General features: G+C 36.7%; 128 protein-coding genes, 1 riboswitch and 1 other annotated feature. Of the genes, 91 read left to right on the top strand and 37 right to left on the bottom strand.

Translation table 11 applies throughout. From position 1 onward, the window contains the following. Positions 1-641 precede the first annotated feature (641 nt). Complete coding sequence (locus GX497_12495; protein ID HHY74011.1) at positions 642-833, bottom strand: alpha/beta-type small acid-soluble spore protein; 192 nt, start codon at positions 831-833, stop codon at positions 642-644. 168 nt (positions 834-1,001) lie between these two features. Between GX497_12495 and GX497_12490 the strand changes: the two genes are divergently transcribed. Further along, on the top strand, positions 1,002-1,289 hold the full coding sequence (locus tag GX497_12490; GenBank protein ID HHY74010.1) for a hypothetical protein: 288 nt from the start codon (positions 1,002-1,004) through the stop codon (positions 1,287-1,289). Between the two features lie 82 nt (positions 1,290-1,371). After that, positions 1,372-2,574, top strand: a complete 1,203-nt coding sequence (locus GX497_12485) for an Ig domain-containing protein (protein HHY74009.1) — start codon at positions 1,372-1,374, stop codon at positions 2,572-2,574. 50 nt (positions 2,575-2,624) lie between these two features. Here GX497_12485 and GX497_12480 read toward each other — a convergent pair whose 3' ends face one another. Then, entirely contained in the window at positions 2,625-2,777 is a 153-nt protein-coding gene (locus tag GX497_12480; protein ID HHY74008.1) for a YjcZ family sporulation protein, read from the bottom strand. A 209-nt stretch (positions 2,778-2,986) separates the two neighbouring features. Then, positions 2,987-3,085: a YjcZ family sporulation protein gene (locus tag GX497_12475; protein ID HHY74007.1), complete on the bottom strand. Its 99-nt coding sequence runs from the start codon at positions 3,083-3,085 to the stop codon at positions 2,987-2,989. 175 nt (positions 3,086-3,260) lie between these two features. On the opposite strand from GX497_12475, the gene GX497_12470 reads away from it, so the two are divergent. From GX497_12470 to GX497_12460, 3 genes are read left to right on the top strand one after another with little or no spacing between them, the layout of a single operon-like run. Then, positions 3,261-3,692 carry an Hsp20/alpha crystallin family protein gene (locus tag GX497_12470; protein ID HHY74006.1) on the top strand — a complete coding sequence of 144 codons (432 nt, stop codon included), beginning with the start codon at positions 3,261-3,263 and terminating at the stop codon, positions 3,690-3,692. A gap of 1 nt (position 3,693) precedes the next feature. Continuing rightward, positions 3,694-4,143, top strand: coding sequence for a hypothetical protein (locus GX497_12465; GenBank protein ID HHY74005.1), 450 nt, complete (start codon positions 3,694-3,696; stop codon positions 4,141-4,143). Positions 4,144-4,156: 13 nt separating this feature from the next. Beyond that, positions 4,157-4,450 carry a hypothetical protein gene (locus tag GX497_12460; protein HHY74004.1) on the top strand — a complete coding sequence of 98 codons (294 nt, stop codon included), beginning with the start codon at positions 4,157-4,159 and terminating at the stop codon, positions 4,448-4,450. A gap of 36 nt (positions 4,451-4,486) precedes the next feature. On the opposite strand, the gene GX497_12455 is transcribed toward GX497_12460, so the two are convergent. Together GX497_12455 and GX497_12450 are read right to left on the bottom strand one after the other, a co-directional pair. Next, the gene (locus GX497_12455; protein ID HHY74003.1) at positions 4,487-4,840 is read right to left on the bottom strand and encodes a DUF3905 domain-containing protein; all 354 of its coding nucleotides are present in this window, start codon (positions 4,838-4,840) and stop codon (positions 4,487-4,489) included. 83 nt (positions 4,841-4,923) lie between these two features. Further along, positions 4,924-5,103 carry a hypothetical protein gene (locus tag GX497_12450; GenBank protein ID HHY74002.1) on the bottom strand — a complete coding sequence of 60 codons (180 nt, stop codon included), beginning with the start codon at positions 5,101-5,103 and terminating at the stop codon, positions 4,924-4,926. 155 nt (positions 5,104-5,258) lie between these two features. Here GX497_12450 and GX497_12445 point away from each other — a divergent pair, with 155 nt between their 5' ends. Then, positions 5,259-5,423: a hypothetical protein gene (locus GX497_12445; protein ID HHY74001.1), complete on the top strand. Its 165-nt coding sequence runs from the start codon at positions 5,259-5,261 to the stop codon at positions 5,421-5,423. Positions 5,424-5,451: 28 nt separating this feature from the next. Next, on the top strand, positions 5,452-5,649 hold the full coding sequence (locus GX497_12440) for a hypothetical protein (protein HHY74000.1): 198 nt from the start codon (positions 5,452-5,454) through the stop codon (positions 5,647-5,649). A 16-nt stretch (positions 5,650-5,665) separates the two neighbouring features. Here GX497_12440 and GX497_12435 read toward each other — a convergent pair whose 3' ends face one another. Genes GX497_12435 through GX497_12425 form a run of 3 tightly spaced genes read right to left on the bottom strand, consistent with a single transcriptional unit; the run spans position 5,666 to position 11,465 of the window. After that, positions 5,666-7,429 carry a B12-binding domain-containing radical SAM protein gene (locus GX497_12435; GenBank protein HHY73999.1) on the bottom strand — a complete coding sequence of 588 codons (1,764 nt, stop codon included), beginning with the start codon at positions 7,427-7,429 and terminating at the stop codon, positions 5,666-5,668. A 24-nt stretch (positions 7,430-7,453) separates the two neighbouring features. Next, positions 7,454-9,514, bottom strand: coding sequence for a HAMP domain-containing protein (locus GX497_12430; protein HHY73998.1), 2,061 nt, complete (start codon positions 9,512-9,514; stop codon positions 7,454-7,456). A 43-nt stretch (positions 9,515-9,557) separates the two neighbouring features. After that, on the bottom strand, positions 9,558-11,465 hold the full coding sequence (locus GX497_12425; GenBank protein ID HHY73997.1) for an EAL domain-containing protein: 1,908 nt from the start codon (positions 11,463-11,465) through the stop codon (positions 9,558-9,560). A 206-nt stretch (positions 11,466-11,671) separates the two neighbouring features. On the opposite strand from GX497_12425, the gene GX497_12420 reads away from it, so the two are divergent. Continuing rightward, positions 11,672-12,406, top strand: a complete 735-nt coding sequence (locus GX497_12420) for a hypothetical protein (GenBank protein HHY73996.1) — start codon at positions 11,672-11,674, stop codon at positions 12,404-12,406. 404 nt (positions 12,407-12,810) lie between these two features. Here GX497_12420 and GX497_12415 read toward each other — a convergent pair whose 3' ends face one another. Further along, positions 12,811-12,984, bottom strand: coding sequence for a hypothetical protein (locus tag GX497_12415; protein ID HHY73995.1), 174 nt, complete (start codon positions 12,982-12,984; stop codon positions 12,811-12,813). 221 nt (positions 12,985-13,205) lie between these two features. Between GX497_12415 and GX497_12410 the strand changes: the two genes are divergently transcribed. Continuing rightward, a complete protein-coding gene (locus GX497_12410) occupies positions 13,206-13,505 on the top strand; it encodes a hypothetical protein (GenBank protein HHY73994.1) in 300 nt (99 codons plus the stop codon). Positions 13,506-13,546: 41 nt separating this feature from the next. On the opposite strand, the gene GX497_12405 is transcribed toward GX497_12410, so the two are convergent. Together GX497_12405 and GX497_12400 are read right to left on the bottom strand one after the other, a co-directional pair. After that, on the bottom strand, positions 13,547-14,335 hold the full coding sequence (locus GX497_12405) for an HAD family hydrolase (protein HHY73993.1): 789 nt from the start codon (positions 14,333-14,335) through the stop codon (positions 13,547-13,549). A 79-nt stretch (positions 14,336-14,414) separates the two neighbouring features. Beyond that, positions 14,415-15,035 carry a CoA pyrophosphatase gene (locus tag GX497_12400; protein HHY73992.1) on the bottom strand — a complete coding sequence of 207 codons (621 nt, stop codon included), beginning with the start codon at positions 15,033-15,035 and terminating at the stop codon, positions 14,415-14,417. A 195-nt stretch (positions 15,036-15,230) separates the two neighbouring features. Here GX497_12400 and GX497_12395 point away from each other — a divergent pair, with 195 nt between their 5' ends. Together GX497_12395 and GX497_12390 are read left to right on the top strand one after the other, a co-directional pair. Beyond that, on the top strand, positions 15,231-16,169 hold the full coding sequence (locus tag GX497_12395; protein HHY73991.1) for a LysM peptidoglycan-binding domain-containing protein: 939 nt from the start codon (positions 15,231-15,233) through the stop codon (positions 16,167-16,169). A gap of 112 nt (positions 16,170-16,281) precedes the next feature. Further along, entirely contained in the window at positions 16,282-16,764 is a 483-nt protein-coding gene (locus tag GX497_12390; protein HHY73990.1) for a hypothetical protein, read from the top strand. A gap of 61 nt (positions 16,765-16,825) precedes the next feature. Here the strand turns inward: GX497_12390 and GX497_12385 are convergent, their stop codons facing one another. Beyond that, the gene (locus GX497_12385) at positions 16,826-17,962 is read right to left on the bottom strand and encodes an amidohydrolase (GenBank protein HHY73989.1); all 1,137 of its coding nucleotides are present in this window, start codon (positions 17,960-17,962) and stop codon (positions 16,826-16,828) included. Positions 17,963-18,193: 231 nt separating this feature from the next. Here GX497_12385 and GX497_12380 point away from each other — a divergent pair, with 231 nt between their 5' ends. Further along, the gene (locus tag GX497_12380; protein HHY73988.1) at positions 18,194-19,663 is read left to right on the top strand and encodes a PAS domain S-box protein; all 1,470 of its coding nucleotides are present in this window, start codon (positions 18,194-18,196) and stop codon (positions 19,661-19,663) included. Between the two features lie 111 nt (positions 19,664-19,774). Continuing rightward, on the top strand, positions 19,775-20,935 hold the full coding sequence (locus tag GX497_12375) for an aminotransferase A (protein ID HHY73987.1): 1,161 nt from the start codon (positions 19,775-19,777) through the stop codon (positions 20,933-20,935). Positions 20,936-21,013: 78 nt separating this feature from the next. Here GX497_12375 and GX497_12370 read toward each other — a convergent pair whose 3' ends face one another. Then, positions 21,014-21,385, bottom strand: a complete 372-nt coding sequence (locus GX497_12370; GenBank protein ID HHY73986.1) for a hypothetical protein — start codon at positions 21,383-21,385, stop codon at positions 21,014-21,016. 343 nt (positions 21,386-21,728) lie between these two features. Here GX497_12370 and GX497_12365 point away from each other — a divergent pair, with 343 nt between their 5' ends. From GX497_12365 to GX497_12350, 4 genes are all read left to right on the top strand, one after another. Then, positions 21,729-23,093, top strand: a complete 1,365-nt coding sequence (locus GX497_12365) for a TrkH family potassium uptake protein (GenBank protein ID HHY73985.1) — start codon at positions 21,729-21,731, stop codon at positions 23,091-23,093. Positions 23,094-23,222: 129 nt separating this feature from the next. Then, on the top strand, positions 23,223-24,536 hold the full coding sequence (locus GX497_12360) for a globin-coupled sensor protein (GenBank protein HHY73984.1): 1,314 nt from the start codon (positions 23,223-23,225) through the stop codon (positions 24,534-24,536). 92 nt (positions 24,537-24,628) lie between these two features. Beyond that, positions 24,629-24,796 carry a hypothetical protein gene (locus GX497_12355; GenBank protein HHY73983.1) on the top strand — a complete coding sequence of 56 codons (168 nt, stop codon included), beginning with the start codon at positions 24,629-24,631 and terminating at the stop codon, positions 24,794-24,796. Between the two features lie 600 nt (positions 24,797-25,396). Next, on the top strand, positions 25,397-25,600 hold the full coding sequence (locus GX497_12350) for a hypothetical protein (protein HHY73982.1): 204 nt from the start codon (positions 25,397-25,399) through the stop codon (positions 25,598-25,600). A gap of 106 nt (positions 25,601-25,706) precedes the next feature. Here GX497_12350 and ric read toward each other — a convergent pair whose 3' ends face one another. Beyond that, positions 25,707-26,411, bottom strand: a complete 705-nt coding sequence (ric, locus tag GX497_12345; GenBank protein ID HHY73981.1) for an iron-sulfur cluster repair di-iron protein — start codon at positions 26,409-26,411, stop codon at positions 25,707-25,709. Between the two features lie 346 nt (positions 26,412-26,757). Here ric and GX497_12340 point away from each other — a divergent pair, with 346 nt between their 5' ends. Genes GX497_12340 through GX497_12325 form a run of 4 tightly spaced genes read left to right on the top strand, consistent with a single transcriptional unit; the run spans position 26,758 to position 30,198 of the window. Then, positions 26,758-27,573: an electron transfer flavoprotein subunit beta/FixA family protein gene (locus tag GX497_12340; protein ID HHY73980.1), complete on the top strand. Its 816-nt coding sequence runs from the start codon at positions 26,758-26,760 to the stop codon at positions 27,571-27,573. 15 nt (positions 27,574-27,588) lie between these two features. Next, positions 27,589-28,617 (top strand): electron transfer flavoprotein subunit alpha/FixB family protein, encoded by a 1,029-nt coding sequence (locus tag GX497_12335; protein ID HHY73979.1) that lies wholly within the window; start codon positions 27,589-27,591, stop codon positions 28,615-28,617. Continuing rightward, positions 28,610-29,905, top strand: a complete 1,296-nt coding sequence (locus tag GX497_12330; GenBank protein ID HHY73978.1) for an FAD-dependent oxidoreductase — start codon at positions 28,610-28,612, stop codon at positions 29,903-29,905. The genes GX497_12335 and GX497_12330 overlap by 8 nt, the downstream gene beginning before the upstream one ends. Continuing rightward, positions 29,905-30,198, top strand: a complete 294-nt coding sequence (locus tag GX497_12325) for a 4Fe-4S ferredoxin (protein HHY73977.1) — start codon at positions 29,905-29,907, stop codon at positions 30,196-30,198. Before GX497_12330 ends, GX497_12325 begins: the two co-directional genes overlap by 1 nt. Positions 30,199-30,260: 62 nt before the next feature. On the opposite strand, the gene GX497_12320 is transcribed toward GX497_12325, so the two are convergent. From GX497_12320 to GX497_12310, 3 genes are read right to left on the bottom strand one after another with little or no spacing between them, the layout of a single operon-like run. Further along, entirely contained in the window at positions 30,261-32,657 is a 2,397-nt protein-coding gene (locus tag GX497_12320) for an ABC transporter permease (protein HHY73976.1), read from the bottom strand. A gap of 15 nt (positions 32,658-32,672) precedes the next feature. Next, positions 32,673-33,758, bottom strand: coding sequence for an HlyD family efflux transporter periplasmic adaptor subunit (locus tag GX497_12315; GenBank protein ID HHY73975.1), 1,086 nt, complete (start codon positions 33,756-33,758; stop codon positions 32,673-32,675). A gap of 30 nt (positions 33,759-33,788) precedes the next feature. Then, positions 33,789-34,403: a sterol desaturase family protein gene (locus GX497_12310; protein ID HHY73974.1), complete on the bottom strand. Its 615-nt coding sequence runs from the start codon at positions 34,401-34,403 to the stop codon at positions 33,789-33,791. A 122-nt stretch (positions 34,404-34,525) separates the two neighbouring features. Between GX497_12310 and GX497_12305 the strand changes: the two genes are divergently transcribed. From GX497_12305 to GX497_12280, 6 genes are all read left to right on the top strand, one after another. Then, positions 34,526-35,623, top strand: coding sequence for an ATP-binding cassette domain-containing protein (locus GX497_12305; protein ID HHY73973.1), 1,098 nt, complete (start codon positions 34,526-34,528; stop codon positions 35,621-35,623). Positions 35,624-35,736: 113 nt separating this feature from the next. Then, positions 35,737-36,090, top strand: a complete 354-nt coding sequence (locus GX497_12300; GenBank protein ID HHY73972.1) for a hypothetical protein — start codon at positions 35,737-35,739, stop codon at positions 36,088-36,090. 86 nt (positions 36,091-36,176) lie between these two features. Next, positions 36,177-36,413: a binding site (T-box leader), on the top strand. A gap of 68 nt (positions 36,414-36,481) precedes the next feature. Continuing rightward, positions 36,482-37,603, top strand: coding sequence for a glutamate 5-kinase (locus GX497_12295; GenBank protein ID HHY73971.1), 1,122 nt, complete (start codon positions 36,482-36,484; stop codon positions 37,601-37,603). A 1-nt stretch (position 37,604) separates the two neighbouring features. After that, a complete protein-coding gene (locus tag GX497_12290) occupies positions 37,605-38,852 on the top strand; it encodes a glutamate-5-semialdehyde dehydrogenase (protein ID HHY73970.1) in 1,248 nt (415 codons plus the stop codon). Between the two features lie 34 nt (positions 38,853-38,886). Beyond that, positions 38,887-39,369: an N-acetyltransferase gene (locus tag GX497_12285; protein HHY73969.1), complete on the top strand. Its 483-nt coding sequence runs from the start codon at positions 38,887-38,889 to the stop codon at positions 39,367-39,369. A 96-nt stretch (positions 39,370-39,465) separates the two neighbouring features. Continuing rightward, positions 39,466-40,281: a ZIP family metal transporter gene (locus GX497_12280; protein ID HHY73968.1), complete on the top strand. Its 816-nt coding sequence runs from the start codon at positions 39,466-39,468 to the stop codon at positions 40,279-40,281. Between the two features lie 162 nt (positions 40,282-40,443). Here GX497_12280 and GX497_12275 read toward each other — a convergent pair whose 3' ends face one another. Continuing rightward, complete coding sequence (locus GX497_12275; protein ID HHY73967.1) at positions 40,444-41,154, bottom strand: hypothetical protein; 711 nt, start codon at positions 41,152-41,154, stop codon at positions 40,444-40,446. A 145-nt stretch (positions 41,155-41,299) separates the two neighbouring features. Between GX497_12275 and GX497_12270 the strand changes: the two genes are divergently transcribed. Together GX497_12270 and GX497_12265 are read left to right on the top strand one after the other, a co-directional pair. Beyond that, positions 41,300-42,598, top strand: a complete 1,299-nt coding sequence (locus tag GX497_12270) for an acetyl-CoA hydrolase/transferase family protein (protein HHY73966.1) — start codon at positions 41,300-41,302, stop codon at positions 42,596-42,598. A gap of 132 nt (positions 42,599-42,730) precedes the next feature. Beyond that, positions 42,731-44,353, top strand: coding sequence for a methyl-accepting chemotaxis protein (locus tag GX497_12265; GenBank protein ID HHY73965.1), 1,623 nt, complete (start codon positions 42,731-42,733; stop codon positions 44,351-44,353). Between the two features lie 144 nt (positions 44,354-44,497). Here the strand turns inward: GX497_12265 and GX497_12260 are convergent, their stop codons facing one another. The 3 genes from GX497_12260 to trpB all read right to left on the bottom strand — a co-directional run bounded on the left by GX497_12260 (position 44,498) and on the right by trpB (position 46,889). Then, positions 44,498-44,875 carry a cbb3-type cytochrome c oxidase subunit I gene (locus GX497_12260; GenBank protein ID HHY73964.1) on the bottom strand — a complete coding sequence of 126 codons (378 nt, stop codon included), beginning with the start codon at positions 44,873-44,875 and terminating at the stop codon, positions 44,498-44,500. A 69-nt stretch (positions 44,876-44,944) separates the two neighbouring features. Beyond that, positions 44,945-45,598 carry a DUF1906 domain-containing protein gene (locus GX497_12255; GenBank protein ID HHY73963.1) on the bottom strand — a complete coding sequence of 218 codons (654 nt, stop codon included), beginning with the start codon at positions 45,596-45,598 and terminating at the stop codon, positions 44,945-44,947. 115 nt (positions 45,599-45,713) lie between these two features. Beyond that, positions 45,714-46,889: a tryptophan synthase subunit beta gene (trpB, locus tag GX497_12250; protein ID HHY73962.1), complete on the bottom strand. Its 1,176-nt coding sequence runs from the start codon at positions 46,887-46,889 to the stop codon at positions 45,714-45,716. A 182-nt stretch (positions 46,890-47,071) separates the two neighbouring features. Beyond that, positions 47,072-47,258, top strand: a riboswitch (cobalamin riboswitch). A 146-nt stretch (positions 47,259-47,404) separates the two neighbouring features. On the opposite strand from trpB, the gene GX497_12245 reads away from it, so the two are divergent. The 18 genes from GX497_12245 to GX497_12160 all read left to right on the top strand — a co-directional run bounded on the left by GX497_12245 (position 47,405) and on the right by GX497_12160 (position 63,445). Continuing rightward, positions 47,405-48,154 carry an energy-coupling factor ABC transporter permease gene (locus GX497_12245; protein ID HHY73961.1) on the top strand — a complete coding sequence of 250 codons (750 nt, stop codon included), beginning with the start codon at positions 47,405-47,407 and terminating at the stop codon, positions 48,152-48,154. Next, positions 48,144-48,422 carry an energy-coupling factor ABC transporter substrate-binding protein gene (locus GX497_12240; protein HHY73960.1) on the top strand — a complete coding sequence of 93 codons (279 nt, stop codon included), beginning with the start codon at positions 48,144-48,146 and terminating at the stop codon, positions 48,420-48,422. Before GX497_12245 ends, GX497_12240 begins: the two co-directional genes overlap by 11 nt. After that, complete coding sequence (gene cbiQ, locus GX497_12235; GenBank protein HHY73959.1) at positions 48,419-49,210, top strand: cobalt ECF transporter T component CbiQ; 792 nt, start codon at positions 48,419-48,421, stop codon at positions 49,208-49,210. The genes GX497_12240 and cbiQ overlap by 4 nt, the downstream gene beginning before the upstream one ends. A gap of 1 nt (position 49,211) precedes the next feature. After that, positions 49,212-50,081: an ABC transporter ATP-binding protein gene (locus tag GX497_12230; GenBank protein HHY73958.1), complete on the top strand. Its 870-nt coding sequence runs from the start codon at positions 49,212-49,214 to the stop codon at positions 50,079-50,081. Next, positions 50,071-51,630: a precorrin-3B C(17)-methyltransferase gene (cobJ, locus tag GX497_12225; GenBank protein HHY73957.1), complete on the top strand. Its 1,560-nt coding sequence runs from the start codon at positions 50,071-50,073 to the stop codon at positions 51,628-51,630. Before GX497_12230 ends, cobJ begins: the two co-directional genes overlap by 11 nt. A gap of 15 nt (positions 51,631-51,645) precedes the next feature. Further along, entirely contained in the window at positions 51,646-52,488 is an 843-nt protein-coding gene (locus GX497_12220) for a sirohydrochlorin chelatase (GenBank protein HHY73956.1), read from the top strand. Positions 52,489-52,518: 30 nt separating this feature from the next. After that, positions 52,519-53,295, top strand: a complete 777-nt coding sequence (gene cobK / locus GX497_12215; GenBank protein HHY73955.1) for a precorrin-6A reductase — start codon at positions 52,519-52,521, stop codon at positions 53,293-53,295. Then, a complete protein-coding gene (locus GX497_12210; protein ID HHY73954.1) occupies positions 53,285-53,935 on the top strand; it encodes a precorrin-8X methylmutase in 651 nt (216 codons plus the stop codon). The genes cobK and GX497_12210 overlap by 11 nt, the downstream gene beginning before the upstream one ends. Positions 53,936-53,950: 15 nt before the next feature. After that, complete coding sequence (locus GX497_12205) at positions 53,951-55,054, top strand: cobalt-precorrin-5B (C(1))-methyltransferase (GenBank protein ID HHY73953.1); 1,104 nt, start codon at positions 53,951-53,953, stop codon at positions 55,052-55,054. Beyond that, positions 55,047-56,246 (top strand): precorrin-6y C5,15-methyltransferase (decarboxylating) subunit CbiE, encoded by a 1,200-nt coding sequence (gene cbiE, locus GX497_12200; GenBank protein HHY73952.1) that lies wholly within the window; start codon positions 55,047-55,049, stop codon positions 56,244-56,246. The genes GX497_12205 and cbiE overlap by 8 nt, the downstream gene beginning before the upstream one ends. Positions 56,247-56,259: 13 nt before the next feature. Next, complete coding sequence (cobI, locus tag GX497_12195; GenBank protein HHY73951.1) at positions 56,260-56,961, top strand: precorrin-2 C(20)-methyltransferase; 702 nt, start codon at positions 56,260-56,262, stop codon at positions 56,959-56,961. Continuing rightward, positions 56,958-57,734 carry a precorrin-4 C(11)-methyltransferase gene (gene cobM / locus GX497_12190; GenBank protein HHY73950.1) on the top strand — a complete coding sequence of 259 codons (777 nt, stop codon included), beginning with the start codon at positions 56,958-56,960 and terminating at the stop codon, positions 57,732-57,734. The genes cobI and cobM overlap by 4 nt, the downstream gene beginning before the upstream one ends. Beyond that, positions 57,731-58,852: a cobalamin biosynthesis protein CbiG gene (locus tag GX497_12185; GenBank protein HHY73949.1), complete on the top strand. Its 1,122-nt coding sequence runs from the start codon at positions 57,731-57,733 to the stop codon at positions 58,850-58,852. The genes cobM and GX497_12185 overlap by 4 nt, the downstream gene beginning before the upstream one ends. 20 nt (positions 58,853-58,872) lie before the next feature. Further along, positions 58,873-60,246 carry a cobyrinate a,c-diamide synthase gene (locus GX497_12180; GenBank protein HHY73948.1) on the top strand — a complete coding sequence of 458 codons (1,374 nt, stop codon included), beginning with the start codon at positions 58,873-58,875 and terminating at the stop codon, positions 60,244-60,246. Then, complete coding sequence (locus GX497_12175; GenBank protein ID HHY73947.1) at positions 60,239-61,753, top strand: cobyric acid synthase; 1,515 nt, start codon at positions 60,239-60,241, stop codon at positions 61,751-61,753. The genes GX497_12180 and GX497_12175 overlap by 8 nt, the downstream gene beginning before the upstream one ends. 7 nt (positions 61,754-61,760) lie before the next feature. After that, positions 61,761-62,405 carry an NAD(P)-binding protein gene (locus GX497_12170; protein ID HHY73946.1) on the top strand — a complete coding sequence of 215 codons (645 nt, stop codon included), beginning with the start codon at positions 61,761-61,763 and terminating at the stop codon, positions 62,403-62,405. After that, a complete protein-coding gene (cobA, locus tag GX497_12165; GenBank protein HHY73945.1) occupies positions 62,405-63,163 on the top strand; it encodes a uroporphyrinogen-III C-methyltransferase in 759 nt (252 codons plus the stop codon). Before GX497_12170 ends, cobA begins: the two co-directional genes overlap by 1 nt. A 111-nt stretch (positions 63,164-63,274) precedes the next feature. After that, positions 63,275-63,445, top strand: coding sequence for an aspartyl-phosphate phosphatase Spo0E family protein (locus GX497_12160; GenBank protein HHY73944.1), 171 nt, complete (start codon positions 63,275-63,277; stop codon positions 63,443-63,445). Positions 63,446-63,514: 69 nt separating this feature from the next. On the opposite strand, the gene GX497_12155 is transcribed toward GX497_12160, so the two are convergent. Then, positions 63,515-63,868 (bottom strand): hypothetical protein, encoded by a 354-nt coding sequence (locus tag GX497_12155; protein ID HHY73943.1) that lies wholly within the window; start codon positions 63,866-63,868, stop codon positions 63,515-63,517. Positions 63,869-64,078: 210 nt separating this feature from the next. Between GX497_12155 and GX497_12150 the strand changes: the two genes are divergently transcribed. Continuing rightward, the gene (locus tag GX497_12150; GenBank protein ID HHY73942.1) at positions 64,079-64,987 is read left to right on the top strand and encodes a chemotaxis protein CheV; all 909 of its coding nucleotides are present in this window, start codon (positions 64,079-64,081) and stop codon (positions 64,985-64,987) included. A gap of 106 nt (positions 64,988-65,093) precedes the next feature. After that, the gene (locus GX497_12145) at positions 65,094-66,146 is read left to right on the top strand and encodes an HD domain-containing protein (protein ID HHY73941.1); all 1,053 of its coding nucleotides are present in this window, start codon (positions 65,094-65,096) and stop codon (positions 66,144-66,146) included. A gap of 57 nt (positions 66,147-66,203) precedes the next feature. Here GX497_12145 and GX497_12140 read toward each other — a convergent pair whose 3' ends face one another. Continuing rightward, positions 66,204-66,656 (bottom strand): hypothetical protein, encoded by a 453-nt coding sequence (locus GX497_12140; GenBank protein ID HHY73940.1) that lies wholly within the window; start codon positions 66,654-66,656, stop codon positions 66,204-66,206. 202 nt (positions 66,657-66,858) lie between these two features. On the opposite strand from GX497_12140, the gene GX497_12135 reads away from it, so the two are divergent. The 4 genes from GX497_12135 to GX497_12120 all read left to right on the top strand — a co-directional run bounded on the left by GX497_12135 (position 66,859) and on the right by GX497_12120 (position 71,101). Then, positions 66,859-67,200: a hypothetical protein gene (locus GX497_12135; protein ID HHY73939.1), complete on the top strand. Its 342-nt coding sequence runs from the start codon at positions 66,859-66,861 to the stop codon at positions 67,198-67,200. A gap of 3 nt (positions 67,201-67,203) precedes the next feature. Next, positions 67,204-67,338, top strand: coding sequence for a hypothetical protein (locus GX497_12130; GenBank protein ID HHY73938.1), 135 nt, complete (start codon positions 67,204-67,206; stop codon positions 67,336-67,338). A 110-nt stretch (positions 67,339-67,448) separates the two neighbouring features. After that, the gene (locus GX497_12125; protein HHY73937.1) at positions 67,449-68,990 is read left to right on the top strand and encodes a Ppx/GppA family phosphatase; all 1,542 of its coding nucleotides are present in this window, start codon (positions 67,449-67,451) and stop codon (positions 68,988-68,990) included. Then, on the top strand, positions 68,987-71,101 hold the full coding sequence (locus GX497_12120; GenBank protein ID HHY73936.1) for an RNA degradosome polyphosphate kinase: 2,115 nt from the start codon (positions 68,987-68,989) through the stop codon (positions 71,099-71,101). The genes GX497_12125 and GX497_12120 overlap by 4 nt, the downstream gene beginning before the upstream one ends. Before the next feature lie 293 nt (positions 71,102-71,394). Here GX497_12120 and GX497_12115 read toward each other — a convergent pair whose 3' ends face one another. After that, positions 71,395-72,264, bottom strand: a complete 870-nt coding sequence (locus tag GX497_12115) for a metallophosphoesterase (protein HHY73935.1) — start codon at positions 72,262-72,264, stop codon at positions 71,395-71,397. 189 nt (positions 72,265-72,453) lie between these two features. Between GX497_12115 and GX497_12110 the strand changes: the two genes are divergently transcribed. The 4 genes from GX497_12110 (at position 72,454) to GX497_12095 (ending at position 75,860) form a co-directional block, all read left to right on the top strand. Beyond that, entirely contained in the window at positions 72,454-73,641 is a 1,188-nt protein-coding gene (locus GX497_12110) for an alanine--glyoxylate aminotransferase family protein (protein ID HHY73934.1), read from the top strand. 145 nt (positions 73,642-73,786) lie between these two features. Continuing rightward, positions 73,787-74,998 carry an EAL domain-containing protein gene (locus tag GX497_12105; protein HHY73933.1) on the top strand — a complete coding sequence of 404 codons (1,212 nt, stop codon included), beginning with the start codon at positions 73,787-73,789 and terminating at the stop codon, positions 74,996-74,998. Between the two features lie 176 nt (positions 74,999-75,174). After that, complete coding sequence (locus tag GX497_12100; GenBank protein HHY73932.1) at positions 75,175-75,318, top strand: hypothetical protein; 144 nt, start codon at positions 75,175-75,177, stop codon at positions 75,316-75,318. A gap of 47 nt (positions 75,319-75,365) precedes the next feature. Continuing rightward, positions 75,366-75,860 (top strand): DUF3993 domain-containing protein, encoded by a 495-nt coding sequence (locus tag GX497_12095; GenBank protein ID HHY73931.1) that lies wholly within the window; start codon positions 75,366-75,368, stop codon positions 75,858-75,860. Between the two features lie 30 nt (positions 75,861-75,890). On the opposite strand, the gene GX497_12090 is transcribed toward GX497_12095, so the two are convergent. Continuing rightward, on the bottom strand, positions 75,891-76,862 hold the full coding sequence (locus GX497_12090) for an MBL fold metallo-hydrolase (protein HHY73930.1): 972 nt from the start codon (positions 76,860-76,862) through the stop codon (positions 75,891-75,893). 136 nt (positions 76,863-76,998) lie between these two features. Between GX497_12090 and GX497_12085 the strand changes: the two genes are divergently transcribed. The 6 genes from GX497_12085 to GX497_12060 all read left to right on the top strand — a co-directional run bounded on the left by GX497_12085 (position 76,999) and on the right by GX497_12060 (position 81,087). Then, positions 76,999-77,244 (top strand): YkuJ family protein, encoded by a 246-nt coding sequence (locus tag GX497_12085; protein ID HHY73929.1) that lies wholly within the window; start codon positions 76,999-77,001, stop codon positions 77,242-77,244. A 205-nt stretch (positions 77,245-77,449) separates the two neighbouring features. Further along, a complete protein-coding gene (locus GX497_12080; GenBank protein HHY73928.1) occupies positions 77,450-77,890 on the top strand; it encodes a CBS domain-containing protein in 441 nt (146 codons plus the stop codon). A gap of 88 nt (positions 77,891-77,978) precedes the next feature. After that, positions 77,979-79,415: an MFS transporter gene (locus GX497_12075; GenBank protein HHY73927.1), complete on the top strand. Its 1,437-nt coding sequence runs from the start codon at positions 77,979-77,981 to the stop codon at positions 79,413-79,415. Between the two features lie 74 nt (positions 79,416-79,489). Beyond that, positions 79,490-79,735 (top strand): YkuS family protein, encoded by a 246-nt coding sequence (locus GX497_12070; protein ID HHY73926.1) that lies wholly within the window; start codon positions 79,490-79,492, stop codon positions 79,733-79,735. A gap of 128 nt (positions 79,736-79,863) precedes the next feature. Beyond that, positions 79,864-80,304 (top strand): TlpA family protein disulfide reductase, encoded by a 441-nt coding sequence (locus GX497_12065; GenBank protein HHY73925.1) that lies wholly within the window; start codon positions 79,864-79,866, stop codon positions 80,302-80,304. Between the two features lie 117 nt (positions 80,305-80,421). Then, positions 80,422-81,087, top strand: a complete 666-nt coding sequence (locus GX497_12060) for a TrkA family potassium uptake protein (protein HHY73924.1) — start codon at positions 80,422-80,424, stop codon at positions 81,085-81,087. A 53-nt stretch (positions 81,088-81,140) separates the two neighbouring features. Here the strand turns inward: GX497_12060 and GX497_12055 are convergent, their stop codons facing one another. The 3 genes from GX497_12055 to GX497_12045 all read right to left on the bottom strand — a co-directional run bounded on the left by GX497_12055 (position 81,141) and on the right by GX497_12045 (position 83,953). Beyond that, positions 81,141-82,808 (bottom strand): ribonuclease J, encoded by a 1,668-nt coding sequence (locus GX497_12055; protein HHY73923.1) that lies wholly within the window; start codon positions 82,806-82,808, stop codon positions 81,141-81,143. A gap of 2 nt (positions 82,809-82,810) precedes the next feature. Further along, on the bottom strand, positions 82,811-83,020 hold the full coding sequence (locus GX497_12050) for a DNA-dependent RNA polymerase auxiliary subunit epsilon family protein (GenBank protein HHY73922.1): 210 nt from the start codon (positions 83,018-83,020) through the stop codon (positions 82,811-82,813). A gap of 381 nt (positions 83,021-83,401) precedes the next feature. Further along, entirely contained in the window at positions 83,402-83,953 is a 552-nt protein-coding gene (locus GX497_12045) for a peptide deformylase (GenBank protein HHY73921.1), read from the bottom strand. Between the two features lie 192 nt (positions 83,954-84,145). Between GX497_12045 and GX497_12040 the strand changes: the two genes are divergently transcribed. The 5 genes from GX497_12040 (at position 84,146) to lpdA (ending at position 89,862) form a co-directional block, all read left to right on the top strand. Beyond that, positions 84,146-84,832, top strand: a complete 687-nt coding sequence (locus GX497_12040; GenBank protein HHY73920.1) for a hypothetical protein — start codon at positions 84,146-84,148, stop codon at positions 84,830-84,832. Positions 84,833-85,011: 179 nt separating this feature from the next. Beyond that, positions 85,012-86,100: a pyruvate dehydrogenase (acetyl-transferring) E1 component subunit alpha gene (gene pdhA / locus GX497_12035; protein HHY73919.1), complete on the top strand. Its 1,089-nt coding sequence runs from the start codon at positions 85,012-85,014 to the stop codon at positions 86,098-86,100. A 3-nt stretch (positions 86,101-86,103) separates the two neighbouring features. Next, positions 86,104-87,081: an alpha-ketoacid dehydrogenase subunit beta gene (locus GX497_12030; protein HHY73918.1), complete on the top strand. Its 978-nt coding sequence runs from the start codon at positions 86,104-86,106 to the stop codon at positions 87,079-87,081. A gap of 99 nt (positions 87,082-87,180) precedes the next feature. Further along, positions 87,181-88,446, top strand: a complete 1,266-nt coding sequence (locus GX497_12025; protein ID HHY73917.1) for a 2-oxo acid dehydrogenase subunit E2 — start codon at positions 87,181-87,183, stop codon at positions 88,444-88,446. A gap of 3 nt (positions 88,447-88,449) precedes the next feature. Then, positions 88,450-89,862 (top strand): dihydrolipoyl dehydrogenase, encoded by a 1,413-nt coding sequence (gene lpdA, locus GX497_12020; GenBank protein ID HHY73916.1) that lies wholly within the window; start codon positions 88,450-88,452, stop codon positions 89,860-89,862. Between the two features lie 89 nt (positions 89,863-89,951). Here the strand turns inward: lpdA and GX497_12015 are convergent, their stop codons facing one another. Continuing rightward, positions 89,952-90,350: a small peptidoglycan-associated lipoprotein gene (locus tag GX497_12015; protein HHY73915.1), complete on the bottom strand. Its 399-nt coding sequence runs from the start codon at positions 90,348-90,350 to the stop codon at positions 89,952-89,954. 225 nt (positions 90,351-90,575) lie between these two features. Here GX497_12015 and GX497_12010 point away from each other — a divergent pair, with 225 nt between their 5' ends. Then, positions 90,576-91,415, top strand: coding sequence for a polysaccharide deacetylase family protein (locus tag GX497_12010; protein HHY73914.1), 840 nt, complete (start codon positions 90,576-90,578; stop codon positions 91,413-91,415). A 106-nt stretch (positions 91,416-91,521) separates the two neighbouring features. Continuing rightward, the gene (locus GX497_12005) at positions 91,522-92,601 is read left to right on the top strand and encodes a M23 family metallopeptidase (GenBank protein ID HHY73913.1); all 1,080 of its coding nucleotides are present in this window, start codon (positions 91,522-91,524) and stop codon (positions 92,599-92,601) included. 64 nt (positions 92,602-92,665) lie between these two features. Here the strand turns inward: GX497_12005 and GX497_12000 are convergent, their stop codons facing one another. Next, entirely contained in the window at positions 92,666-93,100 is a 435-nt protein-coding gene (locus GX497_12000; GenBank protein ID HHY73912.1) for a DUF1885 family protein, read from the bottom strand. A gap of 260 nt (positions 93,101-93,360) precedes the next feature. On the opposite strand from GX497_12000, the gene GX497_11995 reads away from it, so the two are divergent. Beyond that, positions 93,361-93,480, top strand: coding sequence for a GapA-binding peptide SR1P (locus GX497_11995; GenBank protein ID HHY73911.1), 120 nt, complete (start codon positions 93,361-93,363; stop codon positions 93,478-93,480). 56 nt (positions 93,481-93,536) lie between these two features. Here the strand turns inward: GX497_11995 and GX497_11990 are convergent, their stop codons facing one another. Continuing rightward, on the bottom strand, positions 93,537-95,009 hold the full coding sequence (locus tag GX497_11990) for an aminotransferase class I/II-fold pyridoxal phosphate-dependent enzyme (protein ID HHY73910.1): 1,473 nt from the start codon (positions 95,007-95,009) through the stop codon (positions 93,537-93,539). A 225-nt stretch (positions 95,010-95,234) separates the two neighbouring features. On the opposite strand from GX497_11990, the gene GX497_11985 reads away from it, so the two are divergent. From GX497_11985 to GX497_11975, 3 genes are read left to right on the top strand one after another with little or no spacing between them, the layout of a single operon-like run. After that, entirely contained in the window at positions 95,235-96,194 is a 960-nt protein-coding gene (locus GX497_11985; GenBank protein ID HHY73909.1) for a nitronate monooxygenase, read from the top strand. A 30-nt stretch (positions 96,195-96,224) separates the two neighbouring features. After that, positions 96,225-96,497: a UPF0223 family protein gene (locus tag GX497_11980; GenBank protein HHY73908.1), complete on the top strand. Its 273-nt coding sequence runs from the start codon at positions 96,225-96,227 to the stop codon at positions 96,495-96,497. Positions 96,498-96,555: 58 nt separating this feature from the next. Further along, positions 96,556-97,176: a DUF1054 domain-containing protein gene (locus GX497_11975; GenBank protein HHY73907.1), complete on the top strand. Its 621-nt coding sequence runs from the start codon at positions 96,556-96,558 to the stop codon at positions 97,174-97,176. Positions 97,177-97,232: 56 nt separating this feature from the next. Here GX497_11975 and GX497_11970 read toward each other — a convergent pair whose 3' ends face one another. After that, complete coding sequence (locus GX497_11970; protein ID HHY73906.1) at positions 97,233-97,451, bottom strand: hypothetical protein; 219 nt, start codon at positions 97,449-97,451, stop codon at positions 97,233-97,235. Between the two features lie 239 nt (positions 97,452-97,690). Between GX497_11970 and GX497_11965 the strand changes: the two genes are divergently transcribed. Next, positions 97,691-97,879, top strand: coding sequence for a hypothetical protein (locus GX497_11965; protein HHY73905.1), 189 nt, complete (start codon positions 97,691-97,693; stop codon positions 97,877-97,879). A gap of 123 nt (positions 97,880-98,002) precedes the next feature. Continuing rightward, on the top strand, positions 98,003-98,806 hold the full coding sequence (locus GX497_11960; protein ID HHY73904.1) for an inositol monophosphatase family protein: 804 nt from the start codon (positions 98,003-98,005) through the stop codon (positions 98,804-98,806). 86 nt (positions 98,807-98,892) lie between these two features. On the opposite strand, the gene GX497_11955 is transcribed toward GX497_11960, so the two are convergent. Beyond that, positions 98,893-99,078, bottom strand: a complete 186-nt coding sequence (locus GX497_11955; protein ID HHY73903.1) for a YlaF family protein — start codon at positions 99,076-99,078, stop codon at positions 98,893-98,895. Positions 99,079-99,212: 134 nt separating this feature from the next. On the opposite strand from GX497_11955, the gene typA reads away from it, so the two are divergent. Genes typA through GX497_11940 form a run of 3 tightly spaced genes read left to right on the top strand, consistent with a single transcriptional unit; the run spans position 99,213 to position 101,727 of the window. Then, on the top strand, positions 99,213-101,051 hold the full coding sequence (gene typA / locus GX497_11950) for a translational GTPase TypA (GenBank protein HHY73902.1): 1,839 nt from the start codon (positions 99,213-99,215) through the stop codon (positions 101,049-101,051). Between the two features lie 50 nt (positions 101,052-101,101). Beyond that, positions 101,102-101,410 carry a hypothetical protein gene (locus tag GX497_11945; protein HHY73901.1) on the top strand — a complete coding sequence of 103 codons (309 nt, stop codon included), beginning with the start codon at positions 101,102-101,104 and terminating at the stop codon, positions 101,408-101,410. A gap of 26 nt (positions 101,411-101,436) precedes the next feature. Beyond that, positions 101,437-101,727, top strand: coding sequence for a hypothetical protein (locus GX497_11940; protein HHY73900.1), 291 nt, complete (start codon positions 101,437-101,439; stop codon positions 101,725-101,727). Between the two features lie 44 nt (positions 101,728-101,771). On the opposite strand, the gene GX497_11935 is transcribed toward GX497_11940, so the two are convergent. Next, positions 101,772-101,972: a YlaI family protein gene (locus GX497_11935; GenBank protein ID HHY73899.1), complete on the bottom strand. Its 201-nt coding sequence runs from the start codon at positions 101,970-101,972 to the stop codon at positions 101,772-101,774. 120 nt (positions 101,973-102,092) lie between these two features. Between GX497_11935 and GX497_11930 the strand changes: the two genes are divergently transcribed. After that, positions 102,093-102,548, top strand: a complete 456-nt coding sequence (locus tag GX497_11930; GenBank protein ID HHY73898.1) for a hypothetical protein — start codon at positions 102,093-102,095, stop codon at positions 102,546-102,548. Between the two features lie 21 nt (positions 102,549-102,569). Here the strand turns inward: GX497_11930 and GX497_11925 are convergent, their stop codons facing one another. Beyond that, positions 102,570-103,163, bottom strand: a complete 594-nt coding sequence (locus GX497_11925) for a YhcN/YlaJ family sporulation lipoprotein (GenBank protein ID HHY73897.1) — start codon at positions 103,161-103,163, stop codon at positions 102,570-102,572. A 165-nt stretch (positions 103,164-103,328) separates the two neighbouring features. Here GX497_11925 and GX497_11920 point away from each other — a divergent pair, with 165 nt between their 5' ends. The 3 genes from GX497_11920 to GX497_11910 all read left to right on the top strand — a co-directional run bounded on the left by GX497_11920 (position 103,329) and on the right by GX497_11910 (position 106,342). Next, positions 103,329-104,660, top strand: a complete 1,332-nt coding sequence (locus GX497_11920) for a PhoH family protein (GenBank protein HHY73896.1) — start codon at positions 103,329-103,331, stop codon at positions 104,658-104,660. A gap of 260 nt (positions 104,661-104,920) precedes the next feature. Beyond that, a complete protein-coding gene (locus GX497_11915; protein HHY73895.1) occupies positions 104,921-105,205 on the top strand; it encodes a YlaN family protein in 285 nt (94 codons plus the stop codon). Positions 105,206-105,235: 30 nt separating this feature from the next. Next, on the top strand, positions 105,236-106,342 hold the full coding sequence (locus GX497_11910) for an FtsW/RodA/SpoVE family cell cycle protein (GenBank protein HHY73894.1): 1,107 nt from the start codon (positions 105,236-105,238) through the stop codon (positions 106,340-106,342). A gap of 17 nt (positions 106,343-106,359) precedes the next feature. Here GX497_11910 and GX497_11905 read toward each other — a convergent pair whose 3' ends face one another. Further along, positions 106,360-107,292: a heme A synthase gene (locus tag GX497_11905; protein ID HHY73893.1), complete on the bottom strand. Its 933-nt coding sequence runs from the start codon at positions 107,290-107,292 to the stop codon at positions 106,360-106,362. 495 nt (positions 107,293-107,787) lie between these two features. Here GX497_11905 and GX497_11900 point away from each other — a divergent pair, with 495 nt between their 5' ends. The 8 genes from GX497_11900 to GX497_11865 all read left to right on the top strand — a co-directional run bounded on the left by GX497_11900 (position 107,788) and on the right by GX497_11865 (position 114,713). Continuing rightward, positions 107,788-108,711 (top strand): protoheme IX farnesyltransferase, encoded by a 924-nt coding sequence (locus GX497_11900; protein HHY73892.1) that lies wholly within the window; start codon positions 107,788-107,790, stop codon positions 108,709-108,711. A gap of 233 nt (positions 108,712-108,944) precedes the next feature. Then, positions 108,945-109,988, top strand: coding sequence for a cytochrome c oxidase subunit II (gene coxB, locus GX497_11895; GenBank protein ID HHY73891.1), 1,044 nt, complete (start codon positions 108,945-108,947; stop codon positions 109,986-109,988). Between the two features lie 20 nt (positions 109,989-110,008). After that, positions 110,009-111,877, top strand: a complete 1,869-nt coding sequence (locus tag GX497_11890; GenBank protein ID HHY73890.1) for a cytochrome ubiquinol oxidase subunit I — start codon at positions 110,009-110,011, stop codon at positions 111,875-111,877. Further along, a complete protein-coding gene (locus GX497_11885) occupies positions 111,877-112,497 on the top strand; it encodes a cytochrome (ubi)quinol oxidase subunit III (GenBank protein ID HHY73889.1) in 621 nt (206 codons plus the stop codon). Before GX497_11890 ends, GX497_11885 begins: the two co-directional genes overlap by 1 nt. Positions 112,498-112,500: 3 nt before the next feature. Next, a complete protein-coding gene (gene ctaF, locus GX497_11880; GenBank protein HHY73888.1) occupies positions 112,501-112,833 on the top strand; it encodes a cytochrome c oxidase subunit IVB in 333 nt (110 codons plus the stop codon). An 81-nt stretch (positions 112,834-112,914) separates the two neighbouring features. Beyond that, on the top strand, positions 112,915-113,787 hold the full coding sequence (gene ctaG, locus GX497_11875; protein HHY73887.1) for a cytochrome c oxidase assembly factor CtaG: 873 nt from the start codon (positions 112,915-112,917) through the stop codon (positions 113,785-113,787). Between the two features lie 20 nt (positions 113,788-113,807). Continuing rightward, positions 113,808-114,323 carry a GNAT family N-acetyltransferase gene (locus GX497_11870; protein ID HHY73886.1) on the top strand — a complete coding sequence of 172 codons (516 nt, stop codon included), beginning with the start codon at positions 113,808-113,810 and terminating at the stop codon, positions 114,321-114,323. A 36-nt stretch (positions 114,324-114,359) separates the two neighbouring features. Next, the gene (locus GX497_11865) at positions 114,360-114,713 is read left to right on the top strand and encodes an Asp23/Gls24 family envelope stress response protein (GenBank protein ID HHY73885.1); all 354 of its coding nucleotides are present in this window, start codon (positions 114,360-114,362) and stop codon (positions 114,711-114,713) included. A 94-nt stretch (positions 114,714-114,807) separates the two neighbouring features. Here GX497_11865 and GX497_11860 read toward each other — a convergent pair whose 3' ends face one another. After that, positions 114,808-115,173, bottom strand: coding sequence for a hypothetical protein (locus GX497_11860; protein HHY73884.1), 366 nt, complete (start codon positions 115,171-115,173; stop codon positions 114,808-114,810). Positions 115,174-115,343: the final 170 nt, after the last annotated feature.

The following is a 115,343-nucleotide window of genomic DNA, read 5'->3' as shown; positions in this document are numbered from 1 at the left end:
GGGCTGATAGTGAGAATTTGCTACTATCAACTGTTTAGATAATTATAATATCCGTAAATCAGAAAATCAACAAGAATTTATAAAAAAATTCTATTTTCTTGTTGTTTACTTTGGGATAATGTAGCTATTGCTTAACAGTACAAATTATATTATACTTCATTTAACTTAATAAATTGCTTTATTAGGAGGAGTCTGTCACCAAGGGTGCACTATGCCGTTGGTTTGACAAGGCTCTTTTTTGTACTGATTAGAAAGGATAACTTTTGTAGGTTATCAGTATAAGAAAAGACATCGAAATTTGCTATTATGGCAAATTTCGTGTTTTTCTAATCTGCAATTAAGTGGAGGAGTCTGTCTATTTTACAGGCTCCTTTTTATTTTCTTAGCCGTATGATGGCTAGTGTATCCATAGTATTGTTTCATTCACTACGATTGTATTAAAGGGGGAGTTTCGTTTGAAAATTACAATTGCAGAAGCATTAATTATGGGAGCAACTATTATCGCTGGTTTATTTATGGCAGCAGGTGCAGGTATGTTATTTGCTTAGTTAAATTTCACCAACTGATTATTGTGACTGAGTTTTGAGAGGAAAGTCCGCTCACTAAGGGCGCATTAAACAGTTGGTGGAATTTTTTTATTACTAACGATTGTCCGATAACTCCGCTTGTGCCTGCTGTACTAATCGTTTTGTTATTTCTCCACCTATAGATCCATTTGCACGAGAAACGGTTTCAGCGGAAAGTTTAACACCAAATTCTTGTGCAATTTCTTCTTTAAATTGATCTAACATTTGTTGAACACCAGGTACTACTAATTTGTTCCTGCTCGTCATTTTTTCCACCTCCTAAGAAGTAGTTTGTATAAAAAAACACAATATATAAGAAGAAAAGCTATCCAAATTCATGTAAATCTTTATCAAAATTTATGAAATATTCTCTCCACTTAAAGCATATAAATATGGACAAGTAGTACACCAAATGATGTAAAGGAGAGAATGTTGATGAGTAATATGGAGTTAAAAGTATGGAAAGAGGAACTACAAATTCAAAAGGATCAAAATACAGTTAAGATAAAGAAACTTACACAAAAATTAAACCGTCTCAATGAGAAAGTGAACTTTGCAGCTACTGTGAAAGAACAGCTTGATTCTTCTTTATTAACAGAGATGAATGAAGAAATAAAAAATCTTTCAGAAGACATAGAAAACATCAAAAAAGAAAATCGTGATATTGGCATAATTATTTATTCAATCGATGTAGAATTAGGTAATATCTTTGTATGTAATTAATTTAATTCAAAAATCTCTTGGTATTGTAATATAAATCTAGTAAAGTTAAAGTAAGAAAATTAGAAAAGGTGATTGATAGGTCATGAGATTTTTGAAGCTGTCGTTCGTAATTCCGTTCATCATATGCAGTTTAATTCTGTCAAGTTCAACAACGATTTATGCAGCGCCATTATCTAGATTATATTCTACTGAAGCAACTGCAAATACATACAAAGCGGTTTTGTTGACAGATATAGAAAAGATTATCCAAGGTTCAATGGCTAAACGAGAAAATACGGTTGTCATTAAGTATAAAGGGTCAACTAACAAATTATTAGATGTTATTAGTGGCTATATTTCCAAGGCGATTGAAGCGGACGAATATTTGAACTACTCGTATCGCAATGTCAATATGTCATATAAAGCATATGGAAAAGATGTGACGATTACCCTTAAATTTTCGTACTATGAATCAGCTCTTGAGATGAAATACGTTGATCAAAAAGTGAAGGCCATTTTGACAAAAATCATTAAGCCTGGGATGAATGACCATGAAAAAGTAAAAGCTGTACATGATTATCTTGTCCTCAATTTGGCATATGATACAAGGTTAATGAATAACTCGCCTTATTCTGCGTTAACGACAGGTATTACTGCATGTAATGGCTATGCCATGCTAGTATATAAAATGTTAAAGGAACTAGATATCGAAGTAAGGCTAATAAGCGGTACAGCTAGTAGCCAAGCTTTCAATACGCAAAACCATGCATGGAATATGGTGAAATTGGATGGGTATTGGTATCATTTAGATGCAACCTGGGATGACCCTGTACCAGACGAGTCAGGCCGCGTTCTTTATGATTACTACTTGTTAACCGATAAAGAAATTGCTAAAAATCATGATTGGAAAACAGGTGGGGTAAATGGGGAAGAAAAACCATATCCAGTCGCTTCAACTTCTTATTTCACATTGTTGCAAACAAAATTAGCAACCGTAAACGAAGCGAACAAGTATATGGAATTAATGAATGCATTGGAATTACAATATTTATTGCCGGAGTACACAGCTACAAATTTAACAGAATTAAGCGAAATGATTAAATATCAATTTGCTAATTATAAAAAAGACTTTAGTATTCGTTATACAGGTAAAACTAATGATCTCGTATCCAACTTAAGACAGCTTATTTATAAAAGTGCCGAGGAAAAGAAGGTAAGATCATGGAGCTTTGGCTCCACTCCTTATATTAGAGGCACAACGGCAAATGATCAGCTAATTAACATCGCAGATATTGTTTATCAATAAAAAAATGAGGCTAACCCAACAAAGGGATTAGCCTCATTTTTTAGTTATGCTTAAAAAGCCCAAGCAGCACCAACAATAATTAATAGGATAAATAATACAACAATTAACGCAAAGACGCGTCCGTAGCCGTATCCTCCGCCGTATCCATAACCACCACAACAAGCACCATAACCACCATAACCGCCATATCCATATCCAAACATACATTTCATCTCCTTTTTAAAAATGTTGATTGAACAATCTGTTCACTAGTTAAGATATGGTAAATGACTGATACTTGTATAGTTATCTGTCCCGATTTTAAAGAAAAAGGGTAATAAAATTTTGTAAGCTTCAAAAATAAAAGTACCCGCTACATATAGCGGGTATATAAAAAAGGAGATAGAAGATAATAGTGGAAAAAATCAACTCACTAGTTAACGAAAGCTACACCAACAATGATTAACAAGATGAATAAAACGACAATTAATGCAAAGCCGCCTGCGTAACCTCCGCCGCCGTATGCTGCCATTCCCATAGCTATCACCTCCCCTTTTAACTACTATAATTTTATGAAGGTGCAGCATGTATTGTATAGTTGCATGTCCTTTTTCGTTAAAAAAAGGCAACGAAAAATAAGTACATATTTTACTAATTTAAAAATAGGATGTAATAATAACTCCCACATTTAGGAACGGTGAGCGACAATGAGTAATCGGGACTTCAATTTCAAAGGTGTGCCAGAGAAACTACAGAAGGTGCTTGGAGAAGATTTTCTCATTGAAATCAATAAATTTATTCCTAAAAAAGGGCCAGATATTGATGTGTTTGAAACGGAAAGGGATGTATTTGTTGTTGTCGAACAACCGGGTCTATCTCCTAACGACAATCATATTAACATCCGTTTAGAAGGATATAAGTTATTAATAGATGGAGTTGTTCCATATTCATATCCAGTAAAAAAACTAATTCAATCAGAACGATTTTTCGGAAGTTTCAAAAGAGAAATTGTCCTCCCATATTCAGTCCAACCTAAAGGAATCCAGGCAACTTATAAGAAAGGGCTAGTAGTTATTACTATTCCGAAAAAGGAAGAGGATGAATCTGCAAATGTGCAAATAGATTTCGAAGAGGATTGAAGTGATAGCTGTGAAAAGTCAAGGGAAAGACGTAGAACAATTACTACTTCGCATCAAAGAAATGGAACAAAAACTTGTAACAATGACAGATGCAATTGAGTCTTTAAAGGATTGTCCGAAAGTTGAATATAACGTTTATATAGAAAAAATTGATGTCCATTCTTTAACATTAGAAGAATTGAATTTTTCCTTAGAAAATATTGATGTAAACGAATTAAGCGGAGCGATGAATATTGGGAATACGTTTAGCCCAAGCGTTGCACAAAAGGAATCGTTGTTGAAGGATGAAAAAAAAGGAGAAGAAAAGGTCAACGGCAAAAACATAAAAGAGGAAATTATAAAAAAACTATCAAAAATGAAAGAAAAATCAAAACAGCAACCAAAAGCCACGCAACAAGAAATTAAGGTTATCGTAAATGGAAAGGAAGTAAGTCATAAAGTGACTGACTAGGGAGGGACTGTCAGTGTCTTTTTTGTCCCCAAATATTGCAATTGGAACGTTAAGAATAGGAAGCATTGAGGGTGCATCCGCCGTAAATGTAGGAAATAATTTCCCAACAGGGTTTCAAAGCTTTAAGAAGTTGAATCAAGGGTTTGGCTCGATAAGTGGTGATCATAATAATATTAAAGAGTTATATTCCCAGCTTACTGATTCTAAAATAATTGATATGCTAAATGAAGTAGACCAATTACACGAACTACCTGAATGGCTGCAATTATTAATAATCGAAAAAGTAAATGAGTTTGAGGTGACGTAACATCGACTTCCGCCATGATTGGCGGAAAGTCGAGCTTTAATCTGCACCTTTGCTTACGTCCTTAGTTGGATGCATAAACGGGGCTGCTTGCGGCGGCTTACTTTTCTCAACAAGTTCAATATTTTCAGTTGTATTCCAACCGATATCATTTGTCGGATGCACCCATTCTTGACCAGCCATTTCCTCAGGGTTAGTTTCTATGCTCCAGTTATTTAATGGAGAGTTAGGGGAGTCATAAAAGCTGTCACCAATCACCACACCGTGCTCATTGACAAAAGGAGGCTGTACTTCAATGCCACTATTTTTAAAAGAAGGGGAAGAAATTTGATGTGGCATTGTCTCATTAATCATCGGATATTCCAACTTTCCTTTTTTTGCTTGTTTACTCATATGAATCACCTCTATACTATTATGTCACTGTCAAATCATCGATATGTAAATAAAAAATAAAAAACCTGCTCAGGCAAGTTTAATTAAATAATAATTTTATGTCGGTCATAAATAGAAATTAGGACAAGCCCAAACATAAATAATGGCAGCCATCCCATCCAAAGAATTAAAAAATTTCTTTTTGATTTCAGTTCAATATTTGGAATGTACAGGAAGATTAAGCTAATTACGAAGCCCATGAAAACGTATAACAATAAAGACATAAACTTCAGCCCCCTCGTAGAAATAAATTCCTTTCCGTTACACCAGTTTATGCGAGTGTTGATTAATTGGTTATTAATATGAATGAAGTATTATAAATTGCAGCATTCTAGATACAGGTACATGTTAAAAAAATCTGTATGAGGAGGCATTTATTTTGAAACGAAAAGTTAAACATGATGCTGCGAAAACAAATAATAAAACCCCAGTCGAAAGCATGCCACAGGTAGAATTTGATGATGAATTTACCGATATGAAAGCTTTTAAAACAGCAGAAAATGCACGAATTTCAAATCGAATTGAAGATGAAGGGAAACGATAAAAATTTCTAACGGAAGGAGGGGATATCAATGGGAAGAAAAAATCCTCGCCATAATAACCCTGAAGTAAAAAGCCAACAAACACCAAGAGGAAATAGTAAAGAGGAGTATGGACTAGAGTTTAGTGATGTGAATGCAAGTAAACAATACGAAATTGCTGCCGCACAAAAATACGCTAAAGCTGAAAAAGAAAAAAGCGAAGGCGCTAGGCGCAACTCTGGAACATAAATAGTGAAAGGCTGATTTACATCAGCCTTTCCACTTCTGTTAATGGCCCTGTATAGAGCTTACTTCTCTTTTCTGCAGGGCTATAAAAGATAAGCATCAATGTATTTTCCATGCTAATCGAGCCTGTTGCAAGATAATGTTCAATGTTAAATGGAATGATCTCCATTATCGTATGCTTATGTAAATCTTTTTCCGACAATGTAAGGTCTCTAAATTCCTCGCCTAATATGGAAGGTGCTTCGCTCAGAATTTTTAAATAGTTTGATCGTAAGTTCTTGTTAAATTTGTCCTGCCACCATGGTTTGCGCGGTTTGTGTGTTTTACCAATCAGGTAATCATATTTCATCATTGCCTCAATGATAGGTAATGGTAGCCTGTTTTTCGAACTTAAAAACTGAAATAGTCTATCAAATAAATCCTCAAGCTGATGGCCAATTTTGCTCCACTCTTGTTTATCCCAATATGTGCCGAATTCTTGGAAGAAATCAAATGGTGAGTCGAAAATTTGCCATACTAAATAAAGCAAAGTTGTATCCATGCGGTGGGCATTCCAATATTTTTCAAGGACATCTTCGACTTGTTGTATCCGTAAAATATCATGAAAGGGCAGGACGTTATTGCCTAAAATTTCATATGGGGAATGGTCCTCGTAAATATAACCGTACTGTCCAGCATCTCTTCTAAGCCCTGTACCGCGCAGCATTTTCAAGAAGCCAAGCTGCAATTCTTCTGGTTCAAAGGCAAAAACATCATTAAATGTTTTTCTAAATGAAGCATAATTTTCCTCAGGTAAGCCGGCAATCAAATCTAAATGCTGGGCTATTTTTCCACCTTCTTTGACCATTTTTACTGTCCGTGCCAGCTTCTCGAAATTTTGTTTTCTTTTGACTAACGCATTCGTATAATCATTTGTAGATTGAATCCCAATTTCAAAACGAAATAATCCAACTGGTGCATGCTCGTTAAGAAATTGGAGTACTTCAGGCCGCATAATATCCGCAGTAATTTCAAATTGAAAGACTGTATCTGGATAGTGGTGGTCAATTAAAAATTGAAACATTTCCATTGCATAGCTTCTGCTTATATTAAAGGTCCGATCAACAAATTTAATCGTTTTCGCACCATGCTCCATTAAATATAAAATATCTTCTTTAATTTTTTCGCGATTAAAATAACGAACACCTACTTCAATCGAGGAGAGACAAAATTGACAAGTAAAAGGACATCCACGGCTTGTCTCAATATATACAACTCGCTTTGACAAGTTAGGGATATCCTCGGGAAAACGGTAAGGGGAGGGGATTGTTGACAAATCAAGCTTTTCTCGTGGCTGATTTATACAAACCTCCTCGCCATTACGATAAGCAATGCCAGCTACACTTTGATACTTCTGTTGTGATGTAATTTCGCTTAGCAATGCTTTAAATGTACCTTCCCCTTCACCGATAACAATGAAATCTACTTCTTTTATTCTCTCCATCCATTCCAATGTGTCATATGTTACTTCAGGTCCACCCAAAATGATGACCATTTCAGGTTTTATTTTTTTTAGCATCTTAATTACTTTAATCGTCTCTTCGATATTCCAAATGTAGCAGCTAAAACCGATTATATCCGGCTTTTTTCGATACAAGTCTGAAACGATATTCATAATGGGATCATTGATTGTATACTCAGCCATTTGTATCATAAATTCGGGTTCAGCATAAGCTTTTAAATATCGTAATGAAAGGCTAGTATGAATAAATTTGGCGTTTAACGTAGAGCAAATAATATTCATGAAATGAAGCTCCTTTAATCAATTCTATAGTCTAAATTGTCCGACGGATTGTTTTAATTCATTCGTTAATTTCTGGAGCTTACAAGATATATCCTTAACTTTTTCGACGGCATCCATTTGTTCGTCAGTTGAACCTGTTACTTCTTCAACCCCGGCTGTTGTTGATTGACTAATATTCGTCACTCTTTCAATGGAGATAAAAATATCGTTGCTACGGTTTGAAATTTCATCGGCAGTGGCAGCAATATTTTCAATATTATTTGATAAATCATCAATATAGGTAACAATGTGATGGAAATTTCTTTCGCTGTCATTGACTACATGTGAGCCTTCTTCCACTGACTTTTTGCTTTCATCAATATTCGTTAAAGCCTTTGAAGAATCGGTTAAAATCTCGGTGATTAATGTTGTCACTTTTTCAACTGATTCGCTTGATTGTTCGGCTAGCTTTTTCACTTCTTGGGCAACTACAGCAAAGCCTTTGCCATGTTCACCTGCTCTTGCAGCCTCGATTGAAGCATTTAAAGAGAGTAAATTCGTCTGTTCAGCAATATCATAGATTAATTTTGTAATATCACTTATTTGCTTTAACCTTGAATCAAGTGTTTTCATAATATTGCTCGATTCGACAGATTGCTTTACAATGACGTCCATATTTTCTTTCATTTTCTCCATCGCCAATTTGCCATCCGAGGAAACATCTTTCGTTTTCCTTGCTTGTGTTGCAATCGTTGCAATACTTTCGGACATAGATTGAATGGAATTCGCGTTTTGCTCTACATTGCTTGTAACCGTGAACATATCGGAGCTAAGTTTGTCTGCTCCTATTGAAACTTCGCCCATCGCGTCGTTTATTATTTTGGCAACCGAACTTGAAATCTCAGCTTGCTCGTTTAAAATAGTTGAACTATTATCAACTTCAAGTGCAAGTGTATTAATTTTTGTTACCATTTCCCTTAAGCTATCAATCGTTTTATTAACAGATTCCAATAAAACACCGATTTCGTCCTTTGATTTTACTTGCAGTTTGCTAGAAAGATCTCCATTAGAAACTGATTCCATTAATTGTGAGACACTATTTAATGGATTCACGAAATATCTTGCAATTAACCAACTTAAAACAACCGATATCGCAAGCAACAGCGCAATAACGATGACTTGAGTCGATACTAACTTTGATAGGCTGGCTGCAGCTAGAGTATTGGCTTCTGTGATTTTGGATCTCATATTGGTGCCTATTGTTTGTGTAAAGGTAGAAACTTCCTCCTGGGGAATGATTGATAAAACCGTCCAACCGGTTTTTTCCTGAACGATAGGCAGATAAGTTATTTTGTTAATATCTAACAATATTCTTCCCTTATCTATTCCTTTAAAAAACGGGAGGTCATTTACTTTTTTCCCTTCTTTAACAAGTTTTATATCCTTATGACCAATAACGGAATAATCTGCACCTATTAAAGCAATATACCCAGTTTCACCAACTTTAATCTGTGAAATATATTCACTTAATAGTGTTGCATTTAAATCAGCTGCAATGACACCAGAAAATTGATTGTTACTATACATCGGAGTACTGATTGTAATGAATTGCAAACCACTTTTTTCCGTCTGCAGATTAGAGATATAAAACTCTCCATCTTTTAATTGTTTTGCTTTTTGAAACCACTCTCCGGATATTTGCTTTGGTTCTGTTCCATTTTTTGAATAAGAAGCAAAAATCCCGTTATTTGTTGCCGCATACATCGTGGAAATATAATGATTCTCAGTTACAAATGCTTGGAATAGCTGTCTTAAGACTGTTGGATTTGTTGTTTTTTTACTTGAACTTAAAGGAAGTTCAAGTGATTGAATAATATTATCTAGTTTATCAACAACATTCTTTCCTTCTAGATATGTAAGTGTTCCAGAATAATGCCCCGAAAATCCACTTACATCCCTATTAACGACTTCCGATAGTCCGACTGTTAAATCATCGACATTTTTTGAGAAGTTCTTAATTGTCATATACGTAAATAATGAACAAATTAAGATGATGATGGCTGATAATCCAGAAACCCCGATAATCAATTTTGCTTTTAGTCTCATATAAACTTCCTCCGTTTATCCCATCAAGAATTAACATACATAATTATAAAGCCAACTGATATACATCATCCACTTTCAATAATAGTTTAACGATTTCCTCACTAGGCAATGCTTTACTTAAGTAAAACCCTTGGGCAATATTACAATGGTGCTCATTTAAAAATTCCAGTTGTTCTTTTGTTTCAATTCCTTCGGCAACAACTGATAATTGTAATTCATGGGCCATAGCAATGATTGCTTTTGTTAGCGCAATGTTATTTTTATTTTGTGGAAGGTCGCTAATGAAAGTCCGGTCTATTTTAATCGAATCAATTGGTAGCTTCTGAAGGTAACTTAAATTTGAATGCCCTTTTCCAAAGTCGTCAATTGATAAATGAAACCCGAGCTTTTTAAGGTTGATGAGCGTTTGCACAACTGATTCATTTTGAAATAGATTCATGTTTTCGGTTATTTCTAATTCAATAAAAGACGGCTGAACATTCGTTTTATTGATGATACTTTTAATCCGATTTAATAAATTATGATTTAGAAATTGTTTAGGAGACAAGTTTACCGATATTTTTGGAATAATGATTCCAGCATTATGCCATTCTTTTATTTGTAAACAAACCGTTTCTAAAACCCATTCGCCAATTTCGATAATTAGTCCAGACTCCTCTGCCAAAGGAATAAATTCAGCAGGTGGGATTGTGCCAAAATTAGAATGATTCCAGCGAATTAATGCTTCAAAGCCGACAAGATTATTGTTTTTTATATCGACTTGCGGTTGATAATGCATTTGCAATTCGTTCATTTCGATTGCTTTCTTTAAATGATTTTCTAGTAAAACTTTTCTTTTTACTTTAGATAAAAGTTCATTTCCGAATATTTGGTATTTATAACCAACTTCTTTTGCGGCCGTTTTGGCAAGTGTTGCATTTTTATATAATTCATCTGCGGTCGCCCCATGTTGTGGATAAATCCCAATGCCAATCGTCGCTGAAAGGAAAAACTCTTCCCCCTCATAATAAAAAGGTAATTCAATTTCCTGTAACAAACTTGCCGCCTCTTTTTTGATGTCATCTTCCGAATAAAAATGTGGTTGGATAATAGCAAATTCCTTTGAGTTGAGTCTGCCCATAAACAAGCCTTTATATCTTGTTTGAATGCGAATCGCTAATGTTTGCAATAAATCATCGCCTACTTTATGACCGTACATCGCATTTAATGATTTTAATTTTGCAGTGTCAACGATAAATAATGAAAAATTTTTCTGTTCAAGTAACTCGTCAGTAATGTAATTATGCAGATGTTTCATAAATAAGTTGAATTTCGGCAATTTTGTAAAGGAATCATAATGTGTGAGAAATTCAATCTTCCCCTCAACCTTTCGTTGGTGCGAAATATCTGTAAAAACGCCAATATAATTTGTAATCTCCCCATCCATATTTCTAATCTCAGAAATGCTAAGCTGCTCAGGGAATATTTGACCATTTTTTCTTTGATTGACGATTTCGCCTTGCCAGCGCCCGTTATTTTGTAATTCAGTTTTCATATTTTCGTAAAATTCATGGGAGTGAATGCCAGAGCTTAAAATCGCGGGGGTTTTCCCGATCACCTCATCTTCGCGATATCCTGTCATTACTGTAAATGATGGGTTTACTGATAAAATTTTTTCATGCTTATTTGTAATGACAAGACCTTCGTTCATTTGCTCAAAAATAGATTTATAAATTTTAAGCTCCAATTGTTGTTTAACTAGCGTTTTGATTTGTTCACGGTCACGATATACGAATTTTAATGAAATATAAAACATGATGACCGTCGTTATTAGTAAAAAGAACCATTCTCTATAACTATTAATTAATAAGTCTACTACAGAAATTCCAATTATTCCAATGATAAAATAAATGGAAGTAAAAACAAACGCAAATCGCAATCCTTTTTTCATATCTTTCCCTGTCTTTGACATTCTTTCACAACCTTTCTAACGATGAACGACAAGGGCCACTTCAAGAATTCGTATAACACTATTAATAGTCACATTATATAACAATGTGCAACTAATTTTCATAATTTTATTTAAATATTTAGTGAATAAATGATGATAATCGTTCTTTTTGTTATAATAAGCAGGTATGCTTATGATGAAGTCTAGTTTAAGGAGGAAACAAAATAATGAAGAAACTGTACTTAAAGATGATCATGTTCGTTTTTATTATACTATTGTTAGCATCTTGTGGCGGTATCGAGACTAGCGATATTCAGTCTGATAAAACTAGTATTAACATTGAAGATGTGAAAGGATTAGATGTTTCTATTAGGCTTGGGGTGGGAGACATAACGATTAATAGTAGCACTTCCAAAGCGGCCGAAGTCGATTTTACATACAATGTTGAAAAGCTAAAACCTGTTGTTGATTATCAGATTTCCGCTGAGAGAGGGCAACTATCAATCCAACAAAGTAATATGAATGTCCCACTTGGCAATATAGAAGGTCTAAAATATGATGGAAACATATTATTAAACAATACGTTACCGGTAAATCTTTTTGTAAAAACCGGTGCGGGTACAAATTTGTTGGATTTGCGCATGTTACAGCTCGAAGGTGCTGAAATTTTTACTGGTATGGGCGAAACAACGATTAATATGGATGGAGATTATAAGAAGGCTTTCGACGTTACGATTGAGTCGGGAATGGGTAAAGCAAAGCTTATTGCTCCGAAAAATGTCGGTATGAAAATATTCGTCCAAAGCGGCATAGGCAAAGTGGAAACGGAAGGACTAATTGCTGAAAATAAAGAAACATTTGTCAATCATGCTTACGAAAAAGCAAAAGTGAAAATCAATCTGACAATTAAAATGGGTGTTGGTGATTTGTTAATTGTTGAAGGGGACGATGATAAGGAATAAGTCTTTTTATACTTTTTTGTGTGAAATTTTAATAATGTTGAAAAATTGTCAAAAACTAAGAGATATACCTGCAAAATTCCCTGATAAAATAGAATAGTATTTGTATATCGTTTAATTTATTGTGGGGGTGTATCAAAATGGAAGAATGGTCAGTTGTTTTAAATATTTTATTCGTGTGCGTCGGCATTATGTTTATGTTATTCAGCCTTGCTGATGTTAATGCATCACAAAACAATTAATATTAATTTGTTGATTAAAAATGAATGGGCAAGATCTTGTAGAGTTTTCTTTAATTCTGCAGGGCTTGCTCTTTTTTTGTAGTTTGAAGAGTTAAAAGGGCGGAATCGACTAAGCGCTCAATTTTGCGGTAGAAGGAGGTCATTTATAAAAAATCCTAAAAAAAATTAGTTTTGTTGATCGAAGTATTTTTTTAATTCAAAAAAAGCTCGTTCTATTTGTGGTATTCGGTGTTTTACACTTTCGACATACTGGGAATCATAAATATTCGTATTTCCCCTTAATGAGTTTGTTAAGTCCTGCAACAGTTTAACGACTTTGAAAGTATCTTTATTATCCAATTTTATACCTCCTATTAGTACCTAGTATTAAGTTGTATATTGTTTATTCTAAAGAAAAAGGTGGAAGAAGGCAATAAAAAAGTTTTTTAGTAGTCTTTTTTCTGTTTGGCGAATAACCTCGAAAACTTTTTTGAATTTTTTACAAGGAAAATAGTTTCTTTGTCGAAGTATTAATATAACAACATATTTTCAAAATGAAAATGATGAAAGGTGTGTAGAAATTGATAATTAGGAAAAAACTGGACGCAATGGAGTTTTTAGAAGAGTTCACAAATATTGCGTCTTTTGACTCTGAAAATGCAAAGCATTATTTTGTATTTGATGACAAAGAACGTGGTGGCCAATATACACTTATGAAAAAAGAGAATCAATGGTCATTCCATGGCATGGGAGAAAATTATTGTGATGATGGGGAAACGATGATTGATGATATCGATGATCTTCTTAATTTTTTATGGAAGCATCGCAGTAAAATTAATCAAGTATTAAAGGAAGTAAAAAAAGCAACAATGAAAGTATAAAACCGCTAGGGGATTCCCACCCCTAGCAGTTTATTTCATACTTATTTTAGTTCGTCTAAAATGGAGAATAGCTCTTCAAGATGTTTAATTTCATATGTAGGGGTAACATCTGAAAGTCTTTCTTTATTATGGCGATTAATCCATACGGATTTGATTCCTGCCCGTGTTGCCCCAAGGATGTCTGTTAATAAATTATCACCTACCATAATGGCTTCATCACTATTTATATTCATTAATTTTAAAGCATGCTCGAAAATAGAAGGGTCTGGTTTGCCGCGTCCATAGTCACCCGAAATAACAATATGGTCAAAATAAGGCGCAATTTCAGGTGTAATGGCTAGTTTCGTATTTTGCAAATCAGGTGAGCCATTCGTTAATAATAGAAGTTTATACTTTCCTTTTAATTGGTCGAGGATTTGAAATGATTCCTCATAAACAAACGGTACTGTTCGACGTATCGCTGGGAAAAGTTCTCCTAACTCATGGCCAAAATCGGAATCATCGATGCCAAGTGCGCTTAAGCCGCGAGTCCAGGCATCTTTACGATAAGTAGGGACAATTTGGCTCAACTTTTTAAAGTCATCTTGATCATCTAAAAAATTTCCCCAAAGACCTTCAAATGGATTGATTCCAATCATTTGTGTAAACGGATATGTTTCATAGGAGCTGTAAAGCTCTCTAGCTTCATTTCGGACAGCTTCCTCTAGCAATTCGGGATCGATATTATATTTTTCTTTTGCTTTTTGACATGTTCCAACAAATGCCTCTTTTACACTTTTTTGATCCCATAATAAAGTATCGTCTAGATCGAAAAATATTGCTTTAACCATTTTTGTAAACTCCTCTTTCTATTATCTATATCCCAAGACTACAATTGAATGATGATTTTGTATATAAGAAAAGAAAAATTTATTTTAACTTTTCGAGAAACTCGTGAAGAATTCGCGCTGTCATACCCCAGATTACCTTGTCTTCATAATAATAAAAATATTCTCTCATACCACGTTGGCGCCAATTATAATTTTTTCCGTTTGGGATAAGGTGAAAAGGGAAATCGTCTTCAGGCTGTACTTCATAGTTGACTCTATAAATTTCTGGTTCAGCCTTTAAAAGAAATGAAAGTGGAACGGTGAATAACTCATTTACTTCCGCTGAATTAGGAGAGATATCCGCTAAATTCTTTTCAATCCAGCCGACATATGGGTATATAATCGCTTCAGTTGAAGTAACATAAAAATCTAATGGGCCAATTACGTCAATCTCTTTCTTATTAATTTGCAATTCTTCACAAGTTTCCCTAATGGCAGCCGCTTTACTATTTTCATCATCCTGATCGATTCGTCCGCCTGGAAAACTAATTTCACCTGGTTGACGTCTTAAACTGTGTGCACGTACTTCGAAGATAACCTCAATATCATCATTTGTTTTTATCAAAGGTACCAATACGGCATAAGTTTTGAAGGATTTGTTGCCTAGAATGTGTGGCAGATTATTTTTTATTTTTTGAAAGCTTATGGCATAACCATCCATCAAAGTGCCCCCCTTAAGCAAAAAAATCTTACTATCATTCTAGCACAGACGGCCTTAAAGTGGGAGTTTGGTTACCTGAATAAGGAAAAATGTCCAGCTACCTACTAATGAAGTGTTATACCATCCAATGCTACACTCAAAACAGCAGTCGAGAGCATCGACTTGTGAAAAAACTTACAAAAAAGAGGTGATGGTATGGGAGTAATTAGGGCATTGTTTATCTTAGTCATAGGATTAATGGCCTTTTTACCGACTAATGCAAATGCGAACTCTAGTTATCAAGTTTACGTAAATGATCAGCTAGTATCTTTTCAAGAGCCGCTTTTTGTTGAAAATGAGCGTCTGTATGTTCCGATAAGGTTTGTTGGGGAACAACTAGGAGCGGCTGTTGAATGGAAAGGTGCAGAACAAACAGTTCTAATTCAGTCACCAATTTATGATCAACTTAAATTTTACCCAAAAGCAAGGCGAGTTATTATGAATGGCGACGAATACATAATGGATGTTCCTCCATTAATTAAATATGAACGAACATATTTACCTATTCGCGCCGTAGCGGAGATGTTACATTTAAATGTGAAATGGACGGATGGTAATTCAATCCAATTGAATTCAATACCGCTTTACAAAGTACAAGAAGGTGATAGTTTATATTCAATCAGTCAGCAATTTAATACTACTGCTGAATTAATTAAGGAAAGAAATAAACTATCATCAGATGCGATTAGCCCAGAAGAAAATTTAAAGGTTGTCGTTCCGTATGTCATGAAAAATCAAAATGAGGAAGACCTTTTATTGTTAGCAAAATTAATTGAAGCCGAAGCTGGCGGAGAGTCATTTAACGGTCAAGTTGCGATTGGCAATGTCATCTTAAATCGAGTTCGTGATAATCGTTTCCCTAATACGATAAAAGACGTAATAATGGAGGCTGGACAATTTACTCCTGTTGCGACTGGCAGAATTAATACTGTTAAGCCTAGCCAAAGTGCTATAAATGCTGCCAAAAAAGCGTTAGAAGGAGAAAAACCAGTTAAAAACGCTGTTTATTTTTATAACAAGGCAAACACGACAAATCCATTTTTACTCGCTCGAGAAGTTGTCTCTGATATTGGAAACCATCGTTTTACGATGTAATGAAAAATTCACCCAAAAATGGATGTAGATTTTCAAATTTTTTTTCATGACTCCAAAAAATTGTGGACATATTAATGGTGTGGACGAAAACAATTTTGATGGAGGGACAAACATGAAAAAACCATTGCTTTTCGTTTCATCTTCTTTACTGACGATTGGATTGCTTGCAGGTTGCGGTACGAATGATAATAATGGTGTGGACAATAATACTGGCACAAGAGGGGTTAATAATAATAACCGCGGTGTAAATACGGAGAACGTTCGTTTTAATAACAACGATCTTAACCCTGGAAATATTCGTTATAATTTAGATAATTATCGAAACAACGGTGTCTTCGATAATAACGTTAATAACCGCATGGGCACATTTAACCGTGGTAATAACAATAACAACGGCGATGCAGATCTTATTGATGTGGACTACGATAATGCAGAACCGGACCCTGGTGAAGAGCCAAATGAAGATCGAAATCCATTAATTAATGGAAACAATAATAATAATTTGTTTGATAATAACAATAATATTCGTAATCGAAATGTCAATGGTATTGGAAATGGTACCGGCGGCGGAATGAGAACAGGAACAACGCGATAATATTGAAAGAAAGGAGGGGGCCTAATTTTTAGTTCCCCTCCTTTGTAGTTTTTTCTAATATTTATCTATTTTCATCTATATAAGTGAATGCCGCACTTCCTAGTGTTTTGGCAGCAATTAGCATGGCCCGTTCGTCAATATTAAATTTAGGATGGTGATGTGAGAATACGTTGTCCCAATCTGGATTCATCGCCCCAGTAAAGAAAAAGCATCCTTTAACATGCTGCAAGTAGTAGGCAAAGTCTTCGCCACCCATAATCGCTGGGATTTGGCGAACGTTTTTTACTCCTGGGACGGTTTTTGCAACACGGGCTAAAAATTCTGTTTCGGACGGATGGTTTACTACAGGTGGATAGCCTTTATTATAACGATATGAATAAGTTACATCTGAAGCAAGGCATACTCCTTTTAAAATTCGTTCGATTTCAGCTTCCATAAAGCTGCGTGTTCGTTCATTTAATGTTCGAACAGTTCCTGATAAAGAAACAGTGTCAGCAATAATATTGTTAGCGTTTTGAGCAACAAATGAACCTATCGAAAGTACGGCTGAGTCCAATGGATCAATTCTTCGGCTAACAATTTGCTGGAGGTTTAATACCAATTGTGAGCCAATTACAATTGAATCTTTAGAAAGATGGGGCAGTGCACCATGTCCACCTTTTCCTTGAATTTTTATTTCGAATCGATCAGCAGCAGCCATGAACGGTCCAGGACAATAGGTAATATCTTCTAGAGGGATCGTTGCCCAGAGATGTGTACCAAAAATAACATCGACACCTTCTAAACAGCCATCCTCGATCATTGCAATGGCCCCGCCTGGTGCAAGCTCTTCAGCATGCTGATGAATAAAGACAATATTTCCTTTTAATTCATTTTTCATACTATTAAGTGCTTTCGCTAGCACTAATAATGTTGCAGTATGACCATCATGGCCACAGGCATGCATTTTGCCAGCATATTTCGATTTGTAAGGCACATCATTTTCCTCTTGGATAGGCAATGCATCAAAATCAGCTCTTAGAGCAACAGTAGGTCCTTGATGGGCTCCTTTAAGAACTGCAACGACCCCACGTTCCCCAACCTCTGTTCGAACCTCATGACCAAGCTTCTTATGGTATTCAGCAATATATTTTGGTGTTTCTACCTCTTCAAATGATAATTCAGGATGTTGGTGCAAGTATCTGCGAATATTTACCATTTCTAGGAATAAATCATTTAATTTATTGTATAATGCCTTCAAAGCGCAAGCCCCCTTATCAAAAGTCTAATAATTAACTTTATGTACAACTGTTGATATAATTTCATTATAGCAAAGAAGTGGTAAAATATAGGATGAATGATAAAAAATAAATTATTTGTTGTTTCAGGAATAATTGCTTTATTGTAGAATGTAACATAATAAAAAATATGTATGTTTGGAGATTTTGCAATGGAACAAACAGAAAATTATAGCGAACTGCAGAAACAGCTTGAATTACTAAATGAAGTTTTGCGCGCCTCCAATAAAAGGCATTATGAGCTGTTAGAAAGTATTTCGGATGGTTTTTGTGCTATTAATCGGGAATGGCGCTTTGTTTTTATCAATAAGTCACTAGAGAATATTTTTAAAAAGCAAAGGCAAGAACTTCTTGGCGACAGTATTTGGTCTATATTTCCAATGGAAGCACACCCAGGATTTTATAAAAATATAAACATGGCCATGAAGGACTTAAAGGTTGTCAGATTTCAAGAATATTCGCCGAATTTTAATAAATATTTGCAGTTCAGTGCCTACCCTTCTAAAGATGGGCTTTCAATTTTTGCCCAAGATGTTACAGAGCAAGTGAGAATGATTGAGGCATTAGTTGAAAGTGAAGAACGTTTTCATTTGCTTGCGAATAACATTGGCGAAGTCTTTTGGATTGCCTCTCCTGATATGGAAGAATGGTATTATATTAGCCCTGCCGTAAAAAATATTCTTGGATTTTCAAGTGTTGAGTTTGAAGAAAAAGTGGATGTATTTTTGCAGCAAATTGATTCAAACGACATAGAAAAGGTTAAAGAAGCCTGCTTCCAGATGAGAGAATGTGAAACAATTGTAATGTTCCGCTACCAACAGCATGGTAAGCCAATGCAATGGATAAGAGTAAAAGGGCTCCCTGTATATAAAGATGGTGCACTTGAGGTCGTTATTGGGGTTACAGAGGATATAACGAAAGTCGTTGAGCGTGAAGAATTGCTTACCCGTTCGGAAAAATTGTCAACAGTGGGGCAGCTAGCCGCAGGTATTGCTCATGAAATTCGCAATCCATTGACATCAATTAAAGGTTTTTTGCAAATTATTAAATCAGAGGGAAATGTTCCATCTTCCTATACAAATATTATGCTGGATGAATTAGATCGAATTGAAACAATCATCAATGAATTTTTATTTCTGGCAAAACCGCAGCAAGAAATAAAATTTGAAATCCAGTCTTTTAAACCAATTTTGGATCAGGTCATTAGTTTAATGCAAGCGGAGGCTAACCTTAAAGGGATTGAAATCGAGGTCGAGCTTGATGAAATCGCGATGTTAAAGGTTAAGAGCAATGCTAATCATTTAAAACAAATCTTTATTAATATCATAAAAAACGCAATGGAAGCGCTCCAATCGAAGGGCACTATTTTTATAAAAGGACAAGTAACTAATCCTAAATCTATGATAACGATTCGAGTCATAGATGATGGGCCGGGAATATCACAAGAAAGACTCAAAAAGCTTGGAGAACCTTTTTATTCCACAAAAGAAAAAGGCACAGGTCTAGGTCTCATGATTACGAGAAAATTGCTAGAAGATCATGGAGGTGACCTGTTTTTTGAAAGTGAACTAGGTAAAGGAACGGAGGTTATTGTTTACCTGCCATTGATTGGAGAGAAGTAAGCAGAACCATGAAATAGGTAGTGTTTGTTGCCTTTATGGACAATACTATATTAGTATTAAAAGGGATTATTATTTTTGATACGGTATCTTATATGGAAATGGATGATAAAAGTGGAACATTTAATTAATCCGAATGTAAAGGATATTCAATTTTCGGGAATTCGTCAATTTTTTAATATGGTTTCCGAATATGAAGATGTTATTTCGTTAACGATTGGACAACCTGATTTTACAACACCTGAAGGAGTAAAAGAAGCTGCAAAGCTAGCAATAGATGATGATTTAACAACATATACTCATAATGCTGGCTTATTCACTTTGCGTGAGGCGGCTAGTAATTTTGTAAAAACGAAATACAATCTATTGTATAATCCTGAAGATGAGATTATTGTAACTGCGGGGGCTAGCGAGGCTATTGATATTGCCATTCGGACAATTGTAAGCGAAGGGGCGGAAGTAATTCTGCCAGGTCCAGCTTATCCGAGCTATGAAGCTCTAATAAAATTAGCAGGTGGCATACCAGTTTTAGTCGACACGAGGGAAACGGGATTTAAGCTAACCGCCAGCCAAATAAGCGAACATTTAACAGATAAAACCCGATGCATCGTCTTACCATATCCGTCGAATCCAACGGGATGCACACTTAACAATAATGATTTAAAAGAGATTGCAGATTTACTGATGGACAAGGACATTTTTGTATTGTCTGATGAAGTATATAGTGAACTAGTGTTTACTGAATCACATCAATCAATCGCAAGCTTTCCTGAAATGAGAGAGAAGACAATTGTTGTGAACGGTATATCAAAATCACATTCAATGACAGGTTGGCGTATTGGCTTTGCCTTTGCCCCCGCCTTTTTAACAAGATATATGCTTAAAGTCCATCAATTCAGTGTAGCTTGTGCTTCAAGCATTTCCCAATATGCGGCGATAGAGGCCTTAACAAAGGGAATGAACAGTGCCTTGACAATGAAGCATGAATACATGAAAAGGATGCATTATGCCTTTAAACGATTGAAATTTCTTGGATTTGAAGTGGAGCAGCCAACAGGTGCATTTTATATGTTTCCATCGATTAAACAATTTAACATGTCTTCTTTTGATTTTTCGATTAAATTATTGCAAGAAGCAGGTGTTGCTGTTGTGCCCGGAGCAGCATTTTCAAAGTATGGGGAAGGCTATGTAAGGCTGTCATATGCATACTCAATGGAGACGTTGGAAGAGGGATTAAATCGAATTGAGGAGTTTATAAATAAATTTAAAGTATAGAAACAACATTCCATTATCTGGTAATCACTCAAGCTAAGTCGCAATCATCAGCTAATGGAATTAAATATTTATATTTACTTATTGTATTTTCCCCAAAAATGCACCAAATGATTTAATGAGGGGGCTCACTTGTTTCACTGTATTTGTAATTTGACCGAAGGTGGTTGTCATTTTATTAAAATCAAACTTTCCATCTTCGTCATAGAAGTGTGAAAGCCAATAATATATCGGCGGTTTTGGTGGTAGCATATGATTATAAAACGGATTAGGATAAGGGTGGGGCCCGCCCATATCGTAATTGGATGTTAACGAGAAATCCTCATTTTCTAATTGAAGCGGGGTCCAACCTCCATTTGGTTCATTAATATTATGGTAATCTAATGGACCTTGCCAAAACAGTTGGTTATTCGTATTATCCCAGTCATATCGATTATAATACCTATAGAGCATAGAGAAACACCTCCCAATAAATCTATACTATTAATTTATGTGAATTTTATTTAGGAGGTGTTTCTGAATGTTATTCTTTTTCAGTCGACAGCTCTTTAAATGATTTTATTTTTCCATGAGGATTTTGCGCTTCTTTTCGTTTTCTAAATTGTCGTCCCTTTTGTCCTTTTGATTGTGTCAAACCTATCCATCTCCTTATACGTTTTAATCATTCCATTCCCATTTTATTATTTGCGACTTCATCCGATTTATTCAAGGTTAAAGTATAGATGAAGCGGTGGATTGACATTTTGTCTGGAAAATGTAAACTAAGTAGCATGACAGTTGATTTAAGGGGATATTTATGTCAATAGCAGTAGAAAGAAACCGGAAAAAAAATTCGTTAAAATTAACATCTGTTCAGCTCATTGTTTTCTATTACATAAGTGCTATTTTATTTTCAACCATGCTTTTAAGTTTGCCAATCGCCCATAAATCTGGAGTATCATTGCCTTTCATTGATGCTCTTTTTACTGCAGTAAGCGCGATTAGTGTAACTGGGTTAACAGTCGTGTCAATCGCTGATACATTTAGTGTTACAGGCTTTTTTATGTTAATGTTTATTATGCAATTTGGCGGCGTTGGCGTTATGGCTTTAGGTACATTTATCTGGCTTTTATTAGGAAAGAAAATTGGCTTTAAAGAACGGCTCTTGATTATGACAGACCAGAATCAGTCAACGTTTTCAGGGCTTGTCTATTTAATAAAACAAATTTTATATTTAATCATTATAATTGAGCTTATCGGTGCGATTGTTTTAGGTACATATTTTTTGAAGTATTATGGCACATGGCAGGAAGCATACTTACATGGCCTTTTTTTGTCAATTAGTGCTACTACAAATGCTGGCTTTGATATTACAGGTGAATCTTTAATTCCCTTTGCTAATGATTATTTCGTTCAATTTATTACAATGCTTTTAATTATATTAGGCGCAATAGGTTTCCCCGTTTTAATAGAGATCAAGCATTATTTAACACATCGTGGAAAGTATCCTTATCACTTTTCATTGTTTACAAAAATTACGACAACAACATATTTTGTAATCGTTGTCCTTGGTACAATCGCGGTTTTCCTGTTGGAGTGGCATTCTTTTTTTGTTGATAAAAAATGGCATGAGGCATTTTTCTATGCTTTATTTCAATCCGTAACGGCAAGAAGTGCCGGCTTTGCTACGGCGGATATTTTACAATTCTCGGAATCAACGTTACTGCTAACGTCAATGTTAATGTTTATAGGTGCGTCACCATCTAGTGTTGGCGGAGGGATTCGGACAACGACTTTTGCGATTATAGTTTTGAGCATTTATTTTTATGCTCGCGGTCGAAATACGATTAAAGTATTCAATAGAGAAATAGACCCGCAAGATATTACGAAGGCATCTGTCGTCCTTGCAACGGCAATTATTCTTTGTACGTCAGCAGTCATTGTATTATCCGCGCTTGAATCAGTTCCTATTTTGCCAATTATATTTGATGTGGCATCCGCATTCGGAACATGTGGACAATCAATGGGCATCACGCCTAATCTCAGCGTGGCTAGTAAATTAGTGCTAATTACCTTGATGTTTATCGGAAGAATTGGCATTTTTTCCTTCCTGTTTTTAATTCGTGGGCAAGAAAAAGAGGAAAAGTATCATTTTCCGAAGGAAAAAATTATTATAGGCTAATCGAAAAAAGAGCTGCATTCAGCTCTTTTTTAATTTCACATTTTATTACCATAGTTTTGTAAATCGTTTAATAAATATCTGGTATAATAAAACAAAGCAACCATATACAATCGTGCTGGAGGTAAAAAAATGGTTTTCTTTAAACGCAATGCCTTAAAAGAAGAAGTAATTGTAGATGGAGAGTTGTTAAAAAATGCTAGGGAAATGGAAGTTTTTATAAGTGTTTCAAGCTTAGAGCTACAAAAACATATGGAATTGATTAATTTAGATGTAAAAACTCTAAAATTAATCAAGGCTTTACAACCAATGGTAGAAGAAAATATTGAATCAGTTGTAAATTATTTTTATGATAAAATGATGAACATTAAGGAATTAACGCAAATTGTAGAAAAATATTCAACTTTTGATCGGTTAAAAATGACCCTTCAGAATTATTTAGTAGAAATATTTAATGGAACAATTGATGATCAATCGATTGAAAGTCGGAAAAGGATAGCAAAGGTTCATTATGATATTGGCCTTGAGCCGATATGGTATATGGCAGCATTACAGAACATTCAAAACTGTTTAATTGATTTGATTTTTGAAAATGTAGGGGGACGTAAATCAATCCTTCAATTTGTAAGAGCCGTAACAATCTTATTAAATTTTGAAATTCAGCTTGTTTTAAATGAATATGAAGCTGAAAATATTTCGGAAAGAGAAAAGCGATATGATGCCGTGAAAAGCGATTTAAAGGCGCGGATTTTAGATGTCAGCGAAGAGGTTGCAGCGCTTTCCGTAGAAACGAGTGCCTCTGTTGAAGAATTAATTGCCAGCAGCCAGGAAGTTAGTTTTAATGTAATGAACAGCACGGAAAAATCAAAACTAACGAAAGATGCTGCAGTGGAAGGACAAAAACGGATGCTCACCTTAAAAAACCAAATTCATTCGATTACATCTAGTACAACCCATATGAAGTCTGTGATCCTAGAACTTAATGACTCTAGCGAGCGAATTAAAAAGGTAGTTTCTATCGTCCAAGACATTGCTGAGCAAACAAATTTATTGGCATTAAATTCGGCGATAGAAGCTGCCAGAGCAGGAGAATATGGGAAAGGATTTGCTGTTGTAGCTGATGAGGTTCGAAAGCTTGCCGATGAAACAAAAAAATCAGTTGCTGAAATCAGTACATTAATTAATCAGTCTAATGAATACACAACAGAAGTTGTTCGCTCGATCAATGATGTTCAAAGTATGGTTGTTCATGGTGAAGAAGAATCTAATTTTACGAATGAAGCATTTGAAAATATTACCCATTCTATTAATGAATCATTACAGGATATCGAAAGTGTCGAGGCTAAAATGAAGGAGCTTGTGAAGGTGACCGAAGAGATTGGTCAAGCAACAGAGAAAGTAGCGGCTACAGCAGAACGACTTGATGATACTGTTAGACATATTTAACATTATTCTTCTCTCAATTCCCTATTTCTGTATTTGCATAAATCTATTATAATGTAAGTAAGGGAATTACATTTCTTAAGGGGGTTTGTCAAATGCTTAAAACTGTAAGTAGGCAAGACGAACGGTCCGATAAAAAAAAGCTTCCTATTAGGAAAAATGTAAAAAAGGCGTTAAAAGAATACTTGCGTGATTATAAAGGTCATGGAGAGCGCCGATTATTTCCTTCATCTGAACCTAGGAAGCAACCATTAGGAGATTAATATTTTAAATGAAAGTATGACTGCAAGCATTTTTGCAGTTTTTTATTTTGTTCGGATTTTCCTTTTGTTTTATGTTATCGCTTACAAAAGAATGCCACAAATTTCTAAGAAAAATTAGTGGAAATGGTGTTGACTTAATGAGTATTCGGGTTTAAAATTATCAGAAAATATCGATAAATTTTTTAAAACGTTAATTATGGAAGGAAGATACAATATGCAAAATACGGTTGAGGTAAAACCTGTAGAGCAACAAAAAGCAAAAGAGGAAGAGCAATCAGTTATCCAGTATATTTGCGATCTTTATAATAATAATTGATATTTACAGAATTTAAGTTTTGACTCTCTGTAAAGATAGAGGGTCAATTACTTCGAATGGCTTGAAAGCGCTTTACTGAAATAATGTATATATATCATTATAACACTTTTCATGACGTTTATACTGGAAATTTTGTTTTGTAACAGAATGTTTAAATATTTTTGCCGTACTTGTGAATTTCTTCACAATATATAGTACAAAAAAATAAACGAGCTATAATAAGAATTGTAAAGAACAAAACAAAATAAAATAAAGGTTAAAAAATGAAAGGTGGCGCATTAATTATGGCTGGTACAGCAGTACTTTACCGTAATAATGAGGAGATTGTAGTTTTAGAGGATGTTGAAATGAAAACTTTAGAGGAAATTAAGAAACAGTGTGGTCACGAGCATTGCACATGTACTTTAAATCATAACGAAGTTGATTTAGGAGAAGTTGAGCTTCTTGGTTTCAAAGAAGACAAAGTTGACTGGGATTACGGCTACTAAACCTTTACTATAGAGATTATTTTGCATAATAATAACAGTTGCTATGACAATGAAAACATTTTTAATAGGCATGAGATGCTTCTCATGCCTATTTCTATCTATTAGATTATTTATTTAAATAGCGTGGGAAAAGAATATTATTTTCTTTATGAACATGAATAAACATATCTGCTTCAAGCGCTTCTAATCGTTGAAATGTTGTTGTATACGTCATGCAAGCATCGGCTGGCAATTCATAGTCATTTGTTAATTCACGGATTGCTTTCAATAAATCCCCTGCTTTGTCATGCTCTTTTTCTAACTCAATAATCGCCGCTTTAACTTCTTCCAGTTTTTCGGATGAAGGGTTTTCTTCGTATGATTTTATTAGAGGGAATACTATTTCGTCTTCTTTGATAACGTGTTCCATTAATTCTTTGCTTAAATCATGATAATGATTGTAAACATCAGCAAGGTATCCATGGTTTGGACCGTGGACGCGATAAATTTTTGTCACAAGCTGGCCAAGCATTGGTAGCTCATTATTTAAGAAGGCATGATGCGTTTCTTTAACATGGTCAATTAAATCGCTGCTAGAAACTTCTTGCCAATTCGTTGTTTCAGTATTCATTGCCTTCATTTTTGTATAAGCTGTATTTAACTCTTCAAGAATTTCCTCTTCGTTTAAGTTTTTTTCTGCAAGTGCTTCTGTTAAAGAGTGGTTACCGCCACAACAAAAATCAATTTTATATCTTTTAAATATGTCAGCTGCTTGTGGGAATTGGGTAACGATTTCGCCAACACTCATGGTGCTTGTAATCGTAAATGACATCATCATGTGCCTCCTCAAAATATTATATATAAAATATATAATATTTTTTTCACTATGTCGGTGATACAAATCACAGAGGAGTTATTAAAAAAATTTAAAATTTATTAAAATAACGCTTTAAAAAGTTTGTGAATAATTGTACAATTAAAAATATAAAATATTACAGAATTATTATAAATACGTTGTAAATGGTGTTAAGTCAAGAAGGGACACGAATGTAAACGCTTGCTAGGTTTTCTCTTGGTTATTTAGAGTTTAAAATACTTTTTTAAAACTCTTATAATATAAAATTACCAACAAGTTTCACCTAAAAAAGAGTGGTTTATTTGAGAGGAGTGTGTTTCTTTTGCACATCGTTGTTTGTGTAAAACAAGTTCCAGACACAAAAATCATCAAGGTCAATCCAAAAACGAACACATTGGACCGTCGCGGGGTACCTGCAATCTTGAATCCATATGATGGTCATGCAGTGGAAGAGGCAGTTCGTATTAAAAAGCAAGTTGGTGGCAAGGTTACTGTCTTATCGATGGGGCCTCCACAAGCAACAGAGGTTATTAAAAAGAGTATTGAAATTGGTGCAGATGCAGGCTATTTAATTACTGACCGACGTTTTGCTGGTGCAGATACGTTAGCAACAAGCTATGCATTATATAATGCTCTCGAAAAAATCTCGAAAGATGATCCTATTGATCTTGTACTTTGTGGCTTGCATGCCATAGATGGGGATACAGGGCAAGTTGGACCTGGAATTGCTAGACGTCTTGATATTCCACCTATTACAAAAGTAATTAAGGTTGAGGAAGTAAATGAAAGCGGTAAGTACATTAAAGTTCACCGCAAAATTGAAGATGGCTATGAAGTGATTCAAGCTCAAATGCCATGCTTACTTACTGTTGAAAAGGAAATTAATGATATTTCGTACTCACCACTTCCAAATATGATCAAAGCTGCTAGATATGAGCCTGTTATTTGGACAGTTGATGATTTTGAAGGCGTAGATATTGGTCAACTTGGTTTAAAGGGTTCACCAACAGTTGTTGGGAAAATGTGGGCTCCACAGCCGCCTGAAAAGGCAAAAATGATTGATGGAGGCCCTGCTGAACAGGTTAAAGAAATCGTATCAACTATCATCGCTGAAAAGAGTGAACTTTTCGGGCAGTAAATAGGGGGATAAAACATGATTGAAGAATATAAAGGCGTCTGGGTATTTATTGAAGCACGAGATGGGGAGATTGCTGGAGTTTCTCTTGAGCTATTAGGGGCGGGACGTGAACTAGCAAATAAATTAGATGTACCATTAGCAGGTTTCCTTTTGGGTGAAAATATAAAAGGACTAGCGAAAGACTGCTTCGAATACGGTGCTGATGAAGTTTATGTTATTGATGATCCTGTTCTTAAAGACTATCGAACAGAGCCTTATATGCATGGTGTAAGCCTTCTTGTTCGTAAATATAAACCAGAAATTATTCTTTATGGTGCAACTTCAAATGGTAAAGACTTGGCAAGTGCGATTGCAACAGATATTAGTACAGGCTTAACGGCTGATACAACAATGTTAGATATTGACTTACAAAATCGTTTATTTGAGGCTAGTCGTCCTGCTTTTGGAGGAAACATTATGGCGACGATTCTTTGTAAAAAACATCGTCCACAAATGGCGACCGTAAGACCAAAGGTCATGAAGGCGTTAGCCCCGGAAAAAGGTCGGACAGGTACGATTATTGAGGAACAATTAGGGCTACAAGAAAGCAGTCTTCGCACGAAAGTTTTAGAGATTGTGAGAGACACAACGAAAAAAGCGAACTTAGCTGATGCCCATATTATTGTTGCCGGTGGTAAAGGAATGGGAGATGAGAGGAATTTCCAGTTACTCCATCAATTTGCCGATGTGATTGGTGCTAGTGTTGGCGGAACTCGCGATGTTGTTGAAGCTGGCTGGCTTGAGCATCACCTGCAAATTGGACAGACTGGCGAAACTGTATCACCAAAAATTTATTTTGCTTTTGGAATTTCCGGTGCTATTCAGCATGTAGTTGGAATGAAAAACTCTGAGCTTATTATTGCTGTGAACAAAGATCCTAACGCAGCCATTTTTGATGCTTCTCACTATGGTATTGTTGGCGATGCAATGGAGATTCTTCCACTGCTTATTCAAGAATTTAAAGCAGCACTAGAAAAGTCCGGAGGTGTAGTCGAGCATGTCTGAGAAATTTGATGTCATTGTAGTAGGTGCAGGACCAGCAGGTTCAGCTTGTGCTTATACAAGTGCAAAAGCGGGATTAAAAGTTTTATTAATTGAACGTGGTGAATACCCAGGTGCGAAAAACGTAATGGGCGGGATTTTATATAGAAAGCAATTAGAGGATATTATTCCAGAATTCTGGAAGGATGCACCGTTAGAGCGACCAATTGTTGAGCAACGAGCATGGCTGATGGATAAAAAAACATGTGTGACAACAAGTGTGAAAAATGAAGAATGGGGTGAAGCACCTTATAATTGTTTTTCTGTTCTCCGTGCAAAGTTTGACCAATGGTTTGCCCAAAAAGCGGTTGAAGCTGGGGCTTTGTTGATTAACGAAACGGTAGTGTTAGAATGTCTTGTTGAAAATGGTAAAGTAGTAGGTGTGCGCACCGATCGCCCAGACGGAGAAGTATATGCAGATGTCGTTGTCCTTGCAGATGGTGTTAACTCATTACTTGCGAAGCAATTAGGCTTCCACCGTGAGCTTCGTCCTGACGAAGTGGCCCTTTGTGCAATGGAAGTTATTAATCTTCCAAAAGATGTGATTAACGATCGCTTTAATATTGGCGACAACCAAGGTGTAGCTATCGAAATCTTTGGTGATGCGACAAATGGTAATTTAGGGACATCTTTCATCTATACAAACAAAGAAAGCGTGAATATCGGTGTTGGTGTTACTTTGTCAAGTATGATGAGAGAAAAAATTAAGCCTTATGAGCTTTTAGAATACGTAAAAAATCATCCAATGGTGCAGCCGCTAGTTAAAGACGGTGAATCTGCAGAATATTTAGCTCACTTAATTCCAGAAGGCGGCTACAATTCAATCCCGAAATTGTATGGAGACGGCGTGCTTGTTGCAGGTGATGCCGCGCAATTTGTTAACGGCATTCACCGTGAAGGCTCTAATATGGCGATGACTTCAGGTAGACTTGCAGCCGAAACAATTATCGAGGCAAAACAAAGCGGTAATCTCTCAGAAAGAGCATTAGCAAAATATCGTGAAAAGGTCATGAATAGCTTCATCGGCAAGGACCTTGAAAAGTATAAGGATGCAACACATACATTTGAAACAAATCCGCAATACTTTAAGGAATATATTCCATTAATGAACAAAGCGGCAAGTAGCTTCTTATCTGTTGATGGCGTGCCGAAGCGTGACAAGCAAAAAGCAGCGGTGCAAACAATGATTGGCAACAAAGGTATGCTTGGTGTTGCGAAAGACCTATACCGTGTATGGAAGGTGATGAAATAATGGCTAAGAATGCGACAACTATCGAAGAAAAGCAGTATTTAGTCCGTTATAAAGCCGATTCAAAATCTCATTTAACGATTTTAGACCATGACATTTGCGCGACAAAATGCCCTGATAAAATTTGTACTGTTTTCTGTCCTGGTGAAGTGTATAAATGGGAAGCGGCAGGTCGGATGTTTGTCGGCTATGAAGGCTGTCATGAATGTGGCAGCTGCCGTATCGGTTGTCCATACCAAAATATTAAATGGGAATATCCAAAAGGCGGACATGGAATTATTTTTAGATTGGCATAGCTTGAAATAGCATAAGAGCACATTCTCCTCATAGAATGTGCTCTTATTTGTTTTCCTCTTATTTATTCATAGCTTAAGCTTTCTTGAATCGTTAATTTAGTTGCCTGTGATGCTGGAATGAAACATGCGAAAGTAGAGATGACAATGACAGTGCCCAGCCAAGATAGTAAACCTAATAACGGGAATGTGAAATCCAGTGGTGTTTTGAATAGGACAATGCCAATCGAATCACTAAGCGTTTTGCTAATTGGATACGCTAATAATGAACTAAAGAACCAGCTAATGATGCCAATCGTAACACCTTCGAAAATGACAATTTTCCAAAGGACGCTATTCGATGCGCCAATTGTTCTCATAATGCCAATTTCGCGATTGCGCTCCATTACATTCAAACTCATTGTCCCCATTAAACTTAACGCTCCAATGATGACATATTGTATATTAAAAATTACTAAAAACGTCAACATCAAGTTTAATTTATTCGATATCCGATTTTGGACATCCTCATTGATCTCGACTGATTGAACAAACATTCCTTTTTTATTAAAAAGGTCCTCCACTTGTTCTGCTACTTTTTCAAGGTTTTTGCGTTCATGATTAGATGTAATGATATTCAAAATTTTTACGGTATGATTTGCTCCTAAATGTCCATGTACAGCAGGGTAGCTTACATATGAAAGGGGTGTTCCTGCCACTTTGCGGCTAAAGCCGATTATTGGAAAGCTATGACGTTTTCCATCGATTTCTACATTTAATTGATCCCCAATCTTTAAATTTTTTTCCTCATGCAATAAATATGAATCGAAGACAATCCCGTTCGTTTGCCCGCTAATCCAGGAACCTTTATGCAAAACTGGTTCAATATAAGTTGTATTTGGCGGAGGAGCATAAATGATTAATTCTATCCCTTTTGTACCATCATCTCTAATTCGATAAGCGTTGTACTTACCCCAACCTTCAACGCGATTAACATATTCAATAGTGTGTGCAATCAATTCAGCTTTTGTTTTTGGCACTGCTTCTTTAAAAAAAACTTGAATATCATATTTTGAATATTGAAAAGAGTTTTTTTCTGTCAACTTCATAGAAGCATGGATGCTAAAGACAGAAATGACCATTGCACCTGCCAAACTATAAGTCAAAAGGGTAACAAAAAGCCGTCCTTTCCTCCGAAATGTATTGCGAAGTGATAAAATAAGCATTAATGGAAGACCACGTATAGAACCCAATGCTTTCGTAATCCAACCGCTTCCTGTATTTTTCCCAAGGCCATTATCCTGAATGGCCTCTCGTACTGTAATTTTCAAAGCACGATGAATTGGAAAAAAAGAAGCAATAATCGGAATGATGATTCCCAAAATAATGACTAAAGAAATAAAAATAGGGGATAAGCCAAAATTAAATCGTTCAATATTAAAAACTGAACGAGAGAAGTAGGTGATAATATTTGCCCCTATTAATGCAAGCGGAATACCAATGATTAAAGCTAGGCATCCATAAATAAAGATTGTTAACATATACGCCTTTGTTAGTAATGGGTTAGTACCGCCCAAAACCTTCATTACTCCGATTTGCCGCACTTGACTAGTAATAATCGAAAGAATTGTATTGACAACTAATGAGATGCTTAATAAAACGGTGATGACTCCCATTGTTTCTAGAATGATCAACATCGACCTAATAATATCAGAGGCCCAATGTTGTCCAGGTTCTGGTATGATTGTACTTTCAATTCGGGTTCCACTTTTTTCTATATGTTTTCTAACGTTTTCGGCAACTTGGTAAATATGGTCTTTGTCATCAGCATGTTCTGAAACTAAAAATGAAATGGAATTAAGTTTTTTAGAGACACCTAGTTTTTCCAAAGTAGATGAAGCAATATAAGCTGTTCCAACACTGGAAATGGCGGCGGCTTCATGGATTGGATCAATGACGGTGCCGCTAATCGTTAGAGGAATATCTTTATTATCTGCTGTTTTAATTAATAACGTATCACCTATTTTTACATCTAGTAAATCTAGGGAAGATTTCTCCAAAACAATCTCATTTCTTTGAGGGGCTTTGCTGCCCTTATTAAAGAATATAGTATCAAGAGATATGCTTGTGTAATCTGGAAGTGCATGGATTTGGAACTTTTTCCATTCACCTTTTTTTTCGCCAGCTGTCTCTTGTTTACTTGCTTGTAATAGTAAACTAGTTCTGCCTTCTGCCTGTTTGACATCAGCCCTATTTTTTATTTGTAAAAGCACATTTGAATCGTATCCATCTGTAATGATTGTCCCACTTGAGGGATTTGCCATTTGATAAAGACGATGGATGCCCTCAGATAATAAGTGTTCCGCTTGGGTAATCATTCCAGCCCCGATTACCCCAATTGATATTGTTAATACAACAAGCATTGTTTTTGCTTTTTGCTGCCAAATTTCACGAAAAACTTTTCTTCTTAGTAAAGACTTCATTTTTTCACCTAGCTTTTAGGGGGTTATCAGTAAATTTGCTGGCATTCCTGGCTTAATTTCTAATCCATCATTTTCAACCACTAATTCAATGATATAAAGGTCTGATTTGTTTGCAATCGACGAAACAAATGTAACCTTTCCCGTTGTTTTCTTGTTTAAAGCTGGGATTTCAATATCCATGTTAGCTTCCTTTTTTATAAGCGGGAGTTGTTCAGGCGTTAACTCAACCTCAACAATCACAGGATTTAGTGTTGCGATCTCAAATAATGTTTGCTGTTTAGCGACAGTTTCACCGATTTCGAAATGAATTTCATATAGTTCCCCGTCCTGGGTTGCCTTTATTTTTGCATCATTTAATGTGTTTTGCAGTTGTTTAATTTTCAGGCGAGACTGTTCCATTGACACAATGACATCTTTTTCTGCAAGCAGGGCTTTATTCAACTCTTCTTTCGCTCCATCAGCGGTTAATAATGCTAGGTCGACATCAATTTTTGAGTTTTTTTCAGCCAATTCTGCTTCTTTTAAGGCAAGCATGGCAATTTGCTCAGAGCTTACTGCTTGAAGGTATTCTTGTTCTGAAATAGCCCCTTCTTCATATAATACTTTCATTTTATTTCTTATTTTTAGTGCATCTTCCCACTGGATTTTTAATTTCGATTTATCAATGGATGCACCGTTCATTGGTACCACATCGTCATAAGAAATTTTCGATTGCTCGACCTGCTTTTTCGCTTTCTCTAGTTCAATTTGCAACTGTTTAACATAAATAGCTGCATTTTGTTTTTGCAGCTCCAATTTTTCGAAAGCTTTCATTTCAATTTCTAATTGATTTTGAATGTCTTGGTCATTGATTTGTCCTAAAAGTTGTCCTTTTTTTATGCTATCTCCTTTTTTAACTAGGATAGAAACAAGTTCTCCGCTTGTTCTTGGAGAAATAAATGAGGTTGAAAAAGGAACAACTTTTCCAACGATTATTTCGTGGGTTATATCATTTTCAACTTCTATAATAGGTGCATCTTTTTGTGTGCAACCTGTAATCATGGATAAACTAATAAATAAAACGATGAAATTTCTATAGGTTTGTAATTTAGCAGAAATCATTGCATTCTCCTTCAGTAGCATCTTACTAGATTAAGTTAATGGTGGTCGGTGATTAATCTTTGAAACTGAATTTCCTTTATTCGAGTTAGGAGATTTAGATTGATTCGTTCCAAAAAGTATGTCGAAAACAGGGGTTGACACACCATACCAAGCATTTTCATCCATATGATGATGAAGTAGATGTTTCTTTTTAACCCATCTTCCCCAAAGAGTTAATGGTTTGATTGGCCGATGGGACATATAGTGTTTCCATTGATAGTATATTTGATATACAGATGTCCCAAATACAGTGGCTAAAGCTAAGTGCCAATCATAGTCTGTCAAAAGCCAAGCAATCAATAAAATAACTGGATAAGTTGCGATTTCGAATGTGACGGGACCTATTAAATATTTAATATTATCGGGTGATTCATGATGGGCAGCATGGCCGTTGTAAATATAAGGCACAAGCTTCGGGAATTCATGCATAAGATAGCGATGTACCGTATATTCAAGAATAATGAAAAGAACTATCCCAGAAAACAACGCTGCTAGTGTCCACTTGCTGCCGAATGTTAAAAAGGTTCCTATACCAGATGTTATGATGACAAAAAGTAAAAAAAGAATGAGCCGCTGTGTTAAAAATTCTTTTATATAAATATGCATAGCCACTCTCCTCCTAATTTAATGTTTGGAAATTTTTCAAAAATCTACAATTCCTACATAAATATATCATTAATTTTTAAAAGTTTGTATATTATTAAATAGATTCATAAATTTTAAAATAAATGGGTGAAATTATGATTATTGCGTTAGAGAATGTCGTTAAAACATATAAAAATGATGGTGTAGCAAACACGGTGTTAAAGGGAATTAGTCTGCAAATCGCGGAAGGGGAATTTGTAGGGATTATCGGGAAATCTGGAAGCGGGAAGTCAACGCTTTTGAATATGATTACAGGAATTGACCTTCCAACATCTGGGGGAATTACTGTTGCAGGCCAAGATATGCTGACATTAAGAGGCAGTTCAATGGCGCAATGGAGAGGAAAAAATATCGGTGTAATCTTTCAATTTTTTCAATTAATCCCAACCCTTTCGATTGTTGAAAATGTTATGTTACCAATGGATTTTTGCAGCATGTACGAACCAAAAGAAAGAAGGCTGAAAGCGCTAGAATTATTAAAAACCGTGGGTATGCTTGAACATGCACAAAAATTCCCAAATGAAGTATCAGGGGGACAACAACAACGAGTTGCAATCGCCAGAGCTTTAGCAAATGACCCGCCAATCATTGTAGCAGATGAGCCGACAGGAAGCTTAGATTCAAACACAGCTGATTCTATTTTTGACCTTTTTCAAAATTTAGTGGATCAAGCCAAGACGGTTATTATGGTTACACACGATAAAGATTTGGCAAGCAAAGTCCAACGAACCATTGTTGTTGCTGATGGACAAATTGTTAATGAATATGCGGTGCAAGCATTCCCGAATCTCACGATTGATGAAATTTCAACGCTTCAAACCCAATTTGAAAAGGTGCAGTATCAAGCTGGCTCCATCATTATGAGAGAAGGAGAAGATGCTGATTCTGCTTATATTATCGTTAGGGGGGAGGTTGAGGTTATCATCCAACAACATAGTAAAGGCGAAGTAATCGTTAGTCGTTTAGGTGCTGGTCACTATTTCGGAGAAATTGCCTTACTAACTGGTGGGAAACGGACAGCGACAATTAGGGCCTCTGCTAACGAATCTGTTGAATTACTTTCGCTTCGAAAAGAGGATTTTATTGGAATGATGCAATCATCACAAATGACTAATCATGAAATTCGCGAAATGGTAGACAAACGATTACGTGATTTAATAAAGTATAAGAAATGTAAATAGCAATCCGATAATACGAAATTTGGATATTTTGTCAATTTATTAAAGAAAGCTTTCTGTTTTTATGGAGGCGCATACAATTAATGTGAAAAATCGTTTAAAGAGGGGAATGACCGATGATGAATGTACCAAATTACAGGGAGTTTTATCAGAAGGCTTTAATTCCAATGAATGACTTTGATAAAGAGCATTTTTGTAAAGAATTTTGTGGTGATTGTGGGGATTGTTTAAAAGTAAATCATTGGCTAATTGCTCTTGAAGGCAAGCCATTAGCAGCCAATAGCGAAAAGTATGAATGGAATGTTGTCGTTTATCCCGCGCAAGAAACAGGAGTTTTTTGGTCATTAAGACCCCCTTTTTACAAATCAACAAATCCAAACTCTTTATCCAAAGCAATTGAAGAATCAACATATATCGTTCAAAATATTAAACAATCCAAATTGACAGCAAAAACGATGAAGATTAGTTAGTCTGTGTAAATAATTGGTGTTGACATAAACTATTTCGTATCGCATAATAATAGCAAATTATTGATTATTAAGGCTATTCTTATTAGAAAAATGCATTGAAGGGGACTAGTAGATGAAATTCGTCCGCAAGAGAGTGAAATCCGTTGGCTGAAAGGTTTCATCGTGACAGAACCATGCGAACCTACCCCAGAGCTGTTAGTGAAAACTAACCGATTCATCCTCGTTACGGATTTAAGAGGGCTATTATGTGTAGACTTATAATTACTATTCCAAATAGCCAAAAAAGGTGGTACCGCGAAAGATTAGACTCTTCCGTCCTTTTTAAGGATGTGGAAGGGTCTTTTTTGTATAATGAAAATATAATCCGAATATTGCAACTGGAGGTTTTAACGTGGCTAAGCAACGGATTGTTGTGAAAATAGGAAGCAGCTCTTTAACAAATACAAATGGCGGCTTATCAATTGAGAAGCTTGCAGAACATGTAGAAGCATTGGCAATGCTTAAAAAAGCCGGGCATGAGGTCATCTTAATTTCTTCTGGAGCTGTGGCAGCAGGGTTCAAAGAATTAGGCTATCCAACACGACCTGTTACAATCGCAGGTAAACAGGCAGCCGCCGCTGTCGGACAAGGTTTATTAATGCAAGGCTATACTGAGCATTTTAATTCCCACCAAATTGTTACAGCACAGCTCTTGCTGACAAGACATGGATTTATGAATAAAGAACAATATAGCAACTCTTACGCAACACTTACGGAATTATTAAAGCGCGATTGTTTACCGATTATTAATGAGAATGATTCGGTAGCTGTTGATGAACTAACATTTGGTGATAATGATATGCTGTCCGCGTTAGTTAGCGGCCATGTCCATGCCGATTTTCTCATAATTTTAACAGATGTTAATGGACTTTATGACCAAAATCCAAATGAAAATCCAAATGCGAAGAAATATAATTTTTTACCTGAAATTACTGAGGAGCTTTTACAAATTGCTTCATCATCAGGATCAAAGATGGGCACAGGCGGAATGCGCTCTAAAATTGAAGCAGCTAAAACAGCTCTATCGTTAGGTGTGAACGTATTCATTGGAACAGGTTTTGGCGAGGGAAAACTAATCGATATTTTAGCTGGCAAAGGTGATGGCACCTATATTGGCAATTCTAAGCTTACAGGAATTAAAAATTCGAAACAATGGCTTGCCCTTCATTCTACTGTTGCTGGTACAATAGAAATAGACAATGGGGCAACAGATGCATTGCTCTACAAAGGGAAAAGTCTTTTGCCTGCAGGGGTGAGCAATGTTAAGGGCGATTTCGCTACTGGTGATGTGGTTGATGTTATTAACCAAAAAGGCGAATTGATTGGCAGAGGAGAAGTTAATTTTTCGGCAACTGAACTGGAAAAAATAAAAGGCTTAACAACCGCCGAAGCAAAACATATCTTGCATAACGATCAAACAGTAGTGATTCATCGTGATCATTGGGTTACGCTAAAAAAGGAGAAGGTGAATTAAAATGAGTGAATTATTAGAAAAGGCAAAAAAGGCAAAAACAGTTGCAAGTGAATTAGCTGTTAAAACAACAGAGCAAAAAAATGAGGCATTACGTAAAATTAGCGCACAATTGCTTCTTGAAAAAGAATATATTTTATCCGAAAATGAGAAAGATATTGAGGTTGGTAGACGGAACGGGTTATCCGCTTCATTATTAGACCGCCTTCGCTTAACGGAAGAGCGAATTGCTGATATGGCAGACGCCCTTCTGCAATTAGTAAGCTTAAAAGACCCAATTGGGGAAGTTCTTGATTCGTGGGAAAGGCCAAACGAATTAAAAATAAAACAAGTGCGCGTTCCGCTTGGTGTTGTTGGCATGGTCTATGAAGCGAGACCGAATGTGACCGTTGATGCTTCAAGTCTGTGCTTAAAAACGGGAAACGCTGTAATCCTACGAGGAAGCTCAACGGCGATTCACTCCAATATTGCAATTGTGAATGTGATTCACCGCTCCCTTGAACAATCGGATATTCCTGTTGATGCTGTTCAGTTATTAGAAGATACAAGTAGGGAAACAGCCGCAGAGATGTTTAAGTTAAATGAGTATTTGGATGTTTTAATCCCTCGTGGTGGAGCGGGACTTATCAAAACGGTTGTTGAAAACGCAAGCATTCCTGTATTAGAGACAGGCGTCGGGAATTGTCATCTTTATATTGATGAGACAGCGGAAAAAGAGATGGCGATTGATATTGCCGTTAATGCGAAAACACAGCGTCCATCTGTTTGCAATGCCGTCGAAACGATTCTTATTCATGAATCATGGGCTACTAAGTATTTGCAAGACTTAGTAAAGGCATTACAAGAGAAAAAAGTCGAAATTCATGGCGATCAAAATGTAAGGAACATCATTCCTACTGTAACTCAAGCAACTGAAGAAGATTGGGGTACAGAATTTTTAGATTTAATTGTGGCGATGAAACTTGTTACTAATGTCAATGAAGCTATCGCTCATATTAATAAATATGGTTCTTTACACTCGGAAGCGATTATTTCTGAAACGCCGGAGAATGTTGAACAATTTTTTAATTATGTTGATGCGGCAGCTGTTTATCATAATGCATCTACGAGATTTACGGATGGTTTTGAATTTGGCTTTGGTGCCGAGATTGGCATTAGTACGCAAAAGCTTCATGCTAGAGGGCCGATGGGATTGCCTGCCTTAACATCTACTAAATATATTGTGAACGGAACAGGTCAAGTAAGAAAATAGGAACTGAAAATGACTCTATAAGGAGACATAAACTATGCTAATTCGCAAAGCTAGTATTCATGATGTTAATGCAATTTTTGAGTTAATAGATTCATATGCGAAGGAAGACCTCCTTTTACCAAGAACACATTTATCATTATATGAAAATATTCAATGTATTCGAGTTGCTGAAAAGGATGGACAGGTTATTGGAGCGGGAAGCTTACATGTTCTCGGACGTGATTTAGCCGAAATCCGTTCTTTAGTTGTATCTAGTGAGGCGAAAGGATTGGGTGTTGGTAGAAAATTAGTATATAATCTTATCGAAGATGCAGAAATGCTTGGGGTTGAAAATGTATTTGCAATGACCTATCAGGTTGACTTTTTTCATAAATGCGGTTTTACCATCGTTGATAAACAAGAGTTACCGCAAAAGATATGGAAAGACTGTATGAATTGTCAAAAGTTTTTAAATTGTGATGAGACTGCTATGCTAATAAAAGTAACTGATTATAGGAAAGTGATTGGGTTACATTAAGTTTGTATAGTTTTTTAAAATGGGCACATTTCCTATCTAAAAAGCATTGTTGTTAAAAAAACGCCTAATTAATCCCAGCAGGAGGATTGAAGGAAAATGCTCGATTTTATAGCTCAGTTTAGTCCTGCCATGCAGGCATTAATTGCCACCTTATTCACATGGCTGATGACTGCAATTGGGGCGGCGGCCGTTTTTACGGCTAAGAATTTTAACCAAAAGGTTCTTGATGGAATGCTCGGTTTGGCTGGGGGAGTTATGATTGCGGCTAGCTTTTGGTCGCTTCTTTCTCCAGCGATAGAAATGGCAGAAGCAAGCGGAAAAACCGCTTGGATGCCAGCTGCGATTGGATTTTTATGTGGCGGTCTCTTTTTAATGCTTTTTGACAAAATATTGCCACACTTGCATCCAATGGCACCAATCGATCAAGCTGAAGGGATTAGGCCGGAAGGAAAAAGAAGAAGTACGTTATTAGTTCTTGCAATCACCATGCACAATATTCCAGAAGGGCTAGCAATTGGTGTTGCCTTTGGCTCAGTTGCTGCTGGATATTCATCAGCATCATTGGCTGGTGCCCTAGCTTTAGCGATTGGAATAGGTATTCAAAACCTTCCCGAGGGTGTTGCTGTTTCTGTACCATTGCGGAGAGAAGGGATGTCACGGCTCAAAAGTTTTTGGTATGGACAGCTTTCAGGCATGGTTGAACCAATTGCCGCTGTAATCGGAGCTTTAGCTGTTGTTTTTATTGAACCATTGCTCCCATATGCATTAAGCTTTGCTGCAGGGGCAATGATCTTTGTAGTAGCGGAGGAAGTTATTCCTAGTTCCCATGAAAATGGAAATCATGACCTTGCTTCGTTAGCGTTGATGGTAGGTTTCACAATCATGATGATTTTAGATGTGGCCTTAGGCTAAACCAGCTTAACAAGCTAATTAAAATATGTATGACAAGTTTCTAAGTGAATACGAATGAAGCCCTCAATAGTTTTATAAATTGAGATTACATTTCTTCGTTAACCGCTTAGAGACTTGCTTTATTGATAACTTATTATTTTCTTAGACGATCATAACATTGTCTTACATTAATAATGAATTGTTTTCAATTTCTTTCATTAATAAAAATGTTTTCGGAGCCACTTGTTCTATTACTTCTCTTGTATTATTGCTGTAATAAAACATTGCGAAGGCTTCTGCAAAAAATTCATCTTGGTAGTCTGAAAAATAGGCGCGGCCAGGCATCAATTTTGCTGCTTCCCCTTTCCAAATGCTATCATATTTCTCATTATTTTTAAGCTCTTGATAATTACGTTCAAATAAATGACCAATTTCATGTAATTCTAAATTAACGGAGCTATGCCCCATTCCTGTGCGGCTTGCACCTATTTTAGCTACTGCTAACGTTTGTACACACCCACCTGGAACATCATCCCATGTTAAGCCGTTATTCCATCCCCTTGGCACAGCGCCTCTTAAATCTTGAAAACTTGGCTCATCAGTTAATCTTCCATCGAATAGCTTTATCTTTAGATTATTCTCTGTTAAGAAAGTAAGAATAACCGGATCGATTTGTGAGATTGTGGCAATCATTTCGCGTACACTTACTTTATCGTAATTATTGTTTTCTGGTAGAAGAATTATAGTACCTAAAAGCAATTCGACCTGTTTATCTACAAACTGCAGATCTAGCTGTTTTTCGTTGAGGGGAACGCCAAGTGATGTTCCTTCAGCATAACTATTGACAGACGTAATCATTATAATTGCTAGGATGAATACGAATATCTTTTTCAAAATAGTTCCCTCCTTAACTTATTATTTAAGGTAAATATAATTCGAAAAACTGAAAGTTAACTGAAATATATAAAAAATTTTGCAAACTTTTCTATTAAGTTTTTGTTTCATTCGCAAAAATGTTATTATATGGTTTGAAAAGGAGATGAAACCGTTGTCAATTGGTCAATTATTCAATAACAAAGAAAAAAAACCGGAAGATGTTTTGTCTTACATACATAATGACGATGATATTATCGTGCCGCTAGCAAATGGAGAGCCGCAAATCTTAGTAGATGTTATTGAAAGAAATGCGACGAATTTTAAAAATGTACGCATTCACCAAATGCATGGAATTAAAGAAAGAGATTATATATGGGGAAAATATGCAGGCCATCTTGAGCATGTATCATATTTTTTAAGTCATGTGACTAGAAAAGCTTTTTTAGAAGGGAAATGTTCATTAGTACCTAATAATTTCCATGAAATGCCACGACTTTTAGAAAAAGCTACGAAAATGTCGTTAATAGTAACAGCTGCCTCACCAATGGATGAGCATGGTTATTTTTCACTAGGTGTATCAGCTGATTATGTAGCGCCCTTTATTGGAAAGGTGCCCTTTTTCTTAGAAGTAAATAAGCAAATGCCAAGAACGTTTGGAAGCAATGTGATTCATATAAGTCAAATTGAAGGTTACATAAATGTAGATTATCCCTTGTTTGAGGTGCAGCCGGCTGAAATTACGGACATTGATCGAAGGATTGCTGAATTTGTGGCAGAGCGAATTGAAAATGGTGCGACGATTCAATCTGGTATAGGGGCGATTCCTAATGCGATTGTTTCAATGTTGACTAATCATAAGAATCTCGGAATTCATACCGAATTAATGGCGGATGGGGTAATGGAGTTAATTGAAAAAGGAGTTGTTACGGGTACCGAAAAAAAGCTTTCTCCTGGTAAAGCGGTAGCAACGTTTGCTTTAGGAACAAAAAAATTATACGCTCTTTTAAATAATAACCTTGGAATAGAGATGCTTCCTGTAAACTATGTGAATGATCCTAGAGTAATAGCTCAAGAGGATAATATGGTATGTATTAATGCAACTACAGAAATTGATTTCCTAGGGCAATGTGCATCTGAAACGATACAAGGCCGTTATTATAGCTCTTCTGGTGGCCAAGTTGATTTTGCAAGAGGGGCGATGTTTGCGAAAAATGGTAAGGGCTTTATATGTTTACATTCAACCGCTAAAAACGGTACTATATCACGAATTCAGCCGCAGTTAAGCCCGAGGTCCGTTGTTACAACATCGAAAAATGATGTAGACCATATTGTAACTGAATTTGGTGTAGCTTCATTACGTGGAAAAAGCCTGTCACAGCGAGCACAGGAGTTAATTAATATTGCCCATCCAGACTTTCGTGATGAATTAACATTTACAGCAAAAAAGTGGGGATTTTTATAAATCCTAGGGAAGATATGTAACAAAAATATTTCTAAGTGAAATATAATAGATGAAAAGTTCATAAAATTGTACTAATATATAAATAGGCTTATATTTTAAATTTTCAGAAAGGGGATAAGGAGGGGGGATTTAATGAGTCGGTTGTTGACAACAAAGTCTGCTAAACAAGCATTACAAAAGGTAGAGCAGGTTGCAAACACTATTAAAAATAAATGGAAGGAAAACATTCCAATTCAAGAACAGGTTGATCATTTGCGTACAGTTCTTGATGAGGAACTAAAAAATGATGAATTTTTTGTAATTGTTGATCAAAATGGGCGTAGTTTTGTCCATACAAACCGACTTCGAGAAGGTGGCCATTTTGAAGATGAGGTGGGCTTAAAGGCTGCGAAGACAAACATTCCATTATTGCAGCTTTATCAAAGGAATACTGGAGAAGTGCTTGTTGATGCATCATGCCCAATTATCCAAGATAGTGAGGGAAACCACTATGTTTTAAGGATGGGTAGACTTATACATCGCCCATTTATTGGTTTAATGTTTATTTTGTTAAGTTTAGTACCTGGTTTTATGGCAGCGCTTTCAGCGAAGATGTTTGCATTAGCTTTTATACAATGTTTAATAATTTTTTTACTAACTTCAGGTTTTACAATGTTGTTAAGCTTATATTTCCATTTTTCTATAAGAGGAAGATTGCGAACATGGTATTCAGTAACAAGAACGATTTCTTCAGGTGATTTAAGTGCTGAAGTAAAAACAAAGGGTGGTCGAAATGAGTTTCATCAAATCGGCTACGAGATTAATAAAGTAATTTTGGGATTTCGGATGATTATTAAAAAATTTGAAGATGCGACGAAATCGGTAGGGGTTATAAGTGAGCATCAGGAACAATCCTCCCAAAAGTTATCAGCTGCGTTTGACCAAGTTTCAGCCACAATGCAATCGTTTCGCGGTGGAGCTGAACAGCAAAGTAACTCTGTTATCGCCGCAGAGGAAATGGTCGATACGATGATGGAACTAGTAGAGATGATGCAGGGTGAAGTTGAAAAAGCGGTTTATGGTGCGGATGAAGCTTTGCAAACATCCAATGAAGGAGAAAATGCGGTAATTTCAACGCAAAGGCAAATGAGAGAAATTCAAGATACTGTGATTGAAACGGCTAAAAAAATTAGGACAATCTCAAATGATGCAGATCTTGTCATGAACAAAGTTTCGTCGATAACAGATATTGCTAAACAAACAAATCTTCTTGCTTTAAATGCTTCGATTGAAGCTGCTCGTGCCGGTGATAGTGGCAAAGGATTTGCTGTTGTGGCAAACGAAGTTAGAAAGCTTGCCGAGGGAACGAATGAGTTTGCCCGAGACATTCTTGCTTCACTTGAACAAACTAGAGATGAGTTGCAGGACGCTGTCGAGCAAGTTGAAGGTAATGTTAAATCAATAGGTGACGGGGTGGAGCTTGTCGCTGAAGCTGGAAAAGCGATTAATAATTTGAAAATGGCTTCCATTAAAACGAAGGAGCTTGTTTCGAATAATCGGAAATATGCCTTGTCTGTTACTGAAAATGGACGTAGACTACAGCAAATTATTGAAGAAATTAATATTATCGCTAAAGATTTTACGGAAATTGTTCAAGAAACAACAGCAACTGTGGATAAGGAAGTTGAAGGAATTCACCAGTTAGCAGAGGATGCTTCATTACTTACTCAGGAAGCTAAAAATCTAAGTGTTATTGTAAAGCGATTCCGTTTTTAAATTCAGGGGAAATATTGTGCCGACTCAAATAAAGGGGTTAGATGCTATCATATGATGACAAGTAGTGTTAACAAGATTTCGGAAACTAACATATCGTATTTATTTTAGTGCCAAACCCCTTACGAGTCGGCATCAAAAAGACAATTACCGCCGTCCAAAAGTTGTTACATTTTGAAGAACATTAATAACAAAAAGAAGTATTCCAATCGATGTAATCGTAGCACCAATGGCAATGACAGGTTCGGCAGTAGGAACGCCGCCTTCTAGAGCTAGTAGGCCTATCATCATGATTGGCAGCCCGATATTGTGAAACCAGAAATGACCTTTCCCAAGTCTATTATGTTCTGCCTTTGGAAATAAAACGTAAATAATACCAGCTAGCGCTAAACTAGCCCAGCCTAGAAGGGCGATATGTGCATGTGAAGGTGCATAGTCAAATTTATGAGTGATAGACATAAACATTCCTAATATAATTGCTAATAAGAAGTAGATGGCAGCAATCTTTATTAGTTTTATCCCCATACTTATTCCTCCTCATCAAAATAAATTTTCTTACAATACCATCATATTAATATCATCATCTTTTCATGATTAAAAAGGCAGTTTAGTAAATAATCTGTTATCAATTAAATTTGTATTGATTGGGCATATAGTTGAGTTTCGTCCATATTGCCATGCCCAGACTGTACCGTCACAGGCGACTTTTTTAGGATTGAATTTTGGCGCTTTTTTGTTATTTGTAACACCTAGGACTGGCTCAGCACTCCAGAGAATTGCTTGAGTTTTCACTTGATTATTGTTTTGGACTGCTTTGCAAAATTCATTATTAAAAGGCCCCTCTGTTGGATTGAAGTAAAATCCACTTACATACCCACTTGGTAAAAAAGTTTCAACCCATGCGCGAATCCATACATTATCAACTGCAAAAAACCGTTCAACATTGGCGAATATTGGTGCCCCTTTTTGCAGCCCTAGCCGTCTCGCTTGGAAAATGGCATTTCTTGCTGCTACTTGGCCTTCACGATAACCTGTTGAAGATCTAAAATCATTATAAATTGGCAAAAGTTTACTCCCTTTTGATTTTATAAACTGAATTTCTTCAACTGTCAACCCTTCAGATGCATTGGGTACCGTTGATAAATAACGTCCCCAATAATTGGGGTAGCTGAAATTGCGCATGACACATTCATATAATTCTCGTGTAACCTTCTGGGCGGAATCGACTCCCCAAATGTATTTTGGCACCTTTGTAACCCCCGTTCTAGTCTGTTTTCAACAATACATACTATGGGTTTATCGTTTAAAAGTGCAAAAAAAAAGAGACTACCCCAAAAGAGGTAGCCCCTGTCAAAATGAAAAATTATTTATTTCGTTCTTGCAAAAGATTAAAGACATGCTCGACATCTTTGTCGCCGCGGCCTGATAAATTTACGATAATAATATTTTCAGGTTTCATTTGTTGCGCAAGCTTAATCGCATAGGCAACAGCATGGGTGCTTTCAAGTGCTGGGATAATTCCTTCTGTTTTACAAAGTAATTGGAACGCGTCCAATACTTCGTCGTTTGTAACAGGGTAGTATTCGGCACGACCACATTCTTTTAAGTAGCTATGTTCTGGCCCTACCCCCGGATAATCTAGTCCTGCCGCGATTGAAAACGTTGGTTTAGGGTTGCCCTCTTCATCTAACAGCGTTAATGTTTTAAAACCGTGGATAACTGCTGGCACACCTTCTGTCATTGTTGCGGCTTTATCCGGTTCTACACCGATTAGGCGAACAGACGGTTCATCAAGATAATGAGCAAAAGCGCCAATCGCATTACTACCGCCGCCTACGCAGGCTACAACAGCATCTGGAAGACGACCTTCTTTTTCTAAAATTTGTCGTTTTGATTCTTCACTTATGATTGATTGGAAATGCTTAACCATTAGCGGGTATGGATGGGGACCAACCGCTGAACCTAATAAATAAAATGTATTTTTGTAATTAAGAACAAGATCATTTAACGCTTCATCAACCGCTTCTTTTAAGCGGCCTTGTCCCTTTGAAACGGGCACTACCTTTGCCCCTAGCATTTCCATACGGAATACGTTTAACGCTTGTCGTTTTGTATCTTCAAGGCCCATATAAATGACACATTCCATATTAAACATTGCACAGCCCATCGCTGTCGCTACACCATGCTGGCCTGCGCCTGTTTCAGCAATGACCCTTTTTGCACCCATTCGCTTGGCAAGCAAGATTTGGCCGAGTACGTTATTGACTTTATGGGCACCCATATGGTTTAAATCTTCACGTTTTAAATAGATTTTAGCACCACCAAGTTTCGCAGTTAAGTTGCGGGCAAATGTTAATGGATTTTCTCTACCAACATATTCTTTTAAATAATATTTAAATTCGTTATTAAAGTCTTCATCATCTTTATATTTATTAAACTGTTCTTCAAGATAGTCTAAAACTTCCTGTAATTCTGGCGGTACAAAACTGCCACCAAACGCGCCAAAATATCCTTTTTGATCTGTCTGAGCTCCACTCATCTGTTCTCCTCCTATTAAGTAAAAATTAATACAATACTTTTATTTTAACAAATATTTATGACATTTGTAACTAGTTTTTATAATAAGTTAGGGTGTTGAAATAACAATGAAATTTCCAGAAATTAAAATTAGTGCTTGCGAAAAGGAAAACTTTGCTGTTAAATGATTAGTATATTTACAACTAAATAATCAGCTTTAAAAGTGCTATATATTTTATATAGATAATAGGGAAATCGGTGAAAGTCCGATGCAGCCCCCGCTACTGTGAGTATGGATGAAATTGTCAAAGCCACTGGATTATAATCTGGGAAGGGACAAGAGTAAAGGGAAGTACGAGCCAGGAAACCTGCTTTTAAAGTCGAATGCTTATACCTTCGGTGGGGAGGATAAGGTTTCTAGCTGGTATTCTATGTCCTTTTATCTTTTGGCATAGTCGCAAAGCATATGTTGAAACCTTATCTCATCATCGAGATAAGGTTTTTTTGTTTGTATATAAAGAAAAAGGAGAGATGTAAATGTCAAAGCTATTGTTAATTTTAGTTTTGTTCCTTTATTTTACATTCAATTCACCTAATGATGCGTATGCGATGCATATTATGGAGGGATATCTACCATTAGGTTGGACTTTGTTTTGGTGGGGCGTATTTATCCCTTTTTTCCTATGGGGCCTGTTAAAAATGAAGAAAATAACAAAGGAATACCCACAGCTTAAACTAATGCTAGGATTGGCGGGAGCCTTTGTCTTTGTTTTATCAGCTTTAAAAATCCCATCAGTAACAGGTAGCAGCTCCCATCCTACAGGTGTTGGTCTTGGCTCGATTCTTTTTGGCCCGCAGGTAATGGCAGTATTGGGAACATTCGTATTATTTTTCCAAGCGATACTACTTGCTCATGGTGGCATCACTACTTTAGGAGCAAATGCTTTTTCAATGGCAGTCGTTGGCCCTTTTGTTGGCTATTATTCCTACAAATGGCTGATCCGTCTTGTAAATAAGCAATCACTTGCAATCTTTACAGCGGCATTTCTCGCCAATGTGCTAACCTATGTTTTTACTTCGCTGCAATTAGCATTGGCTTTTCCAACTGGAGGGGTTGGCACTGCCTTTATTAAATTTTTAGCAATTTTTGCAGTAACTCAAATTCCGTTAGCTGTCGTTGAGGGGCTTTTAACTGTATTCGTTTGGAATTGGTTGATTTCATATAATGCAAAGGAGATTCATTTTTTACAAGATATGAAGCGAGGAGTGGTTACAGGTGAAAAATAAATGGCTCATCTTGGCAGCGTTAGTAATCACGTTTAGCCCACTTCTGTTCATCGGCAATGCAAATTTTTTTGGGGCTGACAGCCTTGCTGAAGAACAAATTCAAGAGTTAAGCCCTGATTACAAACCATGGTTTTCTGCTGTTTTTACACCAACTAGCAGTGAGGTCGAAAGCTTTTTGTTTGCTCTCCAAGCAGCAGCTGGGGCTGGTTTTATTGGCTATTATTTCGGCCTATCCAAAGGAAGGAAAGAGAGTCATAGAAAGCAATGAATTTTCAACTAGATACGATGAGTTACAAGAGCCATTTTCGGAATATTGCTGCTAGCTATAAAATCATTTTCACGTTTTTGCTTGTAGCCATCACCTATATTTCCCATGTTCCTGTTCAGTTGTTTGTTTTTGTCGGGGTAGTTGTTTTTTTATTATGCTTTGCGAAGATTCCTATTTTGTTCTTATGTAGGTGGTTAGTCGTTCCGAGTTTATTTTTACTAATAAGCATGCCAGCGTTAGTAATCGGTGTGTCACAAATGTCAGCGACGGACAATGATGTATTGTTTCCAATCATAACAATGAAGCATTGGCAGTTTTATATTTCAAAAACAGGCTTGCAGTTCGCTTATTCGATCATATGCCGAGCAATTAGTGTATTTATTTGTGTTTTTGCACTTTTCATTACGACTCCTTTTAACGAAATTTTGCAAGCCTTACATAAAATCGGCGTTCCACAAGTATTGTTAGACGTATTAGTTAGCATGTATCGCTTTATTTTTATATTTTTCCAGTATGTTGCGGAATTAAATTTAGTTGTTGCTTCAAGACTAGGAAATCTTACTTGGAAACGTAAGCTCCATAGTGTCGGCTTAGTCGTTGTTCAATTGTTTTTCAAAACATTTGAAAAATATAAAAGAATGACATTTGTAGTTGAATCAAGGGGTTTTACTGATCGCTTTTTTTATCCAGAGCAAAGAGAAAAAAAGGTTCCGTGGACATTTGTTTGTTCATGTATATGTGTCATTACATTACTAATTGGTTTAGAGTGGTGGTGGAGAAATAGCTGAAATGAATAATGTACTAGAATTTGAGAATATTACGTTTGCCTACGAAGGCAATGGGCAAGCTGCTTTGCAAAATTTTTCAATGAAAATTCCAGCTGGAAAGAAATGTGCAGTTTTAGGTCATAATGGCTCTGGAAAATCAACTGTTTTACTTCTAGCAAATGGGTTGCTAAAACCTAGTATCGGTCAGCTGCTTTGGAAAGGAGAGCCGCTTGTTTTAAAGAAAAAATATTTAAAAGAATTTCGTCGAAAAACAGGGCTGCTTTTTCAAAACGCTGATGAAATGTTAATTGCCCCTATCGTAATCGAAGATTTGGCATATGGGCTTGTTAATGCAGGATATGAGGGGAAAGAATTGCAGGAAAAGGTCGAGCAAATCATCAAACGCTATCATATTGAGCATTTGAAGGATAAGCCTATCCATCATTTGAGTTTAGGTGAAAAAAGACGAGTGGCTCTAGCAGGGATTATGGGGCTTGAACCAGAGCTTTTAATGTTAGATGAACCGACCACTTATCTTGATCCAGCCCAAACGAAAGTATTTCTGACGGAATTAAATAGCATTCACAAAGCTGGGACAACTGTCGTGATGTCTACTCATGACCTTGAACTTGCATATGAATGGGCTGATTGGATTTTTGTTATCGAAAATGGCGGTCTTGTCTATGAAGGGACAGCTGATGAGCTGTTTACAAATGAGAAATTTGTTTTGGAAAAAGGTTTGTCCGTTCCATTGTTATTTCAGTTAAAACAACTTGTAAAAGAAGCCTCGCATTTTTGCAAAGTCAATATGAGCACAGCATCTAAAAAAGAAGTTTTACAGTTGTTAAAAAAATTGCTAGAGAGCAGGGAGGATTATGCAAATGTCAGGTAAATTAATCGTCATCGGTTTTGGACCAGGCAGTGAAAAGCATTTTACAGAACGCGCGAAAGAAGGAATTGCTGAAGCTGATTGTATCCTTGGTTATAAAACTTACATAGATTTAGTAAAAGATTTAATTACAGATCAAGAGATTATTAGCACAGGGATGTCGGAGGAGGTTGAAAGGGCGCAAGCGGCTGTGAAATTGGCTGAACAAGGACGAAAAGTAGCTGTTGTTTCCAGTGGTGACGCTGGTGTTTATGGCATGGCTGGCTTAATTTATGAGGTGCTTGTTGAAAAAGATTGGGATTCGAAGACAGGTGTTGAAGTCGAGATTATTCCAGGGATTTCTGCCATTAATTCTTGTGCATCATTATTAGGGGCACCGATTATGCATGATGCGTGCACGATTAGTCTTAGTGACCACTTAACACCATGGGAGCTCATCGCGAAACGTGTTGAAGCAGCAGCCATCGCAGATTTTGTAATTGCCCTTTATAATCCGAAAAGTGGCCGCAGAACGAGGCAAATTGAAGAAGCACAAAGAATTTTACTTACATATCGCAGCCCTCATACACCAGTTGGCTTAGTCAAAAGTGCTTACAGGGAGCGAGAAAGTGTCATTGTGACGACTTTAGGGGAGATGCTTGAACATGAAATAGGCATGTTAACAACTGTTATCATTGGAAATTCGACGACATTTCTTTACAGTGGGAAAATCATCACCCCTAGAGGTTACCATAGAAAGTATTCATTAAACACGGATGAACAACGACTTCAATTACATGAACGGTTAAGGCAGGAGAATGAGCCATGGGCACTTCACGGTGGCAAAAAGGCTGAGACTACTGTTGAAATTGCCGAAGAAGCACTAAAGAAATTAGCAGATGCTGTTAGAGAAACGAAGATTGAAGATATTTTAGAGCTTGCTGTAAGCCCTGGGGTTGCCAACAAAAAATTCACGGCACAGCAAATGGTCATTTTAGCTGATGTAGCTGGTGAACGGGGGACGCTTGAGTATTCAACGGACCATCAAATTCATATCCAGGTTCCAACCTCTAATCCAGACGTCATCATTGATAAATTAACGGAAGCCGGCTTTATACTTTCTCCTGTTGGTGATGTGTTAACTGTTAAAGCTTGTGATTTTTGTGACGGTGAGAAAAAGGACCCAATTCCATATGCGGAAGAGTTACAGGAGCAATTTGGCGGGATGTCTTTACCAAAGGAATTAAAGCTAGGAATCAATGGCTGTGGAATGGCGTGCTATGGGGCCGTGAAAGAGGATATTGGACTCGTCTACAGGCAAGGAAAATTTGATTTGTTTATTGGGGCCAAGCCTGTTGGCCGTACAGCTCATTCAGGACAAATGGTTGAAGAGGGCATTGATCCTGATAGAGTTGTCGAGGTAGTGGAAGGCGTTATCAATGAATACAAGGAAAAGGCGCACCCAAACGAAAGATTATTTAAGTTTTTTAAGCGAGTGAAAGTGATTTGCGGCTATCAATATAAGGATATGATGCCAAATATTGAGATTACACCTGCTTTATGCGGAGATTAATAGGGGGGAAACGGCATGAAAGCAATTTTGTTTGTTGGCCATGGGAGTCAGGACTTTGAGGGGAATGAAGAGGTTCGTCAATTTATTAATGAAATGAAGCCAGCTATTGATTCTAGTTTGCTCGTTGAAACATGTTTTCTAGAATTTGAAATGCCTACTGTTATGGATGGAATTGATACATGTGTAAAAAAAGGAGCGACACATGTATTTGTAATCCCGCTTATGCTTTTGCAGGCGGGACATTCAAAAATCCATATCCCAGCTTGTCTTGATGAAGCAAAGAAAAAATATCCGACTGTCCACTTTACTTACGGGCGGCCTATCGGTATACATGATGCCGCCTTGGACATTTGTATGAATCGCCTAGAGGAAGTTGGTTTAGATTTGAATAAAGCAGATTCTAATACGGCGATTATTTTACTAGGGCGTGGTGGTAGTGACCCGGACGCCAACAGTGATCTTTACAAGATTACGAGACTGTTATGGGAGAAATTAAATTATCGCTTAGTAGAGCCAGCTTTTATGGGGGTTACGAATCCACTTATTGATGAAGTGGTAGAGCGTTGTGCATTGTTAGGGGCGAAGAAGGTTGTTATTTTACCTTACTTCTTATTTACGGGTATTTTAATAAAACGTCTTGAGAAAATGGTTGTTAGTTTTTCAGAGAAATATCCAAATTGTGACTTTGCATTAGCTAGTTATTTTGGTTTTCATAAAAACTTGCAAACGATAGTAATGAATCGCGTTGAGGAAGCTCTTAAAGATGATGTGAAAATGAATTGTGATACATGCCAGTACCGCTTAGGGGCAATGGAGCACATGAACCATCATCATGAACACAATCACCATCATTCTTAAATTTTCACAGTAATTGGAGGTGGGAATGTTTTGAAGATATTGCAATTAGCCGGGACTAGTGATGCCAGAGAGCTTGCTCTTGAACTTACTGCCAACGGGTTTGAGGTCATGACAACTGTCGTAACGAATAACGCCGAAAAAGAGCTTCAAAAGGCAGGACTGCAAGTATTGGTTGGCAGATTAACAGATGCGGATATCGCTCAACTTATAAAGGACCATCATTTTGATGTTGTTGTTGATGCCAGTCATCCTTACGCTGAAGAGGCCTCCAAAAACGCAATGAAAGGAGCCGAACAGGCCAACATTCCGTATATTCGCTTCGAGCGGCCTACGCAATCATTTCAGCATGAGCTGTTAACAGTGGTAGATTCATATGAAGCGGCTGCTGAGTTGGCTGCTGAAAAAAAAGGCATAATTATGCTTACAACTGGCAGCAAAACATTACAGATTTTTACGGATAAACTTCTCCATTTACCAGAAACGAGGGTCATCGCAAGAATGCTTCCAAGAAAAGATAATATGGAGAAATGTGAACAGCTAGGCTTGCCGCAAAAGGATATCGTTGCGATACAAGGTCCGTTTTCTAAAGAATTTAATAAAGCTCTTTTTGAACAATTTAAAGTGACATTGATGGTTACAAAGGAAAGTGGACAAGCTGGGTCAGTAGATGAAAAAATTGCTGCTGCCATTGAGCTTGGAATTGAAACAATTATCATTAAACGCCCGAATATTCAATATGGGGTTACATTTTCAACAATCCAAAGTATTATAAATCATTTAAAAGGAGTCGAAACGGATGGATTTTAAAACTGAATTTAAACCTATCACAATTCAGCCGCAACAGATTGAAGGAAAAAGCTTTGAAATGATTGACGAAGAAATTGGTGAACATTCATATACTGAGGAACAATATCCTGTTGTGCAACGAGTCATCCATTCCTCAGCAGATTTTGAACTTGGAAAAAGTATGATTTTTCATCCAGATGCTGTTCAAGCTGGGATTAAAGCAATTTTAAATGGTGAAAAAATTGTCGCTGATGTGCAAATGGTGCAAGCTGGCATTAGCAAGCCGCGCTTAGAGAAATACGGCAGTGAAGTGAAAGTATATATTTCTGATCCGGATGTAGTCGAGGAAGCGAAGCGTTTAGATACAACGAGAGCGATTATTTCGATGAGAAAGGCTGCTAGAGAAGTAAGCGGCGGCATTTATGTTATCGGCAACGCGCCGACTGCTCTTTTAGAATTAATTCGTCTTGTCAAAGAAGGGGAAGCGAAGCCAAGCCTCGTTATTGGAATGCCTGTTGGTTTTGTATCGGCTGCCGAATCAAAGGAAGAATTAGCAAAGCTAACTATTCCGTTTATTACTAATATTGGTCGAAAAGGCGGTAGCACTGTTGTTGTCGCAGCTTTAAATGCAATTTCAATTTTAGCGGATCAACAATCGTAAGGATTGAATGTTGAAATGGAAGATTCAAAGACAGAAACAAAAAAACAATTAAAATATGGCTACACAACTGGTGCATGTGCTACCGCTGCAACAAAAGCAGCATTATTAGCGTTGATTACAGGAAAAGTGGTTGAACACGTTAAAATTTATATACCTGCTGGTGAACATGTAATGTTTGAAATTGTGGAATGTAATCTTTATAACGATAAAGCGATTGCTGGAGTAATCAAGGATGGCGGTGATGACCCTGATGCGACACATGGGGCGCTCATTTTAGCAACGGTACAATGGACAGCTGAGGAGGGTTTCCAATTAGATGGAGGTATCGGAGTCGGTAGGATTACAAAGCCTGGGTTGCCTATTCCAATTGGTGAAGCGGCCATTAATCCGATTCCAAGGAAAATGATTAAAGAAACTGTCCAAGAATTACTTAATGAATTTGAAATCAATCGTGGCATTTCTGTCACTATTTCTGTTCCAGATGGGGAAATAATAGCTAAAAAGACATTGAATGCCCGCCTTGGCGTAATTGGCGGTATTTCTATATTAGGTACAAGAGGGATTGTCGTTCCATTTTCGTCTTCAGCTTATATGGCCAGCATTGTGCAATACATTAAAGTAGCTCATGCCAACGAATGCGAGCATGTTGTTATTACAACAGGCGGCCGCAGTGAAAAATATGCGATGAAGACATACCCTCATTTGCGTGAAGAAGCATTTATTGAAATGGGGGATTTTGTCGGATTTACGTTAAAGCAATGCAAGAAACAAGGTGTAAAAAAAGTATCGATGGTAGGAATGATGGGCAAATTTTCGAAAATTGCAAAAGGCGATATGATGGTCCATTCAAAAGGCTCCCAAGTTGACTTTCAGTTTTTAGCCGAGGTTGCGAAGATGTCAGGTGCTCCTGAAAACGTTATAGCGGAAATAAGGGAGGCTAATACAGCATCCCAGGTTGGCGACCTAATGGCAGTACTTGGAACCCATACTTTTTTCGAAACACTTTGTCATTTATGTAATCAAGCTGCTTACAAGGAAATCAAAGGTGGCATTGATATTGAGACAGTGCTCTTTACATTAAATGGAGAGTTTTTAGGAAGGGCGATTTTACATGACTAGTTCAATAAAAATAATCGGGATTGGAGATAACGGCAAGGAAAGCCTCCTTCCTCTATATGAAGCATGGATTTATGAAAGTGAACTGCTAATTGGCGGAGAAAGGCAGCTAGCTTTTTTTCCAGATTATCAAGGTGAAAAATTAGCAATTAAGGGTGGGTTGGCAAAGCTAGTGAATCAGCTAGTAGAAGAAACAAGAAATACGGTTATTTTAGCATCAGGTGACCCGTTGTTTTTTGGAATCGGCAGTTACTTAGCGAGCAAAATAGAGGTAGAAATCTACCCGAATTTAAGTTCGATTCAACTAGCGTTTGCGAAAATGGGGGAGCGCTGGCATGATGCCAAATTTATAAGTGTTCATGGCAGAGCAATAAAGGGGTTGGCACAAAAAATTGATGGTGAAGCCAAAGTTGCCATTCTTACAGATGAAGAGAATACCCCAGCTGTCATTGCTAAATATTTATTACAGTTTGGTATGACAGAGTATAAAGCCTTTGTTGCCGAACATTTAGGCGGTGAAAAGGAACGCTGCCGCTTCTTCACTTTGGCGGAAATGGCTGATGAACAATTTTTTCCATTAAATGTTGTCATATTAAAAAAAGCAGCCCCTAGCCCAGAATGGGGATTAGGAATTAACGATGCCGAATTTTTTCAAAGAAAGCCTGAAAAAGGATTAATTACGAAAAAAGAAATACGGACACTTTCATTGGCAGCTCTTAACGTAAAGAAGGATTCCATCGTATGGGATATCGGGACATGTACTGGTTCAGTGGCGATTGAAGCAGCAAGAATTGCGAAAGAAGGTGCTGTCTACGCAATTGAAAAAAATGAACATGATATTGTAAATTGCTATGAAAATATGAAAAAATTTCGCGCAGATGTGACCGTTGTCCATGGGAAAGCACCTGATGGATTAGAGCAATTTCCAAATCCAGATGCCGTATTTATAGGCGGCACGGCGGGAAATATCAATGAGATTTTAAATATATGTTCAAGCCGCTTAAACGAAAACGGTCGTATTGTCTTAAATGCGGCTACAATTGAAAATTTAATGCAGGCTGTCAATAGTTTTAAACAGAATAATCTTGATGTTGCTATTACGCTTGCACAAATTTCAAAGAGCAAGCCTATATTACAATTAACGAGATTTGAAGCATTAAACCCTATTTATATAATTACAGCTTCTAAGCATTGAGAGGAGAACAAATATGATTGGAACGCTTTATGGGGTCGGCGTCGGACCTGGTGACCCAGAACTGATTACAGTAAAAGCATTTAGAATCTTAAAGGAATCATCTGTGATAGCTTATCCAAAAAGCCGCAAAGGCAGTAAAAGCTATGCCCATAAAATCATTGATGTTTATGTCAATCCAAATGAAAAGGAGATGCTTGGGCTTGTTTTTCCAATGACAAAGGACCAGGCTGTCTTAGAAAAAGAATGGACAAACACGGTGGAGTTAGTTTCCGCTAAGCTTTCGGAAGGAAAGGATGTTGCTTTTGTAACGGAAGGGGACCCGCTTTTATATAGCACGTTTATACATATGATGAAGCTGATGAAATCAAAGTACCCGCACATCGCAATCAAAACAATACCTGGAATCTCATCAATTAACGGGGCAGCATCTAGACTTGGACTTCCCTTAGCAGATGGAGATGATAAAATTGCTATCGTTCCTGCGACCGCTGATTATAGTGAAATGAAAAAAGTTATATCGGAAAATGATTGTGTTGTTTTCTTAAAGGTTGCTAAAGTTATTAAGCCAATGTTGGATTTATTAGCGGAATTAAAATTAACTAATAATGCCTCTGTTGTTACTAAGGTTACTTCTGATGAGGAAATCATTTGGAATGTGAACGATTTGAAAGATGTTGATTTAGAATATTTAACGTTAATGGTGGTGCGAAAGTGAAAATCTATTTTATTGGAGCAGGACCTGGTGATCCAGAGTTAATTACAGTGAAAGGCCTACGGCTAATTGAAGAAGCAGATGTGGTACTCTATGCTGATTCGCTTGTGAATGAACAATTGATGCAAAAATGTAAGCTGACTGCGGAAATAGTTAAAACAGCGGGGATGCATTTAGATGAAATGGTTGGTCTTATGGTTTCAAGAGTGAAAGAAGGCAAAAAAGTTGTCCGCGTTCATACTGGCGACCCGGCCGTTTACGGGGCAATTATGGAGCAAATGGCGTTGCTAAAAAAGGAACAGGTAGAAGTAGAAATTATTCCAGGGGTAAGCTCTGTGTTTGCAGCGGCTGCTAGAGTTGGGGCAGAACTAACGATTCCAGAGCTAACGCAAACGGTAATCTTAACAAGAGCCGAGGGCCGAACTCCTGTGCCAGAGTTCGAAAAACTTACACAACTAGCCGAGCATCGCTGTACAATCGCTCTTTTTTTAAGCGCAACATTAACGAAAAAAATCGTTGGAGAATTTTTGGCGGCAGGCTGGGATGAAAAAACGCCGGTAGCTGTTGTTTATAAAGCGACATGGCCTGATGAAAAGATTGTCCGTACAACCTTGGAAAACCTTGATATGGATATGCAAAAAAATGGCATCCGCAAGCAGGCAATGATTTTAGCGGGCTGGGCTTTGGATGAACATATTTGCGACAAAGATTATCGCTCAAAGTTATATGATCAAGCATTTACACATGGCTATCGAAAAGGTGTGAAAGCAGAATGATTTTATTGGAGGAAAACGCGGCAGCACCTATCAAAAATAAAAGTGATTATGCAATTGTAGCAATTACAAAGCATGGCGTACAGCTTGCGCGAAATTTACAGCAAAAATTTGCTGATTCCGATTTATATTATATGAGTAAATTTGCACAAGGCGACGAAAATGAAAAAGAGATCCAGCTTTTTTCAGGCAGTGTTCGCCTATTATTGCCTGCTCTTTTTCAAAATTATAAAGGGATTATCTTATTTGTTTCTTTAGGCGCTGTTGTCCGCATGATTGCACCGCTTCTTAACGATAAAAAAACTGACCCAGGAGTTGTTGTTGTTGATGACCTTGGCTACCATGTGATTAGTGTTTTATCAGGGCATTTAGGTGGTGCAAATGAGTTAACAAGACAAGTCGCATCTTTATTAAATGCCCGTCCAGTCATCACGACTGCTTCCGATGTGCAAAAGACAATTCCCGTTGATCTATTCGGCAGACAATTTAACTGGACGTTGGAATCAGATGAAAAGGTTACTTCTGTTAGTGCGTCAGTAGTTAATGAAGAAAAGGTGGCCGTCATTCAAGAATCTGGAGAACAAAATTGGTGGCATCTTGACTCACAACTTCCAGCTAATATCGTAATCTTTACTTCTACTCAAGAGGCAATCAAGGGCAATCCAGATGCAGCCTTAGTCATTACCCACAGAATTCTTTCAAAGGAAGAAGAAAAGCTGCTGACTAATGGTGTTCTCTATCGACCGAAGGTCATTGTTTTAGGTATGGGCTGTAACCGTGGAACAAGTGCTGCAGAAATTGAACAAGTTATTACGGAAACGTTAGCTGGGTTACATTTTTCTATTAAAAGTGTGAAAGCATTATGTACAATAGACTTGAAGAAAGACGAGGAAGGTTTCCTTAAGACAGTAGCTAAATTCGGCTGGGATTTCGTTGTATATTCTCCCGAAGAGTTAAATCGTGTACCAATTAGTGAACCTTCTGACACCGTTTTTAAATATACAGGCGCGTATGGAGTAAGTGAACCTGCAGCTCGCATTTATAGCGGTTGCAACGAACTTGTGTTAACAAAGAAAAAATCGGGAAATGTAACAATCTCAGTAGCGATTATCAATCATTAGGCTAGCGAAGGGGGAAACAAATGTGTACGAATAGATTAGTAATAGCTGGCACGAATAGCGGTGTAGGTAAAACGACGTTGACAATCGGCTTAATGGCCGCTTTTAAAAAAAGAGGTCTTGCCATACAAGGCTTTAAATGCGGCCCCGATTATATTGATCCAACTTACCATACAGCTGTGACAGGAAGAACTTCCCGCAATCTTGATAGTTGGATGCTGCCACATGATGTTGTTAAAGAGATTTTCAGCCGTGCAAATAAAGATGTTAACCTTTCAATTATAGAAGGTGTTATGGGCCTTTATGATGGGAAAGACCCGCTTACAAATGGAGGAAGTACTGCAGAGATTAGTATGATTATTGATGCACCTGTTTTATTAGTTGTCAATTGTGCAAGCATGGCAAGGAGTGCTGCTGCGATTGTGAAAGGTTTTCAAGTTTTGGAGCCAAAAGTAAAGATTGCCGCTGTTATTGCCAACCGCGTCGGCAGTGAAGGCCACTATAAGCTAGTAAAGGCGGCAATTGAACAAGAATGTGGTATTCCTGTTGTCGGATACTTATTAAAAGAAGATGATATTGAAATTCCGGAACGGCATCTCGGTTTAATTCCAACAATTGAGCGCGGAGAGTTAGAGCCTTTTTTTGAAAAGCTTGGAGAGTTAATGGAGCGAACAATTGATCTGGATAAACTATTAAAAATTGCCGAAACTAGCAAACTTGAAGCACCAACGTCCTCTATATTTAGTCATTCGAAAAAATGTGGAGTGCGGATCGCTGTTGCAAGGGATGCCGCCTTTAATTTTTACTATGAGGAAAATCTTGAATTACTAGAAGCTAAAGGTGCGGAGCTAGTTTATTTTTCTCCATTAAAAGGAGAGGTTTTAGCTAAAGATGTTCATGGTTTATATATTGGCGGTGGTTTTCCCGAGGAGTTTGCGGACAAGCTTTCCGAAATAGAAGCTGTAAAGATTTCCATTAAACAAGCAATTGAAAATGGTATACCAACACTAGCTGAATGCGGCGGCTTCATGTATTTAACGGAATCAATTGAAACAACAGCAGGCGAAATATTTCCAATGGTCGGTGTCATCCCAGGTCGGGTGAAAATGCAAAAACGTCTTGCAGCACTAGGGTACCGTGAAATTTGCGGTGAACAAAATAACTTTCTATTACCACCGGCACTTGAGGCAAAGGGACATGAATTCCATTACTCTACCTTTGAAGCGCAGGAACAAACAGCATTTGCTTATAAAACAAAAGGTATGAGAGGAATAAAAAAGGAAGGGTACATGTCGTACAACCTAATTTCAGGATATACACATTTTCATTTTGCTTCTTGTCCTCAGATGGTTGAAAATTGGTTGAAAAAATGTATGGAGTGGAAGAAAAATGACTAAAGCACTGCCAATTATGATACAGGGTACCCATTCGGATGCTGGGAAAAGTGTCGTAACGACAGGGTTATGTAGAATTTTTCACCAAGACGGCTATAAAACGGCCCCTTTTAAATCACAAAATATGGCGCTTAATTCTTATATTACGATAGATGGCAAAGAAATTGGCAGAGCGCAGGGAGTGCAAGCGGAAGCCGCCTGTGTTGAGGCTACAACAGATATGAATCCGATTTTAATTAAACCGAATAGTGAAAATCATTCACAAATTGTTGTCCATGGCAAACCATATCAAAATATGAAAGCGACAAGCTATCGCCAAGATTTTTATCAAACAGGCTTAAAGATTATCGAAGACGCATATCGTCGTTTAGAAACTGAATTTGCGCGAATTGTCATTGAAGGAGCAGGGAGCCCAGCGGAAGTAAATCTCAATGATAGAGAGCTCGTCAATATGCGGGTGGCTAGGATGGCGAATTCTCCTGTTATCCTTGTTGGTGATATTGAAAAAGGCGGAGTATTTGCTAGTTTAGTAGGAACGTTGGCCCTTTTAGAGGAAGAAGACCGAAATCGAGTGATTGGTGTCATTATCAATAAATTTCGTGGTGATCTTAGTTTATTACAGCCAGGACTTGAGTGGTTTGAACATTATACAGGGAAAAAGGTTTTAGGTGTGATTCCATATGTTCATAACTTAAATATTGATGCAGAGGATTCGGTGATTTTAGCGAATTATTCAACAAAAGAGGATATTACAAAGGATATTGATATCGCCGTCATCCGCTATCCGATGATTTCAAACTTTACTGATGTTGATCCTTTTTTTGCTGAGCATGATTGCCATGTTAGGTTTGTTAGAACTGTTAAAGACCTTGGTGAACCTGATTTAATCATTTTCCCAGGAAGCAAAAATACGATAGAAGATTTACAATTTTTAAAGGAAACAGGATTGGCTAAGGGAATTTTAAAATTGATGCAAAGAAAGCAAACAAAAATTATTGGCATTTGCGGCGGCTATCAAATGCTAGGAAAGAAAATTTCTGACCCGCTAAGGATTGAAACGACTTTAGGAGCAAGCGACGGTCTTTGTTTGTTGCCGGTTGAAACGGTCATAACAAAAGAAAAAATGACAGTTTTGTCTGAAGGAATAATTTTGTATAATAATCAATCGTATCCCGTAAAAGGCTATGAAATCCATATGGGGCAATCGAAGCATGATGGAATCAGTTTTATCCAGCTACAAGGGCGTCAAGATGGCTGTCAGGCGGTAGATGGGAAAGTAATTGGCACCTATTTCCACGGGCTTTTTCATAATGATCAGTTTCGTCATGCTTATTTGAATGAAATCCGTAAAGAAAAAGGGTTGGACCCTATGACGAAGCGCGTCTTCGTCAATGAACTACGGGAGCAAGCTTTTGATTTGCTTGCAGACCATATTCGCAATCATGTAGATTTAAGTTATATTTATGAAAAAATGGAGCAATTCCAAGTGAACGAAAAGCCGTACGCATGAGGTGATTATGATGTCAATTTATCCGATTATGTTGAATTTAGAAAACAAACATTGTGTTGTTGTCGGTGGAGGGACAGTTGCTACAAGAAAAATCATGTCATTATTACAGGCAAAGGCCAATGTTACTGTCGTTAGTCCTGAATGTTCAGCGGAAATTAAGGTGTGGTCGAAAGCTAACCAACTTTATCTGAAAGAGAAGGAATTTGAAAATGGTGATGTTGAGAATGCATTTCTAGTCATTGCTGCAACTAATTCAACTAAAATCAACAAACATGTCTATGAAGCAGTTAGTAGCCAGCAATTAATTAACATTGTCGACCAGCCTGAGCTATGTAATTTTATTGTGCCAACCGTTCTAAATCGTGGCAAGCTGTCAATTGCCATTTCAACATCTGGGGGCAGTCCATCGTTAGCCCAAAAAATTAAACATGATTTAGAAAAAGCTTATGATCATTCCTATGAACAATATATTGATTTTTTAGATGAAACTAGAAAAGAAATAATAGCGAAAATTGATGATTCTAACCTCAAATATATTTTATTAAAGCATTTACTTGATCCAATCTATTTAGACTTAACCCGTCAAGGAAAATATTCTGAGCGAAGAAAATATTTTGAGGATTATGTAAGGAAGGAGGGATATTCGTTGTGATGGATAAAGGTAAAGTTTATATTGTTGGCGCTGGACCTGGTGATCCAAAGTTGATTACGATTCGTGGGCTGGAATGTATTAAAGAAGCAGATGTAATCATTTATGATCGACTAGTGAATAAGGAATTGCTAGATTACAAAAAAGAAAATTGTGAACTCATCTATTGCGGCAAATTACCAGGGAAACATGGCCTCATCCAGGATGAAATCAATAGTCAACTAGTTGAACATGCCAACAATGGAAAAATTGTGACAAGGTTAAAAGGGGGCGACCCGTTTATCTTTGGTCGTGGTGCAGAGGAAGCAGAAATTTTAAAAGAGAATCATTTAGATTTTGAGATTGTTCCCGGAATATCTGCGGGTATTGCTGCACCGGCATACGCTGGCATACCGGTAACACATCGTCATTATGCTTCAAGCTTTGCCATTGTCACTGCCCATGGCCGTGCCGAAAAAGATCAAGACCATATAAATTGGCAAGCATTAGCAGAAGGTATTGATACGCTTGCTTTTTATATGGGTGTTGGTAATTTGCATTATATTTGCGAACAACTAATGAAGTACGGAAAGCCGAGAGCAACACCTGTTGCGATTATTCACTGGGGAACTACAAATTCACAAAAAACAATAATTGGCACACTTGAAGATATCGAAGAAAAATGCATCTCTGCTAAAATAACAAATCCATCGATTATTGTCGTTGGTGAAGTTGTTACATTGAGAGATAAAATTCGTTGGTTTAATGAATTAGAATTATAAATTTTTTATGAAAATAATATGTAATAAAGTGGGCATGCTCCTAAATTGTGGTAATATAAGAGTAGAGATAGTTTACTATTGGAATTCTATACTTTGATTTGGGGTGCCACAATGAAGGAATTTGTCGTCAAGTTAGCGTTAGCTAAAGAAATTGAAGAGCTACGAAGACAACTTGGTGAAGAATGGAAGCAAACTCACCTGCTGTCAAATCCGGCAATTGTTAAATTAAGTCAAAGACTTGATGTGAAAATAAATCAATATCAAAACTTAAGTAAGAAATAGGTTTTATAGTTTCCGTAAGCCGATTATCGCTATAAATGTAGCAATAATTGGCTTAGGAATCTATTTATACTATACTTCAATTGTCTCTGGATCGTATATTTTATGTAGTCCGTATTTATGTAAAATTTCATGTTTAGTATATGTCGAAAGATTTAAAAGATTTGAAACAAACATTTCGATAGAAGCTGCATATTTTCTTTCGTCATCAATAAAGGGATCTATTTCATTGCAAAAATTGTACCAAAGTTCTAAACTAAAACCAACTACGTCGATAGGATACTCATTTCTCATTGAATAATAGAGTATCCATGCCACAGTTTGTTGCTGTTGATCCATTAAATCATCAATTAAATGAGATACTTCAGTATGTAATTTTTTTGTGAATTGATCCTTTTTGCTTTTAAAACAGATAATATTTTCCATTTTAAATCTTCCTCTCTAGTTGGTTACTAAAATCATACCATTTTAAGGTGGTAAAATAAAGTAAATATTCTAAATATTATGAATGAGATAAAATTTGTTGAACTATAGTTCTTTTTACAGTTATTTCAATAGTTCTTAGCAAATACTATTTAAAAAAGCTTAGAAATCAAATATAATAGAAATAATATTTTTTATGGAAGGGCGAAAAGGATGACTCAAAACAATAAAGGTATTTTATTAGAAAGTGGTACGAACGAACTAGAAATTGTTGAGTTTGGAGTAGGTGATAATAAATTTGGTATAAACGTAATTAAAGTAAAAGAAATTATTAACCCTGTTCCAGTTACAGCTGTGCCCCATGCACATCGCTCAGTTGAGGGAATTATTACACTTCGTGGGGAAGTATTGCCTGTTGTGAATATGTCAACTGTGCTTGATTTTCCACCTTCTGAAAATCCGAAACATGACAAATTCATCGTTTGTGAATTCAATAAAACGAAAATAGTTTTTCATGTCCATACAGTATCGCAAATTCATCGCATTTCATGGAATCAAATTGAAAAGCCAAATGAAATGTATACTGGTCTTGAAAGCCAAATCATTGGTGTTATTAAGATGAATGATGAAATGGTGCTTCTTTTAGACTACGAAAAAATTGTCGTTGATATTAACCCTGAATCAGGCATTAGTATTGAGCGCTTAAAGGGGCTTGGACCGCGAGAACGATCAAGTAAGTGCATTGTCATTGCTGAAGATTCTGCATTGCTTCGAAAACTTCTAGAGGAAACGCTCGAGCAAGCTGGCTACAGCAGGCTATCATTCTTTGAAAATGGCCAAGATGCATTAGAGTATTTAGAAGGCATTGTTTCTTCAGGCAAAAATATTACAGATGAAGTTCAAATGGTTATTACCGATATTGAAATGCCGAAAATGGATGGACATCATTTAACAAAACGAATTAAAGATAATAATGAATTAAAGGTATTGCCTGTTGTCATTTTCTCTTCTCTTATTACCGATGATTTGCGCCATAAAGGTGAAGTGGTTGGAGCAACGGAGCAAGTAAGTAAACCAGAAATTCTCGAACTAGTCAAACTTATTGACAAATACGTAATTTAATTAAAAATGAAGAGAATGTCCAAAAAATTGGGCATTCTCGATTACGCTGATTCCCGTTATATCAACGATAATGTAAGAAAAACGACTTGCGGGAGAATGATATTTTATGAAATATGTAATGCTAGATAATGTAAATCAAGGTGAAAGATTAGGAGAAACGATTTATACTAGTGATGGGAGGGTCCTTCTTGAAGAAGGAATCGTCCTTACGATTGGTTTGATTTCAAGATTGCGACAAATGGGAGTTAATGCTATTTTTTTAAAAGATGATCGTTTAGAGGACGTAGAGGTTGAAGAAGTAGTAACTGAAGCAACTAGACGGGAAACAATTCAAATGTTTGCAGAATCTGCTCAATATATACAAAATGGAAAAAAAGATTTAAATATGAAGGAAATAAGCAAATCAGTTGAAAAAATTATTGAGGAAATTCTTCTAAATCAAAATATTTTGATTAGTTTAACAGACATTCGTACGAATGATGACGCCTTATTTGCCCATTCGACAAACGTCTGTGTTATGTCCGTTTTAATCGGTATTAAGCTTGGTTTAAGCAAGAGTGAAATAAAAGATTTAGCGATTGGCGCTTTGTTTCATGATATTGGTAAAATAGTTGATCCTAGTAAGTTAGATCGGGGTACGATGAATGATGCAGGAGAAACAAGTGATCATACATGGGTTGGTTTTAATTTTTTAAGGAAAAAACATGAAATTAGCACTGTTGCTGCCCATGTAGCTCTTGGGCATCATGAACATTTCGATGGAAGCGGCTATCCGAGAAAAATCTCTGGTGATCAAATACCGCTATTTGCAAAAATAGTGGCGGTGGCAAATTCTTATGATAATTTAGTATCACCTTTAGAAGGAGAGCCACTGCATCCGCACGAGGCATGCGAACGTATTCTCGCTCTTACGAATGTTTATTTTGATCACCAAGTTGTTTGGGAATTTTTGCGTTCTGTTGCCTTTTATCCTACTGGAAGACAAGTAAAGCTAACGACGGGAGAAACAGGCTTTATTGTGGGCCAAAATCACGGGTTACCACAACGACCAATCGTTCGGGTTTTTGATGTAAATAAACGTTCAAAATTTGATGATTATCTTGTGAAAGAAATTAATTTAGGAAAAGAAACGACCATCTTTATTACGAAGGTTCTTTAAAAATATTGAAAATCGCCTTTGGTATATTCTCCAAAGGCGATTTAAGATTGTTGTTTATTAAAAGTACGTCTGGCCTAACTTTTTGAAAACTGGCTTTGTGTATTTGCTTTTTGTATGTGAGCTTTGATGATTATTTAGTGCGGCAGTGTTGTCTTGAATGCCAGTGTAGCTTTGTAATATTTGCTTTGCCTTTGAAAGTGGTAAGTTTGTTTTGGGGTTTCGATAGCTTTCACTTAGTTCACCAAGATGTGGTAGCACCACAAAATCAGCCTTTTCCGGCGGTATATGAAAATAATAATCCCCAACGGATACAAGTAAATCTGAGCGTTGTTGACTATTTTTAGGATTTTTAGAAAAGTGAAGACCAATTTTTTTTGCTTTTCCATCTTGAATTAGTTTCTCTACTGTTTTTTTCTTTAAGTAGTAAAGAAATTTCGGATTTGGGGCGGTTTTTGCGTGTCGATTCACGATGAAGAGGGCACGGGAGAGTTCTTCGATTGTATGCTCCATTGTATAAGCTCCTTTCGCATTATTTCTATTATTATACACTTGTAAGCGAATTCCAACAACAAAAATGTGAAGTTTTAGGACAAGTTTATGAAGAGCGTTCTTTTATTTAAAAAGTCATAGGCAGTAGAAGTGAAAACATGATACTATTACATAGTAATATACTAAAAATACTGCTAGATTATTGAGACTAGGAGGGATGTAGATGAAAAAGCTTTTATACGTTGTTGTATCATGTATATTATTGTTTACATTGTCTGCCTGTAATTCATCGAAAAAAGAGGGTGAAGAGAGGGCGCAAGATTCAGAAAATATGAAGATGGAATATAATATAAAAACAAAAGAATGGTCGCCACTGATGATGCAATACGGGAAAGAACATACACTTGAAGCCTATGCTTTTGCTGCTGAACATTCAGAAGTGCTAGATTATATGCCATGCTATTGTGGGTGTTATGAAACCGATGGTCATACGAATAATACAGCCTGTTTTATAGATTCAATTGACGGAGATATTGCAACTTTAGATAGTATGGGGCTTGGCTGAGGGATTTGTGTTGATATAGCCCGTGAGGCTAAACAAGAGTATGAAAAAGGCACAGATTTAAAAACGATTCGTAAAATTGTTGATGAAAAATATGGGAACAATGGTGTTGATTCAACACCAACACCAATGCCTGAATAATAATAAAAAAGTTGACTCCTTTGAGTCAGCTTTTTCTATTTATTCTTGCAAAATTTGTTTTATAATTATAATAAAAGATATGAATCAACTTGCAGATGGGAATGATTGTGATGCAAGAGAAATACGGAATTATTGATATAGGTTCAAATACAATGAGGCTTGTCATCTATCGCCATGAAAAAATCGGCGGCTTTAAGGAAATAGAAAATATTAAGTCTGTTGCTCGTCTTCGGAATTACTTAAATGAGGAAAACTGTTTAAATGAAAGCGGCATTAAAATCTTACTAAATACATTAAAGTATTTTGCGGAAATTACGACTTTCCATGCCGTTACAACTATTAAAGTAGTAGCTACAGCAACAATTCGTCATGCCAAAAATCAACAAGAAATTCTCAGGGAAATTCGCGCCCATACAAACTTGAATGTTAGAATCCTTTCGGATTATGAGGAAGCTTATTATGGGTATCTAGCCGTAGTAAACTCAACTTCGCTTACCGAGGGAATTACAATTGATATAGGGGGCGGAAGCACCGAAGTTACTTATTTTAAAGATCGCAAGCTTATATATTATCATAGCTTTCCATTTGGTGTCCTTACTTTAAGGCAACAATTTATGGCTGAGGCGATTCCGACTGTTGAGGAGCTTTTAGAGCTGCAAGCTTATTTAATAAAAGAAATATCCACCGTTAATTGGTTAAAGGATAAAAAAATACCAATCATCGGAATTGGTGGAAGTGCCCGCAATATTGCCCAAATTGACCAAAGGAGCAAACTTTATCCTTTAGGTGGCCTTCACCAATACAAAATGAATGGCACTGATCTTATTAATGTAAAAAATAGTTTGACAGGCTTATCATTAGCAGAGTTAAAAAGGATGGAAGGTCTTTCTGAAGACCGTGCCGATATTATTTTCCCGGCGCTTGAAGTTTTTCATGTAATGTATCAAGTTACAAATGCTTCCGCTTTTATTTTGAGTCGAAAAGGCTTACGGGAAGGCGTTTTTTTTGAGGAATTATTGAAGCCAATCGGGATAAAAATGTTTCCCGATGTTATTGAGGAAAGCCTTTTTGAAATAGAATATGAATATGGGATTCATACGAATAATGTTATTCAAGTATCGCGAATTGCTGTTACTATTTTGAGGTTATTACAAAAAATGGGTTTTCATTGCATCACAGCTGCACATCTTCGTGAGGCTAAACGAGCTGCTCTTCTATTTCAATTAGGCCGATATATTGATGATGAAGGAAGCAGCCAGCATACATTCTATGTTCTTGCCAATCGAACGATTGATGGCCTTATGCATCGTGAGAGGCTACGCTTGGCGGCGATTGCATCGTATAAATCAAAGACAATCTTAAAGCAATATTTAGAGCCATTTAAGGAGTGGATTTCGAAGGATGAATTAAACGTAATTAAAATTTTAGGGGCAGTATTGCGTTTTGCCTATGCTCTAAATGAAACAAAACGAAATATCGTTGAGGGGATTGAAATTACTGAGGAAGGGGAAAATCTGATCATTGATATTATCTGTATAAATAATTGGCAGGCAGAACGATATCAAGCTGAAAAGCAGAAAAAGCATTTGGAAAAAGCATTAAAACGGGATATTATTCTTCATTTTACATGTAGGGAGGCAACTCACCCATGAATGCAGTGGAAAGTAAACAAATTGATTTAGGGCATCCGCATTTTTACAATAACCGTGAGCTGAGCTGGCTAGCATTTAACGAAAGAGTTCTACAGGAGGCAATGGATGAAACAAATCCGCTTGGAGAAAGGTTGAAGTTTTTAGCAATTTTCAGCTCGAATTTGGATGAATTTTTTATGGTTCGTGTTGCTGGGCTAAAAGATCAAGTGAAGGCTGGATTTAATAAACCTGAAAACAAATCAGGATTAACTCCGAAAAAGCAGCTATCAGCGATTTCAAAGAAAAACCACCAAATTGTTGATTTGCAATATAGCACCTACAAAGAAGAACTATTGCCGCTCTTAGAAAAAGAAAATATTTTCATTCGAAAAATGAATGAGGTAACAGCTGAGCAGCATGCTTATTTAGAAAAGTTGTTTGATGAGCAAATTTTCCCAGTATTAACGCCAATGGCGATTGATGCGTACCGTCCATTTCCAATTCTCGCTAATAAAAGTATTAACCTAGCCATTATGCTTACCGATCCGTTAGAGGAAGAAGAACGCCATCAAGAAAAATTTGCCCTTGTTCAAGTGCCCGCTGTGTTGGAACGATTTATTAGGATTCCTTCCTATGATGGATCACAATTATATGTCATGCTTGAAAATATAATCAGCCATTTTATTCACAAGCTTTTCAAAGGCTTTTTTGTAAATTTAATCTCTACATTTAGAATTACTAGAAATGCTGATATGACGATTCATGAAGAAGGTGCCCGCGACCTTCTAATGGAAATTGAAAAAGAGTTAAAAAAAAGGAAGTGGGGGGCTGCTGTACGTTTAGAGGTTTGTGAAGATTCGATAGATCGTAAGATTTTGAAGTTTTTAACCAATGTCCTTGAAATTCATGAAAAGGATATTTATTATCTGAACGGTCCTTTGGATTTTACATTTTTATTTAGCTTTTACAAAGAGATTACCGCAAAAAAAGAACATTTATCTTATCAAGCTTTAATTCCGCAGCCTCCATTAGATTTAATTGGAGAAGACGATATTTTTGGGGCAATAATAAAAAAAGATATTCTATTGCATCACCCGTATGAATCGTTTGAGGCAGTTGTCGATTTCATCTCACAGGCTGCTGATGACCCAGATGTGTTAGCAATTAAGCAAACGCTTTACCGTGTTAGCGGCGATTCTCCGATTATTGAATCATTAAAAAGAGCGGCCGGAAATGGCAAGCAAGTCACCGTGTTAGTGGAGTTAAAGGCACGCTTTGATGAAGAAAAAAATGTCCATTGGGCAAAAGAACTTGAAAAAGCGGGCTGCCATGTTATTTATGGGATGAATCACTTAAAAACACATAGCAAGATTACGTTAGTCGTACGGAAAAGAAATCAAAAGATTGAGCGCTTTGTCCATCTTGGCACTGGCAATTATAATGATGTTACCGCTAAAATATATACAGATTTGGGCTTATTTACGGCAAATAAAGAAATTGGCATTGATGCTACTAATTTTTTTAATTTTTTGAGCGGTTATACAGAAAAACCGCATTACCATTACTTATCTGTTTCACCTTTTGATATTCGCAAAGATTTAATCGGGCTCATTGAAGATGAAATTAAATTTCACAAAAAATATAACAACGGAAAAATGATTCTTAAAATGAATTCTTTAACAGATAAAGAATTAATTATGAAGCTATATGAGGCATCGATTGCTGGTGTAAAAATCGATTTAATTGTGCGCGGTATTTGCTGCTTAAAGGCTCGTGTCAGTGGGGTCAGCGAAAATATTCGGGTTCGAAGTGTAATTGGGCGTTTTTTAGAGCATAGCCGTATTTATTATTTTTATCATAATGGTGCGGAGAAAATTTTTCTCTCTTCCGCTGATATGATGACTAGAAATATGGTAAGGCGTGTTGAAATATTATTTCCTCTCCTTGATGATGGAATAAAAAGAAGAGTAAAAAAAATCTTGACGATTACGAATTCTGATAATGTCAAAGCACGCGAAATGGATGAAGATGGGACTTATCATTATGTAGAAAGGCTTCTGAATGAAGAGGTGATTAACAGCCAGACGCTATTATACGAGATGGCGTACAATGTAGAAGATGATGAGGAATAATCTATATAGGTCATATTGATTTATGTTGTATCAATATATTCCATCAGCCGATTATTGCTTCCTAAAGTGATTGGACACTACAATGATTCGATATATTATAAGTCTCTAAGCGGACACGAATGCAACATCTGGGCAACTCAAAGAAGTGAGACTGCATTCGTGTTTTTTCCGCTTAGAGACTTGAAGGTTGTAACTAACCATCAGTTTCAAGCTGTGTCCAATCAAACTCGGTCGCAATAATCGTCTTATGGAATATTTTTGTATGCAACAAACACTTTTGTATCCCGTTTGTCTTAAATAGCTTTCAGTGTAAATATGGTCAATTCCGGCGGGCAAAGGAAGCGAAACGGAATTCTTGTTGTGCCGATTCCTCTATTAACATACAGCTGTGTAGATCCCACTTGATAAAAACCTTCAACATAACTTGTTGCCCCAGCAGGAGTAAATAGTGGTCCAAAAAAAGGCAACTGAATTTGGCCGCCATGGCTATGGCCTGAAAGCTGGACATCAACAGGGAAGCCTTGAATCGTTTCCACTAAATCCGGTTGATGTGCGAGAAGTATGGAAAATATCTCAGGCTTAACAGCTTGTAATGCTTTTTCAGGATTTGGTTTTCCTAACAGCCCATCATCAAGGCCACAAACATAAATATAATCATTCGTTTTATTATAAATTTTTTTATGTTGGTTGATGAGCAGTTCAAAGTCCGCTTCTTTCATTATCATTTTAATAATTTCCGAGCCATAGCCGCCATGGTCATGGTTCCCATAAATGGAATATTTCCCTAAAGGGGCGTGTAGCTCTTTTAATAATTGGGTGACTTGGCCGATTTCTTTAAATTTATTAGGTGCATCCATTAAATCGCCAGTGAAAAGGATCATATCAGCTGCCATTTCATTGATAAGATTGATAAGATCGGAGAATTGTTCAACTGTGTAATTGAAGCCAAGATGGATATCACTAAATAAAACGATTTTCATTCCATCAAAACTTGCAGGAATTTTTGTTGATTGTAATTCGTGTTTTGTGATTTTAAGCTGTTTTGGTTCTATGTAGCGTGCATATCCTAAGCCCATTGTTAAGGTAAAAATTGCCCCGAGGCTAAGCTTATAAATTTGTTTTAAAAATGATCTCCTCGTCATTTTTGTACTTTCTATTTTCATACAGATCAACCTATCTACTTCATAATAAACTTCTTAGAAAAAATGTCACATAATCTTCATTATAACATGACTTTTTCGATGTACAAATTTTAAAAGTTAAAGAAGGCAATTTGCAATAGATATTTTTTAATTTACTACAGCAGTTTTTAGTTGTAATATGGAAAATAGATTATGTCGAAATATTGGAGGATGATTATATTGTATAAAGAATTAAATGCACCACGAAGAATTTTAATGGGACCTGGGCCTAGTGATGTTCATCCAAGTGTACTTCAATCGATGGCAACACCGCTACTAGGTCATCTTGACCCTGCTTTCCTAGAAATTATGAATGAAACAATGGATTTATTAAGGCAAGTCTATCAGACAAAAAATAAAGTAACATTAGCTATGTCTGGCACAGGAAGCGCTGGGATGGAAACGTTATTTGTTAATTTAGTGGAGCCAGGAGATAAGGTCATCATCGGTGTTAACGGCTTATTCGGACAAAGAATGGTTGATGTTGCTTCAAGATGTGGAGCAGAAGTTATTCAAGTAGATGGTGCATGGGGGGATATAATCGAGCCTGAAAAGGTTGAAGAAGCACTTAAACAGCATGAAAATGTGAAGCTTGTTGCCGTTGTCCATTCCGAAACATCTACTGGTGTGCGCCAGCCATTGCAACAATTAAGTGAAATTGTCCATCGTTATAATTCGCTTTTTGTTTGTGATATGGTTACATCAATTGGTGGGATTCCAACAAAAATTGATGAATATGATATCGATGCAGCTTATAGTGGTACACAAAAATGTCTTAGTGCACCTCCAGGACTTGCACCTGTAACATTAAGTCAGCGCGCCGTTGATGTTTTAGCTAAACGTAAGAACAAGGTGCAAAGCTGGTATTTAGATCTTTCGATGATTCAAAATTATTGGAGCGAAGAACGTTTTTATCATCATACCGCACCAATTTCAATGGTCTACTCTTTACGTGAGGCATTGCGTCTAATTGTAAATGAAGGATTGGAAAATGTCTTCAAGCGTCATGCATTATATGGTGGTGCACTTCATGCAGGTTTAGAAGCGATGGGATTAGAGCTTTTAGTAAAGGAAGAACATCGCCTTCATCAACTAACAGCTGTTCGCATTCCTAACAATGTTCCAGATGTTGATGTTCGCAAGCGCCTGCTTCAAAAATATGGTTTAGAAATTGGCGGCGGTTTAGGTGATTTAAAAGGTAAAATTTGGCGTATAGGTTTAATGGGTTATAATGCACGTCAAGAAAATGTAACATACGCGTTAGCTGCTCTTGAAGATGTACTTCGTGAACAAGGCTATCATTTTATATCAGGGGCAGCTTTAGAGGCTGCAAATCGTTTTATTCGTGAAAATGAATAGAGTTTGAATGGGGTCAGACTACCACGATAAGTTTTTATTGTGGAGCTGTCCCTTTTTCTTTTCAAAACAACTTATCATTCGTATAATTATGTTAAAATAACAACAGATGAGATAATATAGACGAGGAAGCCCGGGGGTGGGACGAATGGATCCGTTGGAGATTTTAACGAACAAAGAATCAATAATGCCCTTCTATCAACCAATTTTCAGTGCAGATGACCAAGAGATTATTGGGTATGAAATTCTTGGAAGGATGAAAGTGGAACAAGATTTCCGCAGTATTGGTTCTTTTTTTGATGATGAATCTGTTCCAGATGAGTATAGAATTGAAATCGATGATTTTTTAACGAAGAAAGCGCTTAATGAAGTTTATAAACTTGAGGAAATAATGATTTTTATTAACCGTAATCCAAATTTATTAATGTTTGACCGTGGGGAATCGCTTTTAGAATTATTATTATTTTTTAAAGAGAAAGGACTTGATTTAAAGCGGATTGTTCTTGAAATTACAGAACATAATTTTCGAGGTGATATTGAACAATTGAACCATGTGTTAACATATTTACGTACATACGGTATTAAAATAGCAATTGATAATGTCGGCAAAGTAGGCAGCAATCTTGATCGCTTACGGTTATTAAATCCAGATATTTTAAAAGTAGATATTTCTTTATTAAGGCAAGCAACAACGGCACAATCTTATTCAGACATTTTATATTCCTTATCATTACTGGCAAGAAAAGTGGGCTCTGTGCTTCTCTATGAAGATATTGAAATGCTCTTTCAGTTACAATATGCATGGCGCAATGGAGGCCGCTATTTTCAAGGCTATTATTTAGCAAGGCCATCTGAAAAATTGTTTGATAAAGAACACCGAAAAAATCTACTTAAGAATGAATTTCAAGGCTTTATTTCCCATGAAAAACGGAAGTTATCGGCCCAGTATGAAATATGTAATGAGCTTACAATGCGGATGAACCAATTAAACACGAAACTCAAGACAAAGGATTATGATCAAATCTTATACTATGTGTCCCATGAATTTTCGGAGGAAAGCTTTCGCATCTATATTTGTGATGGCGAAGGTTTTCAACAATCAGCTAATCTCCATAAAAATAATGACAACGAATGGACTTTACAAGCAGAATATAAAAATAAAAATTGGAGCTGGCGCCCATACTTTTTAGAAAACATTGTCAGAATGAATTATGAAAAACGAGGGATTTTATCAGATTTATATAGTGACATTGAAACAGGTGAAGTTACACGGACATTTTCATTTCCATTATCTGAACAATTGTATATTTTTATTGATCTTTCTTATAATTTTCTTTTTGAGCAAGAAAATCTCCTCTAAAACACGAAATTTGCCCATAATGGCAAATTTCGTGTTTTTTTACTTCATATTCATGGCGAAATACCGCATAAATAACTGTCTAATCGTAGGGGTATTTTACGAACGAAAACAATTCTATCAAAGCCTATAGATTGATAAAATTTACAATATACAATTAACACCTGGAGGATGTGTTCATGATGAGATATACATGTAAAAAATGTTGCAATATTATGCAAAGCTTCATGTGTTGTCCTATTTGCAAGGAGGAGGCACATGTTGTTCCAATTGAAATTAATATTCAGAAAGGGACTACAGGTGCTGACTTTAGATATGAATAAATTCATCCCCCTATTAGTAGGGGCACTTTTTTTGAAAGGGTGGTTTCATGAAGGTAAATAGCAAAATATGGGCACTTCTTTTACTCCTTTTAATCGGACAAGTTCATTTTATTCAAGCAGAAAATATTTCGATGTCAAGAAATGAAATATTTCAATTTTTAGAGGATGCTTTAAAAGCTCAGGTTAGCTTAGGTGATGAGTTTCGCACCGAAAAAGAAGTAGGTGCTGTTCTTGCTCCGTATTTCACAAAGGATTACCAAAAGCTTTTTACGGATGAACATATTTTTATCGAGCCTGAAGGATTGATCCTCTATGGTACGGATTCGTTCGCTTTCTTTATCCCAATGTATTCATATGATACGAATACAAAAATTATGACCGATCATAATAAAATTATCGTTTATGAATATTTTCTACCCCAGTTAGATGGCCCAGTTACATGGGAAAAGCCGCATTATGAAACGATTATGATGACAAAAACAAAGGACGGCTGGAAAATAAGTGATTACGATATTAGTGAAGAAAAGCCAAGTTTACAATAAAGAGGCTGATGTGCCAGCCTCTTTTGCTACTTACCCTTTTTGTTTTTCTTGCCTAATAAAATAATCCGCTAACCCCATCGCACAAATATCAGTATCAATTTTTAAAATCGTATATACATTATGATTATTCGGAATATTCATTTCATCTAAATATGCTTTTATTTGGCCAAAGAGCTTTTCAGAAATTAATGGCGTTAATTCCTCAATCGTTTTTGATTTATTCTCTGTAAAAACCGCCTTGCCTGCTTCTACATAAACTGGCAGCCATTTTCTTATTTCTGCATAAACATGTTCAGGATTATTGTACATTCCAAAATGGCCGAAATAAATTTGCGAAACGTTTAAATTCTCAATCATTTTTAAAGAGTTTAGCATTTCATCTGGGTCAAATTGATTTGGTGATGTCGTTGGTAAAAAGAAATCAAATTCTTCGATATCTTGGTAGTAAACACCAATTGTATCTCCAGTAAATATGCCGTTTGATAAGCTATCATGGATGCTAAAATGGTGCTTCGCATGTCCTGGAGAATCATAGAAGGTTAGTGTCCGCTTTTCAAGCTCAAGTGTTTCTCCATTTTCTTTCACAATTAAGCGATCCTCTGGAATTGGATAAATTGGATCATACAGTCTATCAAAATCCTCACCATATACAGCCCTTGCCCCAGCAATTAAACGTGATGGGTCGATTAAATGGCGATGGCCTCTAGGATGGACAACGACTTTGGCATTAGGGCAATCCTTTAGTAAAAGACCTGCGCCACCAGCATGATCCAAGTGTATATGTGTGACGATGATATATTGAATATCTTCTGGATTTATTTTTAATTTTTTTAGCCCATTTAAAAGATAAGGAATGGAAGGGCTTGCACTCGTTTCGACGATTGTTAATTTTTCATCGTGGATGACATATGTACCTGTTCGGTTTTCTAAGCCAAGGTCGAAAACATCAAAAAAAGAAATATTATGACCTAAATTTATTGGATTTTTGTTCAAATTTTTCATCCCCCTTTTAAAAAATATTGTAAGTGATAATAGTTTCGATTGTAAAGGCTAATGTTTTTTGTCAAAATAGAAAAGTAAAGAATGGACAACCTAGGAATCAAATCCTAAAACAAAATGTGCTGAAAGGGGAAGTGGTATGTCACTACTTCATGGGATTTTAAAACGATTGATGACACTACAGGAAGATGATCAAAGTGTCGAACCGAAACAACGTTTTTTTGAAAAGAATGGAGAAAAAAAGTGTAGTGTCAAGTATTTTGACCATACGAAAATGTTTGAATTAGAAGTATATCAGCCTGGTGAAAAACCGAAAACATATCAATTTGATAATATTGATATGGTTGCGATTGATGTTTTTGACATCATGACCTCAGATGATTAAAAGGTTGTTTCCGAACTGAGCATAACTAGACTATCTCATTTTTTGAGGTAGTCTTTTATTTTATCTGCTACTATGTTTTTTGAGTGCAATTTTAATGAAATATTTTCTTTACTAATGTTACAATAATGATGAAGGGGGAAAGCGTTTACATAATAGTAGTCCTATTATAGACTTAGGAAATGCTACAGAAGGGATGGGGAATGAAATGTTTAGTTTTCAAAAAGAAATAATCCTCAATGCGAATATTGAAGAATTAATGGTCAGTTCAGACAAAGTAGCACATGTTCAAATTGATAATCCGCTTGAACATGCTTTATTATTGTTAACCAAATCAGGTTATTCAGCCGTACCAGTTTTAGATCACTCTTACAGGTTAAAAGGGTTGATAAGTATAACAATGATAATGGATACTGTTCTTGGTATAGAGTCGTTTGAAATGGAAAAGTTATCACAGCTAAAGGTCGCAGATGTGATGAATTCTAATATTCCAACTCTTAAAGTGAATCATGATTTTATGAGAGCATTAGGTTTAACAATTAATCATCCTTTTGTATGTATTGAGGATGATGATGGTGTATTCATTGGGATTCTTACACGAAGATCCATTATCAAATTGTTTACAAAAAATATACAACAATCATCATAACTAATTGTATGTTTTTCTTACGGTTTGGAAGGAAGTGTGCGTTTTGAGCCAACGGGTTACAAAAAGGCCATTTGTTTTAGCAGCAGTGATGCTAGCTATGTTTATGTCAGCGGTTGAGGCAACGATTGTTTCAACGGCAATGCCAAGTATTGTTTCTGAGTTAGGTGGGTTTTCTTTATATAGCTGGGTTTTTTCCGCCTATTTATTAATGCAGGTGGCCACCGTTCTTATTTATGGAAAAATTTCTGACCTTTTTGGAAGAAAGCCAGTGTTTGTTATCGGTGTCAGCATTTTTTTAATTGGCTCAATTTTATGTGGATTGGCTCATACTATGAAGTGGCTCATAATCTTTAGATTTATACAAGGAATAGGGGCCGGTGCGGTCATGCCAATCGCAACGACAATTGTTGGGGATATTTATACGAAAGAGGAACGGGCCTCTATTCAAGGGTATTTATCTAGCGTTTGGGGCATTTCCGCTGTTTTAGGGCCAGTATTAGGTGGTATTTTTGTGAAATATGTAAGCTGGGTCTACGTCTTTTGGATGAATATTCCGCTTGGTATTTTAGCGATTATTGGTGTTGTATTTTTTCTGCATGAAAATATTGAAAAAAAGAAACCATCAATCGATTACACAGGTTCTTTTTTATTAGTTGTGTCCGTTAGTGCTTTAATGCTTGTGCTTGTCGAAGGTGGTGTCCATTGGAAATGGACCTCATGGCAGGTCGCAAGCTTACTTACTATTTTCTTAGTTGGTTTTCTTTTATTTATTTTACAAGAGCGGAGAGCCCTTGAACCGATGATGCCTCTTTATATATGGAAGTATAAGGCAATCGGGGTATCAAACCTTGCTTCCTTAACGACTGGGATGATTTTAATAGGTGTATCTAGTTTTCTGCCTGCTTTTGTTCAAGGGGTGATGGAGAAGTCACCGATGATTGCCGGTTTTACATTAACAACGATGTCGATTGGCTGGCCGATTGCCTCAACATTAGCAGGCAAAATGGTTATTAAGGTAGGCTATCGCAAAATAACGGTTGCGGGAAGTATCGCAATAATAATTGGTTCTATTTTCTTCATTACGCTTTCTCCAGAAAAGGGCCCAATTTGGGCAGCTTTGGGCTCTTTTTTCGTTGGAGCAGGAATGGGATTAACAACAACATCGTTTATTGTGTCTATTCAAAGTACAGTAGGCTGGAGTTTAAGAGGAGTTGCCACCGCTTCAAACATGTTTATGCGAACACTAGGGAGCGCTGTTGGAGCCGCATTGTTAGGAGGCTTATTAAACAGCAGGTTACAATCGTTTTTGGTTCAAAAGGGGATTGATGACGAAGTAACAATCGAAACCGCCAATTCACTTCTAAATGAAGCGCAGCGTGCCCATTTAGTTGAATCTACAAAACAATTGCTACAGGAAGGATTGACGATTTCATTACACAATGTTTATTGGGGGGTACTTCTTATTTCCGTTATGACTTTCGTTCTTGTATTTTTTATGCCTGATACAGAGGAGCATACGTTGTAAAAAACAGCATTCACCTTTTTGTATAAGTTTTCATGTTTAGGAAAAAATGAAGACGTAAGGAGGTGGATGATGTTATGGCAAAAATTGGTGTGGAACAGTCTTTAACACAGGTGCAACAAGCTTTACAAGAGAAAGGACATGAGGTTGTCCCGTTAAAAAACGAGAGTGATGCAAACGGCTGTGATGCCTGCGTTGTAACAGGGCTTGATAATAATGTAATGGGAATTGCAAATACTGTAATAAAAGGCCCTGTTATTGAAGCAAGTGGATTAACAGCGGAAGAGGTTTGTCAAGAAATAGACAATCGCATGAATCAATAAAAAACAATCTCTATGTTGGCATAATTTCTGAAGGAACCGCACGGTTCCTTTTTCTTATTATAGGGAATATATTAAAGTGAATAAAATAAGTATATAGTAATACTGGGAGTTCATTGGGGGGAGCTTTTATGAAGTTGCGAGAGGCGATGCCTTCATTTGATGGTGCAACGACTTCGTTAAATGGAAAAATTTCATGGGATGAATTAATAGGTAGTAAGCCAACACTTATTCATTTTTGGTCAATTAGCTGTCCTTCCTGTAAAGAAGCAATGCCAAATATCAATCAATTTCGCAATCAATACAAAGATAAATTAAATGTAGTAGCAGTGCACATGCCCCGTACTGAACAAGATTTTGATGTGAGGGAAGTAAAAAAAGTGGCTGATGAACATAAAATGACACAGCCAATCTTGATTGACAATGAGCATAAAATTACAGATAGATTTGGCAACAAATATGTGCCCGCTTATTACGTATTTGATAAGAATGGGCTACTTCGGCATTACCAAGCGGGAGAAAGCGGGATGAAGACGCTTCTGAACCGAATCAATCGCGTGCTTGACAAATAAAGTGCTAAGTTGAAGTTGTACATGTAAGACAGCTTTTTTATTTGTAAATTCCATTTTCATGCCTAAATTATGTTACAATATTGCTTACAGCAACTCAAAAAACGGGGGAAATTTATAATGAAAAAGGAATTCGCAGTGATTGGACTCGGTCGTTTTGGTGGCAGCATTTGTAGAACACTTGCTCAAGAAGGAATGGAAGTGTTAGCAATTGACATAGATGAGGATAAAGTTCACGAATTTTCGAATATTGTTTCTCAAGCGGTTATAGCCGATACAACCGATGAAAATGTGCTTAAGAGCCTTGGAATACGCAATTTTGACCATGTGATTGTAGCGATTGGTGATAATATCCAATCAAGTATATTAACAACATTGATTTTAAAAGAGCTAGGGGTCAAAAAAATTACGGTAAAAGCGCAAAATGACTACCATGAAAAAGTGTTAGCTAAAATAGGGGCGGATGCCATTGTTCACCCGGAGCGTGATATGGGTAGGAGAATTGCTAACAATATGATTTCCACGAATGTGTTAGACTATCTAGAACTATCTGATGAACATAGCATCGTTGAATTAATCGCTAGCAAAAAAATGGATGGAAAAACATTAATTGAATTAAACGTGCGCGCAAAATATGGCTGCAACGTCGTCGCAATAAAAAGAAACAGTTCAATTATTGTATCGCCGATGGCAAAAGAAACAATTAAAGAGGGCGATATTTTAATTGTTATTGGTGCCGACATTGATATTGATAGATTTGAAAAAAACATTGTGGATAATGCATAAAAGGCTGTCTTATGGAGGGGTTTATGTGGCCCCTTTTTTAGACAGCCTTTATTCTATATTTCCATAATAATTGGCAAAATCATTGGCTTACGTTTTGTTTTTTCGTATAAAAATGGCCCTAATACATCGGTAATTTCGTTTTTAATTTCAGACCATTGCGTCGTTTTACGTTCCATAATTTTTTCTAGGTGCTTTGCAATTAACGCTTGGGCATCATTAATAAGATCACTTGACTCTCTCATATAAACGAATCCTCTTGAAATAAGATCAGGTCCTGCCATGATTTTAAACTCTTTCATATTAATGCTAACGACAACAATAACTAAACCTTCCTCGGATAAAATCCGGCGGTCACGCAAGACAATATTTCCGATATCGCCAATCCCATTCCCATCAACATAAACAGAACCTGATGGTATTTTTCCCGAAATTGATGCTTCCTTATGTGTTAAGGTAAGAACATCGCCATTATCCATAATAAAATTATTTTCAGGGAAAACGCCACAATCGATTGCCAGCTTTGTATGCATTTTCAGCATCCGATACTCGCCGTGAATTGGCATGAAAAACTTTGGTTTCATTAAGCGCAGCATCAGTTTTTGTTCTTGCTGGCCACCATGGCCAGACGTATGAATGTCGCTTAATGGACCATAAATAACTTCAGCTCCAGCTCGGTAGAGGCTATTGATGACGCGGCTAACACTTATCGTATTCCCAGGTATCGGTGAAGATGAGAATACAACCGTATCACCGGGATTGATTTGAATTTGTCGGTGCGTTCCATTAGCAATCCGTGAAAGAGCTGCCATTGGTTCCCCCTGACTGCCTGTACAAAGAATCGTAACCTGATTACTAGGTAGTCGGTTAATTTGAGCTGCATCTATGAAAGTATCTTTAGGGGCTTTTATATAGCCTAAATCAAGTCCGATTTCGATGGCAGCCTCCATACTCCTACCAAATACGACAACTTTGCGATTGTTATCGACAGCCGCTTCGACAACTTGCTGCAAGCGATGAATATTCGAAGCAAAGGTAGCAAAAATAATCCGTCCGTCCACTTTCCTGAAGATTTCTTGAATACTCTCGCCAACTCGTCTTTCTGACATTGTAAAATCAGGAATTTCACTGTTTGTACTGTCAGAGAGGAGACATAATACTCCTTCTTTACCGATTTCAGCCATTTTTGTTAAATTTGCTGGTTCACCAACAGGAGTAAAATCAAATTTAAAATCGCCAGTATGAACAATATTGCCTTGCGGTGTTTTAATAACAATTCCGTAAGCATCAGGAATGCTGTGCGTAGTTCGATAAAATTCCACCGATAAATTTTTAAATTTAATTACATCATCTTCTTTAATATCGACTAATTTTGCCTGTCGTAAGAGCCCGTGTTCTTCTAGTTTGTTTTTAATTAGCCCGTTTGCTAGTTTGCCGCCATAGATTGGTACATTAATTTGTCGAAGTAAATAGGGGATTCCACCAATGTGGTCCTCATGGCCATGGGTAATAAAAACACCTTTTATTTTATCTTGATTTTTCACTAAATACGTATAGTCTGGGATTACATAGTCAATTCCTAAAAGCTCGTCTTCAGGGAATTTAATGCCGGCATCAATGACAATAATTTCGTCTTTATATTGGATTCCATACGTATTTTTACCGATTTCACCCATCCCGCCCAATGCAAATACTGCAACTTGTTCTTCTTTTAAAAATTTCATACTTATACATTCTCCAATACAAATTTTTCTGATTGTTGCTCATATTCTAGATGGGCTTGATCAAGCTTTTGAATATATTCAACGTTAAGATTTCTTTCCGCTAACTTTGCTCGGACGTCTTTTTCTGATTCAGCTTCAATATAAAGCGTTTGTGTACGTTCACGAACAGGTACTTCCGTTTTTAATTCTTGATAAAATACTTTAAAAACCATGCTACGAATCTCTCCTTGCCTTTTCCAAATAGTTATCTTCGTTCATTATAGCGGATATTAAAATCTTTTTCATGTTTTTTCTATTTAAAGCTCTAATTTACATATAATAAAATTTTCGATGCTCATACCCATATTTGTCTAAATAAATTTTTTAAGCAATTGTTTTCCGACGTAATAAATCTTTCATATGTGCTCTAATTTTTTCTTTTAATCGTTTGAACATAATCAATCATCTCCGTTCTGCCAATTTTTATACCGGTTAATTTTTGAATTGATATTATTATGTGTAAGATGATGTTTTTTGTTTCATGGCGATTAATGGAAAGGATATTCATTAGAAAAAGGTAGCGAATTCGCTACCTTGAAATTGTTAATTTTTATTTACTCTATTACAATCGCATCTTCAGGTGCCTTGAAGGGATCTTCCTTATTAATGTGGTCATAAAACATAATCCCGTTTAAATGGTCAATTTCGTGTTGAAAGACAATCGAAGGCAATCCTTTTAATCGTATTTTTATTTCCTTCCCCTCTAAATCAATAGCTTTGACTGTTATTTTTGCATAGCGTGGGACATAGCCTGGTACATCGCGGTCAACGGATAGACAACCTTCTCCGCCGGCTAAGTAACTTTTTTGTGTGGAATGACTGACAATTTTCGGATTAAATAATGCGTAGCTGTAGAGCTCATCATTTTCATCGGTAACATGGACGGCAATCATTCTTTTAGCAATCCCGAGCTGTGGCGCTGCAAGCCCAATGCCGGGCCGCAACTCGTATTTTTCAGAAATCTCGGGGTCTTGGCTATTAATGACAAACTCAATCATTTTTTGTAATGTTTCTTTATCTTCCTTTGAAGCAGGTAGAACAACTTCTTCTGCTTTCATTTTTAGTGTTGGATGTCCTTCACGGACAATATCATCCATTGTAATCAATTTATCATCTCCTCTAAAAATTCCCTTTTTGATATATGTTAGTTTAGCACATTTTTTACATTTAGAAAAAAGACTATTTAAATGGACAAGCGCATATTATACTAATAAAAACAATCATAAAGCTGAAGTTTACTGTTGTCATTCCATAATATTGAAATTATAATAGTATTTTGAGATAAGGAGGCGCGTATATTGTATTTTTGGAAAAATATTATCGTTATAATTGGATTCATTTTTATATTAGCAGGCTGTGGAAAGTCTCTTGAAGAAGAAATATATAGCCATTTAGAAAAGGCTGTTTCATTGGAGGCTGTGTTTGAAGAACAACAACAACCATTAGTTGAATTAGAGAAAAAAGAACAGGATCTATATGAAAAAATTATTCAGCTTGGGATGTCTGAATTTGCGGAAATTAACGTATTATCCGAAGAAGCAATCGCTATTGTTGATGAACGTGAATCAAGAATAAAAAAGGAAAAAGAAAGTATTGATTCTTCAAAAAAAGCGTTTTTGTCGACTGAAGCAGTTGTCGGCAATTTAAAGGATGAAAAGCTGAAAGGGAATGCTGAAGAATTAATGGAAATTATGAATAAACGCTATGATGCATATAATCAGCTTTACGAATATTATCAAGACGCCATTCGCTTAGACCGTGAATTATACAAAATGTTTCAAAAAGAAGAGCTTACATTAGATCAGCTAGAAGGGCAAGTAAAAAAAATAAATGGGATGTATGATTCAGTTGTTCAAGCAAATGAAAAATTTAATGAATTAACGGAAACATATAATAAAAAGAAAAAGGAATTTTATCTTGCAGCTGGGTTGAATGTTGTCTTTGAGGAGAAACAAGATCATGCTGAAGCAACAAAAACAAAATAATTTTTTAAGGGGCTGACTCGAAACTAGAGTCGGCTTTTTTTGTATACATATTCAACTTATGGAATATCGTGAAATTATTAGGGAATAGCTGAATAGTAACAATGGGTAAAATAAATCTGATTGAATATGAGGATTTAGATTTTCGGATGAATTCGATTAGAAACAAAGAGGTGAAGGAAATGATTGATACAACAATTTTAAATAAAGCAGAAGATCTGTTTCAAACCTTGCAAATTATGAATGAGGAAGGTCAAATCGTAAATGAAAAGATGATGCCTGCTTTAGCAGAAAATCAACTAAAAGAATTGATGAAGCGAATGGTTTATACGCGCGTGCTTGACCAAAGGTCTATTTCTTTAAATAGGCAAGGAAGATTAGGCTTTTATGCGCCGACAGCTGGCCAAGAGGCTTCACAACTAGGAAGTCAATTTGCTTTAGAAAAAGAAGATTGGATTTTACCTGGGTATCGTGATGTACCACAGCTTATTTGGCATGGACTGCCGCTATATAAAGCATTTTTATTTTCAAGAGGTCATTATGTAGGCAATCAAATGCCGGAAGGAGTAAATGCATTATCACCGCAAATCATCATTGGTGCTCAAATTATTCAAGCAACAGGAGTAGCCTTAGGATTAAAGAAGCATGGAAAGAAAGCTGTCGCAATTACTTATACAGGTGATGGCGGCTCCTCTCAAGGTGATTTTTATGAAGGATTAAATTTTGCAGGCACTTTTAAAGCTCCCGCTGTCTTCGTTGTTCAAAACAACCGTTTTGCTATCTCAACTCCTGTAGAAAAGCAAACGGCATCAAGAACGATTGCGCAAAAAGCGATTGCCGTTGGTATACCAGGAATCCAAGTTGACGGTATGGATGTTCTTGCTGTATACGCTGCTGTCAAGGTAGCCCGTGAGCGTGCCGTTAACGGGGAAGGACCAACCTTAATCGAAACGCTAACTTACCGCTATGGTCCGCATACGATGGCAGGGGATGACCCAACCCGCTACCGCGCCGATGAATTGACTCATGAGTGGGAAAAGAAAGACCCGCTTGTCCGTTTTAGAAAGTTTTTAGAAAATAAAGGACTTTGGTCTAAGGAAGAAGAGGAGCAGGTTATTGAACAGGCAAAAGATGATGTTAAAGCAGCAATCAAGAAAACGGATGAAACCCCTAAACAGAAAGTAACGGATTTAATTGATATGATGTTCGAAAATCTTCCGTACAATTTACAAGAGCAAAGAGAAGAGTACGAAAGAAAGGAGTCGAAATAAAGCATGGCGCAAATGACGATGATTCAAGCGATTACGGATGCACTGAGGATGGAATTGCGGAATGACCCTAATGTTCTCGTATTTGGCGAAGATGTCGGTGTAAATGGCGGTGTTTTTCGGGCAACAGAAAACTTGCAGCAGGAATTTGGTGAAGACCGTGTTTTTGACACCCCACTTGCTGAGTCAGCGATCGGCGGCTTAGCGATCGGCTTAGCGCTTGAAGGATTCCGGCCTGTACCAGAAATTCAATTTTTCGGATTTGTGTATGAAGTAATGGATGCGCTTAACGGTCAGATGGCACGGATGCGCTATCGCTCCGGTGGGACAAAAAATGCACCAATAACAGTTCGTTCTCCTTTTGGTGGCGGTGTAAAAACGCCTGAGCTTCATGCAGATAGCTTAGAGGGGCTTCTAGCCCAACAGCCAGGTTTAAAGGTAGTGATTCCTTCAACTCCTTATGATGCAAAAGGCTTATTAATAGCAGCGATTCGCGATAATGACCCCGTAATTTTTTTAGAGCATATGAAGCTTTACCGTTCATTTCGTGAGGAAGTGCCGGAAGAAGCCTATACCGTTCCACTTGGTAAAGCCGCCGTGAAGCGCGAAGGAAAAGATCTTACGATTGTAACATATGGCGCCATGGTGCATTCCTCCATAAAAGCAGCTGAAGAATTAGAAAAAGAAGGCGCTAGTGTGGAAGTAATCGATTTAAGAACAATAAGTCCTATCGATATTGATACTATTATTGAATCGGTTAAGAAGACGAATCGGGCCATCGTTGTTCAAGAAGCACAAAAACAAGCGGGTGTAGCAGCGAATGTTGTGAGTGAAATTACCGAACGGGCGATTTTACATTTAGAAGCACCTGTACTACGCGTAACAGCACCTGATACGGTCTTTCCATTTTCACAGGCAGAAGATGTATGGTTACCAAATTATACTGATATTATCGAAAAAGCAAAAGCTGTCCTTCATTTCTAATACGAAAAGCGTAAGCACCGTTTAGCGAGGTCCACTAGTCGCTGGGTGCTGGAGCTAGACATAACAAAAAAGAATTCCGAAAAATAGGAGGGAAAATTCGTGGCATTTGAATTCAAACTACCAGATATCGGTGAAGGGATACATGAAGGCGAAATTGTCAAATGGTTTGTGAAGCCTGGTGACAAAGTAAAAGAAGATGATCCTCTTTGTGAGGTTCAAAATGATAAAGCCGTTGTTGAGATTCCATCACCTGTTGAAGGTACAGTGCTAGAGTTAAAGGTTTCAGAGGGAACGGTTGCTGTCGTTGGCGATGTAATCGTTACGATTGATGCTGAAGGGCATGGAGGTGGGGAAGGGGAAACAGCACCACCAGCTAATGAGGAGAAAACTGAAGAAGCATCTGTCACTGCAAGTCAAGCACCGACCGTGCAAAAAGAAGAAAGCCCACAAACAGCAAAGGATAATACTGGGTTTTCAGCCGCTACTAAGCAAGTGATTGCCATGCCTTCTGTGCGGAAATATGCCCGTGAAAAAGGCGTGAACATTCGAGAAATAACTGGCACAGGTGAAAATGGGCGAATTTTGAAGGAAGATATTGATCGCTTTATTACTGGTGGAGCAGCGATAAGTGCTACTGCTGCTGAAGCGGAAATAAAAGCTGAGACTCGTGAAACTCGTGAAAAAATGAGTAGTATACGGAAAGCAATTGCCAAGGCAATGGTTCATTCAAAACATACAGCACCACATGTTACCTTGATGGACGAAGTCGATGTAACCGACATAGTTGCCCATCGGAAGAAATTTAAAACAGTCGCCGCGGAAAAAGGCATTAAGCTGACATACTTACCTTATGTTGTAAAAGCGCTTGTATCGGCACTTCGGGAGTATCCTGCATTAAATTCATCTATTGATGAGGAAAGCGAGGAAATTATTCAAAAGCATTATTATAATATCGGTATTGCCGCGGATACGGAAAAAGGGTTATTCGTCCCTGTTGTAAAGGAAGCGGATCGAAAATCGATTTTTACCATTTCAAAAGAAATCAATGACCTTGCTATAAAAGCTCGTGATGGAAAACTCGCAGTAGAGGAAATGAAAGGTGGGTCTTGTACCATTTCAAATATTGGCTCAGCCGGCGGGCAGTGGTTTACTCCTATAATTAACTACCCGGAAGTTGCTATTTTAGGGATTGGTCGTATTGCTGAAAAACCAGTTGTCCAAGATGGTGAAATTGTTGTAGCACCAGTTCTAGCCTTATCGTTAAGCTTTGATCACCGCATTATTGATGGGGCTACGGCACAAAATGCATTAAATCATATGAAACGATTATTACATGATCCACAATTATTAATAATGGAGGCTTAAAGGATGGTCGTAGGAGATTTTCCGATTGAAACAGAAACGCTTGTTGTAGGAGCTGGGCCTGGAGGATATGTAGCGGCAATACGAGCAGCACAGCTTGGTCAAAAGGTGACGATTATCGAAAAAGCAAATCTTGGGGGAGTGTGTTTAAATGTAGGCTGTATACCTTCAAAAGCACTTATTTCCGCGGGTCATCGCTACGAAACAGCTAAACATTCAGAAGACATAGGTATCACTACGGAGAATGTGAAGGTTGATTTTGGGAAAGTGCAGGAATGGAAAGCAAGCGTTGTAAATAAACTGACAAGCGGTGTTGGTGCTTTGTTAAAAGGAAATAAGGTTGAAATAGTGTATGGCGAGGCTTATTTCGTTGATCCCAACACTGTCCGGGTAATGACTGAGAAGGCAGCGCAAACGTATAAATTTAAAAACGCAATTATCGCCACGGGCTCTACACCGATTGAACTACCTGCTTTTAAATATTCGCAGCGAGTTCTTGATTCTACAGGAGCTTTAGCACTTACGGAAATTCCTAGGAAAATGATTATAATTGGTGGTGGTGTAATCGGAATTGAGCTTGGTACAGCTTATGCAAATTTTGGCAGCGAAATTACCATTATAGAAGGTACGGAAGAAATTCTAAACGGTTTTGAAAAACAAATGAGTGCCGTTGTCAAAAAAAGGTTAAAGAAAAAAGGGAATGTAGAAATTTTTACGAAGGCCCTAGCCAAAGGGGTGGAAGAAACGGAAACTAGTGTAAAAGTGACCTTTGAAGCAAATGGTGAGGCAAGGACAGTTGAAGGCGATTATTTGCTTGTAACAGTTGGCAGAAAGCCTAACACAGCCGATTTTGGACTTGAAGATTTAGGAATGGAGATGACAGAACGAGGGCTACTAAAAATCAATAAGCAATGCCGAACGTCGATTCCGAATATTTATGCAATTGGCGATATCGTTGAAGGGCCGCAGCTTGCCCATAAAGCTTCCTATGAAGGAAAGATTGCTGCAGAAGTGATTTCTGGTCAGCCTTCCGAAATCGATTACATTGCCATACCAGCTGTTGTATTTTCAGACCCAGAATGTGCGTCTGTTGGTTATTTTGAAAAAGAAGCGAAGGATGCACATATTGAAGTAGTTACTGCGAAATTTCCCTTTGCGGCTAACGGGCGGGCATTAGCTCTCAACGAAGCAGATGGATTTATGAAGCTTGTTACCCGAAAAGAGGACGGTTTAATTATTGGGGCGCAAATTGTTGGTTCTAATGCTTCAGATATGATCGCAGAGCTTGGCCTAGCCATTGAGGCAGGAATGACAGCGGAAGATATCGCTTTAACAATCCATGCCCATCCAACGCTTGGGGAAATTACAATGGAAGCCGCTGAAGTAGCCATTGGAAGCCCAATTCATATTGTTAAATAATGAAGCTAAAATAAAAAAGAAGCGGCTGTTTCAGAAGTACTATATACAAATACTTTTAAAACAGCCTTTTTGGCAAACAGAAAAGTAATTTATTCCGTTTTTTGTTTTTCCATGGCATCCATAAGATGATTCATAATTTCTCTCTTACTTTTCTTGCCTTCAATTCGTGTCTTTTCTTCCCCATCTTTGATGACAATTAAAGTCGGATAGACACTGACATCGAACTTTTTAATCTTTTCATTCTTGTTTGTTGATTGAACAAGAATGACATCTGCCATTTCATCTGGGAACTTTAGTCTAAGCTCTAGCAAGACATCATAATAGTTATTTTCTAACTTAATTTTTTCTTCGTCAGAAAAAAACAGTAAATGATAGCCTTCGCCTTCCAAATTAATTTTTGAGATCGCGTTGCTATCGACCGTATTACAGGCCGATAAGGCAGTTAATAATAAGATGGATAAAAAGATCGATTTTAGTTTCTTTTTCATATGTTGCTCACTTCTTTCTGAAAGAGAAATTATGTATGTGTGCCTATGTCATATTTTATCATTCATTTTAAAAAGTGGAAGTATTGTCATCTATTTGTTACATAAATGAAAAATTAACAATACTAGATATAGTTGTGAAACATTTCCTGTATTTTTGGTGATGTTTAAATAAATTTACTCTATAATGGAAAGGATATCATCTTTTGTATATGGGGGACATCAAAAATGAAATGGAGAGCTTGTTTTTTTATAGTCGTTCTTTTATTTATGGTTGCTGCTTGTTCACATGTTGAAAGTCAAGGGCAACAAAAAGAAACGGGGAACGTACAGTTGGAAGCCACACGGTCTAGTAAACAACAGGATAACAATAGAACGGACAGTAAAGAAGAGGGTTTTGCTGAAGATAAACAAATGGAAAGTTCTAGTCAAGTACCACTTTATAAAATACATTCAGCTAATTTCAATATCGAACCGCTTCATGAGTCATCTGACAATATTGTGTTGTTAACGATTGATGATGCTCCAGATAAATATGCTTTGGAAATGGCCAAAACATTACAAGCATTAAAAGTGAATGCCATTTTCTTTGTGAATGGACATTTCTTAGTGACGGATGAGCAAAAAGCAGTGTTAAAAGAAATTCATGACATGGGTTTTCTGATTGGCAACCATACGATGACCCATGAAAATTTAAAAAAATTATCAAATGAAGAGCAATATAAAGAAATCGTTGGACTTAACAACGTAGTAGAGGAGATTATTGGTGAAAGGCCGAAATTTTTCCGTGCCCCTTTTGGTGCGAATACGGATTATAGCCGACAGCTTGCTCTTGATGAAAAAATGGTATTAATGAATTGGACATATGGCTATGATTTTATGAAAGAGTATATGTCTAAAGAAGCATTAACGGACATTATGGTGAACACAAATCTTCTTCATAATGGTGCGAATTTATTAATGCATGATCGCGAGTGGACGCGGGATGCGCTAAAAGATATTGTTACAGGTCTACAAAACAAAGGTTACACAATCGCCGATCCACAATTAATTGAAACTTTGCAATAAGATGTGAAGAAAGAGGCTGAAATGGCCTCTTTTTGTATAATTTCAATAAAACAGGAAACAATGAAGGAGGTTATCAAATTGCGAAAATAATGGGGGTGTGGGTTAATTGAAACAACTGCTCCTAAGCTTTGTTTGTTTAGTGTTTGTGTTCGGGTGTCAAGGAAACTTTCTCCATAAGGAAAATAATGAAGAAGCAAAAGAAACAAAGGAAAAGATGGAGAATGACGTTTGGGTGGAAGCACCGTTTAAAAGAGTTGAAAATGACGTGCTTATCTCTGTCCAATCACTGCAACAGTTGATTGAAGGGGAAGCGAAGTTTGATAAAACAAATAAAACATTATTGTTACATAGCAGTGACCACCAATTTTATTTAATTGAAGGGGTTCCCGTTGTCCAAAAGGATGGTTTATTTTTACCTGGAAACGGAAATGATTTTAAAATTATTGATGACCAAGCTTGGTTATCTGCTCAGTTTTTAAACAAATTTTTACGACTACATGTAAAAGCAACAAATGAACAAGCGTTTATCAATAGTGACAAGATGATAAAGCATAGTGATAAGGGAAACAATGAAGTGGAAGCACTTTCACATTTAGGCAGTTTCGAAAATGTAATAGAGATTATGAGTATCCTTGAGAGTCCGATAAAGAAAGCGCAAGTTGATACAATCCCATCACATTTGCCAGGTGCAAAAAGAGCATATCGAAATGGGGTTCATGAAGGCATGGATTGGTATGGGTTTTCAACAGGTGTACCAATCAACAGAAATACTGAAATTTTCGCGATGGCAAAAGGGGTTGTCGTTCGGGCTGACCATGAATACAATCGTTACTCGTCAAGAGAGGAACGGAATCGTGACTTGGAGGTTGCAGCCGATGCAGGGGTTACTCCAGTTTATATTTTGGATCGGTTACGTGGACGGCAAGTTTGGGTGCAGTACGACAATGGGCTTCAGGCACGATTCGCCCACTTAGACCGAATATCTGCTGATTTACAAGTAGGGGATGTTGTCAATGCTCATACTTTAATCGGTTATGTCGGCAATTCTGGGACAAGCGGTGATGTGAAAGGCGATGATACCGAATTGCACCTCCATTTAGACCTATTATATCGAGGGGAATTATTTTGGAAAGGGTTAACAGAGAAGGAAATTGTAAAAGTATTAAAAGTTGTTTTTGCAAGTTAAAAGGCTATCAAAAAGGGCTAGCCGTTCGCCTTCTTTTTGATAGCCTTATTTTCATCCAATTTAATTATTTTTTATCATAAAAATACATGATTCTATCATTGAAAAGATGGAGTTCACCATTTAATTTTTTACCTAAAAATTTCGCGAATTCAACAGCTTTATTTTTATCACCATATAAAGCTGTGTCAGGTAGGGTGATTTGAATATAATTTTGCTTTCTTGCAGTGCCATCATCTTCTTTAACTTCTTCAGAGCCTACCCCTAAAAGAATGTAATTATAGCGATCGGCTTTCGATTTTAAATAAAACCACTCATTATTTGAATCTTCGCGTTCTTTTATTTCGTATGGAAAAGCTGAGTTTTCATAATCCCAATGAAGCTGTTCGCCAGTTTTACTTGTAATTTCCTGATAATACTCTAAATAATCTTTTAAATCATTTAAAGTTACTTCTTGCTTATTGGAAGCTGGTACAAGTTTTATGTATGCTGATTTCGACATATAAAATCCCCCTCTAAACCGTATACTTTAACTCCGAATAATATCATAGCATTTTTTAAAGTCTGTTTACAACTAAGAAAAGCACAGAAGAAGAATTGGGGCCCCCGACTGTATTTCCTAACTGTATACGGATGAATTTTATAAGAAAAATACGCAAATATGTTATACTCAAAATCATGATTGACATCAATAGTATAGCGCATTATCATTTAAATATAAGCTTAATTAAAGCGTTTCCAATCAAAAGGAGATGAAAAATCATGGGCACGATCGTATGTCAGCAATGTGAGAACACCATTGAGCACTTTGAAGATGAAAAAGTGACAACGCTTTATGCCAAAAACTGTGATTGCTGTAAGCATGAAAAGCAAGAGAAATAACGATCTGTTAATTGATTAAAATAATCGGAGTGTGGCACAATGGCCACACTCTTCTTTTATTTAATCGCACGATATTCTTTTATAACACGAATTGATTTAAGCTCTGGGTCTTCAGGTCCTTGAACAGGCAGACCCACTTCCAAATTCTCTCTTATATAATCTAAATTTTCTTTTGAAATAATTTCCCCTGGAATTAATATTGGAATCCCTGGTGGGTAAACCATTACAAATTCTGCAATAATTCGCCCAATTGACTCTTCAAAAGGAACGACTTCTGTCTTTGAATAAAAAGCATCTCTTGGTGAAAGTGCTAATAGCGGGATATTTGGGACGTGGACTTCCACTGTCTTAGTAGCTGCTCTTAATTCACTACGACTTATTGACAACTCGTTAAGGGCATGAACTAAAATCCCAATTTCTTCTTCTGAATCCCCTGGTGTAATAATACAAAGGATGTTATATAGGTCAGAAAGTTCAACTTCAATCGTAAAGTTTTCGCGAAGCCAAACTTCAACTTCATGACCTGTCATGCCTAGATCCTTTACGGAAATAATTAGCTTTGTTGGGTCGTAATCAAATGTTGCTTTTGTACCAAGAATTTCTTTGCCAACACAATAAAGATTAGGGATTTCGTTAATTTGTTTTCGTGCTGACTCAGCAAGGCGAATCGCTTTATCGGCGAGTTCTTTTCCTTTAATAGCGAGCTGTCTACGAGCGCAATCTAATGATGCTAATAATAAATAAGAAGTAGATGTCGTTGTTAACATGCTTATGATTGTTTGAACATGTTTCGCAGACACAAGACCTTCTTTTATATTTAAAATGGAACTTTGGGTCATGGAGCCGCCAAGTTTATGAACGCTTGTTGCTGCCATATCTGCCCCAGCTTGCATTGCCGACATCGGTAGTTCATCATGAAAATGGATATGAACACCATGGGCTTCATCGACAAGAACAGGGATATTATAGGAATGAGCAATATCAACAATTTCTTTTAAGTTTGCGGCAATTCCGAAATATGTTGGATTGATGACTAATACCCCTTTGGCATCAGGGTGTTTCTTTAATGCTCGTTTGACCGCATCTGTTGTGATACCATGGGAAATCCCGAGGTTTTTATCAATCTCAGGATGAATAAAAATAGGGGTAGCACCTGAGAAAATGATTGCGGACATAATTGATTTATGGACGTTTCTAGGTATAATAATTTTATCACCAGGTCCGCAAACAGACATGATCATTGTCATGATGGCACCACTTGTCCCTTGTATAGAGAAAAAGGTATAATCAGCGCCAAAGGCTTCTGCCGCTAATTCTTGTGCTTCTTGGATGATGCCATGCGGGTGATGCAAATCATCTAATGGACCTATATTTATCAAGTCAATCGAAAACGCATTATCGCCAATGAAATCTTTAAATTCTGGATCAACACCTGTCCCCTTTTTATGCCCGGGGATATGGAATTGAAATGGATTTTTTTTAGTATGTTCTAATAACCCTGTAAAAAGGGGAGTTTTATTTTGATTCAAATTAGACACCTCAATACGTTCAAATTACAACATTACATAAAACAAATCAATTTTAACAGAAGTATAAAATTTTTCAAGAAAATTCGACTTCATTCCTTATCCTATTTTTGTAAATGTGTAGAAATATCAATTTTCCAAAAGGAATTTGTAATATTATGTAGAACTATTTAAAATATGTACTAAAAGTTACTAGGAGAAATACGGAATAGGGGGGCACGTATAATCATGAAGTGGGAGACAAGAGTTACTGAATTGCTACGTATTCAATATCCAATTATTCAAGGGGGACTTGCTTATTTAGCTTATTCTGATTTAGCAGCAGCTGTATCAAATGCTGGTGGTTTAGGGCAAATAACAGCTATGTCATTAGAAACGCCGGAAGCTCTCAAGGAAGAGATTCGAAAAGTGCGAGAAAAAACTGATAAACCTTTCGGGGTGAATTTTGCCTTTGGCAACCATGGCAGGCCGTATGAGCATATGATTCAGGTTGCTGTTGATGAGAAAGTTCCTGTTATTACGTTAACAGGCGGGAATCCAGCCCCAATCTTCGAAATGTTAAAAGGTGTGGATATTAAGAAGCTTGTTCTCGTTGCGGCTAGACGTCAAGCAGAAAAAGCGGAGGAATTAGGTGCTGATGCTGTCATGGTCGTTGGTCAAGAAGGCGGAGGCCATCTTGGCAGAGGGGATACGGGAACAATGGTATTAATTCCGCAAGTTGTCGATGCTGTTTCCATTCCTGTTATTGCATCTGGAGGAATCGGTGATGGCCGCGGCTTGATGGCCGCGCTTGCTTTAGGAGCAGAAGGAATCGAAATGGGAACAAGATTTATCGCGACAAAAGAATGCGTTCATGCCCACGATCATTACAAAAATAAACTGATTGAAGGAACAGAGAATGACACAGTAGTCATTAAGCGCTCGATTGGTGCACCTGCGAGAGCAATTTCTAGCGAGTTTACAACGAAAATTCTTGAGTTGGAAAAAGAATTCGGCGATTATGAGCATCTTAAGAACTACATAAGCGGTGAGGCTAATAAGCGCTATATTTATGAGGGCAATGAAAAAGAAGGGTTTGGCTGGGCAGGCCAAGTTATGGGACTAATTAAAGATGTTCCAACCGTTCAAGAGTTGTTTGCAAGAATGATTGCAGAAGCGGAATCACTTAGGAAAAAATGGGCAGAATAAATAGGATAACTTTAAAGAGTGGTGCTTATATTGCAAAATTTTAGTTACCCCATATCACCTGATTGGAACAAACAAGAAGTGATTGATGTGATTTACTTTTTTCAATGTGTGGAGGATGCCTACGAAAAAGGAATCAGTCGTGAAAAACTGTTGGTATCGTATCGACGCTTTAAAGAGATTGTTCCAAGTAAAGGTGAGGAAAAACAAATATGTGGGCAATTTGATAAAGCAACAGGTTATTCTTGCTATCATACAGTAAAGAAAGCAAGGGAAACAAATGAAGGACAAAAGATAAAAATGTAAAACATGATAGACAAAGAGGTGTAAGGTACTCTTTGTTTTTTTTAGGAGTGAAATAAACGTGAATTTTAATGGTTTTTTACAAAAAGATTTTGATGTATTTACAGTTAGTGGGCTAGAAGAGCGAATGGAATTAATCCGCGCGTTAATTCAGCCGAAATTCAAGGAAATCGGACCAATCCTTGTTGACGAATTATCGATGTTAGTAGGAAATGAAATGTATTTACATATTGCAAAACACGCGCGCCGGACGGTTAATCCGCCTAAAGATACATGGTTAGCAATCGCTGCAAATAAGCGTGGGTATAAAAAGCATCCCCATTTTCAAGTAGGTTTATTTGATGACCATGTTTTTATTTGGCTTGCTTTTATTTATGAACTGCCAAATAAAGCGGCAATTGGAGAGGCTTTGCTTAATAATAGCAATTTATTAAAAACAATTCCAGCTGACTTTGTCATTTCTTTGGATCATACACAAAAAGCGGCATTCCCGGTTGGAAATAGTGAAGAAATGCAGAAAGGCTTGACTCGTTTCCGTGACACGAAGAAAGGGGAATTTTTAATTGGAAGGCATTTCGCAGCAAATGATCCATTATTACAAAATGGTGAGGAATTCATAAATGTTGTGAAAGGTACTTTTAAAACGTTACTTTCAATATATAGAGTCTCCATGACAGCCTAAACGTTTCAGTATTTTCACTCCAAGGTTGAGAGAATACGCTCATGGCTGACGGAATCCTATTTTGCTACAACTACACTGCCTTCACTCCATGCATCACCTAACGTATAATCTACCAAATAGAGGCCGCTAATATCATAGACAATCTTTTCATTACGATTTTCAATGGTGATTCCATCCGGGATTTTTGCACCGTGAGGGATATTTTTAATTGGGGTTGTATCCGTTACATAGATGATTGTGCATGAGTTGTCGTTTAATGGGAAAATTTTTTTCATACTAACCTTCTCCTCCGATTTTTTATCCATATTATGGCCAAAACTTGCCAGATTTAGACTTTATTATTTTTTAAAAAAAGTAAAGTTTGAAACTTTTTTTGATGGAAAAGTATAGGTTAATAAATCAATTTTGTTCCAAATTATTGTTAATGTTCATAGTATATACAAAGATTTAGAAGAACAAGATGATTCCGGAGTTATGAAATTGGCTGATTTTAAGGAAAAGGGGTGTTTGCACGGTGAAGCAAGTTGTAAAAGTAATAAAACGAAATGAAGCGGAAAAAAGACTACCTGTGCTTAGACTCGAGATTGATTATGAATTGGCAACATTATTCGATGCAATGTTAGCACAGGATGAAGCGCAGATTAAAAAGTCAAAATTAATCTTAGAGCAATTTCGACAAGAAATGCTTCGGTTAAAAGCATAAACAGAAATTGGCGAACCCTTGGTGGTTCGTTCTTTTATGCGCGGTATTTTTGTGAGAAATTATACATAATGGTAATTTTACATTATAATGAATTGAAAGAGAGCTTTAGAGGAGGATATTGTTTTGCAAAATGACTGGAAAAATGTTTTTACTTTCGCGAAAAATCTTGTTTTAGATGGCGGGGAACAAATTCGTTCATCATTTAAAGATGAATTAACGATAAAATTTAAAACAAATGCGTCGGATCTTGTCACAAATATGGATAAACAAATCGAGCAATTTTTTATTAATAAAATTCATGAAAAATATCCTTCACATCGTATTTTAGGTGAGGAAGGACAGGGTGATGATGTATCATCAATGAACGGTACGGTTTGGATTATTGACCCAATTGATGGAACGATGAATTTTGTACATATGCAACGCCATTTTGCTATTTCGGTAGGAGTTTACCATAATGGCGTCGGGATTATCGGGTTTATTTATGATGTAGCAGCTGATGACCTTTTTTATGCTATAAAAGGGGAAGGTGCTTATTTAAATGATGAAAAGCTGCCAATGCTACAATCCATCGATATCGGACAAGCGGTATTTGGAATTAATGCAGCATGGGGCTTTGAAAAAGAACGAATTGACGCGAAGATTATTCCTGCTTTAATTAAAAATGTACGAGGGACACGCTCATTTGGCTCAGCAACGATTGAAATGGCCTATGTAGCTGCCGGGAAATTAGATGGGTACTTATCACTGCGATTATCTCCATGGGATTTTGCTGCTGGCAAAATTATCGTTGAAGAGGTTGGGGGTAAAGTTAGCTCGGTGAAAGGAGGTCCTTTGGACATGTTGGCTCGGCAAACACCAGTATTTGTTGCAAAGCCAGGCTTACATGAATATATTTTAAATAATTTTTTTGCTAAATCTAAATAAAGTTTTATTCCATCAACTGGTTATTGCAATCAACAGTTGATGGAATTTAATTAAGGGCGAAAACGGTGTTTTCTATTGAATTGGTTTTACAACTTGTTTGCTTCACGCATTCTTTTTTTCAACATAAAACTAAAACCTGTAATTAGCACGGTTGCAACGATAGCTAGGATAATTCCAAGTATACTTTCTTCGGCAATCGCTATACCAATAGATGCTAAAGAAAGTGTAGTCGCAATGGCTAATCCTAAAAATAAAAAGTTGATTTTTTTCACTTTTTGTCAACTCCCAATAATTCATTTATTCCATTTTGATTTGATTGTGTTATAATTTTTAAGTTGTAATAAAATACCGAATACAACTTAAACTATAACATAAAATTTGAAAGAGTATATAGGAGATGACAAGTTTGAATTTAAGACAAGATATTAGAAACATTGCCATTATTGCGCACGTAGATCATGGGAAAACAACATTAGTAGACAAGCTATTGCAGCAATCAGGGACATTTCGTTCAAACGAGAATGTTGATGAAAGAGCGATGGATTCTAATGATATAGAAAGAGAACGTGGGATTACCATTTTAGCGAAAAATACTGCTATTAATTATAATGGTACTCGCATTAATATTATGGATACACCAGGACATGCTGATTTTGGCGGCGAAGTTGAGCGCATCATGAAAATGGTTGACGGTGTATTACTTGTAGTCGATGCTTATGAAGGATGTATGCCGCAAACGCGCTTCGTTTTGAAAAAAGCGCTCGAGCAAAAATTAACACCAATTGTCGTTGTTAATAAAATTGACCGTGATTTTGCAAGACCAGAAGAGGTTGTTGATGAAGTTTTAGACTTATTTATTGAGTTAGGCGCTGATGAAGATCAATTAGAATTTCCTGTTATTTATGCCTCAGGAATAAATGGTACAGCAAGTTTAACGCCAGATAAACAAGATGCGGATATGACTGTTCTTTTCGAATCAGTTATTGAGCATATTCCAGCACCAGTTGATAATCGTGAGGAGCCGCTACAATTCCAAGTTGCGCTTCTAGATTACAATGATTATGTTGGTCGAATCGGGATTGGTCGTATTTTTAGAGGAACAATGAAGGTTGGTCAACAAGTTGCCTTAATGAAGCTCGATGGTTCAATAAAGCAGTTTCGGGTAACGAAAATTTTTGGCTTTATTGGTTTGAAACGGATGGAAATTGCGGAAGCATATGCTGGCGATTTAGTGGCTGTCTCTGGTATGGAGGAAATAAATGTTGGTGAAACTGTATGCCCTACTGAGCATCAGGAAGCTTTACCGCTTTTAAGAATTGATGAGCCAACATTACAAATGACCTTTCTAGTGAATAACAGTCCGTTCGCTGGGCGTGAAGGAAAATGGATTACAAGTCGAAAGATTGAAGAACGACTTCGTCAGCAATTGGAAACTGATGTAAGCTTACGCGTTGAAAATACGGAGTCACCAGATGCTTGGGTTGTTTCAGGTAGAGGGGAGCTTCATTTATCAATTTTAATTGAAAATATGCGCCGGGAAGGCTATGAATTACAAGTGTCAAAGCCAGAGGTTATTGTTCGCGAAATCGATGGTGTTTTATGTGAGCCAGTCGAGCGTGTGCAAATTGATGTTCCAGAAGAAAACACTGGTGCAATCATCGAATCATTAGGCACAAGAAAAGGCGAAATGTTAGATATGGTAAATAACGGGAATGGTCAAGTGCGTTTGGAATTTTTAATTCCATCACGAGGTCTAATCGGCTATACAACAGATTTTATGACATTAACCCGTGGTTTTGGGATTATCAACCATTCATTTGATAGCTACAAACCGATTGTACACGGACAAGTTGGTGGACGCCGCCAAGGTGTACTTGTTTCGATTGAAGCTGGAAAAGCAACTGCGTACAGTATTCAAGCATTAGAAGATCGCGGTGTTATTTTTATTGAGCCTGGAACTGAAGTGTACGAAGGTATGATTGTCGGGGAACATACTCGTGAAAATGATTTATCTGTTAATATTGTGAAGGCAAAGCACGCTACCAATGTACGTTCAGCAACTAAAGATACAACTGTAACGATTAAAAAACCAAGATTAATGTCATTGGAGCAATCGTTAGAGTATTTAAATGATGATGAGTATTGTGAAATCACACCACAGTCTATAAGATTGCGGAAGAAAATATTAGTTACAAATGAACGTGAAAAAGCGGCAAAGAAAAAGAAATATGCCACAGTAGAATAAAGTAGGAATAACAGGTGAGAGGAGTGGCTTTTATGGCGGAAGTAACGCAAATTGATCCTTCGATGCTGTCAGCCTTTGCTGAACTTGTTGGTGTCCACAATAATATTGAAAGAGGAATGCTCCTTCTTTACATTATAATTGTTGTTTTAACGATTATTGTCTTTAATCTAGGATTTGCCCAAAAACTTTCAGTTTTTAAAACAATTATCGTCTATATTTTATTATTAATCGGCTGTTCACCTCTCACTTTGTTGGGCGTTCGCTTACCCGTTGCAGAAGGTTTATTAATTACAGCAGTCGTACTTGGTATATATCGTTTTCGCTTGCATCAGCAGCGGAAGGAGCAAAAGAAAGCCTGAAAAAACAGCCAAAGGGGTTTTTAGTTGTGAAAAGTTTGCAGGATGCTTTTTTTAACTGGTTAAGCATAAAAGTTGTTAGTGATGCAAGGCCAAATGATAAAGCAGCTAAAGAGACTCTTGAACATTTTGACAACGTTCTAAAAGAAGAGCATATGATTGAAACGGTACTTCGCTTGGAAGAGACTGAAGAGTTATATTATGTGCACTACATTCTTGATGGCGAAGAAAAATCAATGCGTTTTCCTAGGGAATTAATTGATTTTATGCTAGATGCCATCGAAAGAGAGCCACATAAATATCCGATTATTGAAGAATAAAGTAAAAAAGCTAGTAGGCACAAAACGTGCTTGCTAGCTTTTTTCTACCATTCTTCTCCAAAATGGCTATGTTTATAAAGTTTAAACTTTCCTGTCGCCTTTCGATCCTCTGTCTTCGTACTAATTCTTTCATTACAAGCATCACACATATATGTATGAATTGGGCGATTTCGTAATCTTTTCGCTATTGGTGATTCATCGTCTACAATATTTACTTTATCACAAAGAATGCATTTCACTCTCATTTCATTCACCTCGACATTCATTATAAGTGAAAAAACAAATAATTTTAAGTAGCAGGTTTCAATTCTCTTTAAAAAAGGGTATAGTATGAAATAATAATCTCAATGAAATGGAGGATTGTTATGGCTAATCAAATGGAACACCGCCTAACCGACGACTTATTCCCTATATTACAAAAGGAAAGGTTTGCAACGATTGCAACGATTGATTTTGAAACAAAGGGTCCAAATGTTAATGCAATTTCATGGGCATATGCTCCGAATGAACATACTATTTATTTCGCTGTTGATAACCGTTCAAGAATTGTCGAAAACATCAAAAATAATCAAAAGGTTGTGCTAACAACAATAGCAAATGGCACAACTTACTCTATTAGCGGTGACGCTCAAGTAAAAGAAGAAAAGCTCGTAGGCGTTCCTTTAAAACTTGCTTTAATTGAAATAAAGATTGATGCTGTTCGTGATGTCATGTTTTATGGCTCGAAAATATCAGCTGATATTGTTTACGAGAAAACATATGATCAAGAAGCAGCAGCAAAGTTGGATCGACAAGTTATGGATGCAATGAAAAAAGCTTAGTCTCGACTAAGCTTTTTTCATTTATTGCTGTTTTGATTGTTCTTTTTGAATATTGTTAAGCTGTTGTTTTTCACCCTTTGGCAGCTGCTTCTCATTTTGTTCATTCGGGCTTTCATCTGTATTGATGTCGTAAGGAATTTGCGGCATAAGTCGACCAACAATGGCCGATAATTCATTCATAACACCTGCAATCGGCCTGCCATCTTGAATGTCCCTACGCATTTCTCTTAGCCGCTCGACTATATCAGGGTCTGCGACTACAACAGCGTTGGCACCATAAGGGTCATCTTTCAAAGCTTCAGCTACAGAATATTTAACGACACCAACCCGTGACCGATCTAAATTCTTGTCTACATCAATACCAACGACAGCATAATTTCCCGCAACAACGGCAGTTGCATCTTTCACGTCAGGAATTCGATTGGCTAAATCTACCAAATGCATAGCCGCTTGTTCACCAGTTAATGGATTGTTACTATTGTCATTTCGTTGATTCACTGTAATAAAATTATTATTTTGGACATCATTTATCACATCATTTTTACTCCCATTTTGTGCACAGCCCGTGGCTATTAATAAAAATAATATGGCTGTTATCGATAATTTTCGCACCACTTCCCCAACCTTTCCATATAATTTTAATAAAATAATGTTTATGATTTATTGTTTATTTCTTCGTCTAAGTTTATTCTTCCAATCATATATTTAAATCATAAGCTGTCCAAATTAAAATCTCCTTTAAGCATCAGAAATAAAAACAGACAGTCAGGGGGAGAAGTGTTGAAGGAAATTTATGTACTAGATACTAATGTATTACTTCAAGATCCTCATTCAATCTTCGCATTTGAAGATAATGAAGTAGTGATTCCAGCAGTTGTCCTAGAAGAGGTCGATTCAAAAAAAAGAAATATGGATGAAATTGGGAGAAACGCAAGACAAGTATCAAAAATAATTGATCGCCTGCGGACACAAGGAAAAATTCATAAAGGAATTCCGCTTGAAAATGGCGGAAACTTTAGGATAGAGTTAAATCATCGTTCATTTTTAAAGCTACAGGAAGTATTTGATGAAAAAACGAATGATAATCGTATATTGGCGGTTGCCCTTAATTTGAATTTAGAGGAGCAGAAAAAAGAAGCAGGCAGACAAGTCATCCTTGTTAGTAAAGATGTGTTAGTAAGGGTAAAAGCTGATGCCGTAGGCCTATTAGCAGAAGACTTTTTAAGTGATCGGGTTGTTGAATATGATGACAATATTTATTCAGGCTTCCAAACTGTCTATGTTAGCAAGGACCTTTTGAACGAGTTTTATGAAAAGACGCAACTAGAAATTACGAAACTTCCAGTATACGGCTACTTGCCAAATCAATTCGTTATTATGAAGGATGTATTAGGGACATCGCAATCTGCGCTTGGCATCGTTGATGAGAAAGTAAAATACGTTAAAAAATGTTTCTTCGATAAGGACCATGTTTGGGGCATTAAAGCGCGGAACGTTCAACAAACAATGGGCCTTGAGCTACTCCTTCGTCCAGATATACCGCTTGTTACATTAATTGGAAAAGCAGGAACAGGAAAAACATTATTAGCATTAGCAGCCGGCCTTTATCAAACAGAGGACCTTGGAATTTACAAAAAATTACTAGTTGCCCGTCCGATTGTGCCTGTTGGCAAAGATCTTGGCTATCTTCCAGGGGAAAAAGAGGAAAAATTAAGACCATGGATGCAGCCAATTTATGATAATTTAGAGTATTTATTTAATACAAAAAAACCAGGTGAACTTGACGCTATATTAGCGGGAATGGGATCCATTCAAGTAGAAGCTCTCACCTATATAAGAGGGAGAAGCATCCCCGAACAATTTATTATTATTGACGAGGCCCAAAACCTTTCAAAGCATGAGGTCAAAACAATCTTAACGAGAGTAGGGGAAAAAAGTAAAATTGTGCTAATGGGTGACACTGAGCAAGTTGACCATCCGTATCTTGATGAATATAACAATGGGTTAACATATGTTGTTGAAAAATTTAAACAAGAGAAAATCAGCGGTCATGTCAAGTTTGTAAAAGGCGAAAGATCGACACTCGCGCAGTTGGCAGCCGATTTATTATAAATGAGGAGGCTGACAAATCAGCCTCTTACGCAAAAATTAATTTTTTAATATACTTGAATCAATTGTTAGCTTAAATTGGACGTTTCCTCCAAGTAAATGACATCATCCATTATAATTCCTCACTTTCATTTATCCTTCCTTTTCCAGTATAAAATTTTCATTTTCATATGTCATATGTATGAGCTACAATTCTTGCATTTTTGTCCATATGACGATAAGATTAAAAGATAGAATGGACTCTTTTAATTGGAGGGATGAACGTGTCTTCAGAGGTTGCCCTAAATCATAAAGAAAAGGCATATGCCCTTCTTAAGGCTGATGCTGATAAAATATTGAAGCTAATCAAAGTACAAATGGATAATTTAACAATGCCTCAATGTCCTTTATATGAGGAAGTGTTAGATACGCAAATGTTTGGTTTATCGCGTGAAATCGATTTTGCCGTCCGTCTTGGGTTAGTTGATGATACCAATGGGAAAGCATTGCTTGAGTCGTTGGAAAGGGAGCTATCATCCCTTCATGAAGCCTCTTTAAAAAATAAATAATTAGGCTGTTAATATAAGGATGAACGACTTATGGTAAAAAAAATAATAAAATCTTATGATTATACACTTGTATTGGCGCCGATTATTTTAAGTTTATTCGGCATTATTATGATTTATAGTTCAAGTATGGTTGTTGCTGTTGATGAATACGAGGGAACACCTGATTTGTTTTTCTTAAAACAATTACGGTGGTTTTTTCTTGGCGTACTTATTTATATGTTTTTTTTAATCTTTCCATATAAAATATATAAAAGGTTTTTAAAGCTGATTTTTTTCGGGGCACCAATAATACTTATAGCTGTTTTGCTTTTTGGAACGACAACTAATAATGCGACAAGAGGTTTTTTGGGCTTTCAGCCAGCAGAGTTTATAAAACTTGGTGTCATTATTTACTTAGCGGGTGTTTTTTCTAATAAACAATCGTATATTGAAAGGTTCGCGCCCGCATTTGGTCCACCATTAACGTTTATTTTCATAATATTTTTCCTAGTGTACAAGCAGCCAGACTTAGGAACGGCTCTGCTCATTTTAGCTACAGCGGGAATGATCATTATTTGCTCAGGCATTCGTCTCAAACATCTTAGCCGATTGATGCTCGTGGCTGTAGTTGGAGCAATTCTTTTATATCCGTTTTTATCGGAGGTGCAGTTAGGTCGCATTACAGCTGCGTATAATCCTTTTCATGAAGATATAGCTGATAAGAATGGATACCAGCTTATTAATTCTTATATTGCCATTGCTGCTGGTGGTGTTACGGGGGAAGGTTTAGGAAAAAGCATCCAAAAATTTGGCTATCTGCCCGAGCCGCATACTGATTTTATTATGGCGATTATTTCAGAAGAACTTGGAATCTTTGGTGTTGGTTTTGTCTTATTCATGTTACTCTTTATTGTTTGGAAGGGATTTACTGTAGCGATGAAGGCTAATGATCCGTTTGGTAGTTTAATTGCTATCGGGATTTCAGGTATGATAGGCATTCAGTCTTTCGTTAATATTGGTGCATTGACAGGACTATTACCAATCACAGGTGTACCTCTCCCGTTCGTAAGTTATGGTGGTTCATCATTAGTGTTGATAATGATATCAATGGGAATTCTAAATAATATCGCAATGTATGCAAAGTTAAAGCAAGCATAAAAAAGATTGCCTCTAGTCTAGGCAATCTTTTTATATTGTTTTATTTTGTTTTTCTTACTTCTCGAAGATAAAAGAATTAGATAGCTTAGGACACAGAATAAAACTGTAATAAACGTAGCATGTGCTAATGTCACATATAAATTTACTCTTGTATAAATAATAAGTGCACCTGATAAAGGTTGTAGGATGATTAAGATAATGGACGAAATAGCACTCCAGTACAATACTCGTTTTATGCGATATTGTTTAATAATTCGAATTGATAAAAGGATTAGCCATACAAAGAAAATGGTAGCTGCAAAGCGATGCCCCATTTGCACCCATTCAAACTCGTTAGTAGGTAATGAGAACATAGCACTGTTATCACAAAATGGGAAATCTAAACAGGCTAAATGTGCTTTTTTGTGACGAACAAGTGCACCAGTATAGACAACCATATAGCAATAAATACTGATAGCATAAATTTGCGCCCGCAAGCCTTTATCAATAATTAAAGAGTCGGCATCAAATTTTTTGTCTATTTCAAAAATAAGTAACATTAATAGAAAGACAGATGCAACTGATACTAATGAAACTCCAAAATGCAATGCCATAATGACCGGATCTTGACCCCAAATAACGGCCCCTGCTCCAAGCAACGCTTGAACGATTAAGAAGAACACCGATAAAAATGAAAGAAACTTAACTTCCCTTATATGTCCAACTTTTTTCCAAGACCAAACAGCCAAAGTTACGACTAAGATAATTGATAGTCCAGATACTAGTCGGTGTGAAAGTTCAATAATTAGTTCAGATGTAATATCACCGGGAAGAAATTTTCCGTTACAAAGCGGCCATGAACGACCACAGCCCATACCAGAACCAGTCTTCGTAACAAGTGCACCGCCAATAAGAACAAAAAGCATGACGATACTTGACGCGACAGATAAAACTTTTAATCCTCTATTCAAGTTGACCTCACCTTCTTTATAAAAAGTATAAAAAAATAGTGATTATTACGTTATTTATGATAAATATATCACACATACGAAATAGAAATTAGGTATGTTTTTGTCAAATGTGTGAATAGATTAAGAATAATCATCATTTATTCTATCTTATTACTCATATTTCTATTGATTATAACATTAATATAATAAAAAATATATAAATAGTAGTTCTACAGAAGAGAATATGGGATACTTATAACATCGTTTTGTTTTGAGATTGAAAGGTAGCTCATTCCTTAGTGGAGGTGGTTTTAATTTGACATTATAGTAATTGTAAAAATATTTTCATTATTATTTAACAAATTCTTCACGATTTATGGTTTAATAAAGATGAGATATATTTCTATGATATTTATCACAATTATAATATTTTTTTGCTAGTTGGCTATTTTTAGGAAATTGTAGCTTTGGACAAAGGTAAAGGAGGAAAAATAGTCGATGGAAAACTCTAGAATTATGAGTAGAGCTGCTAATCCGATGTTTGACGCTACTACTCTTAAAGAGAGTGAAATTCAAACAAGTTCCTTGTGGAATGATTTGCTTTCCCTTGTTAAAATTGGAATTATAAATTCTAATTTAATTACAGCTTTTACTGGTATTTGGCTTGCGCTCTATTTCACAAATCAAACATTTATTGCTAGTATTGATAAAGTGTTGCTTGGAATGTTTGGGAATGCATTAGTAATGGCTGGAGCATGCGTTTTGAACAATTATATCGACCGTGATATAGACCATATCATGGAACGCACGAAAACAAGGCCAACCGTAACAGGAAGTATTGGCTTAACAAAGGTTTTAATGCTTGGATGGTCAGCATCATTAATCGGTTTACTATTATTATTATTGGCATCGCCTCAAGCTGCTATTATCGGGTTTATAGGATGGTTTACTTATGTCGTCTTATACTCGCTCTGGTCTAAGCGCAGGCATCCAATTAATACAGTTGTTGGCAGCTTTTCAGGTGCTGCACCACCGTTAATTGGCTGGGCAGCGATTGACCCTACTCTATCAATTGAAGCGTGGGTTTTATTTCTTATTATGTTCATTTGGCAACCGCCACATTTTTATGCATTAGCAATGAAAAAGTGTGCGGAATATAAGAAGGCTGGAGTTCCGATGCTGCCAGTTGTAAAAGGTTTTGCAGTAACAAAGAGACATATTGTTGCCTTTGTTGCTTGTTTGCTACCGTTGCCATTTTTCTTAACAGCATTAGGTCCAGTCTTTCTAACCGTATCTTTACTGTTAAGTGTAGGTTGGTTTGTGTTGGGTATTTATGGTTTTTTCATGAAAGAAGATTTGAAATGGTCAAAGTGGATGTTTATTTATTCTTTAAACTATTTGACGATTATTTTTGTATTGATGGTCATTGTAACGATTTAGAAGAAAGCTAGTGAGGTTTCTCACTAGCACTTTTTCGACATACTTTTTAAACATTTTAGTTTTAAAAGTATCAAAATGGTAAAAAGTGTCGAAATGTAAGGGATTATGTAATCGTTATAAAGAAAAGAAGTCTATCATACATATGATGTTATAAAATACCTTTCATCATGTTAATAATGTTGAGAGGTATTTAAATAAATAGATTTATTAAAAGAAAGAGGGGTTAGGATGAAATGAATCGTGTAGGAGGGAAAAGTCGTTTGTTTGTGGTAGTTTTAATGCTTTTGCTAATCTTAGCTGGCTGTGGTGGGGAGCCGTTTTTGTCGACCCTTACACCAGGAGGTAAAAATGCTGAAATGGTGTTTGACCTGATGATGTTAACAACAATTCTCATGGCGTTTGTAACCGTTGTTGTCATTGTCATTTTCATTTATGTTTCCATTAAGTTTCGCAGAACAAAACAGAATGAAAATAAGATTCCTAAGCAAATTGAAGGCAGTCATAAATTAGAGATTATTTGGACTGTTATTCCGATTGTCATTCTAATGATTATTGCTGTTCCAACTGTTTCTGCAACATTCAAATTGGATGCTAGTAAAGAAAACATTCCAAAAGATGCATTGCAAGTAAATGTTACTGGGAAGCTTTATTGGTGGGAATTTGAGTATCCAGAAGAACAAATCATTACAGCACAGGACTTAGTGATTCCAGCTGGAGAAAAGGTTTATTTAAAGTTAACAGCAGGAGATGTGAAACATTCATTTTGGATTCCGGCATTAGCGGGAAAAATAGACACGAACACAGATAATGAAAATTATATGTGGGTCCATGCCTATGAAGAAGGGGTTTATTATGGGAAATGTGCTGAACTTTGCGGCCCATCACATGCTTTGATGGATTTCAAGGTAAAGGTTTTATCAAAAGAGAATTATGAAGAATGGGTTGTTACTATGCAGCGACCAACAGAAGTACCGACAGAAGCAACTGCTAAGGCTGGCCAAGAAATCTTTGCAAAAAGCTGCGCAGGTTGTCATGCTGTTGATTCTAATGATTCACGACCAGTAGTTGCAAGACTTGCACCAAATCTGTCTAACTTTGCAGACCGTGAGCGTGTTGCCGGGATTAAAGATATGACACCCGAAAATGTTCATGCTTGGATTTCAGACCCTGAAACAATGAAACCAGGAAATAAAATGACGGGCACATATAATTTGAAACCAAATGAAATCGAAGCGGTAACTGAATACTTGCTTACGCTTTCAAAGGAAAATAAATAGAGAAGAGGGAGGTCCAAAAAGTGAGTACATTGGTACAAAAAAGGGGTGTTGGCGCAATTATCTGGGACTACTTAACGACAGTAGATCATAAAAAAATTGCCCATTTATATCTTTTTGCAGGATTATTGCACTTTGTCATTGGTGGTTTAGAGGCACTGTTAATGCGGATTCAATTAATGTATCCGGAAAATAATTTTCTAGTTGGCACTGCGTTTAATGAAGCATTAACAGCCCATGGTACAACAATGTTATTTTTTGTTGCGATGCCGCTAATATTTGCTTTAGCGAACGCAGTCGTTCCGATTCAAATAGGGGCACGGGACGTTGCTTTTCCATTTTTAAATTCACTTGGCTTTTGGTTATTTTTCTTTGGTGCATTATTTTTTAACTTTGGTTGGTTTTTAGGTGGAATGCCGGGAGCAGGGTGGACGAACTATGCGTCACTGGCGATGGCAGACCCGAGCCATGGTGTTGATTTTTATTTAATCGGTTTGCAGATTTCCGGTTTTGGAACATTAATATCGGCGATTAACTTTTTAGCTACGGTTATTACAATGCGTACAGCTGGGATGACATTTATGAGACTTCCGATGTTTACATGGACAGTTTTTGTTTCGTCATCGTTAATCTTATTTGCCTTCCCACCATTAACAGTGGGCATATTCTTAATGATGTTTGATCGTTTGTTCGGCTCTAACTTTTTTAATGTTGCTCTTGGTGGAAATACAATTATTTGGGAGCATTTATTCTGGATATTTGGTCATCCAGAAGTATATATTTTAGTATTGCCTGCTTTCGGGATTTTCTCAGATATTATTTCAACATTTTCACGAAAACGTATCTTTGGTTATACATCAATGGTATTTGCCACAGTTTTAATCGGTTTTATCGGCTTCATGGTTTGGGCTCACCATATGTTTACAACTGGTATGGGCCCTGTTGTAAACTCTATTTTTGCGGTAGCAACAATGGCGGTTGGTGTACCAACGGGAATAAAAGTATTTAACTGGTTATTTACAATGTGGGGCGGTAATATTCGCTATACAACCCCGATGCTTTATGCTACATGGTTCGTTCCGACATTCGTAATGGGTGGGGTTACTGGTGTTATGCTTGCTTCAGCTGCAGCGGATTACCAGTTCCATGACAGTTACTTTGTTGTTGCCCATTTCCATTACATCATTGTTGGTGGTATTGTTTTAGGTCTTTTTGCAGGCATGCATTTCTGGTGGCCGAAGATGTTCGGAAAAATGATGAACGAAACGTTAGGAAAAATCACGTTCTGGGTATGGTATATCGGTTTCCATCTAACATTTTTTATTCAACATTTCCTTGGGCTTTGGGGAATGCCGCGCCGTGTATTTACATATTTGCCAAACCAAGGCTGGGATACAGCAAACTTTGTAAGTACAATTGGTGCAATCTTAATGGCAATTGCAGTTGTTTTACTTGTTATTAATATGGTGATGTCTTTCTTCAGCAAAGAGGAAGTTGGTCCAGACCCATGGGGAGATGGGCGTTCACTAGAATGGGCGGTTTCTTCTCCACCAGTGGAATACAACTTTAAACAATTGCCGCTTGTTCGCAGCTTAGACCCTGTTTGGTATGAAAAAATGAATGGCAATAAGGAACTAATACCAGCAGAGCCACTTGGCGATATTCATATGCCTAATGGATCGTTTCTTCCGTTTGTTATATCTGTAGGTCTATTTGTATCAGGATTCGGATTTATGTATCATGATTTAGGTACGAATAAGCTTGCTTTAAGCGTAGGAATTATTGGTCTTGTAATTATGTTTGGAGCAATGTTTGTTCGCTCAATTAAAGATGATCACGGCTATCATATCCACAAAGAAGACCTTGAGCGAGAAGGAGGTTTAAAAGCATAATGGCAGCTGAACAAGCTTTGACACGAGAAAACTTTCCAGCGGAACCTGAAAAAGCGACGATGGAAGGGAAAAATAAATTTATCGGTTTTTGGTTGTTTCTCGGCGGAGAAACCGTTATGTTTGCATCGTTATTCGGGACGTTTTTAGCTTTACGTCATTCGACGATAAATGGGCCATCACCTAATGAACTTTTCTCATTACCATTAGTATTTTTAGCGACAATGTTTTTATTATTTAGCAGTTTGACGAGCGTCTATGCGATTTATCAAATGAAAAATAATAATTACAAAGGCATGCTTATATGGATGTGGGTTACGGTCATTCTCGGTGCTTGTTTCCTTGTCCTTGAAATTTATGAGTTCAATCATTATGTTCACGAAGGATTAAAATACACAACAAATGCTTTTGCTTCATCTTTCTATACATTAACAGGATTTCATGGAGCGCACGTAGCTTTTGGACTTTGTTGGATTACCACTTTATTAGTTCGCAACTCTAAGCGTAATCTTAGTTTATACACAGCGCCGAAGTTTTATGTAGCGAGTTTGTATTGGCATTTTATTGACGTTGTTTGGGTATTCATCTTTTCAGTTGTTTACTTAATGGGAAAGGTGGGCTAAAGAATGACTATGAATTCAAATTCATCGACAGAAACGAAGTGGGAGCTTAGAAAAGCTGCGAATAAGGAAGAAATGAATCAACAATTTATTGTCTTTGCGTTAACAATTGTTCTTACTATTCTTGCCTTTGCCGCAGTAGTTTTTGCTGATGTTATTAATATGTGGTTTGTCGCGCCATTTATAATGGTTCTGGCGATTGTCCAAGTTATGTTTCAATTGTTTTATTTCATGCACATGAGTCATAAAGGGCATGAAGCACCAATAATGTTTATTTTTACGGCTATATTACTCGCTGCAGTGACAGTTATTGCCTTGATGACGATTGTATGGTGGTAAGTAATGATTGAAAATGGGACCTGGCTTTTTGCAGGGTCCCTTTTGAAGTAGTAAGAAAGCAATAAGTTTGAGGTGAAGATCATGCTTGAGAAACTGAGTATTTTTGGTTTTAAGGCAATGTGGAGTCCTTGGTTTTTAATAAGTTTAATCGTCATAGGGGCGATGTACTTCCTGCTTGTTAGGCGGGTGACTGAAAAACAAGCAATCTTGTTCATAACTTCACTCGTGCTATTATATATTGTGAAGGGAAGTCCTGTTGATTTGTTAGGACATTTGAATTTTAGCATCCATATGGCACAAATGTCGGTATTATATTTAGTATTGCCTCCATTGTTGATTCATGCAATCCCCAATTGGCTTTATCAAAAGGTGTTGGCAAAGAGATACATTAGACAGCCGTTTTTGTTCGTAACTAAACCTTTATTCGCTGTTCTTTTATTTAATGGCGTTTTCTCACTCTATCATTTTCCATTTATATTTGATGCTGTTAAAACAAATATCGTGCTTCATGCTCTTGTTACAACGACTATTTTTATCGCTGCCTTAATCATGTGGTGGCCTCTTATTTGTCCGCTTTCTGAATACCGCAAATTAAGTGGATTGCAAAAGTTGGCTTATATTTTTGCAGATGGTGTGCTGCTTACACCAGCATGTGCGTTAATTATTTTTTCTGATGTGCCATTGTATCAGACGTATACAAATCCAGTTGCTTGGGCTAAAGCATTAGAGTTATGTGTGCCAGTCAGCATGCTATCAAATATTGATATTGGTAGTCCACAAATGTTTTCATGGCTACCACCGCTTCATGATCAGCAGCTAGGTGGTGTTATTATGAAGATTATGCAAGAAATTTCGTATGGAACTGTGCTTACCTTTGTATTTTTTCAATGGGTTAAAGAAGAAAAACAAAAAGAGTCAAAAGAAGCGATCGCCCTCCCTTCTCCACAACCATAAAAATAAAGGAGATGTTGATTTTGTCGCCAATTTTTACAGACCGGTTATTAGTAATGGAGTGTCCGTTGGATTTGGCAAAATCAGTAATTTTGCATCGAGAAAAATTAGAGGAGCGTTCACCGCTTGCGTTGCCTAACGATTGGCCTTCTACCCAGTTAAAAAGTCTTCTCCCTTATTATATTGAAATGTTAGAGAAAAATGCGGCTAAAAGGAGCTTGCAAATTTGGTTAATGATTGCGCCTGAAATAAGAACTGTGATTGGCTCTATTAGATTAAAACAGGTGGCAGATGACGCTAGTACGATTGACCTCGGATACGAAACAGTTTATTCCTATCGAAGGCAAGGTTATTGTTTTGAAGCTGTACAAGCTGTTGTTCGTTACGTATTTCTCGATAAAAGAATAAAAAAAATAACCGCTGAATGTGATGAACGTAATATTGGATCGATTAAAATTTTAGAAAAACTTGGAATGCGTTGCGTTAATAAAGAAGTTTCATTTTTAATGTGGGAATTAAAAAAAGAAAGCATATCATAGAATAAGGTAGAGGATTCATTTAATGGGGGAATAAAGATGATTACGAGAATACTCGAAAAGGGAACGCTTAGTATTTCTGAAGATGTTTTCGCGATTATTTCATCGATTGTTATTGATGAAATGGAGGGCATTCATGGCACTGTTTCGGATTTTAAGGATGATTTTATTAGAGTTGTCAATAAAAAAGGCAACCAAAGAGGAATTAGCATTGATCAAGATGAGGGTGAATTGCTCATTACGATTAAAGTATCGGTCTATCTAAATGAAGATATTTGTGGACTCTGTACGGAGCTTCAAAAAACAATTATTGAAGAAATAAAAATCATGACTGGTATCGAAGTAACAAACGTAAATGTAATGATTGATTCAGTCCGCTTAAAGGACGATTAATAATGTATTTATAGAAAATGCTGACTAAAAAGGTCTGACTCCTGTAAATGGAGATCAGACCTTTTTTGTACTATCGGTTTTTTATGAAAAAAGATTATTTTGCAGCCGCTAGTTTTTGGCTTACTGATTCAAGAATTGCTTTAGATTTTTCCACTACATTATTTGGGAAAACTTCATCTTCCCCATATTCAACGCCATGTGGGTAGTAATGCTTTCCTAAAATGGGTGTTAAAAGCTTAATTTTAGCATGCTTTGAATCAACATTAGTACCTTCCACAGCATATCCTTGAACACGTAAATAAAAAACTTCATTCGTATCTAATTGTTCAAATTTACGGTCAAACGATACACGTTCATAATCCCATTGTTCTCTCTGTAGTAAATGTTCTTCACCTAGTACTTTTTGTAAAAGTGAAATATCGTATACTTTGTCATCAAGCCCCGTTCCTTCAAATCTCACTATGTATCCCTCCTAAAATTTCAAAAACACCCTAAAAACTATAATAGTATGAAAGAGTAGAAGATGCAATTCATTTTAAAAAAAGTTACTTTTTTCGACTTTTTAGCGAGAATTTTTTTCTTTTTTGGTCAAAATAAAGAGGGTAATTTACTGGAGTTTGAAAGGAGGAT

The sequence above is a fragment of the Bacillus sp. (in: firmicutes) genome (genome assembly GCA_012842745.1).
In the GTDB taxonomy this organism is placed as follows: domain Bacteria; phylum Bacillota; class Bacilli; order Bacillales; family Bacillaceae_J; genus Schinkia.
Note: the sequence above shows the minus strand (reverse complement) of the source record. Positions and strands in the feature narration are given on the sequence as shown.

Bases quoted from the DNA above. Each gene is read 5' to 3' on its own strand.
- GX497_12495 (HHY74011.1), bottom strand. From the start codon at position 833: ATGACGAGCAGGAACAAATTAGTAGTACCTGGTGTTCAACAAATGTTA.
- GX497_12490 (HHY74010.1), top strand. From the start codon at position 1,002: ATGAGTAATATGGAGTTAAAAGTATGGAAAGAGGAACTACAAATTCAA.
- GX497_12485 (HHY74009.1), top strand. From the start codon at position 1,372: ATGAGATTTTTGAAGCTGTCGTTCGTAATTCCGTTCATCATATGCAGT.
- GX497_12480 (HHY74008.1), bottom strand. From the start codon at position 2,777: ATGTTTGGATATGGATATGGCGGTTATGGTGGTTATGGTGCTTGTTGT.
- GX497_12475 (HHY74007.1), bottom strand. From the start codon at position 3,085: ATGGCAGCATACGGCGGCGGAGGTTACGCAGGCGGCTTTGCATTAATT.
- GX497_12470 (HHY74006.1), top strand. From the start codon at position 3,261: ATGAGTAATCGGGACTTCAATTTCAAAGGTGTGCCAGAGAAACTACAG.
- GX497_12455 (HHY74003.1), bottom strand. From the start codon at position 4,840: ATGAGTAAACAAGCAAAAAAAGGAAAGTTGGAATATCCGATGATTAAT.
- GX497_12450 (HHY74002.1), bottom strand. From the start codon at position 5,103: ATGTCTTTATTGTTATACGTTTTCATGGGCTTCGTAATTAGCTTAATC.
- GX497_12440 (HHY74000.1), top strand. From the start codon at position 5,452: ATGGGAAGAAAAAATCCTCGCCATAATAACCCTGAAGTAAAAAGCCAA.
- GX497_12435 (HHY73999.1), bottom strand. From the start codon at position 7,429: ATGAATATTATTTGCTCTACGTTAAACGCCAAATTTATTCATACTAGC.
- GX497_12430 (HHY73998.1), bottom strand. From the start codon at position 9,514: ATGAGACTAAAAGCAAAATTGATTATCGGGGTTTCTGGATTATCAGCC.
- GX497_12425 (HHY73997.1), bottom strand. From the start codon at position 11,465: ATGTCAAAGACAGGGAAAGATATGAAAAAAGGATTGCGATTTGCGTTT.
- GX497_12420 (HHY73996.1), top strand. From the start codon at position 11,672: ATGAAGAAACTGTACTTAAAGATGATCATGTTCGTTTTTATTATACTA.
- GX497_12405 (HHY73993.1), bottom strand. From the start codon at position 14,335: ATGGTTAAAGCAATATTTTTCGATCTAGACGATACTTTATTATGGGAT.
- GX497_12400 (HHY73992.1), bottom strand. From the start codon at position 15,035: ATGGATGGTTATGCCATAAGCTTTCAAAAAATAAAAAATAATCTGCCA.
- GX497_12395 (HHY73991.1), top strand. From the start codon at position 15,231: ATGGGAGTAATTAGGGCATTGTTTATCTTAGTCATAGGATTAATGGCC.
- GX497_12390 (HHY73990.1), top strand. From the start codon at position 16,282: ATGAAAAAACCATTGCTTTTCGTTTCATCTTCTTTACTGACGATTGGA.
- GX497_12385 (HHY73989.1), bottom strand. From the start codon at position 17,962: ATGGTAAATATTCGCAGATACTTGCACCAACATCCTGAATTATCATTT.
- GX497_12380 (HHY73988.1), top strand. From the start codon at position 18,194: ATGGAACAAACAGAAAATTATAGCGAACTGCAGAAACAGCTTGAATTA.
- GX497_12370 (HHY73986.1), bottom strand. From the start codon at position 21,385: ATGCTCTATAGGTATTATAATCGATATGACTGGGATAATACGAATAAC.
- GX497_12365 (HHY73985.1), top strand. From the start codon at position 21,729: ATGTCAATAGCAGTAGAAAGAAACCGGAAAAAAAATTCGTTAAAATTA.
- GX497_12360 (HHY73984.1), top strand. From the start codon at position 23,223: ATGGTTTTCTTTAAACGCAATGCCTTAAAAGAAGAAGTAATTGTAGAT.
- GX497_12355 (HHY73983.1), top strand. From the start codon at position 24,629: ATGCTTAAAACTGTAAGTAGGCAAGACGAACGGTCCGATAAAAAAAAG.
- GX497_12350 (HHY73982.1), top strand. From the start codon at position 25,397: ATGGCTGGTACAGCAGTACTTTACCGTAATAATGAGGAGATTGTAGTT.
- ric (HHY73981.1), bottom strand. From the start codon at position 26,411: ATGTCATTTACGATTACAAGCACCATGAGTGTTGGCGAAATCGTTACC.
- GX497_12335 (HHY73979.1), top strand. From the start codon at position 27,589: ATGATTGAAGAATATAAAGGCGTCTGGGTATTTATTGAAGCACGAGAT.
- GX497_12330 (HHY73978.1), top strand. From the start codon at position 28,610: ATGTCTGAGAAATTTGATGTCATTGTAGTAGGTGCAGGACCAGCAGGT.
- GX497_12325 (HHY73977.1), top strand. From the start codon at position 29,905: ATGGCTAAGAATGCGACAACTATCGAAGAAAAGCAGTATTTAGTCCGT.
- GX497_12320 (HHY73976.1), bottom strand. From the start codon at position 32,657: ATGAAGTCTTTACTAAGAAGAAAAGTTTTTCGTGAAATTTGGCAGCAA.
- GX497_12315 (HHY73975.1), bottom strand. From the start codon at position 33,758: ATGATTTCTGCTAAATTACAAACCTATAGAAATTTCATCGTTTTATTT.
- GX497_12310 (HHY73974.1), bottom strand. From the start codon at position 34,403: ATGCATATTTATATAAAAGAATTTTTAACACAGCGGCTCATTCTTTTT.
- GX497_12305 (HHY73973.1), top strand. From the start codon at position 34,526: ATGGGTGAAATTATGATTATTGCGTTAGAGAATGTCGTTAAAACATAT.
- GX497_12300 (HHY73972.1), top strand. From the start codon at position 35,737: ATGATGAATGTACCAAATTACAGGGAGTTTTATCAGAAGGCTTTAATT.
- GX497_12290 (HHY73970.1), top strand. From the start codon at position 37,605: ATGAGTGAATTATTAGAAAAGGCAAAAAAGGCAAAAACAGTTGCAAGT.
- GX497_12285 (HHY73969.1), top strand. From the start codon at position 38,887: ATGCTAATTCGCAAAGCTAGTATTCATGATGTTAATGCAATTTTTGAG.
- GX497_12280 (HHY73968.1), top strand. From the start codon at position 39,466: ATGCTCGATTTTATAGCTCAGTTTAGTCCTGCCATGCAGGCATTAATT.
- GX497_12270 (HHY73966.1), top strand. From the start codon at position 41,300: ATGAAACCGTTGTCAATTGGTCAATTATTCAATAACAAAGAAAAAAAA.
- GX497_12265 (HHY73965.1), top strand. From the start codon at position 42,731: ATGAGTCGGTTGTTGACAACAAAGTCTGCTAAACAAGCATTACAAAAG.
- GX497_12260 (HHY73964.1), bottom strand. From the start codon at position 44,875: ATGGGGATAAAACTAATAAAGATTGCTGCCATCTACTTCTTATTAGCA.
- trpB (HHY73962.1), bottom strand. From the start codon at position 46,889: ATGAGTGGAGCTCAGACAGATCAAAAAGGATATTTTGGCGCGTTTGGT.
- GX497_12245 (HHY73961.1), top strand. From the start codon at position 47,405: ATGTCAAAGCTATTGTTAATTTTAGTTTTGTTCCTTTATTTTACATTC.
- cbiQ (HHY73959.1), top strand. From the start codon at position 48,419: ATGAATTTTCAACTAGATACGATGAGTTACAAGAGCCATTTTCGGAAT.
- GX497_12230 (HHY73958.1), top strand. From the start codon at position 49,212: ATGAATAATGTACTAGAATTTGAGAATATTACGTTTGCCTACGAAGGC.
- cobJ (HHY73957.1), top strand. From the start codon at position 50,071: ATGTCAGGTAAATTAATCGTCATCGGTTTTGGACCAGGCAGTGAAAAG.
- GX497_12220 (HHY73956.1), top strand. From the start codon at position 51,646: ATGAAAGCAATTTTGTTTGTTGGCCATGGGAGTCAGGACTTTGAGGGG.
- GX497_12210 (HHY73954.1), top strand. From the start codon at position 53,285: ATGGATTTTAAAACTGAATTTAAACCTATCACAATTCAGCCGCAACAG.
- GX497_12205 (HHY73953.1), top strand. From the start codon at position 53,951: ATGGAAGATTCAAAGACAGAAACAAAAAAACAATTAAAATATGGCTAC.
- cbiE (HHY73952.1), top strand. From the start codon at position 55,047: ATGACTAGTTCAATAAAAATAATCGGGATTGGAGATAACGGCAAGGAA.
- cobI (HHY73951.1), top strand. From the start codon at position 56,260: ATGATTGGAACGCTTTATGGGGTCGGCGTCGGACCTGGTGACCCAGAA.
- GX497_12185 (HHY73949.1), top strand. From the start codon at position 57,731: ATGATTTTATTGGAGGAAAACGCGGCAGCACCTATCAAAAATAAAAGT.
- GX497_12180 (HHY73948.1), top strand. From the start codon at position 58,873: ATGTGTACGAATAGATTAGTAATAGCTGGCACGAATAGCGGTGTAGGT.
- GX497_12175 (HHY73947.1), top strand. From the start codon at position 60,239: ATGACTAAAGCACTGCCAATTATGATACAGGGTACCCATTCGGATGCT.
- GX497_12170 (HHY73946.1), top strand. From the start codon at position 61,761: ATGATGTCAATTTATCCGATTATGTTGAATTTAGAAAACAAACATTGT.
- cobA (HHY73945.1), top strand. From the start codon at position 62,405: ATGGATAAAGGTAAAGTTTATATTGTTGGCGCTGGACCTGGTGATCCA.
- GX497_12160 (HHY73944.1), top strand. From the start codon at position 63,275: ATGAAGGAATTTGTCGTCAAGTTAGCGTTAGCTAAAGAAATTGAAGAG.
- GX497_12155 (HHY73943.1), bottom strand. From the start codon at position 63,868: ATGGAAAATATTATCTGTTTTAAAAGCAAAAAGGATCAATTCACAAAA.
- GX497_12150 (HHY73942.1), top strand. From the start codon at position 64,079: ATGACTCAAAACAATAAAGGTATTTTATTAGAAAGTGGTACGAACGAA.
- GX497_12145 (HHY73941.1), top strand. From the start codon at position 65,094: ATGAAATATGTAATGCTAGATAATGTAAATCAAGGTGAAAGATTAGGA.
- GX497_12140 (HHY73940.1), bottom strand. From the start codon at position 66,656: ATGGAGCATACAATCGAAGAACTCTCCCGTGCCCTCTTCATCGTGAAT.
- GX497_12135 (HHY73939.1), top strand. From the start codon at position 66,859: ATGAAAAAGCTTTTATACGTTGTTGTATCATGTATATTATTGTTTACA.
- GX497_12125 (HHY73937.1), top strand. From the start codon at position 67,449: ATGCAAGAGAAATACGGAATTATTGATATAGGTTCAAATACAATGAGG.
- GX497_12120 (HHY73936.1), top strand. From the start codon at position 68,987: ATGAATGCAGTGGAAAGTAAACAAATTGATTTAGGGCATCCGCATTTT.
- GX497_12115 (HHY73935.1), bottom strand. From the start codon at position 72,264: ATGAAAATAGAAAGTACAAAAATGACGAGGAGATCATTTTTAAAACAA.
- GX497_12110 (HHY73934.1), top strand. From the start codon at position 72,454: ATGATTATATTGTATAAAGAATTAAATGCACCACGAAGAATTTTAATG.
- GX497_12105 (HHY73933.1), top strand. From the start codon at position 73,787: ATGGATCCGTTGGAGATTTTAACGAACAAAGAATCAATAATGCCCTTC.
- GX497_12100 (HHY73932.1), top strand. From the start codon at position 75,175: ATGATGAGATATACATGTAAAAAATGTTGCAATATTATGCAAAGCTTC.
- GX497_12095 (HHY73931.1), top strand. From the start codon at position 75,366: ATGAAGGTAAATAGCAAAATATGGGCACTTCTTTTACTCCTTTTAATC.
- GX497_12090 (HHY73930.1), bottom strand. From the start codon at position 76,862: ATGAAAAATTTGAACAAAAATCCAATAAATTTAGGTCATAATATTTCT.
- GX497_12085 (HHY73929.1), top strand. From the start codon at position 76,999: ATGTCACTACTTCATGGGATTTTAAAACGATTGATGACACTACAGGAA.
- GX497_12080 (HHY73928.1), top strand. From the start codon at position 77,450: ATGTTTAGTTTTCAAAAAGAAATAATCCTCAATGCGAATATTGAAGAA.
- GX497_12075 (HHY73927.1), top strand. From the start codon at position 77,979: ATGCTAGCTATGTTTATGTCAGCGGTTGAGGCAACGATTGTTTCAACG.
- GX497_12070 (HHY73926.1), top strand. From the start codon at position 79,490: ATGGCAAAAATTGGTGTGGAACAGTCTTTAACACAGGTGCAACAAGCT.
- GX497_12065 (HHY73925.1), top strand. From the start codon at position 79,864: ATGAAGTTGCGAGAGGCGATGCCTTCATTTGATGGTGCAACGACTTCG.
- GX497_12060 (HHY73924.1), top strand. From the start codon at position 80,422: ATGAAAAAGGAATTCGCAGTGATTGGACTCGGTCGTTTTGGTGGCAGC.
- GX497_12055 (HHY73923.1), bottom strand. From the start codon at position 82,808: ATGAAATTTTTAAAAGAAGAACAAGTTGCAGTATTTGCATTGGGCGGG.
- GX497_12050 (HHY73922.1), bottom strand. From the start codon at position 83,020: ATGGTTTTTAAAGTATTTTATCAAGAATTAAAAACGGAAGTACCTGTT.
- pdhA (HHY73919.1), top strand. From the start codon at position 85,012: ATGATTGATACAACAATTTTAAATAAAGCAGAAGATCTGTTTCAAACC.
- GX497_12030 (HHY73918.1), top strand. From the start codon at position 86,104: ATGGCGCAAATGACGATGATTCAAGCGATTACGGATGCACTGAGGATG.
- lpdA (HHY73916.1), top strand. From the start codon at position 88,450: ATGGTCGTAGGAGATTTTCCGATTGAAACAGAAACGCTTGTTGTAGGA.
- GX497_12015 (HHY73915.1), bottom strand. From the start codon at position 90,350: ATGAAAAAGAAACTAAAATCGATCTTTTTATCCATCTTATTATTAACT.
- GX497_12010 (HHY73914.1), top strand. From the start codon at position 90,576: ATGAAATGGAGAGCTTGTTTTTTTATAGTCGTTCTTTTATTTATGGTT.
- GX497_12000 (HHY73912.1), bottom strand. From the start codon at position 93,100: ATGTCGAAATCAGCATACATAAAACTTGTACCAGCTTCCAATAAGCAA.
- GX497_11995 (HHY73911.1), top strand. From the start codon at position 93,361: ATGGGCACGATCGTATGTCAGCAATGTGAGAACACCATTGAGCACTTT.
- GX497_11985 (HHY73909.1), top strand. From the start codon at position 95,235: ATGAAGTGGGAGACAAGAGTTACTGAATTGCTACGTATTCAATATCCA.
- GX497_11970 (HHY73906.1), bottom strand. From the start codon at position 97,451: ATGAAAAAAATTTTCCCATTAAACGACAACTCATGCACAATCATCTAT.
- GX497_11935 (HHY73899.1), bottom strand. From the start codon at position 101,972: ATGAGAGTGAAATGCATTCTTTGTGATAAAGTAAATATTGTAGACGAT.
- GX497_11930 (HHY73898.1), top strand. From the start codon at position 102,093: ATGGCTAATCAAATGGAACACCGCCTAACCGACGACTTATTCCCTATA.
- GX497_11910 (HHY73894.1), top strand. From the start codon at position 105,236: ATGGTAAAAAAAATAATAAAATCTTATGATTATACACTTGTATTGGCG.
- GX497_11900 (HHY73892.1), top strand. From the start codon at position 107,788: ATGAGTAGAGCTGCTAATCCGATGTTTGACGCTACTACTCTTAAAGAG.
- coxB (HHY73891.1), top strand. From the start codon at position 108,945: ATGAATCGTGTAGGAGGGAAAAGTCGTTTGTTTGTGGTAGTTTTAATG.
- GX497_11885 (HHY73889.1), top strand. From the start codon at position 111,877: ATGGCAGCTGAACAAGCTTTGACACGAGAAAACTTTCCAGCGGAACCT.
- ctaF (HHY73888.1), top strand. From the start codon at position 112,501: ATGACTATGAATTCAAATTCATCGACAGAAACGAAGTGGGAGCTTAGA.
- ctaG (HHY73887.1), top strand. From the start codon at position 112,915: ATGCTTGAGAAACTGAGTATTTTTGGTTTTAAGGCAATGTGGAGTCCT.
- GX497_11865 (HHY73885.1), top strand. From the start codon at position 114,360: ATGATTACGAGAATACTCGAAAAGGGAACGCTTAGTATTTCTGAAGAT.